Raw genomic sequence first — 115,343 nt, forward strand, 5'->3', positions numbered from 1 at the left:
CAGTTTTTACGAGGATGAAAGCAGGCTGTCTGACGAGTGAAAGCGGGGAAACAGACCGGAAACAAGCTCAAAAAGGGGCGGATAAAAATACTTAATCGGAAAATTTAAGCGACAGGCTTTTATATATATGCAAAATTAAAATAATATTCATATGAAGAAATTGTATTTACTTGCATTACTGCTATGCACAAGTGTATTTGCACAGTCCCAACAACTTGCTGTCGGATTTTCCGGCAATGGCTATATAACCCGCCAGCAAGATGGTGCGCAAATTACAGAAAAAGGAATTGCGCATTGGACAAATCCTAACACAATCATTAGCATTTATTTTTATCTGCATCAACCCACGACAGCTGATTTGTCATTATATGCCAAAGGACATTCTGAAATCAAAGTCAGTTATGGGAAGAATAGCTTTAAAGTCAATTTACAATCAGATGACTACACAAAAGTTCCTGTAGGAAGTGTCAATATACAACAAGTTGGATATGTCCGCATCGACTTACAAGGAATCTCCAAGCGTGACGATAATTTCGGAGAAATCAAACAATTAATAGCAGACAATGTTACGGGAAAAAGTAATTACGTAAAAGATTTCTCTGACTATTGGGGGCGCCGTGGCCCTTCCGTTCATTTGGCATATACGCTGCCAGAAGGCGATACCGAATGGTTCTACAATGAAATTACAGTGCCCAAAGAAGGTGAAACAATGCATAGCTACTACATGGCAGCCGGATTCGGGGAAGGCTATTTCGGAATGCAATACAACTCCCCGACAGAACGCCGTATCCTTTTCTCCGTATGGAGTCCCTTTGACACGCAGGATCCCAAAGAAATCCCTGATGAACAAAAGATTAAATTGCTTCGACAAGGCAAAGATGTACATATCGGTGAATTTGGCAACGAAGGGTCAGGAGGACAAAGCTATTTGAAATATCCCTGGAAAGCCGGTCAGACATACAAGTTTCTGATGCAAGTAAGACCGGACGGAAAGGGCAACACAACCTATACGGCCTATTTCTATGCAACAGATGAAAAAAAATGGAGATTAATTGCAAGCTTTTTACGCCCCCAGACCAGCACGTGGTATAAACATCCTCATAGCTTCCTTGAGAATTTTAATCCAGAACAAGGATATTTGTCACGCAAAGTGTTATTCGGAAATCAATGGGCACGCAGCAAAGAAGGCAAATGGACCCGGCTCACTGAAGCAACTTTTACACACGACGCAACGGCAAGTGCCCAAGTCCGCCTCGATTATCAAGGGGGCTATACTAAAGACAATCGGTTTTATCTGAAAATGGGAGGTTTCTTTAATGAATCCGTTCCAATGGGAACAAAGTTTCATTGCAAGCCAACAGGCAAAGAGCCGGAAATTGACTGGGATGCATTGCAGCAACTGTAAACAAATTCTGCTATGATGGCAAGAATTCGGATATAGTGAAATATTGCTGTCCGATAAAAATGCTTTGGGAATACATAAAGAAATTGCTCGGCCATTGTTTTCAGTGGTCGGGCAATAGCACGAAGGAATATTCATTAAATAGCATAAAATCAGTCAATAGAATCATACATAGAACATTGTGAGTTCGTCGGCTTTTTTGTTTCTTTGTTTCGTAAAATACTGCATACCATGAAAAAGACATGCCTAACTTTTGCTATCGCTTTCTTCGCTTTGGCGGCCCAAGCGCAATACTGCAATACAGAAAAAGGAACTGCTCTGCTGTATATCAATTCAGACCGGCAGGCAAACGAAACCCGTATCGACACGACCCTAATCTCCGCAGTCAGGACACAAGACAGAAAAACACTTGTGGAGCAGACGCTATGCAACCCGAAAACAAGAGGAAAAGATTCGATTTTTGATGACAACAGTACGATAAAGTTCGCTTACGGAACAGACAAGACCACAGAGCGAATCATCATCGATGAAAACTGGGGAGTTGAAACGATGCAGACACTTCAGAAAGAGCTGGCACCTCAGGAGAAAGGCATGCCATTCGATCCTGAGGAACTGGAAAGAACAGCCGGAAACCACAAGGGAGCAATTACAATCCCCTTACGGAAAGACATTACGGAAGGAGAAAAGATTCCTTCGGGAAAATTCACCATAAAGGCAAGTTTCATGAAAGCCGGGCTCGAAGTCAGCAAAGGCAGGTACGAAGGATTTGAGAAGGTAACCGTCCCGGCAGGGGCATTCAACTGTCTGAAAGTATCATACAAGCTCCGGAAAAACATCCTCTACCTTCCCCGGACTGTCTATGTCACCCAATGGTACGCCGAAGGCATCGGTCTGGTAAAGGAAGAAACGGCAGACAAGAAAGGCTACCTGAAACAAAGCAAAACGCTGCTCCGCATCATCTCACCGGAATAATCAGCTGAAAAAAATGCGCCAAAGCATGTTTCCAGTGCTATGGCGCATCCATTTTTTATTGCCTCATTCTTCGCCGAAGTCAAAAGAGAGCTGTCCGTCACCCAGCAGATTGAACGACATGCGATGGTAAGGCGTTGTACCATATGCCTTAATGGCTTCCCGGTGCTTCTTCGTAGGATACCCCTTGTTCTTTTTCCAGCCATAAGCCGGATACTCCGCTGCCAAACGGTTCATGTAATCGTCACGGTACGTCTTTGCCAAAATGGAAGCCGCCGCAATGGAAAGATACTTTCCGTCGCCCTTCACAACCGTTGTATGCGGAATGCCGGGATAAGGAGTAAAACGGTTGCCGTCGACCAACAAGTGCTGGGGACGCATCTTCAACTGGCCGACAGCCCGGTGCATGGCGAGAAATGAGGCATTAAGGATGTTGATTGCATCAATCTCAGCCGGTTCAACCACACCCACAGCCCAAGCCAGCGCTTCCGCCTCGACCACCTTGCGCAACTCATAGCGCTGCTTCTCCGTCAGCTTTTTCGAATCGTTGAGCATTTCGTTCCGGAAGTCCGCAGGCAGAATGACGGCAGCAGCGAATACGGCACCCGCCAGACAGCCGCGTCCGGCCTCATCACAGCCGGCTTCTATCAAATCTTTATGCAAATAAGGCAGCAGCATACTTCATCTGATTTTCGTTAAAGAATAGTTCAGCCCAGACTCGTTTTTCTCAAAATCACGGTTCAGCAAAGTCAAAGTCTGCGCATCTTTGTCACACAGGAAATTATAAACGTCTTCGTCCCGGTCGGCCACCAGCTGCCATACAACGGCATCCTTGTCAGACGGAATGCCACGCTGCGTATAGCGTCTGCCGACATACGTATAAACGGCATCCTTGCCGTTTTCAGCCTCAAGATAGGTGAGCCGGAGCAGAAACGTCCCATCCCCGCTATGCTTGCGGCTGCGTATGTCCAGCTGATATCTGATGCCCGGACAATCGGCGGCAGGAAGCACGCCTTCGTAAGAAGAATCTTCCCATGGACCCAGGCTTGCGTCATTGTCGCTTGCAGACTGCCTGAACAAAAGCTTTCCTCTTTGGCTGACGGTCCAGCAGCCGTCTGCATAACGCACATTCTTTGTATCATCGTCTTCCACATTCCATACGTGTCCGCCGGAAGGGAGCGTGCGGCGGTCCAACATTTCCGGCTTGCCCTGTGCCGGGCCGAACAGTTCCGCCTTCGATGAGTCAGGACTGAACACGATGTAGACAGCACGTCTGCTACCGTCCACCGCCTCCGTTCTGATTCCGGACTTGAACAAACGGATCAGTTCTGCCCCGGGAGCGTTTCCCCGCGACGGAACCGCCCTGCTTGCAACCGTATCTTCCACCATCCCTTTATCATCCGCAGAGCGGGAAAAGTATCCGCAACTCCCGAAAAAGGCGCAGGAAACCGTCAGCAAAATTTCTTTTTTCATCCTCAACAACACCGTTTATTCTTTCTTCAAAGACATTTTTTTCACATCTACCACGTGATACACACTCGCATAAGATTCCGCAAATCCTTCGTCCGATTTGCCCATGTCAACCACCTCCAGTTCAGCGTATACCGGAGTTCCGTTCTTAACGCCTTTCGTCAGTTCATCATACTTTCGGGCCAGATCGCCTGTCTTGTCTGTCACCCAATAAGAAACAGAATCTCCGGCCGGAACAAACGAACGGACTTCATGAGAAAATACCAGCGTGCCTTCTGTCTGGAAACTGGGTTTCTTTGCCGGAACCAGTTCGGCCATAGGCACCGTATCCCCGCTCTGTTTCCCTTCGCTTCTGGAGTATCTCAGCACAAGCGTCCCTTTTTTCAGAATCAGACTGTCTTGTGTCAGCTTCTCCACCAACAGCGTGTCAGAAAAAGGAATAGTCAGTCCGTTTCCGATGCTTTTCCCGGAAAGGACAAGGTGACTGCCTTCGCGTTTCCAGGATTCATACTGCAAGGTCGCCATGTTGACCGACGACGCTTTGCCGCCTGCCTGCAACGAAATACCCTGCATGCAGTTTTCCATGCCGGGAACAGGCTCTACCCATTCCCCTTCGATGCTTGCATCAGACGTGCAAGCAACCAATGCCGCTGCCACAACAAGCCCGCTTGCCGCAGCCCATAAGCTTCTGTTTGTTCTCATAACTGGTTTCTATAATAAAATCATTCGGTTTTCGCCATGTCTTTACAGAATGGACATACTTACAAATATACAAAAACCAGTGCAATTACGGACGAATTTAGAAAGAATAACATAAAACCGCCAGAAATATGCGCCTTCCGCCAGGCAGCAGCCTGTGTCCCTTTTCAACCGCATAAACTTATCGGAAAATGCGGCAAGGTTATTCCAACGTTTTTTCATAATTTTGCGGCGTAAAAACAGACAGCAATGCAGATATGATACAGATTGACGATGTAATAGTAAGTTTGGATGTATTCCGCGAAAAGTTTTTGTGCAACCTGGAAGCATGCAAGGGAGAATGCTGCATAGAAGGAGATGCAGGCGCCCCTGTGGAAGAAGACGAAGTGAAGAAACTGGAAGAATGCCTTCCGGCAGTATGGGAGCTTCTCTCGCCGGAAGCAAAAGCCGTCATCGAAAAACAAGGAGTTGTCTACACCGACGAAGAAGGCGACCTAGTAACCTCTATCGTGAACGGGAAAGACTGCGTATTTACATGCTATGACGAAAAGGGATGCTGCTTCTGTGCCATAGAAAAAGCTTTCAGAGAAGGGAAGTGCGACTTCTACAAACCGGTTTCATGCCACCTCTACCCCATCCGGATCGACAACTGCGGCCCGTTCAAAGCCGTCAACTACCACCGATGGGATGTATGCAAGGCAGCCGTGCTCCTCGGAAAAAAAGAAAACCTGCCCATCTACAAGTTTCTGAAAGAGCCGTTGATACGCAAATTCGGCAAAGACTGGTATGCCGAACTGGAACTCGTGGCAGAAGAACTGGACAAACAGCACATGCTCTGATTCGCCCCAACTTTCCGCCCCCCCCTTCCGTATAAAGGCAAAGGCGGACTGCCGAAATCTTGACCTTCAGGTTAAAGACATATATCCCCAGCCTAAAGACATGCATCTCTAAACTGGAGATGTATATCTCCAGGCTGGAGATAAAGAATCCGAACCGCACATCCGGAGTTTTATACTCGGAAAACCCTCTTCAGAAAGTGCGGATATTCAGAAGAATACACTATCTTTGCAGCCTGTTCTATTCAAAAAAACGCAAAATACAACCGAAAAAATGGGATTATTCATTCGAAAAAGCATAGAGTCACTGCAAGATGAAGCTGCCGAAACCGGGTCGAAAACGTTGAAAAGAGTGCTCGGACCTGTCAGCCTGGTAGCCTTGGGAGTAGGAGTAATCATCGGAGCCGGACTGTTCTCCATCACCGGAACCGTTGCGGCAAGCTATTCAGGCCCTGCCATCACCCTGTCATTCATCATAGCGGCCATCGGCTGCTGCTTTGCCGGACTGTGCTATGCCGAGTTCGCCTCCATGATTCCCGTGGCCGGAAGTGCCTATACGTATTCGTATGCCACGATGGGCGAACTTATCGCATGGATTATCGGATGGGATCTTGTGCTGGAATATACCGTTGCGGCAACTACAGTAAGCATCAGTTGGAGCCGGTACCTTACGGTGTTCTGCCAGGGCATCGGCATCGAATTCCCTCACGCCCTGACAGCTTGTCCATGGGACGGAGGCATCATCAACATCCCCGCCATGGTCATCGTAGTGCTGATGAGCATCATTCTGATGAGAGGAACGGCGGGGAGCTCGTTCTTTAACGGCCTCATCGTGTTCCTGAAAATAGCCGTCATCCTGATTTTCGTGATATTGGGATGGAAATTCATACAAACCGACAACTATATCCCATACATTCCCGAGAACACAGGAAAGCTGGGAGAGTTCGGCATCTCAGGCATACTCAGAGGTGCAGCCATTGTCTTTTTCGCCTTTCTGGGATTTGACGCGGTGAGCACCGCAGCACAAGAAACCAAAAACCCGAAACGCGACATGCCGATCGGGATTCTGGTATCGCTGCTCATCTGCACCATATTATATACACTTTTCGCCCATGTGATGACCGGCGTGGCGCATTATACGGAGTTTGAAGGCCAGGTGGGAATCGCTCCGGTTGCCGTAGCTATCGAGAAGATGGGCTATCCGGATGCAGCCGGCGTTGTCCAGCCCGTCTATCCGTGGCTGAACAAGGCAATCATACTTGCCATCCTTTTCGGCTACTGTTCGGTAATCATGGTCACCCTGCTCGGCCAAAGCCGGGTATTCCTGAGCATGAGCCGCGACGGACTGCTTCCGCCTTTCTTCTCAAGAATCAACGAAAAATACCGCACGCCCGTCCACAGCAACTGCCTTTTCATGGTGCTGGTCAGCCTGCTCGCCGGGTTTGTTCCGGCAGAAGTGGCCGGAGAAATGACAAGCATCGGCACCTTGCTGGCTTTCACCCTGGTGTGCGCCGCCATTCTGGTGGTACGCAAAACCATGCCCGACATCCACCGGGCTTTCAAGACACCTTTCGTGCCTTTCGTCCCGATTATGGGCATACTCACCTGCCTCTGCATGATGTGCTTCCTGCCCGCCGACACGTGGATCCGACTCGTCTTGTGGATGCTTGTGGGACTGGACGTATACGCATGTTACGGCATCAGGCACAGCAAGCTCGAACATGGGAAAGCTCACCGTCAGGGCGACATCGTGCTGAACGTGCTCGGGCTGGTTCTGTCGGTACTGAGCGTCATCACAGGACTGTGGCACCAGCAAACCGTGGGATGGCAGGAAGACAAGACATTGCTCACCGTTTCATTCGTGTTCGCCTTTGCCCACTGCGCCTTTTATATGTGGCGGATATGGAAGCACTCGCACGCACATGAAAACGCGGACAAAAACGCAAAAACGGAGCCAAATCCTTAAAATAAGTTATAGGAGAAAGACTTGAACAAAAAAAACGACTTTTAAGCTATATCCCATCTTTAAAAAAGCTGTTATTTTACAGCAATTTATGTATTATGGATAAAAATATTTTATACGTTGCCATTCAGGCTGCCCTGAAAGCCGGGGCGGAAATCATGAGGGTTTACACTGATCCGAACGCTGATTTTGAAATAGAAAAGAAGGCAGACAACTCGCCGCTGACCGTCGCCGACCGCAAGTCACACGCAGTGATTGCGAGTATGCTGGCCGACACTCCCTACCCAGTATTGAGCGAGGAAGGGAAAAAAATGCCTCAGGAAGAACGGATGAGGTGGAATGAATTGTGGGTGGTCGACCCGCTGGACGGAACCAAAGAGTTCATCAAGCGAAACGGAGAATTTACCGTGAACATCGCTTATGTCAAAAACGGAAGCCCCGAAGCAGGAGTAATCTATGTACCCGTAAAACGGCAATTGTATTTTGCGGACACGGAATGGGGAGCGTACAAGGCCGAAGATATCCAGGAACTGAAAGAAGGGACAACCATTGACAGCCTGATAGCAGACTGCCGGCGTCTGCCGGAACCGGGAAACAGACACGACAACTTTGTCATCGTGGCATCGCGCTCGCATCTCACGCCGGAAACGCAGGCCTACATCGACGAGATGAGCAAAAAGCACGACAAGGTGGAAACCGTTTCGAGCGGCAGCTCACTAAAGCTGTGCCTGGTAGCCGAAGGAAAGGCTGACGCTTATCCGCGGTTTGCCCCGACAATGGAATGGGACACAGCGGCAGGACATGCCATCGTACGCGCGGCAGGAGGTGAAGTCTACAATGCCGGAAGCGACAAGCCGCTCCAATACAACAAAGAAGACCTGCTGAATCCATGGTTCATCGTGCTGCCCGCAACGGAACGCCGCACAGATTCAGACGAACGATAAACTATCTGATAAAAGAATATGAATTTTGAAATAATATTTGTACTGCTCGGACTGATCGGAATGCTGACAGCACTTATCCTAGACAAGATGCGTCCGGGCATCGTACTGCTGTCGTTGGTTGTCGTATTCATGGCAGCAGGAATTATTACGCCCAAACAGATGGTAGCAGGATTCAGCAACCGCGGAATGATAACCGTAGCCCTTCTGTTTCTCGTAAGCGAGGGCGTAAGGCAGAGCGGCGCGTTGAGCACCATCGTAAAGAAACTCCTTCCCGAAAAGGAAACGACAGTGACTAAGGCCCAGCTCCGCCTTCTTCCCATAGTGAGCGCATTCTCTGCTTTCCTGAACAATACGCCGGTGGTGGTGATATTCGCTCCGATAGTGAAAAACTGGGCGAAGAAAATCGGCCTGTCGTGCACGAAATTCCTGATTCCCCTCTCGTATGCAACCATCCTGGGAGGCTTGTGTACGCTCATCGGCACATCAACGAACCTGGTTGTACACGGAATGATGATCGACAAGGGACTTGGAGGACTGAAGATGTTTGACTTGGCTTTCATCGGCATTCCCATCACGGTTGTGGGACTGCTTTTCATCATTCTGACATCAAAGAAGCTGCTTCCTGCCGAAAGGCCCGACAACTTCGAGGAAGAAGAGGCAGACGCAGCCGTAGAAAAAGGACAGCACATCGTGGAGGTGGTGCTGGCATCCCGCTTTCCGGGACTGAAACGAAAACTGAAGAACTTCGACTTCAAAAGAAAGTATGGAGCTGAAATCAAGGAAATACGCCAGGGAGGACAGATCATCACCGAAAATTTGGGAGAAGTAAGGCTGCAGCAAGGCGATACGCTGGTCTTGCTGGCCGATGATGACTTCACCAAGACCTGGGGCGACTCGTCTGTGTTCTTGATGATGACCAACGGCAAGGAAATTCCTACCCGCCCCGTACCGTCCTGGAAGAAATGGACTGCACTGGCCCTGCTTCTCATCATGATCATCGGAGCTACAATCGGCGAGCTTCCGGCCATTCAGGAACGCTTTCCCAACGTAAAGATGGACATGTTTTTCTTTGCAGCCGTCACTGCGGTTGTCATGGCGTGGCTCAAGATGTTCCCTCCGAAGAAATACACCAAATACATCAGCTGGGACATTCTGATTACAATCGCCTGCGCTTTTGCCATCAGTGCGGCGATGGAAGAATCCGGACTTGCCGCTCTGATTGCAAACTTCATCAAAAACGTGGCCGGCTCGCTGGGAGCATGGGGAGCGCTGGCCTTGCTCTATTTTGTCACGCTGGTTATCACGGAACTTATCACCAATAACGCAGCGGCCGCACTTGCTTTCCCGCTGGCTCTGGAAACAGCCCAGAAATTCGGAGTAGACCCGATGCCGTTCTTTATCGCGATCTGCATAGCCGCATCAGCCGGGTTCGCCACTCCAATCGGCTACCAGACCAACCTGATCGTGCAAGGCGCCGGAAACTATAAGTTTACGGATTTCATGAGAATCGGTATTCCTATGGACCTGATTGTCATGATAATATCCGTTTCACTCATCCCTTTAATCTGGCCGTTTGTACCGGCTTAACAAAAAACAAAAAGATTATGGAACATATCTATCCTATATTCGACAAGATGCTGACCCGTTCCGACAAGGAAAACCTGCTCGGACAGCATGGACTGATGATCTGGTTCACCGGACTGAGCGGTTCGGGAAAAAGCACCATCGCCATTGCGCTGGAACGTGAACTTCAAAAACGGCACTTGCTCTGCCGCATCCTTGACGGCGACAACATCCGAAGCGGAATCAACAACAATCTGGGATTCTCGGCCGAAGACCGCACGGAAAACATACGGCGCATAGCGGAAGTTGGAAAGCTGTTCGTTGATACGGGCATCATTACAATCGCTGCATTCATCAGCCCGAACAACGATTTGCGTGAAATGGCGGCCGACATCATCGGAAAAGACGATTTCGTAGAGATTTATGTAAGCACACCGATCGAAGAATGCGAACGGCGCGACGTAAAGGGCCTGTATGCCAAGGCACGCAAAGGAGAGATCAAGAATTTCACAGGAGTGTCCGCACCGTTCGAAGCCCCGCTTCACCCGGCTCTCTCGCTTGACACATCGAAACTGTCAATCGAAGAATCTGTCGGCCGGCTCCTGGAACTGATATTACCGAAAGTAACTAAAATATAACTATACAATCATGCAAGAAGAATATAACCTGAGCCACTTGAAAGAACTCGAAGCCGAGTCTATCCACATCATACGTGAAGTGGCCGCCTCTTTTGAAAACCCGGTAATGCTCTACAGCATCGGAAAAGACTCTTCCGTAATGGTGCGTCTGGCCGAAAAAGCATTTGCCCCGGGAAAAGCTCCGTTTCCGCTGATGCATATCGACTCGAAATGGAAATTCAAGGAAATGCTGAAGTTCCGCGACGAATATGCCAGGGAGCATGGATGGAAACTGATTGTGGAAAGCAACATGGAAGCGTTCCGTGCCGGAGTAGGTCCGTTTACCCACGGAAGCAAGGTGCATACAGACCTGATGAAAACACAAGCCTTGCTGCACGCACTCGACAAATACAAGTTTGACGCGGCCTTCGGAGGCGCACGACGCGATGAAGAGAAGTCACGCGCCAAGGAACGCATATTCTCGTTCCGCAACGAGTTTCACCAGTGGGATCCGAAAAACCAGCGTCCGGAGCTGTGGGACTTGTACAACACGCGCATCCGCAAGGGTGAAAGCATCCGCGTGTTCCCGCTGAGCAACTGGACAGAACTGGATGTATGGCAATACATCCGTCTGGAAAATATTCCGATTGTACCGCTGTATTTTGCAAAGGAACGGCCTACCGTAAACATCGACGGGCAACTCATCATGCCCGACGATGACCGTCTGCCGGAAAAGTACCGCGACAAGATTGAAATGAAGAAGATCCGTTTCCGCACCCTCGGGTGCTGGCCGCTGACCGGAGCGATCGAAAGCGAAGCCGATACAATCGAAAAAATCGTGGAAGAGATGATGACAACCACCAAGAGCGAACGCACAACACGTGTCATCGACTTTGACCAGGATGCCAGCATGGAAGAAAAGAAGCGTGAAGGATACTTCTGACAAGCAATGAATAATCAAGGATGAATGACGGGCAGCAGCCTGCCGATACGTTCTTAATTATCAACAGTTAACTATTAATTGAAAAAATGATGGAAGAATTAGATAAGACCAAATCAGGAAACCCGATGGAAGGCGAAACAAGAGGTAAAATGTCTATCGAGGAGTTTCTGAAAAAAGACGAGCAAAAGGACTTGCTCCGCTTTCTGACTGCCGGATCTGTAGACGACGGCAAATCGACCCTTATCGGCCGCCTGCTTTTCGACAGCAAAAAAATTTATGAAGACCAGCTCGACGCTTTGGAACGCGACAGCAAACGCGTGGGAAACGCTGGAGAGCATATCGACTACGCACTGCTGCTCGACGGACTGAAGGCTGAACGCGAACAGGGAATCACCATCGATGTGGCTTACCGCTACTTCTCGACCAACAACCGCAAGTTCATCATTGCCGACACTCCGGGACACGAACAGTATACACGCAACATGATTACCGGAGGGTCTACCGCCAATCTGGCTATCATTCTGGTAGATGCGCGCGCCGGTGTCATCACCCAGACCCGCCGGCACACATACCTGGTTTCTCTGCTGGGAATCAAACATGTGGTGCTGGCTGTCAACAAGATGGACCTGGTGGACTTCTCAAAGGAAGTATTCGACAATATTGTAGCCGACTACAAGGCTTTCATCGCGCCATTGGGAGTGCCCGACGTCACTTGCATCCCTCTGTCGGCGCTTGACGGCGACAATGTGGTAGAGAAATCTGAACGTACACCCTGGTACGAAGGCCCTTCGCTGCTGGAATTCCTCGAAACCGTACACATCGGAAACGACCACAACCTGACAGACTTCCGCTATCCGGTGCAGTATGTACTGCGTCCGAACCTCGACTTCCGCGGATTCTCATCAAAGGTAGCTTCGGGAATCGTACGCAAGGGAGATGAAGTGGTGGCACTTCCTTCCGGAAAGAAAACCCACGTGAAAGCCATCTACTCGCCCGACGGAGAATGCGACTACGCTTATCCGCCGATGTCTGTCACACTTACTCTGGAGGACGAAATTGACGTGTCGCGAGGCGACATGCTGGTTCATCCGGACAACATGCCGATGGTAGGACGAAACTTTGAGGCCATGCTCGTATGGATGGACGAAGAAAAAATGGACATGGAAAAGTCCTTCTTCCTGAAACAGACAACCAATATGAGCCGCACACGCATAGACTCCATCAAATATAAAGTGGATGTGAACACGATGGACCACCTGAGCGTGGAAAACGGAAAGCTCAAAAAAGAAGACGTGCCTCTGCAACTCAACCAGATCGCACACGTTGTGCTGACTTCATCGAAAGAACTGTTCTTCGACCCGTATACGGAAAACAAGGCCACGGGCGCTTTCATCCTCATCGACCCGATTACGAACAACACGAGCGCAGCCGGCATGATCATCAGCAAGGTAGAAGACAAGGACATGCATACAACCATGGAAGTGCCGGTGCTCGACCTTCCGCGCCTGGGTATCGGTCCGGAACATTACGAAGCGATAGAAACAGCCGTGAAAGATCTGGGACGACAGGGATACACCATCGAAATCAAAAAATAAACAATTAAAAAATCAACAGTTAATAGCGGAGATTCGTTATTCCAGTCTTCGCTGTTAACCATCAACTGAACGACATGGGATTACTAGAATTCAGCAAACTGCCGGTGAATACACTAGTCGGAGCCGACTGGAAAACATTCAACGAAATCACCAAAGGACGCACGATTGACCCGGCATACAAAGGAAAATTCCGCCTGACCAAAGCGGTATGCCGCCTGCTTTCCGTCTTGAAGCCATTGCAGGACAAGAAATATGAAAAGCTGCTGGCCGACAAACCGCTCGAACACGACCCGGTGTTTATCCTGGGACACTGGCGGAGCGGAACAACATTCATGCACAACGTGTTTTCGTGCGACAAGCATTTCGGCTACAACACGACTTACCAGACCGTATTCCCGCATCTGATGATGTGGGGGCAGCCGTTCTTTAAAAAGAACATGAGCTGGCTGATGCCGGACAAGCGGCCCACCGACAACATGGAACTGGCTGTAGACCTGCCTCAAGAAGAAGAGTTCGCGCTCTGCAACATGATGCCGTACACGTACTACAACTTCTGGTTCCTTCCCAAACACATGCAGGAATACGCTGACAAATACCTGCTTTTCGACGACATTTCGGATGCCGAACTGAAGGTGTTTGAGGAAGTGTTCACCAAACTCATCAAAATATCTTTGTGGAACACCCGCGGCACCCAGTTCCTAAGCAAGAACCCGCCGCATACCGGACGCGTAAAAGAGCTGGTAAAGATGTTCCCGAATGCAAAGTTCATTTACCTGATGCGCAATCCCTACACCGTGTTCGAGTCAACGCGAAGCTTCTTCACAAACACCATCAAGCCGCTCCAGCTTCAGGAAATCAGCGCGCAGGAGCTGCAAGACAACATCTTGTCGGTCTATGCAAAGCTATACCATAAATACGAAGCCGACAAGAAGTTCATCCCCGAAGGCAATCTGGTGGAAGTCCGCTTTGAGGATTATGAAAAAGACGCCTTCGACCTGACACAGGAAATCTACCGGAAACTCTCGATTCCCGGTTTCGAGGAAGCCCGGGCCGACATCGAAGCCTATGTAAACAAGAAAAAAGGCTACAAGAAAAACAAATACCAGTACAAGCCCGAAACGGTGGAACTGGTTGAAAAGAACTGGTCGTTTGCCCTGGAGCAATGGGACTATAAGCTGTAAATGCAATGAAACGCAGGAACAAAGAGAGCAAAAAAGCTTCTCCATGTTCCTGCGTTTTTTGCATCAAGGCCATTCGCTTCCATAAGAAAATCTGATTTATCCTGCAACAATCCCAATTCCACAATGCTGTTTTTATATTCCACAGTGTGGAACACACAAACCATAATGCGGAACATATAAACCACAATACGGTTTACAGAAAGCAAGCGGCAAAAGACCAAAAAGATGCGGCAGAACAGATAAAAAGACAGGCGCACAAACCGTGCAAATGCTGCGAGCGACTTAAAAAGAATCGGAACAAACATCATCCGGCACATTTTTTCCACATCAGGAAATTTTCCCCATCTCCACCTTTTTTATACCTTTGCAAAATCAATCGCCCCGAACATGAGAAAACTATTTATTCTATTAACGCTGGCCATGACATGCGGACTTATGGCATGCTCCGGCCACAAAAAGAAAAACAATATGGAAGAAACTACTGTACGTCTGGAAACCACAATGGGAAGTATCACCGTAAAGCTGTATGACGAAACGCCCAGACACCGCGACAATTTCATCAAGCTGGTGAAAGAGGGCATGTACGACAATACGCTTTTCCACCGCGTCATCAAAAACTTCATGATACAGGCAGGAGATCCGGAAAGCAAAACGGCCTCGGACACCGCATCATTGGGAAGCGGCGACGTAGGCTATACCATCCCGGCCGAATTCAATCCGAAGTTCATTCACAAGAAGGGAGCTTTGGCGGCCGCACGCAAGGGGGACGAAGTGAACCCGAAGAAAGAATCGTCCGGATGCCAGTTCTATATCGTGACGGGGCAGGTGTTCAACGAAGAGCAGCTGCTGGACGTGGAGCAACGCATGAAAGACGCACGGCTGACAAACATCTTCAACTCACTGGCTCAAAAACACATCAAGGAAATCTACAAGATGCGCCGCGCCGGTGACAACGACGGACTGATGGAACTGCAGAACAAGCTGGAGGAAGAAGCATACAAGGTTATGGAAAAGGAAGAACCCGTAAGATTCACTCCCGAACAGATTCAGGCTTATACGACAGTCGGAGGTGCGCCGCACCTGGACGGCGAATATACCGTATTCGGTGAAGTTGTAGACGGAATGGATGTAATCGACCGCATCCAGAAGGTGAAAACAAACCGGAAAGACCGTCCGGAAGAAAACATCCGCATTCTGAAGGCAACGGTAGAGGAATAATATTGTAGAGGAACGGAATAAAAATGATAGAAGTAAACCATCATACGCTGGATAACGGACTGCGCATCGTACACCACGAGGACAAATCAACCCAGATGGTAGCGCTGAACCTGCTGTACAATGTAGGAGCGCGCGATGAAGACCCCGAACATACGGGATTCGCACACCTGTTCGAGCACCTCATGTTCGGCGGTTCAATCAATGTGCCCGACTATGACACGCCGGTACAGAACGCAGGAGGAGAGAACAACGCATGGACCAACAACGACATCACCAACTACTACATCACGCTCCCGCACCAGAATGTGGAAACCGGATTCTGGCTGGAGAGCGACCGCATGCTCAGCCTCGACTTCAATCCCAAAAGTCTGGACGTGCAGCGACAGGTAGTCATCGAAGAGTTCAAGCAGCGCAACCTCAACCAGCCGTATGGAGATGTTTCGCATCTGATGAGAGAACTGGCATACAAGCAGCACCCCTACCGCTGGCCCACCATCGGGAAGGAAATCAACCACATTGCAAATGCCACGCTCGATGAAGTGAGGGAGTTCTTCTATCATTATTATGCACCGAACAATGCCATTCTGGCCGTAACGGGGCATATCTCGTTCGAAAAGACCTTGCAGCTGGCGGAAAAATGGTTCGGCCCCATACCGAAACGCGATATCCCGGCCCGCCAACTTCCCAAAGAAGAGAAGCAGACGGCAATCCGCAGAAAAACGGTAGAACGGAAAGTTCCGGTAAACGCCATCTACATGGCGTTCCACATGTGCAACCGCAAGCATCCGGACTACTACGCATACGACATGATCACCGATGTGCTGTCCAACGGACGCTCATCGCGGTTTGTGCGCTCGCTGATCCAGGAGCAGAAACTGTTCACCGGAATAGACGCCTACATCTCCGGAAGCATAGACGACGGCCTGCTGCAGATTACCGGAAAACCGGCACAGGGAATCACGCTGGAACAAGCCGAACAAGCTATCTGGGAGGAACTTGAACGGATGAAAACCGTTCCGGTAGACGACCATGAACTCGAAAAGGTGAAAAACCGCTACGAAAGTGAACAGATATTCAGCAACATGAACTATCTGAACGTGGCCAACAATCTGGCTTTTTTCGAACTGATCGGGAAGGCCGAAGACATAAATGACGAAGTGAAAAAATACCGTTCGGTCACCGCATCGCAGATACAGCATGTGGCGTCCCGATGCTTCGTCGCTGAAAACTGTTCTGTCCTATATTATAAAGCAGCCGAATGAAACTCAACCACTATTGCTCATTGCTCAAACTGGGTTTGCCCATCATCATCGGACAGATCGGAGTGATTGTGCTGGGATTTGCCGATACGCTGATGATCGGACACCACAGCACGGAAGGGCTTGCCGCAGCAAGCTTTGTCAACAACATGTTCAATCTGGCCATCATTTTCTGCACCGGCTTTTCTTACGGACTGACTCCGGTTGTGGGAAGCCTGTTCGGGCAGAAGCGGATTGACGGAGTGGGACGAGCACTGAAGAACAGCTTGGCAGCCAACACCCTGCTTGCCGTCATCGTCTGTCTGGCCATGGCTGCCCTTTATTTCAATCTGGCCAATCTCGGACAGCCGGAAGAGCTGCTTCCTTTCATGAGGCCTTATTTTCTGGTGCTCCTCGCCTCCCTGCCTTTTGTACTCTGGTTCAATGCATTCAAACAGTTCTCCGACGGCATTACCGACACAAAAGTATCCATGTGGATTCTGCTTGGCGGAAACCTGCTCAACATCATAGGCAACTACATCCTTATCTATGGAAAGCTCGGCTTTCCGGAACTGGGACTGACCGGAGCCGGAATCTCCACACTTGTGTCCCGCATACTCATGGTTATCGTTTACCTGATGCTTTTCTTCGGCACTTCACGCTACAGAATATTCCGCCAAGGTTTTCGCACAGGACGCATCAACAAAAAAGATTTCAGCCTGCTCAACCGCCTGGGATGGCCCATCGCCGGACAAATGGGGATGGAAACGGCTTCGTTCAGCCTCAGCGCCATCATGATAGGATGGCTGGGAAGCACTGCGCTGGCCTCGTACCAGATCATGATTGCCGTATCGCAGATCTGCTTCATGATTTATTATGGCATGGGAGCCGCCGTTTCGGTCCGCATAAGCAACTTCTACGGGCAGAAGGATATAGGAAATGTGTGCCGGACAGCCAATGTCGGCTTTCACCTGATACTGATGATGGTCGTCTGCACTTCCGTTCCCATCTTCTTGCTCCGCCACCATATCGGCGGATGGTTCACCGACAACGAAGCGGTCAGCCTGATGGTAGCGCAAACCATCGTTCCCTTCCTCCTTTACCAGTTCGGCGACGGGCTGCAGATAAATTTCGCCAACGCGCTCCGGGGAATAGCAGATGTCCGGCTGATCATGCTTTTCTCCTTTATCGCCTATTTCCTCATATCCCTTCCGGCAGGCTATCTGTTCGGCTTCGTCTTCAATTGGGGAGTAACAGGCATATGGGCAGCATTTCCTTTCGGACTGACCAGCGCCGGCATCATGTATTATCTCCGCTTCCGGTATAAAACAAGAAAAATGATATAGCCATGTTCTCCACTTCCACTAAAATCATCGTCGGATATATTGTTCTGATCGGCTTGCTGTTCGGAGCCATTGTATATACATTCCAGCAGATGAGCCTGCTGGCCGAACCGACCGGAGTGGAAGAAAACATCAATAACCGGAGGCACATCACACACCGCATCATCAGCAAGCTGTATGATGCGGAGATAACCGGACAAACATTGCGCATCGGCAAACTGGGAGAATACTCCAACTATATAAAAAAGATGAAAGAGGTCAACGCCTCGATCGACTCGCTGGAGGCTATGCTCACCGACACGATCCAGCTGGCACGCCTGGATACGGTTCGAACGCTGCTGAAAAGCAAGCAGTGGAACATGTTTGCCGTTATCGAAGCCATGCAGGACAACCCCACCGATGCCCTCTACCAGCAGGAGCTCGACAGCCTGATCGCCTCGCAGGATTCCCTTCTCAACGCCCCGCACATACGCAGGAAGGTTGTGACGCATCACAACTCATATACAATCCGGCACAAGAAGAAGGGTTTTTTCAAAAGACTGGCCGACGTGTTTGCTCCCAAAGAAGATTCGACACTGGTCAACAACGTCATACAAGAAGAATACACCGATACGCTCAACGAAGTATACAGCCCGGTAGACACAATCACGAACATGCTGGCAGGAATCCAGCATAAAGTGTTCCAGACAAAACAAAAGCAGACACGCATGCTGAACGCGCGCCTCGAACGCCTGCGAATGGCCGGAAACAACCTGAGCCAGCGGGTAAACCAGTTGCTGGAAAACATTGAAACTGACGAGCAGACTGCCTACAAAGCGCGCCTGACACAAGAAAGGGAAATCCGGCAGAAAGCGGCACGCACCATGGCAAACATAGCCATCGCAGCCATCGCCATGGTACTCATATTCTCTATCGTAATCGCTAAAGACATCGCCCGGGGGAATCATTACCGGAAAGAACTGGAAAAAGCCAAGCTTTACGCTGAAAACCTGCTTGTCGCGCGCGAAAAGCTGATGCTTACCATTACGCACGATATCAAGGCTCCGGCAGGGTCAATCATCGGTTACATTGATCTGCTGGTGCGCCTCGTCAAAGACAAAAGACAGCTTTTTTACCTGAACAACATGAAGAGTTCGGCCAAACATCTGCTGGACCTGGTGACTTCACTGCTCGACTATCACCGGCTGGAAGCGGGCAAAATGGATGTACAGCGCATCGCATTCAACCCGAACGAACTATTTGCGCACATTCATAACGGCTTCCTGCTTCTCGCCGAGAAAAAGGGCCTGAAACTTAACCTGAATATAAGATTCAACCCTTCGCTCACCCTGGAAGGGGATCCGTTCCGCATCCGCCAGATAGCGGAAAACCTGCTTTCTAATGCCTTGAAATTCACGGCAACGGGAGAAATCACCCTCAACGCTGACTACAGCAAAGAGGTGTTCACATTCAGCGTCACTGATACAGGATGCGGAATGACGGAACAGGAACAGCAGCGCATCTTTCAGGAATTTACCCGGCTGCGCAGCGCACAAGGACAGGAAGGGTTCGGATTAGGGCTCTCCATCACACGCAAACTGACAGAGCTGCTCGGAGGAGAAATATCAGTCAGCAGTGCCCCCGGAAAAGGCAGCACCTTCCGGGTTGAGATACCGATGCGGCAAACCGAAACGCATGACGCGGCCGAAAAAACAGACTCCCGACAAGAAAACATCCATAAGAAACAACTGCACATTCTCCTCATAGACGACGACCGCATACAGATGAACCTGACAGAAGCCATGCTGACAAGTATCCTTGACAACCACCAAGGAAGCAGCCCCGACATATGCTGCTGCGAACAGCCGGAAGAAGTGTTCAGCCTGCTGCTGTCAGAGCAGTTCGATCTGGTTTTCACCGACCTGCAGATGCCGGCAATGAACGGCATTGAACTGCTGCAACGCATCAGAAACTTAAATGTTGCGCAAGCGAAAACGATTCCAGTCATTGCCATCACCGCCCGAGGGGACATGAATGAATCCGACTTTCAGGCAAAAGGCTTTGCAGGAATGCTTCAAAAGCCATTCAGCCGGCAAGACCTGATGCTGACATTGAAAAAGACGCTCTCAAAAGACGAAACGGCAGACAACGCCTCCCCCTGCCCGGAACATTTCCAAACATCTGCCGGAAAGAATGAATTCAATTTTGCTCCGCTCACTGCATTCTCAGAGAACGACCCAAAAGCCGCACTTGAAATCATGAGCACATTTATCAATGAAACGGAACAAAGTATCCAGAAACTGGCTCAGGCCGCAAAAGAAGAGAACATGGAACAAGCATGCGCCATCGCACACAAGATGCTGCCTACATTCATCATGATCGAAGCGAAAGAAGCGGTCCCGGCATTGCAGTGGCTCGAGCGCAAACGGGGGGAAACAAAATACACGCCCGAAGCGGACAAAGCCGTGCATCTCGTCATCGAACAGGCGCAAAACGCGCTGAACAAAGCTGAAAATGCAACAGGACAGATTGATTGAAAAGAAAAATCGCTATCTTTGTAGAAAGAAACAACTGACACATATATGGCTTCATCTTTATTGATTGTGGAAGACGATCTGACTTTTTCGACCATGCTGAAGACATGGCTTAAAAAGAAGGGGTTTGAAGTAGAAACTGCAAGCACGCAGGCGCGTGCCCGCAAACTGCTTGCAGAACAGCCCTTCGACCTTATACTTTCCGATCTGCGGCTTCCGGACAAGGACGGGATGACGCTGCTGTCATGGCTGCGCGAACAAAGCAACCAGGTTCCGTTCATCATCATGACCGGGTATGCCGAAATTCAAAGCGCAGTGAAAGCCATAAAGGAAGGAGCAACCGACTATATCTCCAAGCCTGTACAGCCGGATGAACTCCTGAAGAAAATAAAAGAAGCAATCAATACAGAACATGCCTCAGCCGAAGAAGAAGAGGCTGGAATCTCCCAACAGAACTTTCTGGAAGGAGAAAGCGAGGCTGCGCACCAATTATATAACTACGTCAATCTGGTAGCACCCACACAGATGTCAGTGCTGATAAACGGTGCAAGCGGCACAGGCAAAGAGTATGTGGCACATCGCATTCACAGGCTCAGCAAGCGTGCCGGCAAGCCTTTCATTGCCATCGACTGCGGATCGATTCCCAAAGACCTGGCAGCATCAGAGTTTTTCGGACACGTCAAAGGTTCTTTTACCGGAGCTTTCAACGATAAGGTCGGGGCGTTTGAAGAGGCAAACGGAGGAACACTTTTTCTGGACGAAATAGGAAACCTGAGCTATGAAGTGCAGGTACAGCTGCTGCGTGCTCTTCAAGAAAGACGTATCCGGCGCATCGGTTCCAGCAAGGAGATTGAAGTAGACGTGCGGCTTATCAGCGCAACCAACGAAAACCTGAAAGAAGCCATCGCCAAAGGAAACTTCCGCGAAGACTTATACCATCGCATCAACGAGTTCACATTGTACATGCCTTCGCTGAAAGAACGGAAAGACGACATTCTGCTATTCGCCAATTTCTTCCTCGACCAAGCCAACAAAGAGCTTGACCGAAACCTCATCGGGTTCGACCAGGAAGCTTGCGAGGCATTGCAGAACTACCCATGGCCGGGAAACCTGCGACAGCTGAAGAACACGGTAAAGCGAGCGACCCTCGTGGCACAAGGCGAATTCATCTCACCGAGGGATTTGGGAGAAGATTTTAACAATGCAGGCCTGACAGATATTCCTGCATGTGCCGACGAACCGCTTCTTCTTCACAACGAAGAACATGAAAAGCAACGGATTCTTCAGGCACTCCAGCACACCAACAACAACAAGAGCAAAGCGGCCATACTTCTGGGCATTGACCGGAAGACATTATACAACAAGCTGAAACTGTATAACATTCCACAATAAAGTGTGGAATATTTCCACAACAGCCAATTGAGGATTCCACAAATTATCCACAAAAAAACGACCATGCCAGTGCAAACAATTCGGACACTTCGCTTGTTATTACTAAATAAAGGAAACAATTACAAGTTGAATAACAAGACGATAAATAGAAAATAAGATATCCGTTGCCAAATAAAGCAAAAGGATGGCACGCTTTGGCACGGAGATTGCATTAAATCATATATACGGAAATTAAAAACAAAACAGTACACAAAAAAGATTAGAACTAGATTTTAAACCCAACCCCATTTAAGAATTGAGAGAATTTAAGCTTTAAGCTATAATCTCTTATAAATGAAGATGCCTATGTGTTAAAGAGAGGAGAACGCTGTGAAGCCTTCTCCTTTCGTCATTCCAGACCGATCCCTTCGAAGCACCGCCAAAGCCCGTCATCGGGAAGAGGAGCCGTCAAATCAATAAGCGCCTTCGAAACCGGATGCACAAATCTCACCCTGCGCGCATGCAGCGATATGCCGCCGTCCGGGTTCGAACGGGGAAAACCATACTTCAAGTCACCCTTGATGGGACAGCCCATTTTCGCCAACTGGCAACGGATCTGGTGATGCCTGCCTGTCTTCAGGTCAACTTCCAGCAAGAAATAATTCTGCGAACAGCCTATCAGACGATAATGAAGCACAGCTTTCTTGGCATTCTTCACTTCCTTGTCATAGGCATACGACTTGTTCTGCTTCTCATTGCGCACCAGATAATTGACCAGCTCAGCTTCTTCCAGCTCCGGACGCTGGCGGACAATGGCCCAGTAGGTCTTTTTCACCTCTCCTTTCCGGAACATCTCATTCAGCCGCTCCAGCGCCTTTCCCGTCTTGGCAAACATCACAAGTCCGCTCACCGGCCTGTCCAGGCGATGCACCACACCCAGAAACACATTGCCGGGCTTGGCATACTTCTCCTTAAGATACTGCTTGACTGTTTCAGAGAGCGGCGTGTCCCCCGTCTTATCGCCCTGAACGATTTCAGACACAGTCTTGTTGACTACAATGATATGATTGTCTTCGTAAACAACTTCCATAAATACTTCGCATATAAACGCAGAAGACGCAAAGACGCAGAGATCCGGTCCCTGCGTTTCTGCGTCCCTACATCAAACAAATGTTCTCAAAAATTACATATTCATGCCACCGTCAACCTGAATAACCTGTCCTGATACATAAGAAGACAAGTCGGATGCCAGGAACAATGCGATGTTGGCCACATCTTCCGGCGTACCGCCGCGGCGCAACGGAATCCGCTTGTTCCATTCAGCCTTCACTTCGTCAGAAAGCTGCGCAGTCATGTCGGTGATAATAAATCCCGGAGCGATGGCGTTTGCGCGGATGCCGCGTGAGCCCAACTCCTGAGCGATAGATTTTGCCAGCGCAATCAGTCCGGCCTTTGAAGCCGAATAGTTGCACTGTCCGGCATTGCCGTGTACGCCTACCACAGAAGCCATATTGATGATGTTTCCGCTTCTCTGACGCATCATGATTGGCGTGCAGGCATGGATAAAGTTGAAGGCCGACTTCAGGTTTACGGCAATAACCGCATCCCATTGTCCTTCACTCATGCGCATCATCAGGCCGTCTTTCGTGATTCCGGCATTGTTCACCAGAATGTCAATCGAGCCGAAGTCGCTGTGGATCTGCTCCACAACCTTGGCGGTTTCTTCAAAACTTGCGGCGTTCGAAGCATATCCCTTCACCTTCACGCCATAAGCGGCGATTTCCTTTTCTGTATTCTGACCGTTTTCATCAATTACCAAGTCTGTAAACGCTATGTTGGCTCCTTCAGAAGCAAACTTCAAGGCAATGGCCTTACCGATACCACGGGCAGCACCCGTAATGATAGCTGTTTTTCCAGTTAATAATCCCATTTTCTTTTTATATTAAAAATTAAACTATAAGTTGTCGCGTCTGTTCTTGCAGCCCAATGCGCCGAAAACGATCTTCGACACATAGCGCCACCCGATTTCATCATCCAGATCGTCGGCGATTTGCCCGCGGATATACGGCACTTCAATACCTTTTATACAATAATGCAGGATATCGGCCATGATATCCACATTGTCGAGATCAAAATAACCGGCATCCTTCCCGTCCTGAAGCACCTTCTGGAAAAGAAGGATTTCTTTATGGTCGAACTCCTTCCTTACAGCCTCAACCTTCCAGATATCCCTGAAGAAGCTTGCCTTCAACGTTCCGTTACGGTAAACGACCATTTTGATGGCCTCGAGATGTGTCATTATCAGTTCCATGATTTTATCGTCGGGGGCCGTATGCCTTTCGGCGGCCTGTTCCATCTTGGTGGAAAGCACTTCAAGCTCCGACTCTACGACAGCCAGATAAATCTGATCCTTGCTTTTGAAATAAGTGTACAAAGTCCGCCGCCCTTTCTTTGAGGCCACAGCAATATCGTTCATCGTCGTCTCTTCAACTCCTTTTTTCGCAAAAAGCTGACGGGCGACATCGACCAATTGGGCTCTCGTTCTCTGTACAGTCATTGTTTATTGCACATAATGATATTGATGTGAGCAAAATTAGTGCTTTTCTTTCTATTACACAAATATAGACACCGCAAATTGGCAAAAAAGGCGAAACCCGAAAGCGCATCCTTCCGCTTCCGTAAAGCAAGGAACGGCATGCCGGCTATTTCTTCATCTCCAGGCTGAAGATACAAATCTCCAACTTAAAGATACATATCTCCAGCCTGAAGACATGCATCTTTAGCCTGAGGATGAAGCTTGCTTCCCGACAAGCCCACGATTCCAGCGTATCTTTTCATGTCAAAAAAACGCCCTGCACAGGTGTCCATAACCGTTTATGAAGAAGCATTGAAAAAATATTGCATAAAAAATTTGTTTTTTCAGAAAAGAAGCCGTACCTTTGCAGCGGATTTGAGAAAGAGTATATATCGCGGAGTGGAGCAGTTGGTAGCTCGTTGGGCTCATAACCCAAAGGTCGTCTGTTCGAGTCAGGCCTCCGCAACCAAAAGTCCGGAAACGGAAAAAGAACTTAACACCGCGGAGTGGAGCAGTTGGTAGCTCGTTGGGCTCATAACCCAAAGGTCGTCTGTTCGAGTCAGGCCTCCGCAACCAAAAGATGCAGAAAGAGCCTCACAAAGGCTCTTTTTTTATTTCACGCAAACAAAAAATAATGTAACTTTGTTGTCATAGACATATAATACAAATCAAATCCTCTTATCATTATGACACGAATTTACTCTAAACTGACCGATTTAATCGGACATACCCCAATTGTACAACTTAACCGGCTGGCGGAAAAACACGGAGCGCAAGCACCGCTGTTCGCCAAAGTAGAATTTTTCAACCCCGGAGGAAGCGTAAAAGACCGCATTGCCCTGGCTATGATTGAAGACGCCGAAAGACAAGGCAGACTGACTCCGGAAGCCGTCATCGTTGAACCCACAAGCGGAAACACTGGTGTAGGACTTGCGTGGATCGCTTCCGTAAAAGGATACAAAACCATTCTGACCATGCCCGAAACCATGAGCATAGAGCGCAGAAAACTATTAAAGGCACTGGGAGCCGAAATCGTGCTGACACCCGGAAGTGAAGGAATGGGAGGAGCCATACGCAAGGCCGAAGAACTGCGGAATTCCATCCCGGGAGCCATCACACTGCAGCAGTTCGAGAACCCGGCCAATCCGGAAGCCCACGCACACGGAACGGCTCATGAAATCTGGGAAGACACGGACGGAAAGGTTAACGTATTTGTAGCGGGCGTAGGAACCGGAGGCACAGTAAGCGGAACCGGGAAAGCCCTCAAGCAACTCAACCCGCATATTGAAATCGTGGCCGTAGAACCGGACAGCTCCCCCGTACTCTCGGGAGGGAAAGCCGGACCGCACAAGATCCAGGGAATAGGAGCCGGATTCATTCCCAAAACCTACAACCCGGATGTTGTGGACAAGATCATACGGGTTACAAACGAAGACGCCATGCAAACCGCCCGCGAACTCGCCAAGACAGAAGGTCTTCTGGTAGGCATCTCATCCGGTGCGGCCGCTTATGCAGCCCTTCAGCTGGCCAAGAGCGACGAATACAAAGGAAAGAATATCATCGCCCTGCTTCCGGACACCGGAGAAAGATACCTTTCTACTGAACTTTTCAGCACGGAAGGATAGCAGCAAACGGCAGGGAGCGTGCGCAATAAACGCACAACGGTCACATATTGCAGGGAGAACAGCAAAAAAAGAGCTGCAAATTTTTCCAAATCAAAAAGAATCAGTATCTTTGCAACCCGAAAACGACCATTGCACACGTTTTTTGTGTTACCAGGAAATAATAACAATAAAAGCATATACAAAAATGAAAAAAGGCATTCATCCTGAGAACTACCGTCCGGTAGTATTTAAAGACATGTCAAACGGTGACATGTTCTTGTCACGCTCCACTTGCGCCACAAAAGACACTATTGAATTTGAAGGCGAAACTTATCCGCTGATCAAGTTGGAAATTTCAAGCACTTCACATCCGTTCTACACAGGTAAAGCTAAGCTGGTAGACACTGCAGGACGTGTCGACAAGTTCATGAGTCGCTACGCAAACCACAAGAAAAAATAAGCAAACCTTTAAAGAAAACAGGCACTCTTGAAAAGGAGTGCCTGTTTTTTTATGCCCGGACGGAACAAAAAAAGACAAAAAAAAGAATGCCATCCGATGATGGCATCCCCTTGAAAGACATTTGAATCTGCCTTTAAGCTTTCACACGGCCCACATACGAACCGTCACGAGTATCCACCTCAATCATTTCGTCTGTATTAATGAACAGAGGTACACGCACGGTAGCTCCGGTTTCAACCGTAGCAGGCTTCGTTGTATTTGTTGCAGTATCTCCCTTCAAGCCCGGCTCAGTGTATGTAACCTTCAGCTGAACTTTCACCGGAAGCTCTGCATAAAGAATCGTTTCAGTAGAAGCGTCAGAAACCACGTCAACCACCATTTCTTCCTTCAGGAAGTCAACGCCTTCAATCTGGTCATGTGCGATGGGCACCTGCTCAAATGTTTCCTGATTCATGAAAATATAATCTTCACCTTCCTTATAAAGGAACTGGTAAGGACGGCGTTCAACACGGACATCTTCCAGCTTTTCACCGATATTGAAACGGCGTTCCAATACATATCCGTCAACCACATCTTTCAACTTAGTACGCATGAAAGTATTTCCCTTTCCCGGCTTTACATGCAAAAAATCAATGCAGAAATACAGCTTTCCGTCCATACGGATAGCTGTTCCGATTTTAATGTCTTGAGCATTAATCATAACTAGAAATCTTTTATATTATTTACTGTGTTAATCGTCTGAATCTGATTTCGAGCGCAAAATTAATCTAAATCAAGAAAAAACGCAAAAAGATTTCAGTAAAAAAGACTTAGCACTTTGATTATTTAAAAAAAGTCACTAATTTTGCAGCCCGAACGTATGGAATAATAACATAATAATATATAGAAAGATGAAAAGAACCTACCAACCCTCTAACAGAAAGAGAAAGAACAAACACGGATTCCGTGAAAGAATGTCTACCGCCAACGGTCGTCGAGTTTTGGCAGCACGCCGCGCTAAAGGCCGCAAGAAACTGACTGTTTCTGACGAATACAATGGCGTAAAAGCTTAAATCCTTTTATTAAAGCTACATCAGGAGCCGCAAGAACATGAGTCTTTGCGGCTTCTTTCTTTTTTACAGCCGCACTGCCCGGCAACACAGACAATAAGACAATAGATAAGAAATAGGAAGCACTAAATTTTACGAATCCACAAACTGCATACAGGCCAAAAGGGCTACCTTTGCAGATAACAACCATTAAAGAAAATAAATTATGAAAAACTGTATTTCATTTTTATCTGCCTGTGCATGGCATCTTTCTGCCTGACAGCATGTACAGACGATGAAGGCAAGCAAAGCTCAGGCACCAATCTGACCCCGGATGAACATAAGGAAAAACTGGAAAATATCGGACTGGAAGTGCTCGGAAAAATCAACCCGGCAGACCATGAAAAGCTGCTCAACGCCATAGACAACTTCGCAAGGCTGGCAGACGACGGGCTGGACATCGAGCGGGACAAAGCAATCCAGTCGGGAGTGAATCTGGCAAAGACGATGGCAAACATTTGCCGCAGATCCAACCCGGGAGAAATGATGAGTTTCGCCAATGCAAAAAGCGATGTGTATGCGGCTGCTCAGTTCGCAAAAATCTATACATATAATAATGGGAACTGGGAAGCAACGGAATCTGCCGACCGGTCGCTGGAGTTTCGCTTCCCTGTAGACAACCAAGATGCAGTCTTGAGAATCACAGCTTCTGAAGAAGAAACGTTTGTAGACCTTCACGATGAAAATGGAATCCATTATGCGGCGTATATTCCCCATACGGCTACGGCTACATTCACACTCGGCGGTGAAACCTTGGCAAACGTGAATGTGGAAACAGATGTGAACAATGAAGCCAGAACAGCCGTTGTCAACTCCACCATGAGTTCCAACAGTTATGAGTTCAGTGCCTTGGTCAATGCTTCCAAAACGGATGCGTCTGCCGATTTCTCTGTCGTCGTAAGAGGGGAAACGCTCATCTCTGGCACCACGCATCTCACCGGAACTGACATGACCGACGGCGACAACATCAGCGACATCGTCGGAAACGACGGCGACAATCTGGAAGACATGTTCAACGGAGCCAACGCGGAAGTCAACATCAACAACCAGGCAATCATCAAAGCTTCATGCTCCAACATAAATGCTTTCGTTGACTTGCTGGAAGATCTCGACAACCGGTATCCTTCATGGGAAGAACAAGAAAGTCAGGAGTACAACGACAAGGTGGCAGCTGCCTATAACAAATATAACACAGCAGAGCTTTACTATACAGACGGCGACAATGTTATCGCCAATCTGAGCATGCAGAGCTATCTGTATGAGGACACCTACAATCCTGAATACAATTATTATGATGTCGAACCGATAATCACATTCGTGTCCGACGAGTCGTCGTTCAGCATCGAAAGCTATTTTGATGACATCAGTTTCAATGACCTGATCAACAGCGCAGAAGATTTGACCGAAGCATACAAAGACTATCTTCAGTATCTGGTGGGATGAACCTCCCGCTGGAGATACGAAACTTTATCGGGGATGTATCAAGACCGCTTGGTGCATCCCTTTTGTTCGCAACCGTTTGGACTGATATCTCATGACAAAAACCGTATTCGCACTTTTGCTGTTCTTTTCCTGCTGCCAGCTCAAGGCCCAGCCTTCTGATACGCTCTATCTCCCCAAAGACACCGTCTATGAGCTGGACGTAGTGGAAATTTCGGCGGTAAGGGACAACAGTATCATGTCGGGAAGGATTGATCTGAAAGCGGAAAACCTCCAGTCTTTGCCGAAATTTCTCGGAACAACGGACATGTTGCGGACCATACAACTGACACCCGGCATACAAACCAGCGGCGAACTGGACGCCGGCCTGTATATCAGGGGATGTGAATCCGGACACAATCAGGTCATGTTCAATGACGTTCCCATTTATAATCCTATGCATCTCATGGGTTTCTTCTCTATCTTCAACAGCGACCACATCTCGTCAAGCTCCATCTACAAATCATACATTTCTCCCCAATACGGAGGACGCCTGTCGGGAACAGTCTGTGTGTCAAGCAAGTCGGAGCAGGCAGAGCGCACATCCGTAAGCGGAACCGTAGGGATACTCTCTTCGCAGGCTACGCTGGAAACTCCCGTCAATGACAAGAGCAGCCTGTATCTTTCGGGCAGAGGCACCTATGTCAATCTGCTGCTGGGCCTGATTGACCTGAACGAAGAAAGCGTCCAGCCCGAGTATGGCTTTCAAGACTACAACCTCACCTACACGGCAAAGCCTACCGAGAAAAGCGACGTGCTGGTGAATGCATTTTTCGGAATGGACGATTTTTCCATCAAAGAATATTATTATCAGGCCAACGGAGGAATTTCATGGAAAAATGCAGCTGTATCCCTGCAATGGACGCAGCAATTGTCCGCTTCCAGCCGCATGGCTCATACGGCCTATTATTCGTATTACGATAATCTTATTGACGTAAACTTTGCCGGAAGCCAGATCCGCTTTCCGTCACGCATACAGGATTTCGGTTATAAAGGGAAGTATCACTTCCGGACAGGGCGATGTTACTGGACGGCAGGAGCGGATTATGTCCGGCATTCCGTCCGCCCGCAATATCCCGAAACACAGGATCTGTTCAGCTCCGCATTGAGCCAGTCAGCAGAGAAAATACAAACTCATGAATATGGCATCTATGCACAAGGGTCATTTCATCTGTCACCACAGATCAGTGCCCGGTTGGGACTGAGGTACAGCGGCTCTATCCAGCCGGGGCATGCTCCCTACCATGGGCTTGAGCCGCGCGTGTCTTTGGAATACGAATGGAAAAACGACCGGAAAATCATGTTCTCCTACACTTTACAGCGCCAGTACATGAATCAGATCGTTGTGTCGGGCATCGGATTTCCCACGGACTTCTGGTTACCAGCCTCCAAGAATATACCGGCACAGAAAGCCCATAGCCTGTCCTTAGGATATTTCCATGCGATAAACGGACGTGACTATGAATTCAGCGTGGAGGGATATTTCAAAAGGCTGTACAATCAGTTTGAGTTCAACGGAGAAATGCTTGACATGGTAAACCAGTCTTATCAGATTGACGAGCACCTCAATATGGGCGACGGGCATAGCTACGGCATAGAATTCATGTTCCAGAAGCATACGGGAAGGCTCAACGGATGGATCAGCTATACATTGGGGCGATCCACCCGGAAATTTCCCGACATAAACGGAGGGAAAACATTTCCCGCAAAGAACGACCGGAGGCACAACCTCTCCGTAGTGACCAACTACAAACTGAACGAGCGGTGGGAACTCTCCGGCATATTCGTTTACGCAACCGGAAGCGCGTTCACGATGCCTGCCGCACTTTATCTGATAGGAGAAAATGCCATCAATGAATATGGGCCTCACAACGGAGCGCGGATGCCGGCCTATCACCGCATGGACCTGTCGGCCAGCTATTGGTTCAAGCGGAACTCCAGAAGAGAGAGCATGATCAATATCTCGCTTTACAACGCTTATGGCCGGGAGAACCCGATATACCTGTCAGTCGGAATCGAGGCAGACAGGGAAAAAGGAAAAGTGCGCATCTCGCCCAAAGGCCAGAGTCTGTATTCGTTTGTCCCCTCAATCAGTTATTCATTCAAGTTTTAGCATGAAAAAGATAAGCCTTAAAAGTCTTCCACTTGTGCTGTCAGCTCTCTGCGGATGTACGCCCGAGTTCGACTTCGGAAGCATCGATTTTGAACCTCAGATCGTAGTAGAGGGATGGATTGAAAACGGCGGAGTGGCCAATGTCTGTCTGACGCAAGCATTGACTATGGATATGGACACAGCCGGAACTTCCATCTCTGACATTGCCATCCGCTGGGCAAAGGTAACGGTCAGCGACGGCCAAACAGAAGAAGTGCTGACAGGAAGAGTAGACAAGAACTATATGCCTCCTTTTATCTACAGAGGAAGCCGCATCAAAGGAGAAACAGGAAAAACTTACCGGCTGAAAGTAGAATATTCCGGGCGTGTGCTTACGGCCAGCACGACAATCCCTCCCGTCACCCCGATTGAGAAGCTGACGGTGAGCAAGTGCACGGACAGCGACACGCTTTATCAGATTGAGCTGAAATTCCATGATGACCCGCTCCAGCAAAACTATTACAAGATATTCACTCAGGTCATTCCTGAAGACACACGTTTTTATCCGGCTTTTATGGGAACCTTTGCAGACAATGTGCTGGAAGACAATACGGGAAGCGTCCGGGCAAACAGAGCCATGAGGCATTCGCATATAGGAAAGTACACTCCTTTCTTTTCGCTCAACGATACGGTCAACGTCAAGCTCACCCAGTTGCCCGAAGAGGGATTCGAGTTCTGGAGCGGCTACGAAAATGAAATCATCAACGGAAAGAATCCGATTTTCCCCAGCTCCACCAACCTGAGCACAAACATTCAGGGAGGAAAAGGCATATGGTGCGGATACGGAAAAGTGATACGCCGCGTAACAATTGCGGACAGCATCAGATAAAAAAAGCGAATCCTAAAAGTTTTTTGTTCAACTTGTCGGATTCGCTTCGCAGTTTAATATCATATCTTGTCCCGAAGCATCCGGCATTCAGTCATACAGCCTTCTGCCCAAGAAACGAAATATCAGTCCTTTATCAGGTCATTGCCCGTCATGTCTGCCGGCTGAGGCATTCCCATGATATGCAGAATAGAAGGAGCAACATCAGCCAGGACACCGTTTTCTACCTTTGCATTCTTGTTGGCTGTCACATATACGAACGGAACAGGGTTCAATGAATGCGCAGTATTCGGAGTGCCATCATCATTCAGCGCATGATCGGCATTTCCATGGTCAGCAATGATGATTACCTCGTAATCATTGGCCTTGGCAGCCTCTACAGTGTCACGCACGCAATTGTCGATTGCAGTCACCGCCTTCTCGATTGCCTCGTAAACACCTGTATGCCCTACCATGTCACCGTTGGCGTAATTTACAACGATAAAATCATATTTCTTTGTATTGATAGCTTCCACAAGCTTATCCTTCACCTCGTATGCGCTCATCTCCGGCTTCAGGTCGTAGGTGGCAACCTTCGGACTCGGAACCAGAATGCGGTCCTCATTGTCAAACGGAGTTTCACGTCCTCCATTGAAGAAGAATGTAACGTGAGCATATTTTTCTGTTTCAGCGATATGCAGCTGCGTCTTTCCATTCTTTGAAAGATACTCGCCCAGCGTGTCCTGAACGTTTTCTTTGGGGAAAAGGATATGCACGCCTTTGAATGAAGCGTCATACGGAGTCATGCAATAATACTGCAATCCCGGAATCGTCTTCATGCCTTCTTCAGGCATATCCTGCTGCGTAAGCACGATAGTCAGCTCTTTCGCACGGTCGTTGCGGTAGTTGAAGAAAATAACGGCGTCGCCTTCCTTGATCGTACCGTCAAAGTTTGCGTTATTGATCGGTTTGATAAATTCGTCCGTAACGCCCTCATCGTATGATTCCTGCATGGCCTGCACCATATCTGCAGCCTGCTTTCCCTTGCCTTCAACCAGCAAGTCGTATGCTTCCTTGACACGGTTCCAGCGCTTGTCGCGGTCCATGGCATAAAAACGCCCTACGATAGAGGCAATTCGTCCGGCAGATTGCGCGCAATGAGCAGTCAGCTGTTCGATAAATCCCTTTCCGCTCTTCGGATCTGTATCACGTCCGTCCATAAAGCAATGGATGAATGTATTGTTTTCCAGACCGTATTCTTTCGCAATATCACACAGTTTGAAGAGATGAACCAATGACGAGTGGACACCGCCATTCGAAGTCAACCCCATGAAATGAATATTCTTGTTATGCTCTTTTGCATAAGTGAAAGCAGAAACCACTTCTTTATTTTTCAGAATGCTGCCGTCAGCGCACGCACGGTTGATTTTAACCAAGTCCTGATATACGATACGTCCTGCACCGATATTCAAGTGACCTACTTCCGAGTTGCCCATCTGTCCGTCAGGCAATCCGACATTTTCACCGCTTGCCTGCAACTGAGAATGAGGATACTCAGCCAACAGACTGTCCCAATACGGAGTCGGGGTATTGAAAATCACATCATCTTTCTTGTGGTCACCACATCCCCATCCGTCAAGAATCATTAATAGTGCTTTCTTTGCCATAATTATTTTGTTTAAAAGTTGAAATCCACTTTATGTTTTCCGACAGCAAAAATACAAAATATCCTCGGTCGAAATGCAGATTTAACAAATAAAAAATGTCATCCAAGCCGTTTGGCTCGAATGACATTTCTCTATTTCCTGATATAAGGCAAATTATTCGGCACGCAAAGTGAAGCGCTTGAAGTCAACGACTGCCAATTCCGGATCAGCGGCCTTCAATGCATCCGCAACCGTCTTTTTCGGATCCATGATGCTTTCCTGCTTCAACAGGCAGACTTCTTTCAGGAATTTGCCCAAACGGCCTTTTGCTATATTCTCAATCATAGCTTCAGGCAGGTTTGCAGCTTTCTCGGCAGCAACAGAAGCCTTGATTTCTTTTGCCTTAGCAACATCTTCAGCAGTAATCCATCCCTTAGCCATGTTGCTTTCCATGTGCTCTTCGCTGTCTACGTGAGCAGGATTAATGCCTGCTTTCTTCAAAGCGGCATCTACAGCCTTCTGCACCTGTTCAGCTTTAGTCTTTTCGATGGCAACCTTGATTTCTTCCTGTTTCACAGCTTCAGGAACACCGGCTTCGTCAATGGCAATCGGATTCATAGCAGCAATCTGCATGCAGATTTCGTGAGCGACACTTTCGCTGCAAGGCTTGTTGAAAGCCACCAGTGTGCAAAGCTGATTCTTGTTCATGTGGTTATAAACAGCTGTGCAAGCTCCCGAAACGAAGCTATAGCCGTCCAGTTCAGTCTTTTCACCAGTTACACCGCTACGTTCGATCACAGCATCTGCTACCGTACCGTTACCCATCGGCAAAGCTTTCACTTCGTCCAATGTCTTGCATTTATTAGCTATTGCAGCATCAAGGATGGCTTGAGTCAATGCAACGAAGTCTGCATTCTTAGCAACGAAATCTGTTTCACATTTCAGAGCAATCATTGCAGCATAATCGCCTGTAGACTTAGCAAGCACACAACCTTCTGAAGTTTCACGGTCAGAACGTTTTGCAGCTACAGCCTGTCCTTTTTTACGAATAATTTCCATAGCCTTGTCAAAATCGCCTTCAGCTTCTGTCAAAGCGTTTTTGCAGTCCATCATACCAGCTCCCGTCATTTTACGAAGCTTGGTAATCTCAGCCATACTTACAGCCATAATCAATCGGGTTTATTAGTTAATTAATGAATTATCAAAAAAACAAGGAGTTAAAGAAGTCATACCGAACCAGGAGGAAGATGACAGCAAACCATCTTCTACATCCTTTCTGTCCGACTCCTTTAGCTCCTTGAAAATATTAAGCTTCTTCGTCTTCCTTAGTCATGAAAGCAGCAGCCTTAGATGCATTGATGGCATCTTCTTCAGCCTTGTCCATACGAGCTTTAACGGCTTTCTTCTTGCCACCTTTCTGTGCATTTTCGCCAGCAGCTTCCATATCTACCTTTTCAGCCTTTCTTTCTTCCAAGCCTTCAGCCATAGCACCGCAGCAAGCGTCCAGAATTACTTCGATAGACTTTGTTGCATCGTCGTTAGCCGGAATGACATAATCAACATTCGAAGGATTTGAGTTTGTATCCACAATTGCAAATACAGGAATGCCCAAACGGTTAGCTTCGCGAACTGCGATATTTTCCTTCATCACGTCAACAACGAACAAAGCCGACGGCAAACGAGTCAGATCAGCGATAGAACCAAGATTCTTTTCCAATTTGGCACGCTGGCGAGAAATCTGCAGAATTTCTCTCTTAGACAGATTTGCATATGTACCATCGTTAGTCAGCTTGTCAATAGTAGCCATCTTCTTCACAGCCTTACGGATTGTCGGGAAGTTAGTCAGCATACCGCCCGGCCAACGTTCGATAACATAAGGCATATTCACAGAAGCTGCTTTCTCAGCAACAATCTGCTTTGCTTGTTTCTTAGTAGCAACAAACAGGATTTTCTTTCCTGATTTCGCGATCTGCTTCAAAGCTTCGGCAGCTTCGTCAACTTTCGCAACGGTTTTATTCAGATCTATGATATGGATTCCATTACGTTCCATAAAAATATACGGAGCCATTGCAGGGTTCCACTTTCTTTTCAGATGTCCGAAGTGGCAACCAGCCTCCAATAATGTATCAAAATTAACTCTTGACATTGTTCTAATCTTTTAATCGTTTACTTTCCTTTTTGTTTTAAATGAACCAACCGACAGGTAGTCCTTCCACAAACCACTTGCAGGAAGAGTCCTGACAGTTTAGATGCTAAACGCCTTTTTAAGTTTCTGAGTTCTTGAGTTTTTAAGTTTCCGGATTGACATATCCGAATATTGCCGACAAACTTATAAACAAAAAAACCGACGAACTCAAATCAACGTTTACTGAACTGGAATCTACGGCGTGCTTTCGGACGTCCCGGTTTCTTACGTTCAACAGAACGAGAATCACGAGTGATGAAGCCCTCTGCACGAAGCGACTTCTTATCTTCAGGGTTGATTTTAACCAACGCGCGGGCAATAGCCAAGCGAAGAGCCTGAGACTGGCCGGTAAATCCACCGCCATTCAGGTTTACTTTAATGTCATATTTTTCAGCTACATCCAGCTTGTTCAACGGTTGTTTTACTACAAACTGCAGAATCGGTGAAGGAAAGTATACTGCAAGATCTCTTTTATTGATAGTAATCTTTCCTGTGCCTTCGCTTACGAATACACGAGCGACTGCGCTTTTACGTCTGCCTAATGCATTTACTACTTCCATGCTCTATTATTTAAGTGAATTAATATCAATTACTTTCGGCATCTGAGCTTCGTGTTTGTGTTCGCTGCCTGCATAGATATACAGGTTGCCCAGCAATTTGGCTCCCAAACGGTTCTTGGGAAGCATACCCTTCACAACTCTTCTCATCAGCTTGTCTGCACCGTTAGGCTTAGCCATCAGACGAGCCGGAGTAATCTCACGCTGACCGCCAGGATATCCCGTATAGCTCAGATAAATCTTGTCAGTCATCTTCTTGCCTGTAAATTTCACTTTGTCTGCATTGATGATAATCACATTGTCACCGCAGTCTACATGAGGAGTAAAGTTCGGTTTATACTTACCTCTCAACAACTTTGCAACTTTTGCACCGAGGCGGCCTACAACCTGATCGGTAGCATCAACAACAACCCACTCTTTCGTTACGGTTGCCTGATTTGCAGAAATGGTCTTGTAACTTAAAGTATCCACTCTTTGAAAAAATTTAAAATGTTAACTACTAAAAAACAATTATCTTCCGACCTTCTTTCCCGGACAAAAAGAAAGAGAAGTCCTCAGAATTAAAAATTTATCACTTGTTGATAATAATCGGCTTGCAAAGGTACGGCTTTTCTTTTAACCGACAAAGATTTTAAGCATTTTTTTCGCTTGATAAGAGCTTGATAATTAACCCACACACATACAAAAAAAACAGACGCAGTCCGGAAGCCGGCACTGCATCCGTACAACGTCTGTGAAATTTCATGGAATGAAAACCTGACTTACCTGAACACGTCACCAGGATAAGAAGATGCCACATCAACACGTTTCCACACCTCATTATACCAGGCTTCTATTTTATTGCCATTTATGTCGGTATCTACAAAATACTTCACTGTCATCAGCGTTCCGTTCTCCTTCATTTCAAAATACATTTTGTTTTCCTTCCCCTCCAATTGGGGCAAATGTACATTCTTTTCTATATATTCGGTATAAAACGTGCCGGAAGTCAGACTGAATGTCCCATAGCCGATAATGACAGCACCCGCCGGTGTCATAACCAAATTGCAAAAACGGCCGTCATTGCTTAAAATCTTCAGCGAATGACTTGTCCGCAATTCGCCTGGAACATCGGGAGATGCAGAACAATAGAAACACATCTGCCAAATGCCGCTAAGATTAATCGGACGCTTTTCCTGGATATCCTGCGCATTGACTGTACTCATACCGCAGAAACACCCTAAAATCATGACAAACAAAAAACGCATTCTCATAGCTTAAAAGTTTTAAGGATTTCGATAAGTGTTATTTACAAATCTACGAAAAGATATTCACATAAGAGAATTTTTCATGAAATTTCTTCCCGCCGGAAAAGAATATCAGAAAGTTTTACCAACAAACAGAAAAAAGAAAGTCCGCCACAATCGGGCGGACTTTCGATTCTTATCAGAATTCGGCATTGCGCGGCGTACGGGGGAAGGGAATCACATCTCGGATGTTCGCCATACCTGTGACAAACAGCAGCAGACGTTCAAATCCGAGTCCGAATCCGGAATGCGGACAAGTTCCATACTTCCGCGTATCAAGATACCACCACATATCCTTCATCGGGATATGGAGTTCCTTGATCCGGGCGAGCAATTTATCATAACTAGCCTCACGCTCCGACCCTCCAATGATTTCACCGATCTTCGGGAACAGCACATCCATGGCACGCACAGTCTTGCCGTCATCGTTCTGCTTCATATAGAACGCCTTGATTTCCTTCGGATAATCAGTCAGGATTACCGGACGCTTGAAATGTTCTTCAACCAGATAACGCTCGTGTTCAGAAGCCAAATCAACGCCCCAATATACCGGGAACTCAAACTTATGGCCGGCAGCCACTGCGTCTTCCAGTATTTTGATGCCTTCAGTATACGGCAGACGTACAAATTCCTCTTTCAGCACTCCCTGCAAACGCTCTATCAAGCCTTTGTCAAACATGTCGTTCAAGAATTTCACGTCATCATAACAATTGTCAAGAGCCCACTGTACGCAATACTTGATGAATTCTTCAGCCAAATCCATATTGTCGTTGATGTCATTGAAAGCAACCTCAGGCTCAATCATCCAGAATTCAGCCAAATGACGCGGCGTATTAGAATTCTCAGCACGGAATGTAGGACCGAACGTATAGATAGCGCCCAGCGATGTAGCAGCCAATTCGCCTTCCAACTGACCGGAAACCGTAAGGCTGGCTTGTTTGCCAAAGAAATCGTCATCATAAATGATCGACCCGTTCTCATCCTTCTTCAAATCATACAGATTAAGAGTAGTCACCTGAAACATCTGTCCGGCACCTTCACAGTCAGAAGCTGTAATCAATGGCGTATGGAAATAAAAGAATCCACGGTCGTGGAAGAACTTATGAATAGCAATAGCCATGTTATGACGAATACGGAAAACGGCTCCAAACGTATTTGTACGCGGACGAAGATGAGCAATCTCCCGAAGGAACTCCATCGAATGGCCTTTCTTCTGCAAAGGATAAGTATTGTCGCAAACGCCGAGCACTTCTATTTCCGTGGCCTGAACCTCAGCGGCCTGTCCGGCTCCCACCGACTCTACCAGCTTTCCGTTCACACTCAGGCAAGCCCCGGTAGTAATCTGTTTAAGAACCGACTCGTCAAAATTAGCCAGATCAACCACAATTTGAATATTATGAATTGTAGACCCGTCATTCAGTGCTATAAAGTTCACCTGCTTGCTGCCACGGCGCGTCCGCACCCAACCCTTTACATTTACAATCTCGCCAAATGTCGGTTTTGTCCACAAGTCTACGATTTTTGTCCTACGAATTTTTTCCATATTATCTCAAATTATATTTTTATTATCTAAGACAAAGGGCACAAAGTGCAGAACCAAGAACATTCTTCCTCCAACTTTGTGCCCATATACTTTTCATGACCGTTTCTCTGCTCACTCAAAAGCTCCCATACGAAGCATGTTCACTTCATTTTCCGTCAGATAACGCCAATCTCCGCGACGGAGCCCCTTCTTCGTCAGTCCGGCAAAATATACGCGGTCCAGTTTTACGACACGGTATCCCAACGATTCAAAGATCCGGCGCACGATACGGTTCTTTCCTGAATGGATTTCTATCCCTACCTGCGATTTGTCTGTGTCCGAGGCATAGCTTACCGCATCGGCATGGATTTCGCCGTCATCAAGCGTGATACCCTGCACGATCTTGTCCAAGTCAGCCCTTGTCACATTCCGGTCACAATACACATGATAGATTTTCTTCTTGAGGAATTTCGGATGAGTAAGCTTCGAAGCCAAATCACCGTCATTCGTCAGCAACAGCACACCGGTTGTATTGCGGTCAAGACGGCCGACCGGATAAATACGCTCCCGACAGGCGCCCTTCACAAAATCCATCACCGTTTTCCGCTCCTGAGGATCGTCAGATGTAGTCACGCAATCCTTCGGTTTGTTAAGCAGCACATAAACCTTGCGTTCAATGCTTACAAGCTCGTCATGGAACTTCACCTCGTCCGAACGTTTGATTTTCGTTCCCAGTTCAGTCACCACCACGCCGTTCACAGAAACCACTCCCGCCGTAATGAATTCATCCGCTTCGCGGCGCGAACAGATTCCGGCATTGGCGAGGAACTTGTTCAAACGGATGGGAGCATCCGGATCTGCCAGAATATCCTTGTATTCGATCTGTTTCTTCTTGCTGTATTTTGCATTCGGATCATAATCGGCTGTACGCGGACGGAAGCCTCTTCCCTGCGGACGGCTGTACCCTCCTTGCCCGCCGTTATTATAGCGCGGACGATACGGGCGTTCTCCATCCTCCTGACCATTGCCAAAACGAGAGTTTCCTCCCGAGTAGCGCGAATTATACGAATTTTGCCGGCCATTCCAGCTTCCTCCGCTGTTAGAGCCATAACGCGGGTTATACGATTGACGTTCGCCCTCCTCAGCATTGTCATTGTTGTACGAACCATACGGACGATTTCCGTACGGACGCTGCTGCGGACGGTTTCCATACGGGCGCTGATAGCGGCCTTCACCGTTTCCATTAAAACGAGGAGTATAGGAAGAGCGGTAACTCCCGTTTCCTCCTTCCTTATTATATGAACGTCGGCCAGCATTGTAGCTGCCGCTCTTTTCACCTCTGTTATACCTGTTGCTTCCTTCTCTGTTGTAAGATTTGTAACCGTCACGGCCAGACTGGCTGTTCTCACCTTCCTGTCTGAATTCTTTTTCTGCCATAATAAAATTCTTTTTTCAAAATTAATAATTAGACCCCTCTCGGGCTCAATTCTCAAATTCCTGTATAGTTGTGCGGTGTTATAGCCCGCAATTCTTTCTTAATATTTTCGCTTACTTCCAACGTATCAATGAAATTCGCTATAGACTCTTCGGTTATTGCCTGGTTCGTGCGCGTCAAGGCCTTCAGCGCCTCGTAGGGATGAGGATAAGCCTCCCGGCGAAGAATAGTCTGGATAGCTTCAGCCACAACGCTCCAGCAATTGTCCAAGTCTTCGTTTATCTTATGTTCGTTCAGCAAAAGCTTGCCCAGCCCCTTCAATGAGCTTTGGATAGCAATGAGCGTATGTCCGAAAGGCACACCCACATTGCGCAAAACGGTTGAATCAGTCAAATCACGCTGCAATCTTGAAACCGGAAGCTTCATCGACAGATGAGAGAACACCGCATTGGCAATTCCCAGATTTCCTTCCGCATTTTCAAAATCAATCGGATTAACCTTATGCGGCATCGCGCTGGAACCGACCTCGCCCGCTTTTATCTTCTGCTTGAAATACTCCATCGAGATATACATCCAGAAGTCACGGTTCATGTCAATCATTATCGTATTGATACGCTTCATCGCATCAAAAACCGCTCCCAGACAATCATAATTTGATATCTGTGTCGTAAACTCCTCGCGCTCCAGTCCCAGCTTTTCAGAAACGAATCTGTTTCCAAAAGCCTTCCAGTCAAACGCCGGATAAGCCACATGATGGGCATTATAATTTCCTGTGGCTCCTCCGAACTTGGCTGTAATCGGGCAAGACTTCAAGATTTCCAGCTGGCGCTTCAAGCGATAAACGAATACCATGATTTCCTTTCCCAAACGGGTAGGCGAAGCAGGCTGTCCGTGCGTCTTGGCAAGCATCGGAATATCCTTCCACTCTTCCGCATAAGAAGCCAGCTTGTCGATGAGTTCCTGAAGCTGAGGATAATAGACTTCGTTCAGCGCATCCTTGACCGACAAAGGAACAGACGTATTGTTGATATCCTGTGAAGTCAGTCCGAAATGAACGAACTCCTTATATGCATCAAGACCTCCCAGCTTGTCAAACTGTTCCTTGATGAAGTACTCCACAGCCTTGACATCATGATTTGTCACACTCTCAATTTCCTTGATGCGTGCGGCATCCTTCTCCGAGAAGTTGCGGTAAATGTCCCGCAGCGATTCAAACCGTGCCGGACCGACTCCTTCCAACTGAGGCAAAGGCAGTTCGCACAAGGTAATGAAATATTCAATTTCCACACGCACGCGATATTTCATCAGCGCGTATTCAGAAAAATAGTCGGCCAAAACTCCCGTTTTGTTTCTGTATCGACCGTCAATGGGTGATACAGCCGTGAGTAAATCAAGCTCCATCATGAGTAGAAAATATTTGATATCTTGTTTTTATGCGCAATTAATCAGGTTGCAAAGGTAATACTTTTTTTTCATAGATACGGGAGAGCAGGCACAAACTTTAGGATTTATTTTTAACGAGCCGTCTGAAGTCCGGCACATGACGCATCCATCGCCACCGTCTTCAACGGAAAAAACGTAGAATTCAGGCGCAGAGCTTGCCTGAGTTATGCGGCGAAGTATCCCGACTTCTGCCGTGAGAAACAGCAAGGGATGCCCTGAAATGAAGCCGCCCCATCTGGCAACGGCCTTGCCCTCCAAGGCATCCCTCGCGGGTGTGACACTTACGGAATATCAGACACTACTCCGTCCCTGCCACAATCAATAAGAAAAGTCTGTCTTTCTGACAAACACTTTATAATCCTTTATCAATCCCGGAGCGCCGGCTTCAGCGCGGGGCAACATCCGGAATCCGGTAATCTGATACTCCTTGCCCAGATCGATAACAATCTGATGCGGGTAAGCCGTATTGTCGACCGTCTGCCAGAATGTACTTTCCTGCAAGTCAAAGACCTTGTCGGCCGTACGATTGCCGCTGCGCGTTTCCTCGCTGTCAGCGTATACAATCTTCCAGGACTCGCGCGATACGGGCTTGCCGTCAGCTCCCAGCACATCCATCTCGGCAATGGCTGCAATATTTGTGCCATCGTAGTTAGAAGTGCCTTCCAGACAGAAATAGCGTCCGTTTACAGCCTTGCCGAACTTCACTTCCTGCCATCCGTTTCCAGAAGCAAACGTGCCAGCATGAACCGGAGTTTCAGAAGCCAGCTTCAGCGTCTGTCCGTCCTTGCGATGAGTTTCAGGAGCCTTTTCGCGGAGCATATCCAGTATCGGCTTTTCCAGTCCCGACACTTTTGCCTCAGCGGGGCCTTTCAGATCGAGCACTATAATCTCATTTTCGCCCTCTTTCAGCCAGCAGCCCGGCATATAAAGCGTCTGCTGAGGACCTATTTCCCAGAAACGTCCCAAAGCATGGCCATTTACCCAAACCATACCTTTTCCCCAGGTCTGCATATCGAAGAACGTATCGCCCACCTTGTCAAGCATAAAAGTCGCCTTATAGTAAGCAGGCCCCTGAAGAGGCTTCCCTGCCTTATAGTTCTTCTGACTCACAAAATCATAGAACGGAGGAAGATTGTATACTGTCCACCCTTTCAATTCAACGGAAGCATCACCACTGATCACTTCCACTTTTTCAGTAATACCCTTGCGGTCATGGATAGACTTGTCAAAATTCACGCGTCCCATCGCTTCGACCAGGATGTCGAGCCGTGTACCTTTCTTCAACGTTTCTTTCAACGGCAAAGTAAACTCTCCGTGACGGCGGTCAAGACGTCCCAGCAGTTTTCCATCAGCAAACACCTGAGCCCAGTCGTGCATTTCATCCAAATGAAGCGTTCCGCTGACGTCTTCTTTCAATACCGTGCGGTACAGAATGCTTCCCCAGCCCTGGTCGAACATCTCCATCGGCTTGATATCCTCCGTCTGCTTCGGCTCCGGAAGATTCTCAAACAAAGGAGCCACCTGCCAGTCCGTAATCGGAGCTACGCTTATCACAGGATAAGAAGCCGGCGGTTCGGGCAACGTTGTTCCTTCCGGAAGATACTGCTTCAGCAATTCACGCAACTGGAAATATTTCGGAGTGGTCCACCCCGCTTCACTGATAGGAGCGTCATAATCATAAGAGCTGCACATAGCCGAATAAGCCGGATTGTTTGCTCCGCCCCACCAGCCGAATGTCGTTCCCCCATGCGTCATATAGAGGCTGAACGAAATGTTGCGGTCAAGCATATCCTTTATTCCGCTCACCATCGTAGCGGCATCACGGGTTTCGTGCTTGCGTCCCCAATGGTCAAACCAGCCGCTCCAGAACTCACTGCACATGAGCGGAGTATCCGGACGGACCTGTTTCAGCTTTTTAAACTGCTCTTCAATGTTTGCCCCTGTCCCGAAGTTGACAGTCCAAATCAAATCATCCAGCGCATTGTTGGTGAAATTGGAGCTCCAGTCGCACTGGAATAAAGGAACATCCGTAAAGCCGGCCTTTTTCACCAGGTCACGGATAGCCGATACATACGGTTTGTTGGTTCCATAAGACCCATATTCGTTCTCAACCTGAACCATGATAATATTTCCTCCGCGAGAAATCTGCAGGTCTTTCAGCTGCTTGCCCACTTCGTTCATGAAAATGCCGACACGCTCCATATAATATGGATCAAGCGTGCGCAACTGCACATCCTGCTTTTTCAGAAGCCACCAAGGCAGACCGCCCATCTCCCATTCGGCGCAGACATAAGGACCCGGACGTACAATCACATACATCCCATGCTTCTGCGCGAGGCGGCAGAATTTGGCAATGTCCTTATTGCCTGAAAAGTCAAACTCTCCCGGATGCTGCTCATGGAGATTCCAAAACACATACAGGCAAAGCGTATTCATCCCCAAAGCCTTGCACGAGAGGATACGCTGTTCCCAATAAGGTTCCGGGATACGCGGATAATGCACTTCGGCCGCTTTAACGACAAACGGCTTGCCATTCAACAGAAAAGTTCCTTTCCCCACTTCAAAAGTTTCTTTCTGATCAGTCCCTGTTGCTGTTCCTGCAGAAGAAGCCGTAGCAGAAACCATTCCGCACGAAAGGAGCAACGACAGAGCCATACCTAAAAAACGATGATTCATGATATTCTCTTGTTTTTTTCAAAAGGTTAATACTCAAACGATTCGCAAATATAAGACATTTTTGGAAACCGCAACATATATAAATCAGTCAGCATGGAATGGAAAAAAGTCATATTTGCTTTCCCGCGATCTAAAGCCTGCCAGCATTTGTACAGTCCAACCCAATAATTTAAACGAACAAATGCATGGCAAGTCCTTATTTGTCAACAAACTCGTTGGTTCCGACCCTCAAAGCCGGACCAAGATGAACCGCTCCGGCTTCTACCGGAAGCCAAACCATCATCTTTCCCTGCCCGCGATTTGCCCACGAATAATAAGGTATCAGTTTCAATGTAACGTCAGAAGTACACAGTTTCCCCTCTGCATCGTACGACAGCCGCTGAGCCTTGGCAGCAATCACACATGCCCCTCCGGGCGCCTTTTCGCCTGTTACCGCCAATTGAGCCTCACGAGGCAAGAGCACCGAGAACAGATCAATATCTTCATTATCCGGCCATTCCGCACAATATACCAACGGACCACGTTCCACCGCCATCTTACCGCGGTCGTCCGCAACTTTCTCGTTGGCCGCCACCAAACGGGGAGTCATATCCAAAGACAATTCAACCACATCTCCTTTCTTCCAGCGTCTGCTTATTGCAAGATAACCATTCTCCAGTTCCCCGTCTACGGTTTTTCCATTCACCTTTACAGAATAATCTGTCTTTTTTTTATCGGCAAAATGATACAGGTCGCTCGGAACCACTTCTCCACGTACCCATCCCGGAATACGCACTTTCATAACAAAATCACCCTTCCCTTTTGTAAGCTGCATCCTGACAGTCCCTTCAAAAGGATAAGCAGTCTGCTGCCGGAGTTCCAGCTTGTACTTGCCCACTTGAATCTCCGAAACCCCTTCCATAAAAAGATTAACATACAGACTATCTCCGCGGGTTGCATAAACATACCCCGGAACGGATGGGAGGAAACGGCAAAGATTCGACGGACAGCAGGCACAGCCGAACCAGGCTTTCCGTTCATACCCTCCGGCAGACTCCAGCGGATTAGGATAAAAGAATTTGCCTCCATCCAGCGAAATGCCCGACAGCACACCGTTATATAGCGAACGTTCGAGAACATCATAATATTTAGCATCACCATGGAAAAGGAACAGCCGGTGATTTACATACACGTTTCCGATAGCTGCACATGTTTCACAATAGGCTGTAGCATTCGGCAGTTCATAATTGCCGCCGAAAGCTTCCCCGTTGGCCGTAGCGCCGATTCCGCCGGTCAGATAAAGTTTCTTTCCCACAATATTGTCCCATATGCGGCCAATGGCATGAACATAAGCAGTATCCCCCGTCAAAGCAGCCACATCAGCCATTCCCGAATACATGTAAGTGGCACGTACAGCATGACCTACGGCTTCATCCTGCTGCACTACCGGCTTGTGCGCCTGGCTGTAAGCATCCTTGCGCGATGTATATCCCCGCTTGTCGAGAAAGAATTTCGCCTCATCCAGGTATTTCCTGTTTCCGGTCACAAGATACAGCTTCGCCAAAGCCATTTCAGCGATCTGATGTCCCGGAACGCGCACCGTCTGGCCTTTATCCGGCCCGATCGCCTTACATACACAGTCGGCATATTTGATGGCTATGTCAAGAAAATTCCGCTTGCCTGTGGCCTGATAATGAGCCACCGCCCCTTCAATCATGTGTCCGAGATTATAAAACTCATGGCTCAGCTCTTCAACCTTTTCCCAACGCTTTGATCCGGCCCACGGATGCGGATGCTTGGGATTCATCGTGCGGGCGGTATACAGATATCCGTCGGGCTCCTGCGCTCCCGCCACGATATGCAGCACGCTGTCGATATAACTCTCCAGCTTCTTGTCGGGATAAGTCTGCAACAGATAGCTCGCTCCTTCTATCGTCTTATAGACGTCCGTATCGTCAAACGAAAAGCCTCCGACCGAAAAGGTATCGCAAGGATGCTGAGCCTTCAGGAAATTATCGTAACGCCCTGTTTCTTCACACTTGCTGAAGGCCAAAGGAATGGTTACATCCCGGCAGGCGTCAAGACGCTGTTTCCAAAATCCTCCGTCCACGTGGGTAGCGGTGAACGGTACCGGCGTGACAGGATATCCGACCTGCTGAGCCATAGTGCCGGATCCGGCAAGCAATCCGGCAACGAACAATACTGCTGTTTTCATCAACTGTTGATTTTATCGGTTATTACTAGAATCAGAAGAAATGCGAAAGACGCTTAAAGAATAGGCCGGCATTTCGTATGCAAGATCTTCTCCGACAGCCAGCGAACTGGAAACAGGCTTCACGTTCTTGTCGGCCGGTTTTCCGGAAAGCACATGCAACGACGCTGAACTGTCGCTCGTTCCGGAAGGCAAATCCAAGTCGGCCTTGACCGGAACCGGAAGCAGATTCACCATCTTCACAATCAGATCTCCCGTTCTGCTGTCACGGACAACAGATGTCGCGATACGCTTGCGGACATCCTCTCTCTGATTGTCAACCGCACATTCAGCAGGCAGATAAGTATCTCCCGCGTTCTGCCCGAACAAGAGTTGGGTATAGTAGCCTGCCGTAGGCTTCACCTCCCTGTTGTTGAAATAAATCAGATCCGGATTCCATTGCGTATAGCCTTCCTTTGCCAGCAACGGGGCATAGGATGTCATCCGGACAATATCACCGTTCCGCTCCACCGCGGTCAGGTAAAGTGCTTCAGCCAAAGCCGTTTCAATATTGTTGGGACGTCCCGGCAGATGCGCGGCATATTCACCCAGATAAACCTTCGACCCGGAGCGGTCATACCCGTCATAATAATTCTGGTTATAGATGAACCATCCCGGCGTGTTATAATAATGTTCGTCTACCATCGGCAGTTTCAGCCTGTCGGCCAGATCCCATCCCTCCTCATAGTCAGTGCCTTCGTAAAACGGACCTACTGTTCCGATCACCGTGATTTCGGGATGTTTCTCCTTTATCGCCTTATAGATCATGGCAAAGCGTTCTTCAAACACGTCCGTTATCTGGTCTTCATTTCCGATTCCGATATACTTCAAGCCAAAAGGCTCCGGATGACCCGCTTCGGCACGCATCTTCGCCCATTTGTTATTTTTCGGATCTGCGTTCGCATAATCAATCAGGTCCAATATATCCTGCACATATTCGTCCATCTCTTCCATCGGAATGCCTCCCTGCTGGCCTCCTCCCAACAGTTTGCCGGGTATACATGCCGAATTCTGGCAGGGAACTCCGGCAGCCAGTACGGGCAAAGGCTCGGCCCCCATGTCCTCACAGAACTGGAAATACTCGAAATAGCCCAGTCCCATTGTCTGATGATACCCCCAAATGTTCTTCATCGGCTTCCGGCTTTCCAATGGCCCGACCGTATTTTTCCAGCGGTAAATGTTTTCAAGTCCCTGTCCGTGCGAAGCGCATCCTCCCGGGAAGCGGACGAAGCGCGGATGCAGATCGGCTATCGCCTGCGCCAAGTCCGCACGCAATCCGTTCTTATGTCCCTTAAACGTATTCTGAGGAAAAAGGGAAACCATATCCAGCTCGTAGCTTCCCTCCGCCAACGGAGAAAGAGTCAGCACAGCCTTGCCGGACGAAGCCTCAGCCCGAAGCACTGCAGACTTTTTCTTCCAGCCGCCCGACGAAACGCTCACTGTTTTATCCGCCAGTACATTCCCGCTTTCATCGCGCAAACAGACTCTCAGCTTCCCGCTTTTTCCTCCCTGCATTCTGCCAAAGAATGAGAAGTCGTATTTCTCGCCTTCCTTTATTACCATACCGTCGAAGCCGGAATTCACAAGCGACGCTCCCGCATGTTCCACATCTAAAGCCAGATAATGGGAGTTGTTTTCATGGATCGGACGTTCGCTTTTTACGGACATCTGCATTCCTGCCCCTTCAACCGACCAGGCGTATGCAGGCCCCCAGTCCTTTACACGGCCGTTTTCCCCCGCAACATACTCGAAGTCACGGTTCTGAACCAGTTCGGCATACAAGCCGCCGTCCGCTCCGTAGTTAATGTCTTCAAAAAACACGCCGATCAACTTGTCACTAATCGGCTTTGCCTGTCCCTCCAGCACCTTCACCTTCAGATTCACAGGCTGAAGTCCGGCAAACCTTGTCCCGTCCTGTTCCGCCCGTTCATCGTGAAGACGAGCTCGATACGCCCGGTGATCGGCAAACATCGACAACCTTTCCACATCGCTCCATGCCACCTTCTGCACCGTTCCGCTCTCGGAGGATCCATCAACCAGCACTGTCTTTTGAGGAAACTTTGTCCATCCGTCCGACACATACCGGCCGAACTGATCGTCTGTAAAATATGTCTGCCGCTTCCACGAAAGCAGGTCTTCCGAAGCCGCATGGGCAAATTCCTTGCCGTTCCCGTTCAGCTGCCAAATGCAGTGCCACGTGCCTTCACCGTCACGGCGCAACTCCGGATCCACCATCCGTTTCTCCGCACCCCATGCCGCATAGTCACACTTCACGTAAGCATATCCGTTTCCGACACTGAACCATTTCTCTCCGTCGGGACTCCACGCAAACTTCAAGCCGCTTCTTCCGGCATCGGGAACCGTTGCGTACGAAAACAGATAGACCGAGTCCGGTTCGTTCATAATCTCTCCGATATGCGCCGACACAGGAAAAGTTCCCGCACATGCGCATAGAACTGCGATACATGCCAAATGTTTCATCATATCAGGATTTTAAGTGACATAAGATTTATTCTGTAAGCTGTACCCGTTTAAGCGTACCGTCTTCATTAAACTCCAGCCGGTCGATGCAAACCTCCCGATGGACACCAGGGCCTTTGTCTTTATCCAGATAGTTTTTATTGATACGATGATAAACGATATACCACTCATCCGTCCCCGGCTTGCAGATGACAGCATTGTGCGCCGGGCCATAGATTTCCTTTTCCGGATTCTGTATGGTAACAATCGGATCTTCCGCCACTTTAACCTTTCCTAACGGCGAATCGGATGTCCCGTATGCCACATGATAGTTGGCCGAACCCGTATCATCCACCGACCACATGAAGTAATAGATTCCTTTCCGATAGAATACATAAGGAGCCTCCCTGTATTCATAGTCCTTCAATGTTCCGCCCTTGGGAGTCATCACCCGCACCGTTTCCTTCTTCAGAGAAACCATATCAGCATTCAGTTCAGCTCCTGCCATATAGCCATTTCCCCAATAAAGATAAGATTTGCCGGAAACCGGATCAGTAAACACGTCAACGTCTATCTGCTGCCCTTTCCGGGCGGGAGATTCCGTGACAATCGGCTTGCCCATATCCTTGAACGGACCGGCCGGACTGTCGGCCACCGCAACTCCGATCTGTTTCCCGGAACCGTCGTTCGGGTTTCCGCTGTAATAAAAGAAATATTTGTACTTTCCGTCAATCAGCTTTTCTTCTGCGGCCGGCGCCCATGCATTTCCGTTGGCCCAGGGAACCTGCGGAGAACGCAGATCCAGCACCACTCCCTCATAGCTCCAGTCCTTCATGTCGGGCGAAGAGAAAGCGGTGAAATACCACCCTCCCCAGCCGGGCTGTCCGTCGGTAGTGGAATAAATATAGTATTTGCCGGTAAGATGAGAATAAAGAATCTCCGGATCTGCATGGAATCCGGGCAGAACCGGGTTCTGAGGCAACTCGCCCAGTTCGGCAGGCTTTCCCCATCTGTCTGTTATCCGCTGCAGTTCGGCACGCGTAATCGGGATAATCGTTCCGTGGCGCGGATGGAAGTTCATGCTCACCGCATGGTCAATTACCTTGAAGTGCTCCAGATCAGTAGTTTCCGTGAACTGATACTGGCCTTTCATATACACATCATACATCAGGATGTATTTGTCCTGCCCGATCAGCTTGAAAGTTCCGGCTCCCTCTACCGCCTCTTTCGTCTGCTGCTTGTAGTCGGCGCTTTCTTTCCATTTTCCGGAAACGAGCGAACGGGTGGTTGCAACCTTTATGCCGTTTCCATGCCCTTCGGTCTTGTAAAACAGATGATAGGTTCCATCCTTGTATACAATGTCCCCGTCAATGCACGATTTCTTGTCCGCCGGAATGAACAAAGGCTTCGGCTCGCCGATCAGATCAGTAAAATCATCATTGGCGTATGCATAATAGATAACATCCGGCCCGCCGGCATACTGCATCGACCAATAAATCATATATTTCCCCGCTTCTCTGTCGAAAATAGTCTGGGGCGCCCATACGCGCTTCAGCTTCTCCTGCCCCTTATACCGCTTCTGCATGTTGATGATGGAATGCGACCAGTTTACGAGGTCGGTCGACTTCAACAGCACCATGGCACGGTTCGAATCCCATCCGTTGTCAGACACCATATCCGTAACAACCATATAGAATGTCTTTCCGTCCTCACAGCGCAGGATATGCGGATCACGCACGCCGCCCGTAGAGCTGATAACTTTAGAATCGATAACAGGCTTGTTTCCGTTCAACGCCCAATACGAATACCCGTCCATGCTGACGGCATAACAAACAGCCTCTTCACTGATGTGATTTCCCGTGAAATACGTAAAGAGATAAGCCACATAATCTTTTTCTTCGACAGAAGACGCAAAAGACACATTTGCAACAAACGAAAAAAATGCGAGCAAAGTCAAAATCCGGTTTCTCATAATCTGTTCTTAAAATGTTAACTTGACTGATGCAAAGATAAGGATTAGTGTACAAACTACACAAACAAATCATTCAAAAAACGATAAATAATCGGGCAAAATCAAAATTTTCAGTCTGTTTGATGGCACAGGAACAAAAAATCAGTCACCTGTGAAATTCATCCGGCTTCCCCTATGAGCAAAACGACGGAACGCCACAGAAACTTCAAACCACACTGTGAACTGTATAAACCACATTGTCGTTTCTATAAACCACATCGTTGTTTGTACAAACCACAGTGTGGTTTACAGAATAAAACGGGACAGTCCAAACTTTTCACGGCGGAGAGCGGAATCTTCCGCCCCCTCAAGCCTTCATTCCCTTCACTATAACCTTCTCGTTATTCCCCAACGTAGTGGCAAAAAGATACACATCCCCTCCTTCCCTGAGCTTTAGCCTCTTGCACAGGTCGGCCACCGCAGCAGGGAAATTGCGGACGGTCAGATTCGCCTTGTCCACGCCGTGAAGGAACGCTTTCAGCTCTTTCTTCCCGAAACCGGAAACACCGGTCACGCGGAAACGGCGCCCGGGGAAGTCAACAAGCCGCCATGAGGTATACAGATGGCTGTCGGGGTGCAGCTTCCTGAGCCCGTAACGCTCCGCCAACAGGCGGAACGGACCCGCTTTCATCAAAGAAGCGCCCGGTTCATAAAGGTATTCTTCCACAGAAACTGCCAGTGGGCAATCGGCCTTTTTCTCCTCCGGATAAGTAAACCGGAAGGGTTCGGATAAAAAGTTATCAACAGCCTGTTCACAACATACAACCGGATCAGAACATGCCTCTGTGCCCTTTTCAAGCATAATCAACAGTTCTTTGCACTCGTTATTAACAGCCACCACATGCACTTCGCGCACATGCTTCAGTTCCCTCAATGCCGAAAAGATGTCCAGCATCGGAGAAAGCTTGACCATCACCCGCTTCCCTTTTTCCAAAAGCAAAGGCTCGAGAGCCGACACATCCGGCTCACAATCAGCTATTTTCACGGTTTTCCCGCCATGCGAGTCCCGACGGGCCGGATCCAGAAAGAGGCAGTCTACCGGCTCCATCGCTTTCAGATAGTCCACGGCATCGGCACAATGCACCCTGACATCCTCCAGCCCCAGCAAAGGAAAGTTATGAACAGCCTGTTCACAAAGAGCCTCCTGCCTTTCCACATAGTCCGCCTCCCTGAAATTCCGCGCCATGCAGACAAAATCGACACCGAAGCCTCCGGTCAAATCCGTAAAAGCATATCCCCTCACCAGCGAAGCCTTATACCTTGCCGTTATTTCAGAAGAACACTGCTCCATCGACAGATGCTTCGGATAGACAATCCCCTCGGTCTGCGCCCATCCGGGCAACTTTTTCCGGGCAACCTGCCAGCCCGCAATCTGTTCTGCCGCCGCCTGCATATCTATGCCGGGATACCTAGAAGCACGAAGAGCCAGGTCGCGCACATTGTCCGTGCGATGCTCCCGTATGAACTGCAATGTTTCGGATGAAAACTGTATCATGTCTTTTCGTTTTATCGGACACCACAAAGATACGGAAATCCTCCGGTATAAAAAACAGGCGGCTATCTTGACTGAAACAGGCGGCCATCTCAGAAGGGCAATCCGCCGAACCGGAGAAACTTGAAGCAAAATTTCCACAATTAAGCAAATATAGTTACTTTTGCCCCAAACAAGCAGAGAGAATGGACAAAGCCCACGCTCATTTCCTTACCGGCTCCATAACCGACACGAGGAAAAGAGTCTGGCCGGTTCCAGACTTCTGAAATTATATAAAAAAAGACAACAACAAGATGATATCGCTCAAAGATTTCTTTTCGTTCAAAAAGAACCGTTTCTTCTGGCTTAATCTGGCCGGAATGATTATAGTAACCGTTGCGGTCTGCTGGGGCACCTTGCTCTGGCTCGACAAATACACGCACCACGGAGAATCGTATGTGGTGCCTGACGTAACCAACAAGACTATTGCAGAGGCAAGACGTGCACTGGGAACCCAAAAGCTAGAATACGCTGTCGTTGACTCCAGCTATGTGAAAGGGTCGCCTGCGGGAATCGTACTCGACCAAAAGCCGTCGGGAGGATCCCGGGTAAAAGAAGGCAGGACTGTATATCTGACCGTTACAACAACCAACGTACCCCTTGTGGCCCTGCCCGACCTTATCGACAACAGTTCACTCCGGCAGGCAGAAGCCAAGCTGAGGTCCATGGGATTCAAGGTGACGGAACCCGAATATGTATCCGGAGAACAGGATTGGGTATACGGAATCAAATACAGGGGCAGAAGCCTCTCGGCCGGCGACAAGGTGCCAAACGAAGCTCTGCTGACGCTCTGCGTGGGAAGCACCGCCATGCGCGAACTGACAAAGACAGATTCCACCCAGATAAGCCTTCCTGCCGACAACTCGGAGGGAGGAGAAGCGGAAGTTGACGGTTCATGGTTTTAAGGCTATACAACGGAAATGGCAGAAGACTACATTGACAACGAACTGGACGACTCGCTGGAAGACATAGACTCCGCAGAAGGGCAGGACGGACTTTACGAACACTTCCGGGTAGTGGTGGACAAGGGACAGGCTCCCGTCCGCATCGACAAATACCTGTTTGAACGCATCGTCAACGCATCGCGCAACCGCATACAGACTGCGGCTGACGCGGGTTTCGTCATGGCAAACGGCAAGCCCGTAAAAAGCAGCTACAAGGTCAAGCCGCTCGACGTGCTGACGGTCATGATGGACCGCCCGAAGTATGACAACGACATCGTTCCGGAAGACATTCCGCTGGATATCGTATATGAAGACGATGACCTGATGGTCATAAACAAGCCTGCGGGACTGGTGGTGCATCCGGGATGCGGAAACTATCACGGCACACTGGTCAATGCCATCGCATGGCATCTGCGCGACGTCCCGAGCTACAACCCCAACGACCCGCAAGTAGGACTTGTCCACCGCATCGACAAGGACACATCCGGACTGCTGGTGGTGGCAAAGACTCCGGACGCGAAAACAAGCCTGGGACTGCAATTCTACAACAAGACCACCAAAAGGGAATACAACGCACTGGTGTGGGGCATCATTGACGAAGACGAAGGCACTGTCGAGGGAAATATAGGGCGCAATCCGAAAGACCGCATGCAGATGGCCGTCATGAGCGACCCCGAGCAAGGGAAACATGCGGTTACCCATTACCACGTGCTGGAACGTCTGGGATATGTCACTTTGGTAAAATGCGTACTCGAAACCGGGCGCACGCATCAGATCCGTGTCCATATGAAACACATCGGCCACGTACTGTTCAACGATGAGCGGTATGGTGGACATGAAATATTAAAAGGAACTCATTTCAGTAAATACAAACAATTTGTAAACAACTGTTTCGAAATCTGTCCGCGGCAGGCGCTTCATGCCAAGACGCTGGGATTCGTACACCCACGCACGGGAAAAGAAATGTTTTTCACATCCGAACTGCCCGAAGACATGGCAAACCTGCTGGAACGGTGGAGAAACTATATCAGCAACAGAGAACAATTATGAAACGTATCATTGCTATCGTAGCAGGAGGCGACTCGTCCGAACACGGAGTCTCCATGAAAAGTGCAGAAGGTATCTATTCATTCATAGACAAGGAAAAATACACGCTTTACATCATCGAACTGACCAGACAAAGCTGGGAAGCCATCCTTCCAGACGGTTCGCGTTCACAGGTGGACAAGAACGACTTCAGCTTTACAGACAACGGACAGAAGATTGTTCCTGACTTCGCCTATATCACCATCCACGGCACGCCGGGCGAGAACGGAATCCTGCAAGGATACTTCGAACTCATCGGCATACCTTATTCTACTTGCGACGTGCTTGTATCGGCGCTTACGTTCAGCAAATTCACTCTCAACCAATACCTGAAAAGCTTCGGAGTGCGCATTGCCGAATCCATGCTGGTACACAAGAGCCATGGCATCAGCGACGAAGAAGTCATAGACAAAATCGGCCTGCCCTGCTTCATCAAGCCGAATGCCAGCGGATCCAGCTTCGGCGTAACGAAAGTAAAGACCCGGGAACAGATCCAGCCTGCACTGGAAACGGCATTCAAGGAATCAGACGATGTGATGATCGAAGCGTTCATGGACGGAACCGAACTGGCAAACGGATGCTACCGGGCTAAAGGAAGAACGGTCGTGCTTCCCATAACCGAAGTGGTAAGCAAAAACGAGTTCTTCGACTTCAACGCCAAATACAACGGAGAAGTGACAGAAATCACGCCGGCACGCCTCAGCCCCGAACTCACCGCACGCGTGCAGAAACTGACTTCTGCCATCTACGACATTCTGGGATGCAAGGGACTGGTCCGTGTGGACTACATCATCACCGAAGGAGAGAAAATAAACATGCTTGAAGTCAACACCACACCGGGAATGACCGCCACCAGCTTCATCCCTCAACAAGTGCGCGCGGCAGGACTCGACATAAAAGATGTTATGACTGAAATTATAGAAGATCATTTCAATTAATTTTATTACCTTTGGAAAAGAAAATGAAGAAACTATGAATATACCTGCCGAATTTGACGAAATCCGTCCGTATACTCCGGAAGAACTACCGCAAGTGCTCAGCGAACTGATGGCTGATCCGATGTTTCAGACGGTCATCAAGGCGGTCATACCCGACATGAGCCCTGAAAGTTTAAGACATGTGCTGGCGCGTTGCAAGACCAATCTGGACATTCAGAAAAACATATTCTACGGACTCCTGCAAAACATCATCAGCCAGTACAGCGACGGCTTTGACCTGGACGTTTCCGCATTGGGCGACAAGCGCATCAGCTACACGTTCATTTCAAACCACCGTGACATCGTGCTCGATCCGGGACTGCTTTCGGTGGGACTGATAGACAACGGCTTCCCGACTACGGTGGAAATTGCCATCGGAGACAATCTGCTCATTTATCCATGGATCAAGAAGCTGGTGCGGATCAACAAATCCTTTATCGTGCAGCGTGCGCTAAGCATGCGGCAAAAGCTCGAATCGTCGGTCCGCATGTCGCGATACATCCATTTTGCCGTTACGCAGAAGCACGAAAATGTCTGGATTGCCCAAAGGGAAGGAAGAGCCAAAGACTCGAACGACCACACGCAGGAAAGCGTGCTGAAAATGCTGGCCATGGGCGGCGAAGGGGATATAATCGACCGACTGAAGGAGCTGAATATCGTCCCTCTGTCGCTTTCTTACGAATATGACCCTTGCGACTTCCTGAAAGCAAAGGAAATGCAGCAGAAACGGGACATTGAAGGATTCAAGAAAAGTCAGGAAGACGATCTGAACAACATGAGAACAGGGATATTCGGCTATAAGGGAAGAGTGCATTTCCAGGCTGCAGCCTGCATCAGCGGAAAGCTTGAAGAACTGAGGTTCCTGCCTAAAACTGAAGTCTTCAAGAAGGTGGCTGAACTGATCGACAGGGAGATTCACCGCAGCTACCGGCTCTATCCGGGAAACTATATCGCCTGCGACCTGGCCGAAGGCACCAGCCGTTTCAGCGACAAATATACGCCGGAAGAAAAGGAAAAGTTCGAAGCTTATCTGCGGAAAAAGCTGGATCTGATTACACTCAATGACAAGGATGAAGCCTTTTTGCGCAAACGCATCCTCGACATGTACGCAAATCCGGCACTCAATCATCTGAAAGCGATCGGGGCATGAAAAAATTGCAGTTACTGACAGGAAGTTTGCTGGTGTGCCTTGCCGTGTCTACGGCATGCAAGGAGGAGGAATATGTATATCCCGATGTGATAACCGAATTCATCGATGCGGGTACAGACGCAGAAGGGAGCCTCCAGCGGCTGATAACCGACAATGGAAAAACATTGGAAATCCAGAAACGGGACGGACTGGACGGACTAGACGCAGACACAATCTACCGGACCGTTTCTGTCTACACGCTGCAAGACAATAACGAAGCATACCTCTACTCCGCACAACTGGTGCTTTCCATGATTCCTGTCGCAACGGATTATTTCAAGGATGAAATTAAAACAGACCCGACTGATATCCGGAGCATCTGGCAGTCGGGAAACTACCTGAACATGATTCTGACTCCGCTCGTAAAGGACCAGAGCCATGCTTTTCACTTTGTAAACCACGGCATAACGGAAAGCAACGGAAAACAGATCCTTCACCTGGAGCTGTATCATGACCGCAACAACGATCTGGAAGCTTTCAGCAAAGAAGTTTACCTGTCTGTCCCATTATGGGCATACCGGAACGAACTTCAACAGAATGACAGTGTCTTTTTTGAAATCAATACATACAAACAGGGAAAAACTGTTTACAAATTTCTCTATCCTGAAATTCATACCTATTAGCAAAGACTGACCATGAAGAAATTATTTCAGATTATCACCTTCTGCCTGTCGGCAATTATCATACCGGCATGTGCCGGCAAAGCGGATACAAAATTCACAAATCTGTCTGCCGATGAGTTTGAACGACTTATCGATGACAGTGAAGTGCAATGCGTAGACGTGCGTACAGCAACTGAATATTCAGAAGAACACATAGCCGGAAGTCTGAACATCAACGTGCTGGACCAGCACTTCCTCGATGACGCCGAAAAACAGCTTGAACACAACCGCCCCGTAGCCGTCTATTGCAGGAGCGGACGCAGAAGCCGGAATGCAGCCGAACGGCTTTCAGAAAAAGGCTATACCGTCTTCAATCTGGACAAAGGATTTGAAGGATGGAAGGAAGCAGGGAAAAACACGGAGAAATAACACCAGGCATTAATCAATAAAACAACCATACCATGAAAAAATTTCTATTTTATGTACTGCTGCTGGCTCTTTTCCCAACAGGAATGCTGGCGCAAGCCAAAAACACATTCGAAATCAAAAACGGCCATTTCTACCGGAATGGAGAAATAGTACCGATTCTTTCGGGAGAAATGCATTACTCACGCATCCCACACCAATACTGGAGGCACCGCCTGCAAATGATGAAGGGAATGGGACTGAATACAGTCGCCACTTATGTATTCTGGAATCTGCACGAAACCGAACCAGGCAAATGGGACTTCAGCGGAGATAAGGATCTGGCCGAATACATCCGCACAGCAGGAGAAGAAGGCATGATGGTCATTCTTCGCCCGGGCCCATACGTATGCGCCGAATGGGAATACGGAGGGTATCCCTGGTGGCTGCAAAACGTGCCCGGCATGGAAGTCAGACGCGACAACAAGGCTTTTCTTGAACACACAAAGGCTTATATCAACCGCCTGTATCAGGAAGTGGGCGATCTGCAATGCACCAAAGGAGGCCCAATCATCATGGTGCAATGCGAAAATGAATTCGGATCATACGTATCCCAGCGAAAAGATATTACCCTGGACGAACATCGCAGATACAACGCGAAAATCAAACAGCAACTGGCCGACGCCGGCTTTGACGTTCCCTTGTTTACATCCGACGGAAGCTGGCTGTTTGAAGGCGGAACCACGGAAGGAGCACTGCCTACCGCCAACGGAGAAAGTGATATCGAAAACCTGAAAAAGGTTGTCAACCAGTATCACGACGGCAAAGGCCCGTATATGGTGGCTGAGTTCTATCCCGGATGGCTCTCGCATTGGGCTGAGCCGTTCCCGCAAGTAAGCGCCTCCGAAATCGCCCGCCAGACAGAAGCATATCTGAAGAACGACGTGTCTTTCAACTTTTATATGGTTCACGGAGGAACGAACTTCGGATTTACCAGCGGAGCCAACTACGACAAGAAGCGTGACATCCAGCCGGACATGACAAGCTATGACTACGACGCTCCCATCAGCGAGGCAGGATGGGTTACGCCCAAATACGACTCCATCCGCACGGTCATCAAGAAATATGTAAAATATGAGGTTCCCGCTCCTCCTGCTCCGAATCCGGTCATCGAAATCCCTTCGATCAAGCTAAACCAGGTGGCCGACCTTCTGGCATATACCGAAAGAATGCAGCCGGAAACCAGCGCAGACCCTCTGACATTCGAGCAACTGAACCAAGGGTACGGATATGTGCTCTACACGCGCCGGTTTAACCAGCCCATAAGCGGAACGCTTGAGATACCCGGACTGCGCGATTTTGCCGTAGTATACGTCGACGGCGAGAAAGCAGGCGTACTGAACCGCAACACGCAGACTTACTCGATGGAAATAGAGGTCCCGTTCAATTCCACCCTGCAGATTCTGGTAGAAAACATGGGACGCATCAATTACGGCAGCCAGATCACGGAAAACAGCAAAGGAATCATCAGTCCGGTAACTATAGCCGGCAAGAAGATTACAGGCGGATGGAACATGTATAAGCTGCCGATGAGCCAAGCGCCGGAATGCGGCAAAATGGGAAGCTGCACATTCACAAACAGCGCCGCCCAGGCTGCAAAGCTGAAAGACAGTCCGGTCATCTACGAAGGAACATTCACGCTTGACAAAACAGGCGACACATTCATCGACATGGAAGAATGGGGCAAAGGAATCATCTTCATAAACGGCAAGAACATAGGCCGCTACTGGGAAGTCGGTCCGCAGCAGACGCTTTACATCCCGGGCGTATGGCTGAAGAAAGGCGAGAACAAGATTGTCATCTTCGAACAGCTGAACGAAAGTCCGAAGACAGAAGTGAAGACTGTCAAGACTCCGGTCCTGACCAAACTGCAATAAATCCGGCTCTGGCCAAAACAAAAGACGCAAGGCCACGGAGTTTTTGTACGCACAGCAGAACGCTCTGTGGCTTTGCGCCCTATCACCTCAAATCATTTACAGCATGAAAGCACTGTTAGTATCCATCCTGTTGGGACTCGGAGCAGGATGCTTCGCCCAGCAAACCGAAAAATACCCATTAGGAAATTACCAGGAACTGACCGACACCAAACCGCACGACAGCAAAGAAACCTGGATGAAAATGAACGCCCCTGCCGCTCTGAGCTGGGGAACAACCGACATGCGCTACACCAAACTGGATATCCCGGATGTGAAGAAAAGCACCCGGATACAGCTGAAAGCGTGGAAAGGAGAGCGCGTCAATGCGCAGGCGGTGCTGTGGACAAGAAACGACCTCAACCATGTTTCCGTTGCGGTCAGCGACCTGAAGAACGGCAAGTCAGCCATCCCTTCATCAGCCATATCCACTCATTTTGTACGCTACGTAATGACCGATGAATTCGGACAAGGATGCGGACACCGCCCGAACAAAGCCGAATGGGACTCGCTGATCGTGGCAGACGCACTTGACATAAACAAGACACTCGACGTAAAAGCTTGCAGCACCCAGCCTGTCTGGATAAAGATATGGGTGCCGTCGGATGCAAAGGCCGGAAAATACAAGGGAACACTGACTGTATCCGGAGAAAATCTCAGTCCCATGAAACTGCAAGTGGAGGTGGAAGTGCTCAACCGTACGCTTCCCGAGCCGAAAGACTGGGCGTTCTATCTCGACCTGTGGCAAAATCCATATGCCGTGGCGCGGTATTATCAGGTGCCTCTTTGGAGTCAGGCTCATTTTGACGCGATGCGCCCGATCATGAAGATGCTGGCAGATGCCGGACAGCGCACCATCACCGCAAGCATCATGCACAAGCCATGGAACGGACAGACCGAAGACCACTTTGACAGCATGATTACGCGCATCAGAAAAATCGACGGCACGTGGGAATATGACTATGCTGTATTCGACAAATGGGTAGGCTTCATGATGGATGAAATAGGCATTGACGACATGATTTGCTGCTACACCATGATTCCGTGGGCCTTACGCTTTGACTACTACGACCAGGCAACCAACCGCATACAGTTTGTAGAAGCCAAACCCGGCGACAAGGCTTATACCGAATACTGGGGAACTTTCCTGAAAGATTTTGCGGACCACCTGCGCAAGAAAGGATGGTTTGAAAAAACGGCTATCTCCATGGACGAACGGCCGATGGAAGCCATGCGTGAAGCTATCAAAGTAATCAAGCAGGCCGATCCGGAATTCAAGATCACACTGGCCGGAAACTATCATGCCGAAATCCAGGAAGACCTGTACTATTTGTGCATCCCGTTCGGACAGAAATTCCCGGACGACGTGCTGGCTGCCCGCAAGAGCAAAGGACAAATCAGCACATACTACACTTGCTGCGTGGAACCATTTCCGAACCTCTTCACTTTTTCTGATCCGGCAGAAGCTGCATGGACGGCCATACATGCCGTTGCAGACAATTACGAAGGCTATCTGCGCTGGGCCGTAAACAGCTGGACCGCCGACCCGCTGCGCGACTCCCGCTTCCGTACATGGCCGGCTGGCGACACTTACAGCATCTACCCCGGGCCGCGCAGCAGCATCCGCTTCGAACGACTGGTAGAAGGAATCCAGGACTGCGAGAAAATCCGCATCCTGCGCAAGGAACTGGAATCAGAAAAAGCCGCCGGCAAACTGAAAAGGCTGAATGAAGAAGTCGGTAAATTCAAGTTCGACAACATCAGCGGCTCCAAGCCGTCGGCAAGCACTATGGTCAACAGGCTGGAAGAGATTCTCAACTCGCTATAAGCGCTTCCGCACAGCCCATGAAAAAGCCCCATCTTTCGGTGGGGCTTTTTTCATTTCCACGTGGGCGTTGACGGATTCGAACCGCCGACCCTCTGCTTGTAAGGCAGATGCTCTGAACCAGCTGAGCTAAACGCCCGAAAGGGAAAGTTGACAATTTTTGTTTTCGGAGTGGGCGTTGACGGATTCGAACCGCCGACCCTCTGCTTGTAAGGCAGATGCTCTGAACCAGCTGAGCTAAACGCCCGAAAACGATCTTGTTCTTTTTGGTGGGCGTTGACGGATTCGAACCGCCGACCCTCTGCTTGTAAGGCAGATGCTCTGAACCAGCTGAGCTAAACGCCCAAAAAGAAAGCAATGAACAACGAGAAATACGAGTGGGCGTTGACGGATTCGAACCGCCGACCCTCTGCTTGTAAGGCAGATGCTCTGAACCAGCTGAGCTAAACGCCCGATATCTCGTTCTGATTGCGGTTGCAAAGGTACAGCTTTATTTTTAACCTGCAAACTTTTCCGCCGTTTTTTTGAACGCAAAATAAAAATTGTCGCCTGCCGGACCCGCATGCGGCAAACGCACAGACTCAAAAGAAACGCCAACGGCCGCATGAAAAGAACCGGAATGCACCCGGAATTCTTCAAACCACAACGTGGTTTGTATAAACGGCATCGTGGTCTGTACAAACGACACTGCCGTTTATACAAACAGCAATGCGGTTTGAAGTTTGCATAAGGATACATCCGCTTCAAATCCGGCAAAAACGGGACAATTTCTTTCGTCCTACCCGATAAAGTATGAATTATTGTGTGTACCTTTGCAGCACAGAAACAGCAAAGGTCAACATGAAACAAAGAACCGCAAAATACATCAACGTCAACGGCCGGCTGATGGATCTCTCCCGCCCGCAAGTGATGGGAATCCTGAATCTCACACCCGACTCTTTTTATGCCGGAAGCCGGAAACAGACGGAGCAGGAAATTGCCTGCCGGACAAACCAGATCATCTCTGAAGGAGGAAGCATCATTGATGTCGGCGCATATTCTTCACGGCCCAACGCAGCAGACGTCCCCGTGCAGGAAGAAATGGAACGGCTGCGCAAAGGACTGGCTGTCGTATTCAGAGAGCAGCCTGAGGCCGTCGTTTCTGTCGACACCTTCCGCGCGGATGTCGCCAAAATGTGCGTAGAAGAATTCGGCGTCGCCATCATCAACGACATCGCCGCCGGAGAAATGGACAAAGACATGTTTCATGCCATAGCGCGCCTGGGAGTTCCCTATATCATGATGCACATGCAGGGAGCCCCGCAAAACATGCAGCGGCATCCTCACTACGACCATCTGCTGAAGGAAGTCATCTGCTATTTTTCGGAAAAAGTGCAACGGCTACGCGACATGGGAGCCAAAGACCTGATCATCGACCCGGGATTCGGTTTCGGGAAAACGCTGGCCCACAACTACGAACTGCTTGGCAAAATGGAAGAACTCTCCATCTTCGGCCTCCCCATACTGGTGGGAGTGTCTCGCAAGTCAATGATATACAACCTTCTTGGCGGAACGCCCGAAGACGCGCTCAACGGAACGACGGCCATAAATACAATCGCATTGATGAAAGGGGCGGACATCCTGCGCGTCCACGACGTAAAGCCCGCAGCAGAAGCGGTGAAAATTGTATCAACAATGAACGACACGACTAACTGAAAAACAAAAACCCATGCCTTTTGACATACACATACTCAGCCTGAAAGACATACTGGACATCCTGCTGGTAGCCTTCCTCCTCTACAAGACATACAAGCTGATGAAATCGTCCGGTTCCATCAACATTTTCATCGGAATCCTGGTTTTCATCGTAATATGGGTTATCGTGTCGCAGGTGCTTCAGATGCGGCTTCTCGGATCCATATTCGACAAACTGGTCAGCGTGGGAGTCATTGCCCTGATCGTGCTTTTCCAGGATGAGATCCGCCACTTCCTGCTGTCTTTAGGATCGCGGCACCGGAGCAACGGGCTTTTCCGCTTTCTGAAAGGAAACAAAAAAGGAGAAACGCAAAAGGAAGACATCATGCCGATAGTCATGGCCTGCCTCAACATGAGCAAAGGAAAAGTGGGAGCCCTCATCGTCATCGAAAAAGACTTTCCGCTGGATGACATTGTGCGCACAGGAGATGTCATCGACGCGAATGTCAACCAGCGGCTGATCGAGAACATCTTCTTCAAGAACAGCCCTCTGCACGACGGAGCAATGATCATAAGCCACAAGCGGATCAAAGCTGCCGGATGTATCCTACCCGTATCACACAATCTGGACATTCCCAAGGAACTGGGACTCCGCCATCGTGCCGCGCTCGGAGTTTCGCAGGAAACAGACGCCATGGCCGTCATCGTATCGGAAGAAACCGGAGGAATCTCCATCGCATACAAAGGGCAATTCCATCTGAAGCTTTCTGCAGAAGAACTGGAGCGCATGCTTACCAACAAAACGGAATAGTCCGCACGCTTCAGTCCAGCATCAGGTTCATATAAGGCAAATGGCCTTCAAAAAACAAACGGGCGAGCCCGGATATCGTATAGGCGGAAAAATCCTGACCCGCTTCGTCTACACGCCGGCAAGCACCTCCCTCCAGAAGGAAAAGCGCGTTGTTTGCCGCAATGGCCTCATCTCCCTCCACTTTAATGAACCGCGGAACATCATCGCAATGAACACGGGCGTAAAGAGAAAGCATCTGTTCGGCATTGATTATGCGTGCCATCCCATACACACGGAGTTCGCCTTCAGACGGAGATACAATCCGCATCTCTCCTGCCCGGTAATGCAGGCGGAAGAAACGCAGCAAAGCTTCACGCGGCCCAGTTCCGGAAGCGAACATTTCGCGGACAAGCAAATCCGTGTCCCGCTTCAGACAAAGCGCCAGTCCGGAAACCTTCTTCCCGTCATAGACAGCCCACACTTCCCCTCCGTTCAGGCTCCAGTCGGACAAGACTATCTGAAAATCTTCTTCCGTATGCAGCACTGAAAAAGGCAACGAACGGAGATGTTCATAAAGATATGGACAAATCTCTTCCGGAAGAGCTTTGCACAGATCTATCTTTTTGATTTCCAATGAAGAGTTGGAGTTATCAACAGATTTGCACCCACCTGTTAATAACTTGACATGCTGTTGAAATCCCGGCACATAGCCCGAACGGGCATAATAGCCGAAAAGCCATTCTTCCGCAGGAATCAGTCCTGCCAGCCATTTGCCTTCTTCATACATGCGGCGATGCGCCGAAGCAAGCAAATGCTTCATGAGTCCCCGGCCGCGATACGCAACGTCCGTACAGGCTCCCGAAATATAGGCCATCGGAATCACCTCTCCGTAACAAGTCATCGGATAAGGAATGCGCTGCAGAGCCGACACCACCTTGCCGTCTTCCTCCAGACAAGTATTGATCTCATCCGTATAGCGGCGGCCGAAATACAAATCCATGAATTCTTCCGAATCGCCGAAGCATTCTTTCCACAGCCTGCGCACCTGCTCTTTCACACTCATCTCAGCGTAGCCATGTATTTTTCCAGAATCACTTCCGGCTGATACGACAATTTAGCCTTGCGCAGACCCTCCAGCCCCAAGTCTTCTTCACGGTTGATATAAATATACTGCTCCGGAAGATGGTTAGCAAACTCGTAATTGATCATCGCATACGCGCCCTCAAAATCCGTATTCGCCTTTTCCACACAAGTGTCGAAAGTGGCTGCATTGATCGGCGCCCCATAGGTGAAAGCCACGATCTCACCGCCAACATGAAGGACACCTCCCTGCAAGCCAAGCTCGTTTATATGCTCCAAGGCGGCATTCATCGAACGGCGCTCGTTCAGCAACGCCTCATTTTCCGCACAATCATTGGCCTTACACCACAAGTTCTCAAGCCGGATACATTCCGGCACCAGCTCAGGGGTAAGCTCTTTGTATTCGTAATCCGGGAAATTCGTCCGGAAACGGTTGATATGATTCCGTTTCGGCTGGAACTTCTTCCCTCGCAACGAAGCCAAATCCGAACGCAAATAGATGTAGTCTGCATAATCACGGTCCGATTCAAATTCAAAATGGTTGGAGAAAGCTTCTTCCAGTTCCTCGCGCATATCGGCACAGACACCCAGCATCTGGAACTTTTCATTTTGGGATTCAGCGTCTTGAATCAGCATTTCAATTACCGGGCGGACATTGCCCTGCCCCACCGGCATCATGTATGCCAGCGCACCGTCTACCCGGAAGCGGAACAGCAGAAACCCGTCCGCCTCAGCCAGCTCCGTATGATAAAGGAAACGCCAGCTGTAAAGATTCGAAAACGACAAATCGCAATTGCGCCGCGAACTGACAAGCGTGTATTTCTGCACCCGCTGCCTGTCTTCCAGTTTTATCGGATTGAAATCAATCATATGTAATTCGAGATATATTCATTTTATGTTATTCCATCTCTTCCGAAATATGACGGGACATTTTGAACAAGCCGCCAGCCCGGCCCAAACGAAACGGGCCGTCATCTTGACCAAGATGAGCCGCCACCTTTTTATATAACTTGCGACATCCTGAATTGTTCATTCAATACATCCCCAGCAGATGCAGGATAGTGGGAGTCAGCAATGCGGTCAGAATGCCGTTCAAAGTAAGTCCCAGGCTGGCATAAGCCCCGTATTTGCCGCTCACCTCCATGGCGCGCGAAGTCCCCACGGCATGAGATGCCGTTCCCATTGACAACCCTTGCGCTATCGGACTCCCGACATGACCCACCTGCAACACCTTGAAACCGCAGATGGCACCGAACAGACCGACAACAATCACCACGGCGGCCGTCAGCGAAGGAATTCCTCCAACCGCATTCGAAACTTCCATCGCAATCGGCGTAGTCACCGATTTCGGAGCCAGCGACATGACCACCTCAGGCGAAGCGCCCATCACTTTCGCAATGACCGTCACCGAAACCAAGCCGACAATACATCCCGCCAACTGGGAAACAACAATCGGCATGAGCTGCTTCCTGATCATCTTCAACTGCAAATAAAGCGGCACGCCCAAAGCCACGACCGCCGGCTTCAGCCAAAACTCCACCAGCGAACCAGCCTCTGAATAAGTTTCATAAGAAACTCCCGTCAGCTTCAAAAAGCAAATCAACAATGCAATCGCTATCAGAATCGGATTCAGAAGCACCCAACCTGTCTTTTTCTGCAACAATTTAGAAATGAAAAAGAAACCAAACGTAATGGCCAGCAAAAAGAACTTATTTTCGAAAAAATCCATATTTCCTAACTAATTGATGAACCCAACCCGTTACAACCAGCACAAGCACCGTACTCACTACCGTAGCAATGACAATCGGCCAGAACTGAGCCGAGATGATGTCAAAGTACAGCATCAGCGCCACGCCCGAAGGCACAAAGAAAAACCCAAGATTGGCAACCAGAAAATTGGTCATTCCCTGGACCCACTCCAGCTTAATCCAGCCCAGCTGGAGAAACAAGGTAAGCAAAAGCATACCGATAACGCTCGAAGGGAGCTTGATCCCTGTCAGATAAACAATCAGTTCACCTAAAGCCAAGCATCCGAAAAGGATAGAACATTGACGAATCATAATACCTAAAATTTATCGTATTGAAAACCGGGCGCAAAGTTATACATTCGCAGATAAAGCGAGCGCGAAAGCGGCATTTTTTTTAAACCTGCCGTCAAACATATTTATTTTACATACTTTAAACTCAAATATTTCATCTTTTGCCAACTTGATATTACAAAAATGCTTATTTTTGCAAAGTGATAAGGCCACTTCGTTATCGCACACAGGCCAGATTATACACAATAATTCTTAATATATAACCGATATGGATTTAATTAGTCAAATCGTTGAGCGCGCTAAAGCAAACAAACAGCGCATCGTTCTTCCGGAAGGAACAGAAGAACGCACATTGAAAGCTGCCAATCAAATCTTGACAGACGGTGTTGCAGACTTGATTCTGCTGGGCAACCCGGATGAAATCATGGGGCTTGCCAAGGAATGGGGATTGGGAAACATCCACAAGGCAACCATCATCGACCCGGAAAACCACCCGAAAAAAGAAGAATACGCACAGCTGCTGTGCGAGCTCCGCAAGAAAAAGGGCATGACAATCGAAGAAGCACGCAAGCTTGTCCTCAACCCGCTGTATTTGGGATGTCTGATCATCAAATCGGGAGATGCCGACGGACAACTGGCAGGCGCCCGCAATACAACCGGCGACGTACTCCGCCCTGCTCTGCAAATCATTAAGACTGCTCCGGGAATCACCTGCGTATCCGGCGCGATGCTGCTGCTGACCCACGCTCCCGAATGCGGCGACAATGGCGTGATCGTTATGGGAGATGTTGCCGTAACTCCGGTTCCCGACGCAGGCCAGCTGGCTCAGATTGCTGTCTGCACAGCAAGAACAGCACAGGCCGTTGCCGGACTCGACCCGCGCGTTGCCATGCTGAGCTTTTCAACCAAAGGCTCTGCCAAACACGAAGTCGTTGACAAAGTTGTCGAGGCCCTCCATATTGCGCAGCAGATGGATCCGGCACTGAAGATCGACGGAGAACTGCAGGCCGACGCCGCTCTGGTTCCAAGAATCGGCGCAAGCAAGGCTCCGGGATCAGAAATCGCAGGAAAAGCGAACGTGCTGGTTGTTCCGAGTCTTGAAGTGGGAAACATCTCTTACAAGCTGGTTGAGCGTCTGGGACATGCCACAGCCATCGGACCGATCCTGCAAGGTATCGCCCGTCCGGTAAACGACCTGTCACGCGGATGCTGCATCGACGATGTATACAAGATGATCGCCATTACGGCTAACCAGGCTATCGCAGCCAAATCTCAACAGTAATTTTATTCACCAAGAAATTGAAGCAACAAAGATGAAAGTATTAGTATTGAATTGCGGTAGCTCTTCCATCAAATACAAACTGTTTGAAATGACAAACAAGGAAGCGCTTGCGCAGGGCGGCATCGAAAAAATCGGTCTGCCGGGTTCTTTCCTGAAAATGACATTGCCCAACGGCGAAAAGAAAATCATCGAAAAAGACGTGCCGGAACACACAACCGGCGTACAGTTCATTTTCGACACACTCACCAATGCCGAATACGGAGCGGTTAGCAATCTGCATGAAATCAATGCAGTAGGCCACCGCGTACTGCACGGAGGAACCAAGTTCAGCGGCTCTGTACTGATTGACGATGCAGTGATTGCAGCCGTAGAAGAATGCTGCGATCTGGGCCCGCTGCACAATCCCGCCAACCTGAAAGGCATCTATGCCGTTCAGAAGCTGCTGCCTGAAGTGCCGCAAGTTGCCGTATTCGACACGGCGTTCCACCAGACAATGCCCGACTATGCATACCTGTACGCAATCCCTTATTCATATTTCGAGAAATACGGAATCCGCCGCTACGGCTTCCACGGAACATCACACCGCTACGTATCAAAACGCGTATGCGAGTTCCTGAACATTCCGCAAGAGGGATCAAAGATCATCACCTGCCACATCGGAAACGGAGGTTCTATCGCAGCGGTAAAAGACGGCAAATGCGTGGATACGTCCATGGGACTGACTCCGCTGGAAGGTTTAATGATGGGAACCCGAAGCGGTGACATCGACGGAGGAGCAATCACATACATCATGAAAAAGGAAGGGCTGACGCCGGACGAAATGTCTACGCTGCTGAACAAGAAAAGCGGCGTGCTGGGAATGTTCGAAAAGTCAAGCGACATGCGCGAACTGGAAGACGCTGTCGCAAGAGGCGAAGAACGCGCCATCCTGACCGAGAAGATGTATTTCTACCGCATCACCAAGTACATCGGAGCATATGCTGCCGCAATGAACGGCGTTGATGTCATTCTGTTCACCGGCGGTGTAGGTGAAAATCAGGCTACCGCACGTGCCGGAGTCTGCAAGAACCTGGAATACCTGGGCGTAAAAATCGATCCGGAAAAGAACAAGGTGAGAGGCGAAGAAGCCATCATTTCTACCGACGATTCCAAGGTTAAGGTCTGCGTCATCCCCACCGATGAGGAAATGATGATTGCGACAGACACAATGAACATCCTGAACAGCAAATAAGCGCCTCGGGAATCCTAAAGAGATTTAAAAGGGAATACTTCCTGCCGGAAATTTCTTATCTTTGTGACACAGACGTGGAGCAGATAATAAAAAGAATATTCCGACCGGAAGTTTTCCCTTTCTTTATATCGGCCCGCACGCAACAAAATGATAAAACACCCCACTATGAGTAAAAAAATCGTAACATTCGGAGAAATTATGCTCCGCCTCACCACCCCTGACAATCTCCGCATCGAACAGTCAAGGGATTTTCTTGTAAACTATGGAGGAAGTGAAGCCAATGTTGCCATCTCAATCGCCAACTTCGGAGGTGAAGTTGAATACATTACCCGCCTTCCGGACAATGCGCTGGGAGATACCTGTCTGGCAGAACTCCGCTCCCACAACATCAAGACAGACCACGTGCTTGTCGGAGGACACCGCCTCGGTACATATTACATGGAAAAGGCAGCCGCCATGCGCAACTCAAAAGTCATCTACGACCGTGAAGGATCGGCCTTTTCCGAACTCAAGCCCGGCATGATCGACTGGAAAGACGCCTTCAAGGACGCCGCCATATTCCACTGGTCGGGCATCGACGCTGCGCTGACTCCGGGACTTGCCGATGTATGCAAGGAAGCAATCAGTGTAGCCAAGGAAATGGGACTGAAGATTTCATACGACATCAACTACCGCAAGAACCTGTGGAACTACGGAAAAACCGCGCAGGAAGTATTGCGCCCGCTGATGGTGGACAGCGATATCATGTTCGGGAGCGAAGGCGAATATGCTCTGGTGACGGGGATAAAGGCTCCGGGATTCAAGGCTACGCGCAACGGAGAGAAATACGACATCGCCGCATACGAAAAGTTCTGCCAGGAAATCAGCAAGCAAGTGCCGAACTGCAAATACATCTACATCGCATTGCGCAATGTGATGAGTTCGGAGCACCATACCTTTGCGGGAGTGCTTTACAGCAACGGCACGATGAAGCACAGCCGCGTATTCGACATCGACAATGTGATAGACTGCGTAGGCGTGGGCGATGCATTCTGCGGAGCCATGCTGTATGCACAGGGTGCATTTGACGATGACCAGAAGCGCGTAGACTTCTCTACAGCGGCATCCGTGCTGAAAAATACGATTGCAGGTGACTACAACCTCGTAAAGGTTGCCGAAGTAGAAGGGCTGCTTGCCAAACAGGAAAGCGGCGAAGTGGCACGGTAACGGAATATCTTCACATACAAAGGCGTAGATTCCTCGCAGCCTGCCGGCTGCGGAATCTGCGCCTTTTGCTATAAGGCCGTTTCTCCCTCAATATATTGTTCGAGGAACATGCTTTCCCCGTCGAACACGGCATACGAGAAATCATGAATCCAATCTCCCAGGATCATCAGCCGCGAAGAGCGGGACAGCATCAGGTCGAGCATGATATGCCGATGCCCAAAGATGAAATAATTGATGTCCGCATGCGTCTTAAGGTAATCTTTCGCAAAAAGCACCAGCGGTTCCTTATCCTCGCCCATGTAATCCGGTTCGCGTCCGTTCTCCCGCTTCAGACGGCTGTGCTTTGCCCATTCCAGTCCCAGCTCCACACTCCAGCGCGGATGCAAGGCAGAGAAAAGGCACTGCAGGGTATGGCTGTGGAAGACCGTACGCAAGAACTTGAACTTGCGGTCATCATCTCCCAGCCCGTCACCGTGTGCCAGAAAGAACTCCTTCCCGTAGATTTCACAAGTCAACGGCTCACGGTGCAGAATCACTCCGCATTCTTTTTCCAGGTAGTCGCCGCACCAGATGTCATGATTCCCGATAAAGAAATGCACTTCCACCCCCAAATCGGTCAGTTCTGATATTTTCCCGAGGAAACGGGTATAGCCTTTGGGTACGACCAGCTTGAATTCGTACCAGAAATCAAACATGTCGCCCAGCAGATAGACGGCCGCCGCCTTATGCTTGATACCGTCCAGAAAATTTACGAGCCTGCGTTCCTGCGTACGCCCATGAGGAATCGCGCGCGACCCGAGGTGAGCATCCGACAGGAAATATACATTTTTCAGCGCATCCATCATACCATCGTTTTATAGAAATCCCAGTTCGAGTTTAGCTTCTTCGGTCATCATGTCCTTGTCCCATTCCGGCTCGAAGACAAGATTTACCTGAGCAGAAGTCACTCCCTCCACCGACTCCACCTTCTGGCGGATATCCTCCATGATAAAGTCGGCCGCAGGGCAGTTGGGAGCCGTCAGGGTCATGTCAAGCGTCAAGGCCCCGTCGTCTTGCAAGTCTATCCTGTAAATCAGTCCCAGGTCATATACATTTACAGGAATTTCGGGGTCGTAAACTGTTTTCAGCATCTCGACAATCCGTTCTTCTATCTTCAGTTTCGTTTCGTTATCCATAGGTTCTATTGCCATTTAGTATTGTCTGCAAATGTAACAAAAAATATGAATCGCTACAACCTTCCTTCATCTACATAACTGTAATATGCTCCGTCGGTTACAATCACATGGTCGAGCAGACGGATGTTCATGGTGTTCGATGCCTGATTCAGAGCCTGGGTCAGCCGGTCGTCATCCGTGCTGGGGGTCACATTTCCAGAGGGATGATTGTGGCAAAGCACGATGGATGTGGCGCGTTTCAGCAGGGCTTCGCGCAACACACACCGCACGTCTACCTGCGTGGAAGCCAGCCCTCCCTGACTGATTCTGATTGCGTCGACCACCTTTGCTGCCTGGTTGAGCAGCATCACCCAGCATTCTTCAACGGAAAGATCGCACATCAGCGGATGGAAGTAGGCAAAGATATCGGTCGAACAACGGATCTGCACCCGTTCCTTCGGCTCTTCCTCTTTTCTGCGCTTGCCCAATTCAGAAGCCGCGAGAATAGTCACAGCTTTTGCAGGGCCTATTCCCTTGTAGCGGCACAAGTCTTCGACCGAACATTTGCCCAGCTCGCCCAGCTTGTTGTGGCATCCGTCGAGCACCTTGCGCATCAGCTCCACCGCCGTATCCTCCGTGTTTCCCGATCCTATCAGAATGGCGAGAAGTTCCGCATTGGTCAGCGCCGATGCTCCGTGCAGCATCATCTTCTCGCGCGGGCGGTCTTCTTCCGCCCATTGGTTGATGTTCAGTTTTTCATTCATACAGATTTAAGATTAGCGACATGACGCAAAAATAAGGAAAACTTCCGGATAACCCAAGATGGCAGAGGAAGATTTTCAACGCCAGACGCAAAAGGAAACTGCTGATTTCCCGATACATTCTGCAAACCACGATGTGGTTTATAGAAACCACACTGCGGTTTGCAGAAACGGCAACGCGGTTTATAAAAACAACGATGCCGTTTGAAGTTTGCAGGCCGGAATCGCAGCCTTTCCCGCACGAGCTTCCGGACTTTCAGGCGAATCAGGCAATGTCAGATGAGAAAAGCATTCAACGCCCTCCGTCTGCCTGTCCCCCAACCGAAACCTTCATAATGAAGCCTCCGCCGGGTGCCATATGAATCTTCTGCTTCCTGCCAGACGAAAGAGAAAAGACACGGCGACGATAGTCCCTGCCCACGCGGTCGGCATTGGCTCCGTCTTCAAAAAGCTCCACCCGGATATTTTCTTCTTCCACAAAAGAAAGATCCACCTCTATGTCCCGGGCAGTCCAGTCCGTCAGCCCGGCCACATACCAGGCATCTCCCTGGCGGCGCGCCATGACGATATATTCTCCCACCTTTCCGTCCAGCGGCAACGTTTCCTGCCATGTTGTTGGGATTCCGGCAATAAACCGTGTACACTCGGCCTCCCTCATGTAATTGGAAGGCGAATCGCAAAGCATGTTCAGCGGAGAGTCAAAAATGACATACGCAGCCAACTGGCGGCATCTGGTTCCCTGGCTCATCGGCTCGGAATAGATGGCGCGGAAGTTTTCCCTGTTCATGTTGACCATCGCTCCCTGCGTGTAGTCTACCGGACCAGCCACCATGCGGATAAAGGGCATAGTCACGTCGTAAGTCACCTGGTCCGTCCCCGGCTGCGCCCACTTCATTTCCTCCAGTCCGTGAACTCCCTCAAAATTAACGGCATTGGGATAAGTGCGCTGAAGGCCGGTCGGCTTGGATGTCCCGTGCAAATCGATCAGCAGCTTGTATCGGGCACCCGTTTCGGCACAACGGCGGTTAAAGTCTATCATATACTGGTCGTCCCTGTCCATAAAGTCAATCTTGAATCCTTTGATTCCCATTTCAGCATAATGTTTGCAGACACGCTCCATATCCTTGTCGAAAGCCCGGAATCCCGCCCACAAGATAAGTCCGACATGCCTGGCCTCAGCATAGCACACCAGTTCTTTCAGGTCGATTTCCGGAACCACTTGAAAAAGGTCAGCGGGACCTGCAACAGCCCATCCCTCGTCCAGAATGACATATTCGATGCCAAAGCGGGAAGCAAAGTCAATATAATATTTATATGTATCCGTATTTATGCCGGCTCTGAAGTCCACGCCGCTGATATTCCAGTCGTTCCACCAGTCCCATGCCACCTTTCCAGGCTTCACCCAAGAATAATCTCCTTCGGCCGGAGCGGCAAGCTTATACACCAAGTCGCTGCACAGCAAGTCTGTATCTTTCTCTGAAACGATTATCACACGCCAAGGAAAAGCCGTGCACCCTTCAGACTTAGCGATATACGGCTCACGCGACTTGACCACTTCCTTCAGTCCCCTCACTTCTACGGCGACCTCTTTAGGATAAGCGGCAAAGTGTCCGTAAAGCCCTTTATCTTCGTCATCCGCTTTCAAGAACATGCCCGGATAATTCAGCAAGTCAGCCTCAGTGATGCAAACCTTCTTGCGTTCTTTCCCTTTTTTAGCGGAAAGCACCGGAAGAAATGCCAGGCGTGACTTGTCCCATTCAGAAAGCGGCACATGCCGGTAAGTATTCTGAAAAGAACTGTGATACTGATTCTCTTTCCCGTCAATCTGTCTGCCCTTCGGAGTGGCCGCAAAAATGTCCGGATTATCCGGCAGGTTGAATACCGCCTGCTCGTCCTTTACCCAAAAAGGCGCTTTACGCGATGAAACGAAACGATAGGCAACTCCTTCATCGTATGCGCGGAACACCACCTTATAGTCTTCTTTAAATTCGAGCGTCAGTTCATTGTAACAGTCCGCGATGACCGACTTCTTGTAAACAGGCGGATTGATGGTCTGATTCACCGACCTCGAACGTTTCTTCTTCAGCCGAGGAAAGCGTCCGAACACGGTTCCGTCCGTCAATGTCATGGATATGGGAGAAGGAGCGATCATCGTATCCTCCTCGTGTATTACAGAATAGGTTATCTCATTTCCGGTTGCCACTTCCAGCCGGAGCTTTCCGGAAGGAGATGTCACTTTATATTTCGTCTGCGCATAAATGCAGGAAGGAATGCCCACCAACAAAAAGAGCATCCATTTCTTGAAAGACTGTTTCATAAGCATTGCTTTAGCGATTACAATATACAATTTAAAGCCGTTCCATTTTTTATCTTCTTCTTCAACAGCTGTTTCCCTCCATTCCACACCGTTACTTGCAGCTGTTCTCCTTTCAGCCGGACGACCTCAATGTCGAACGACCCATTGAAAGCCTTCACTTTCCGCAAGGCCATTCTGTCCCATTCCACAGGCAATTGGGGTTGCAGAGAAAAAGCGTTCAGTCCAGTGGGACGGATGCCGAACATGCCTTCCGTAAAGATACGCCCGTACAGAGCACTTTCAGCCGACAGATGACGCTGCCCTCCCTCAGGCCAAGCCTCTACAGCATACGGCACATGTTCTCCCAACAGTCTGACCGATGAATAATGCTTCAGAAACTTGAGAGCCTTTTCGCGCTCGCCCGCCATGAACACGCCCCGCAGAGCATACAAGGTGGAGCGATCCCAGAACGTTTCGCTTCCGGCTTGCGTCAAAAGTCCGTTCTCAGTCCACAAGCGCGGAGAGAACAGGGCGTCAACAGTGCCTTCGGCGCGTTCATGAATCCCTACAGTCAACGGGATGCATATCCAGGCACGCAAGACATCGTTTCCTTTATAGTAAGCATATGTATCATAGCCTTCCACTTCAGCGGCAAAATAAGTGTCGATGGATTTCCTCAATTGCCTGGCCTGATCCCTGTATCGTTTGGCAACACCCTTTCCTTTGCCTAAATCATCAGCAAGATAAGCCGCCGAAAGCAGCGCGTCATAATAAAGCGAAGAGGTGCACAAGTTGGCGTTTCCGGCAGGGAAGCGTCCTTCCAGTTCGTCCGAGTCCGAAGCTACCACCCCATCCGGATTGATTTTCCTCCGGCAAAACTCCAGACACCATTCAATCAAAGGCCACAACCGGGAGGCTTCTTCCCTGCTTCCTCTTGCCAAAGCGTAACGTGCAGCACCGTAAGCTATCATGGCAGCATCGCCCCTATCTCCCGCTCCGTTCCAATAACTATCCCCCTCCGCAACAATTGAACTCGGAATAGGCTTCCAGTCTGGATTCATGTACCGCGCAAAGAGTCTAAAGGAATTCAAGGCCGATGCGTTTCCGTATGCATATCCAGTATAAGGGAAATAAGGATTTATATATTCCGCCTGGTCATTGGCCCAGATTGCAGCATAATAAGATTCGCCTCCAGGCCCGTGCATGGGGCCTCCTTTCGTTTCATAGATGCTTTCCAGCGCACGTATCTTGGAAAACGCAAACATTTCATTGATTACCGGATCCGGAGTTTCCAGCATTAGGTTTCCGGTCCATTCATCAACAAGAGCCTTGCGTCTGGCAAGTTCCGCCGAAGCAGACATTGCGGCTTTTTCCTCTCCTTCAGCATAAGCGGCAAGCGTGGCCGAGTAAACGAACGACTGACCGGGCGCAAGCGTGACGCTTCCACCTTTGTCCGTATCCATACAAATGGCGTAAGAACCTTTAACGCCTTTCTCCGGGTCAGTATGCAGCACGGTGTGTTCGTGGGGAAGTTCAAGCGTGACGCCCGTTCCTCCCTTATTAGCAAACTCATACATTTCCACCAAAGCCGGATGTTCAGCAGAGGGGAAGAAAGTCCGTTTCAGTGTCATTTTGCTTTTGCCTCCAAGCTGAAGGTCGCTCACAGCCTCCAGGGTTCCGTTCAGCGTAATGCACTTCACCTGCTCTTGCAATGCCCTCCCGTTTGCAGTCACAGCGTCAAGCGGGTTCCAGTCCAGCCGACGCATCAGACTCCCGTGAGTATTGTTAGGGACGGTGCGCAGCATGGGCCACACCATACTTTTATTCAGTTCGAACTCTCCTTCTGCATTCACTCCATATCTCAATACGACAGATACGCTTTTTCCTGACATTTCGATATGGTCATGATGCGTTTCTCCCTTTTTCAGTTGCCACGTAATGCTGTTTCCTTCCTTGCTAATACGCCAGTACTGTTTCGCATGCAACGGAGCGATGCACAAGATACACAAAGCGATCGGCACTATAAACCTTTTCATGGAATATGATACGTTATTTGTTTTCATACAATTTCTATTTCGATTATCTTTTCACTACAGACATGGCAAAGCCTCCTCCGGGAGCCAGCCAGATGTTTTTCCTCGAAGTCGAAGTGACAGAAAAAGCTTCTTTCACATAATCTTCAGCCTGCCTGTCCGCATTAATGCCATCTCTGAATAAAATGACATCATACGTTCCCTCTCCCAAAAAGCTGAAATCCAGCGTGACACTCCGAGGAGTCCAGTCTGTCATTCCGCCCACATACCACGCACTCCCTGTTCTTCTGGCTGTGACAATAAACTCACCCAATTTCCCTTGAAGTATCCGCGTTTCATCGATGCCTTTATTAGGCATTCCAACAATGAAGTCCGTGCATTCCTGCTCTTTCCTGTAAATAGTCGGATTGTCAGCAAGCATTGTCAAGGGCGAATCATGCACCACGTAAGCTGCCAACTGATGGCAACGGGTTCCCTGGCTCATCGGATTGTGGTATATCGGCTTGAAATCTCTTTTCGCGGCATTGCGCATCGCCCCCGGCGTATAATCCACCGGCCCTGCCATCATGCGAATATAAGGCATTGTCACGTCATACTCCATCATGTCCCTGTCGACTGTGCTCCACTTCATCTCCTCCATTCCGAAGACAGATTCATAGTTGATGACGTTCGGATACGTGCGGTTCATCCCGGTAGGCTTGTAGAAGCCGTGCAGGTCCAATGTCAGCCTATACTTTGCGGTCATTTCAGCTATGCGGCAAGCCATCTCTACTGCCGTCTGGTCATCACGGTCCAGGAAATCCACTTTAAACCCACTGATTCCCATGGCCGAATATTTCCGGCAAGCTTCTTCCAACTGTTCATCAAGCACGTTGAAAACCGTCCAAAGAATCAAATCCACACCCTTGCTTTTACCGTATCGGACCAATTCCTCCAGATTCAGTTCCGGAATCACAGCAAGCATATCTCCTTTAGCCGGGTTATACCAGCCTTCGTCCAGCACAACAAACTCTATCCCGTTCTCCGCAGCGAAATCGATATAATGTTTATAAGTATCCATGTTGATGCCTGCCTTGAATCCGACACCGGAGATTCCCCAGTCATTCCACCATTCCCAAGCCACTTTCCCGGTTTTTATCCACGAGCAGTCCCCTATACGGTTGGGAGATGCCAGCGCATATACCAGATTGTTTACAGGCATTTCCGTGTCCTTTTCCGTCACGGCCCAAATGCGCCAGGGATAATTGCGCTTTCCCGCCGCCTTGGCTATATAATCGGAACGCTCAACGACCTTCGTCATGGCACGCGGGGGAAAACGTTTCAAGGCCTTGGGATAACGGGCGAAAGTTGCCTTCAGCGAGCAGGATTCCCCGTTTCCCTTCTCTATAAACATTCCCGGATAGCTTTCCAGATCTGATTCCAGCAAAGTCATTTTCACTTCATCCCCGCAATCCAGCGTAATCGGCAGGAAAGCGATATTGTCCGCTTCCGCCTCCTTTACGGTCGAAACCGCATAAGTATTCTGAAATGCCATCGCATATTGGTCCGATTTCACACCTGCGGTTGAATAAGCCATATATGAGGTATAGTTTTCCAGAAAATTAAAAGATGCAATCTCATCCTCGACAATGACCGAGTCTTTCATTGTTGTATAGAAACGGTAGGCCATCCCTTCGTTATAGGCACGAAACACAACTCCGTAGTTACCCTTCATCTTCAAGTCCAATTCATTATAAGTGACCGTGAAAGACGGCACCCGATAATGAGGTGACTGAATGTCTTCCGTAAATGAAGATTCTTTCTTGCGGATTACTTTTGCATCTGCTCCCAGCGTCCGATCAAGAAATACCAATCCAATAGGACTTGCATTGAGCAAAACTCTGTCTTTATGCCTTACACTATACGTAATTTTCTGACCAACAGAGATGTTAACCTCCAGGTTCTTATCAGGAGAAGCTAATCTGTACGTATACTCTTCACCGAATGCCTGCAAGCACAAGCAGCATAAACTTAAGATAAACAACGGTTTCATTTTCATATCATTCTATTTTTTCATTTCGCAGGGAAATATACGGAAATTTATCTGCATCTTCTGTAAGCAAGCGAATGGAAAAAGCACTTGACCATCCAAAATGCATGGCCGTCATGGCTTCTCCTGTTTCCGAATTCCAGTTTTCGCGGATTGGATACCCTGGCTCAGCCAACCCTTTCAGACGGTCGGGAAGCAGCCACGTATACTTTTCAGCGTCTTCTTTGAAACCATAGTTCTTCCATCCCCGAATACCGAAATAAGTATAGTTCATCCATGTCTGTCCACGGAAATATCCTTTATCAGGCTGGTATAAAGGATGCTTGTGGTTCAGACTGGAAAACGGGAAATACGTACCGAACAATTCCGGATCAAGCATATTCTCCTTGACGGAAGCCGCCTGTTCCGGAGTGGCTACCCCTGTGAACAAAGGAATCCATCCGGAAATGTCTATTACTTTCACCAGCTCCCCAGTTCCCAGCTTGCGGTCATAAAAGAATCCTGTTTCCTTGTCAAAGAATTTTTCCTGAATATTTTGCGGAGTTTGTTGCCGTCAGCGCGGAACTGTGAAGCTTGTTCCTTCTCCCCTATCTCATCCAGCATGTAGGCAAGATAAAATTTCTCGGCACAGAGATAGCTGTTCAATTCGATAGATTCCTGATCAAACGACCAGGCACCTTCTGCATTTTTCAACATCTTCACTCCGTCGAATTTTACCGCAACGTCCATACCGCTTTCCCACTGTCCCATATAGACTTCCGGGCCGATGCCCCCGTATTCACACAATCCGTTACCGTCATGATCGCGGTACTTGTAACGCCATTCATGAAACTTCAGCAGTTTAGGGAGCATTTCCTTGACAAACTCTTTGTCTTTTGTGCGGCGGTAAACCATATAAGTCGCCCAGCCGGCAATAGGCGGTTTAGAGCAGACGTTGTTGTTCTCTTTCTTATCCAAAGCTATCAGGTCAACAATCATACCTTCAGGAGTCTGGTAGTCAAACATAGTCAGCATCTGTTCTTTTGCCAGTTCCGGATTAAAGACAGCAAGTGCCGCAGCATGTTCCCAACTGTCCCATGCCTAGAACGCATTGAAGTGTCCGGTAGCCGGCTGCACACCCCCATGCTTCAAATCTCCGGCCGCACTGCGCCAGTTGGTATGCAGCGTCATCAATGCCTTTACTGCCCATTTCCTGTTGCGTTCGCTTTCCATATAAGGAGTAGGACGGTCTACAATGGAACGGATATAGCCTTCCCACCGCTTCTTGTTTTCCTTGAAATATTTTTCCGTTTCATTGCTCCGTATGCTTTGGTGTTCAGCCATGGCCTCCTGCTCGGTAGATGCAGGACAATAAGTGGTGAACACATACAATTTTACCGACTTGCCCGGACGCAAGGAACGGCTTCCCATATTCATCATATATCCTTGCGTTCCGTCCATCTGCAAATTTCCGTCTTCCGAGAAGGAGAATATGAAATGATGACGTCCGTCTTTTACACCGACATGTATATCATCTCCGTCTACAGCCTTGCACGAGGCATCCTTATATGTCAGCTTTCCCGTAAATCCAATTTCTATCTCACGCTCAGAATTCCCCTCGTTGCGAATTTCATATTCCGTCAAAGTGCTCCGGTCTGAGATTGCTATCTCTTTCAGATGTACAGCAAGCTCTTTGGCATCCAGGCTTTGTCTGAGCATTCCCGGAAGGTATTCGTTCGCCCCGACAGCTTCGAACGGAATATCTTTCCCGTTTTCCTTGAGTACAAGCCGGCTGAGGCAGTCAGACAGCCATTGCAGCCCCAGCGAACGCTCCCCGGCAAACGCAGGCCCTCTGAATCCTCCCGCCAGTGACAAATCCGACTTCCTGTTGAATCCATAGCCGTGCCATCCGCCCAAATCGGCGAAGAAGAAGCCTTGCGGCATGGGTTTGTAGCCCTTTTCGATATTCAGCAGATTGATGAACTGTTCTTGCGAGCAGTTGTTCTTTCCCGAAACGGAGAGAACAGACAATGCACAGAATGCAAATGTTGCACATGTATTTTTCACTTTCATGGTTTATTCTTTTAGTCGCTTATAAATATCATTCCACAGCCCGCAATTCCAGCGCAAGGCTTGCATATTCGGATGTCAGCAGTTTCGAAAGAGCGATGCCTTCCTCTTTCAACACTTTTCCACTGATTACTTTCCCGTCCAACGGGCAGGGTTTGTCTGCACGTACAGGAGTAAGATCCGTGATTCGATAATTCCTGCCCGGATCAAGACCGCTCATGCGTACAAAAGGAACGGTCATGTTAATGAAGTGATCTGTCTTGTAAGCAAAGAAAACCGCACGGCTCTTGTCTTCCGTTGCGTACATGAGCGAAGATACACCTTTATTGTCATATGGTGAAACCAACCGGTACAAATCTCCCAATTGAACGACGGGACGTATCTCCTTATATGCCGCAATGGCCCGTCTGGCAAAATCCTTATCCTTGTCCGTCATGTCCTTAGGCTGCATTTCCATGCCCAGACGTCCCGACATAGCCACATCAAAACGAAACTTTAACGGCAGGGTGCGCCCTGTCTGGTGATTCTTGTCCGCACTGACATGGGCAGCCATGGCAATGGCCGGATAAAAATTGGAAATTCCCCATTGGAGGTAGATGCGTTGAAGCGCGTCGGTGTCGTCGCTGGTCCAGAACTCGTTGAAGTACGGAAGCATCCCGTAATTCACACGCCCGCCTCCGCCGGCACATGCCTGCAAAACCAGATCCGGATATTTGGCCCGAATGCGTTCCAGCACCTTGTTCAGCCCGCGGTGATAGTCGATGTAGAGATGCGACTGCTTGTCCTTGGGCAGGAAAGAAGAGCCATAATCCATCAGCCAGCAGTTATCGTCCCATTTCATGTAGGAGATTTCGGGATATTGCGTCATCAGCTTGTCTACAACTCCAAACACATGATCCTGCACCTCGGGGTTTGTCAGATCAAGCACCACCTGAGTGCCACCTCTCCCTGTCGACAAGGGACGGTTTGCTACACGCATAATCCAATCGGGATGTTTATCAAACAGTTCACTTTTCGTATTTGCCATCTCCGGTTCTATCCAAAGGCCGAACTTGATTCCATATTTCTTAGCCGACTTCAGCAACCCTTCGATGCCTTCCGGCAACTTTTCCTTGCAGACCTCCCAGTCGCCCAATGCACAATCCGTCCGGTTGCGCGGATATTTGTTGCCGAACCATCCGTCGTCCATGACAAACAGTTCCCCGCCCAGTGCAGAAAAATCCTTCATCATCTCTTCCATGCTCTCCTGATTCACCTTCAGATAAACGCCTTCCCAACCGTTCAGCAGAATGTCATGCAATTCATCACCTCCATGCAGCTTGTATTTTCTCGCCCAACGGTGAAAGGCACGGCTAATGCCGCCTTTCCCGCAACTGCTGTATGTCATGGCAAACTCCGGAGTAACGAACTTTTCTTTTGCTTCCAGCTGATAATGAGAAGTTTCTTCATTGATTCCTGCTATCACATTAAACTGAGTATTTCTCAGATCCATCTTGATAAGGTAATTCCCAGTCCACGCCAAAGTACCCCCGAACACTTGTCCGGACTCTTCCTGAGGCTTTCCGTCCAGACTGATCATGAAAGAAGGATTGTCCGTTTCCGTGTTCACCAGTCCGTCCTTATTGGAAATCACTTTCTGCCCGTTAGTGAGCTTTTCTTCTTCCATCGTTGACTCAGCCCCCCCAATGCCCGTGAAAGTGAGTCAGCCAATTCTCGCCGCGTCTGACGGGCAAAAAGGCAGAAGCAAAACGATACAGCGTAACCGGCTTCTTGCCCATGTTTTCCGCCTCCACCCATGTCGAAATGATATCGCTTTCTTTATAAGCCTTGAAGCACTGCTTTACACAAAAAGGATAAACCTTGTCTTTCATACATATTTCCGTTATCTCTCCCTCATCATCGGAATATTGCCTGACCTCTTCTACGGCCAGGTCGAGCGACATGTTTCCGTCTGCATGCGTAACCGCCATGGCACGCTCTCCGGCTGTATTGAGTCCGAAAACCGGATAACTGTCAGCGTTGAAAGCGAGCCCGCTATCATAAACGCTTTGTATGTCAGCCGGAGATATGCGGCTTCCGTAATATTGGAATTTGGGCTTCTCCCCCTTCTCCACTGTAAGCAAAAGCGAAGTGTTTCCGGTTGACACCAGATAATCTTTGGCCGGCGAAGACACGGAAAACAGTCCGAGTGCCGCCAGCAAATAAATTCTTGTTTTCATTTTCACTGATGATTATATTGTTGGTCACTGATTTTCTTAAAGCCTGTTCTGATTTTCCCCGCTTCGGCCCGCGAATTATCCGACAGATGGAAACAGGAAAACAGAACGGCAACAAACGCAAAACGGAACTAAAATTTATCTCTCACTTCAAAACAGAAGGATGTACAGATGTCCCGTCCAGTCTGATGCGGTAAGGCCATTGCGTTTCTTCGCCTTTTTTCTCACCGTTTCTGTAAGTTTCCCAATGTGCTGTCGGTGCACCGGTCACCACCAGCCAAAGGAACTGAGTGTTCTGAGGCACAGAGAAGCTGGCCGTACGGTTCATTCCGTTTTCTCCGCGGTTCATATTGCCGTAGACACGTTTGCCCTCGGTGGTCACAGCAACAAAACCGTAGCGCCATCCAGCCTTGTCCGGGTGTACATTGTGAAAATCCCGGCTGCCCGCAATGCATTCAAAGTCCAGCCTGACCTCGGTTCCACCTTCAGGAACGCTCAAACGGATCGCATTGTATCCGTAATTCTGCGGGCAACGACTTTGAGCGATCTGTATCCAGCCGTTTTCCTTGCCCTCCATTTTACAGCTATGCTGGTTAGCATAACTGCTGCACGAAGCCTTGACACGTGGCAAATCCCAGGTCACAAAACGTGAAGCGGCATCATAAACCTCATCATTGAACTGCTCCTGACCGACCCCCGTAAGACGCTTATAGGCAGAAACGGGATCTTCCGTGCCCTCGGCCTCTTTCCAAAGACGTGCAATAAAATCCAGTCCATGCCTGTATGACCAATATTCAAGGAACTGGGGCGCATGGTATTGATTCTCCCCGTTCAGCAGCGAATAGTGCGTCTGTTTCATATAAGCATCCAGATGAAACTTTTCGAGCGTCACCCAAGAGGGATAAACCTGCCAGAGCATCCATTGCGAGGTATACTCCACCAGCGGGCTTCCCGAAAAGCCTCGCGCCCCGTCGGCTTCTGTCATATACTGAAAAGAATGCCCCATCTCATGAGCCAGCGCGCAGTAAGGGTAGGCATTGGTTCGGCACGGGCGCATCCACATCATTCCTACTCCTTCATCTCCCCATCCGTAAGCAGTTGTTTCATCATCATTGAACATCCAGATTATCATCTTATACTTTGATGCATTCGATGTCGTCCGGTCAGCGAATTTCAGCTTGTCCGTATAATACGTATAGAATCGTTCGCCTTCGCGCAAGATCTCGTCCGGATAGAAACGTCTGGACTTGTTGGAATACTGCTCCGGATTCTTTCCGAACGACTTCTCCCAAAACAGGACCAGATTCTCCGACTCGGCCTTATACTCATACGAAAAGTTTCCGTCCGTCTGCCCGAACCTGTTTTCCTTTTTCTGTTTTTCCGGAATCAGAATTGTCTTTCCTTTCGCGGCCGATGGACAGATACCTCCCACCAGCAAGGCACATGCAAGCAGGATGCCCATAACTTTTGTTCTTTTCATAATCGCTGATTTTAATAAGTTGTGTCTTTATATTTATCCTATATGAAAACTTCCGTCATCAGAAGCCGCTACCTGCGGCATCTGTCTGTGTGCAAATTTAAACGGAGCGATTGTATATCGCTTTGTTTTCCGTCCTTACGACTTTGCTATCTGTTCTAATAAGCGGCATTACCTAAGAGCCTGTTTTATTTTTCCAATAAAGTAATGTTATATCAGGTTCTAGATCCATAATAAAATTCTATCCTGCACATTAAAAAAAGACACCTCCGCTTACAATCCATCGGTTAATTTCATTTATTTTGCATCACAATCAAAAAATCAATACCGACATGAAAAAACTTTATCTTGCACTTGCATTCATTTCTTCTGCGCTAACCAGCCTCATGGCTCAGCCACAAGCCTTGTTCACCGTTTCACACGGCCCTTACCTCCAGGAAGTGACACCTCAAGGAGCAACGTTCGTGTTTACAACCTCGCTCCCATCGTTCTCCTATATCGAACTGAAGGAAGAGGGAAGCAAGGATATCAGACAATGCTATCACGCGGAACATGGACTGCGTGACGCCAACACGACTTTCCATTCCGTCAGGGCGGAAGGACTGAGGCCAGGAACGGTCTACAATTACCGCATCCGCTCGAAAGAGATGCGTGACTTCCAGCCGTACAAGGTGGTGTTCGGTGACAGCATCGTGTCGCAATGGTATACTTTCCGAACCGTCGACCCGGAAAGCAAAGGAGGCTCTTTATTCGTGGTGAGCGATGTCCATAACAACAGCAGCCAGCTGGAAACCCTGCTCAACCTGTGCGACTACAAGACCTGCGACGCTTTCCTTTACGCCGGAGATATGATGAGCTACATGGAAAACGATGAAACGCCATTCCAGGCTTTCATCGACACAAGCGTCCGTTTGTTCGCATCTTCCATTCCTTTCGATATGGTGCGCGGAAACCACGAAACACGGGGAAAGCTGGCACGCAGCTATCCGGGGCTGTTCCCGAAGTCAAGCGGAAAGATCTATGGTTCGCGCCGCATCGGGGACATCATGATTGTAATGCTGGACTGCGGAGAAGACAAGCCGGACAATGTGCCTGTATATGCCGGACTGACGGACTTCGACGCTTACCGCACGGAACAGGCGGAATGGCTGGCACAGCTGGTTGAAACGGAAGAGTTCAAAACCGCACGCTACCGCATCGTCATCTCTCATTTCCCGATGGCCAACGTCTTCCCCGACGAGGAACTGAACCACGGAATCAATGACCTGAAAGCCAAAATGCTTCCCATACTCAACAAGGCCGGCATTGACCTGATGGTTTCAGGCCACACGCACCGCTTCGCCTTTCATGAGAAAGACAAAGCCGGAAATGCCTTTCCGGTGATTGTAGGAAGCAACCGGAGCGCCACACGCCTGGACATTTCGGATGGAAAAATCAAGGCAAAGGTCATCGACAACGCCGGCAATGTCTTGCTGGACACGACATTCTGAACCGAACCGGCCAATCCTATATCTGTCAGACCGCGGCAGGACTTTTCTTCAACGCCTCGGACAAAAAATGCAGATTCTCCGACACATTCTGTAAACCGCATCGTGGTTTATAGAAACGACAACGTGGTCTGCACAAACGGCGACGTGGTTTATACAGACCACATCGCCGTTTGAAGTTTTCACAACCGCATTCTGAAGTTTCCGGAACGGGAACCTGCTTTTATTCCACCGCCCGGCCGATTTACATTTTTCTCAAAAAAGCGGAAAGAAAAAGACATGACACACGAGTACCCGGGCTTTTTTCTGCCAAAAAACGTTAACAATCTGTCGTTTTATTCTTTTATACGGTAATTTTACCCCCCATTTTGAACCTGTCCTGATCAGTCGCCCAAATATTTCAAATTTTACGGCCCGACATTCCGGCACGTTCAGAAAAAAGTTACCTTTGAAGTTATGAACAGATTAACAATAAAAATATATCCAGGCACATTGAAAAGCTTGACCCTATCGGTGGGATGCGCCCTATTCGTTTATGGAGGATGGTTTATGGCTCATGACACCTATCCGCTCCATGTCATCATCGGCTATTCAGGTGCCGCTTTCTTCGGAGCAGGCTTTGTCGTTTCATTGGGATATACGATGCTTCGGCTGTTCAGCCGGCCTTGGGCAACCATTCACAAGGACCGCCTTAAGGTGCTGGTTCCCATCAGATTCGGATACAAGACATTCATGTTTGAAGACATCGGATTTTTCTATGTAGCAGGAAGCCAGATTTATGCGGCTTATTCGCGGAAGAAGGGCAATGTTCCTACCGGCCTGCTCAGCGTTATGCTTGACAACCTCCCGGAGATATGCAACATCCTGAACGAAAGGCTCGAACGGTATCGCCTGGACGCAAAATAAGGAGCCGGCAATGCCATCCGCCCTCTCATCACAAGGTCCGGCGGAAATAAAGCATATCACGCAACACCTGTCCTTCCTCTACGATAAGATGATCATAATGCTGCGTAAAAAAGTCGGGCACCGTATGCGAATAGGTGAAACCGCAGCTCAGATAGAAACCGACAGTTTGCCGGCTGTCGCCCGTACCGACAAGCATCGTATGACACATTCCCTTATAACGTCCGAAAAGGTATTCCACCATCCGCTTCCCCATCCCCTTGCGCTGGCATTGCGGAGATACAGCCAGATTCTTCAATTCGCAAACACCTTCTCCCTCAAGCGTAACGACCGCCACGGCAAAAGCGTCATGCGTCTGCTTATCCCGCATGACATACAGATCACCCCGTTCCAGGTAACGGTCGATCATCGACTCTTGTTCGTCGGCAAGAAGCAGAAGGGAGAGATACCGTTTCTTATCCGAAGAAACAAGACAAATCTCAGGAGAATCGTTCAGATCCGGAGAATCCCTCAAGATTTCGTTACGTAAGTTCCACTCTTCCGCAGTTATCCGCATGAAATGCTCTGTACGCACATCTCCCAAAGGAGAAACTTTGCCTGTTTCTGTATGATGATACGTAAGCCCGCACTTCTCCATTACCCGCTGCGATTGCCTGTTCCCGTCATAAAAGCCGCACCATACGGCCGACATGCCCAAATCGGCAAAACATCTGCGCAACAGGCAACGCACGGCCTCCGGGATCATGCCTTTTCCCCAATAAGGAACGCCGATCCAGTAACCGATCTCAGCCTCATCAGCCTGCATATCTGCGCTGTGCATTCCATCTCCGCGCATGATGCCTGCACTTCCCACCGGCTCGCCCGTTTCTTTCAGCACCACCGCATACGTTTCCGGCTCCGAAAAAACGGTGCGGATAATCTCGCGGCTATGTTCAACCGACGCATGAGGCGGCCATCCGGCAACAGGACCGACGGCCGGATCTTTGGCATATTTATAGAGGGATTCCGCATCGGCTTCTTGCCAAGGACGGAGAATAAGACGAGAAGTTTCCAAACAATTGCCCATAACACTACCTTTTCATTCTGAGATTTCCACCAGATTGCCTTCCGGCCCTTCAATGCAGCTTTCATAATAACCGTCGCCCGTAATGCGCGGACCGCTGACAACCGCATAACCGTCAGCACGAAGACACTCCGTCAGCTGATCGACTTTTTCTTTCCCTCCCACGCAAAAAGCAAGGTGGACAAGTCCTGTCCGCAAAGGATCTTTAGGCAGGTCCGCCATATCCGGGCGCGACATGATTTCCAGCCGCGCTCCACGGTCAAAAGAAAGGAAGTAAGTCTTCAGCCCTGTCCGCGGGTTAGGATACATCTCATTTGACACCGCCCCAAAATAACGGATAAAGAAATCCCGGGCAGTTTCCAGGTCATTCACATACATCGCCACATGATCAAGTTTCATAAATTCCCCTCTTTTATAAATTACACATTCAGGTACCGGACTGACCCAGCCAGTCCGATTTATTGTCTGATTACAAAAGTAATAATAATCCGACAAAAAGCAACTGAAGAATAGAAATCAAGAATGAAATCTTCAAAGTTAAAAAAAAGTCCGGTTAATAAGAATAATTCAAGGAACAATGGGAAAATTATGTATCTTTACAGCAGAATATCTTTCTTGGATAAGGCTACAGGAAGAAGACGGCATGTCCAATGGGGATTCAAAGCAGGTAAAAGATAAATAAAAAGAATCTGTTCATTCAATAATATGTATATCGCCGGCATCATTCTATTTTTTGCAGCGGTGATCTTCATTAAATTAAAGATGCCGATGTGGAAAGGCAAGTATTCTGAAAGGCTTGTAAGAAACAAAATTCAGAAACTGCCTGAAGAATACGTCGTGTTCAATAATCTGCTGTTCGAAGACAATGAACATTCAACACAAATCGACCATATCGTAGTTTCGCCTTATGGTGTCTTTATCATTGAGACAAAGGGATATAAAGGCTGGATTTCAGGTGGCGAGAACAGCGAATACTGGACACAAACCATTTATAAAAGCAAACACCAGTTTTACAATCCGATAAAGCAAAATGCCGGACTAAAACAGAAAGCTAACCCCTCTCTTCTGCGAAGCATTGAACCGCTCAACCTCCAAAGAGAGGGATTTCTTTAGCTGACCAGCCATAAAGTCCAAAAACGGCTGATTCGTTTCTTCGTCCTGACATTGGTACAGGGAAAGTATATATTCTTCTCTATTTTCCTTGAATATTTTAGTTGGAAAAAGATTGTAGCAGAACTGAATGTAATTCATCAGCAGGCGGGCGGTTCTTCCGTTGCCATCTACCCACGGATGAATGGTTACTAAGTTAAGATGGGCATTGAAGCTTAGTTCGTATTGTTCCCGAAATGTTCCCACAGCCTTTTGCTTTTCCTGCAATAAAGCGCAAAGTTCATCTACTTTGGCAGGGACTTTCTGATAACTCATATAAGAACGTCCACCAATGCCAGCTGTAACACCACACAAACGGAATTCGCCTTTGGAAGAATCAAAAGAGCCACCCATTACATTATAGGTACTGCCTGTAGTACGCATCAACACAGCATTCAATTTCTGTAAAAATACTGATGTGATGGGTTCTTTATGTTCGGCTTCTTCTTTGGCAAGCTCGTATGCTTTCTTTAAGTCCTCATTCATCAAGTGATATACCAATGGCTTTCCTTTGGCAGTCAGACCCTCATCGAAAAGCATTTGCGCCTCCACTTCGGTAAGTGTTGAACCCTCAATCGCTGTAGAATGGGTAATAAGAGAATAGAGGTAGTACTTCTCATAGTCCACCGCTTCACTGATACCAAGTTGCTGGAACTTCTGGTACAACAGTTCAATCTCATGCCAAACACCTTGTTCCATTGACTTTTATTTAATGGGATTTATTTCTTTTCAAAGGTACTGCATTTGTTTTGTGCATCCAAAGAAAACAACTACTTACTACAATATTTTTTGCACGTGTGGAGAAAATATGGGAAAGTTTAGACAAAAAGAAAAAAGCTAAGCGATTGACTTATCAATACTTAGCTTTTATCCTTGTACCCAGACCCGGTACAAGGCATAGAAATCATAGGAAAATAAAAGAATTTATCTTCCTTATTATCAATTATTTGCATCTTTCTTATTTTCTCTATTTTTGCCATATTTTGCCCATTTTTCGTCATTAAGTACACTTTTAGTACACTTTGAAATTCCATTTTCTTTTGTACCTTTGCAATATCGGAAAACAAAAGAAAATCAATTATTTAGCGTAATCACCCGGTTATGGTACCTAAATCGGGATAAAACCTCTAAACAATGGCAAAGTTAGAAAATAAAACGAAAGAAAACCCTAAATTGGAGCAAAACAGGCTGTCGGACGGCAGAATTAGTTTGTATCTGGAGTATTATTTGGGTAGAGAGGAAAAGCCCGTATTGGATGAAAACGGTAATCAGGTGTATTATGAAAGCGGTAAGATGCGGGGAAAGCCGAAGTTCGCTATCAAGCATCACAGGCGAAAAGAGAACCTCAGCCTGTATCTGATAGAGAAGCCACGTACCCCTGCGGAACGCCAGCAAAACAAGGAAACATTGGAACTTGCCGTAAGGATACGTGCCGAGCGTGAACAGGAGTTCAAGGAAAGCATGTTGGGCTATCGCCTGAAAAAAGACCGGAACGTGAATTTCTTGGATTATTTTCAAGCCTATATCAATGACTATACCAAGAAAGACATTCGGATGGTGCAAATCGCCCTAAGCCGTTTCAAGGACTTTTTGAAGGAGCATTACCCGATGCACGAGTTCGGCATCAAGCCGGAACTTATCACGAAGGACATGATGGAACAGTTCGTAGCTTATCTGCAATCCCGTAGCGTGGGCGAAGGGGCTAAAAGCATCTTCCAGCGTTTCAAGAAGGTTATCCACTATGCGATTGACCACGATGTGATGCTGAAAGACCCCTGCAAAGGCGTTACCTGCAAGGCGGATAGCCAGATACTACGCAAGGACGTGCTTTCGCCGGAAGAAATCCAGCGGTTGATTGCGTGCCATTATGACAACGAGAACCCCAACGTAAGGCGTGCGTTTATCTTTTGCCTGTATTGTGGCTTGCGCTTCTGTGATGTGAAAGACCTTACCTATAAGAATATCGACTACGCTAATAAGCTGCTAAAATTTGAGCAGAACAAGACCAAAGGTCATTCCGCCAGTAGCGGTGTGGTCATTCCGCTCAATGACGGCCTTCTTTCGCTTGTGGGAGAACCGCCGGCAGACGGTAACAAAGACGCTCTCATCTTCAACCTGCCTTCGTATGAAAGTTGCTGCAAATCCGTCAAGCGTTGGGTGAAAAGAGCCGGGATAGATAAGCACATAAGCTGGCATTGCGCCCGTCACTCATTCGCCGTGAATATCCTCAACAATGGGGCGAACATCAAGACGGTTGCCAGCCTGCTCGGGCATAGCGGACTGAAACATACGGAGAAATACACCCGTGCGGTGGATAAATTGAAAGAGGAGGCGATAAACAGCCTGCCGGAATTAAAGTTTTAACCATAAAAGACTTACCTTTGCAATTATGGACTTTGAAGCATTAGTAAAACATATCAGCACGATACAAAGCACGTTGCAGGCGCAAGCCGCACACGCTGTAAACCTCGCCCTGACTGCCCGCAATTGGCTCATGGGCTGCTATATCGTGGAGTTTGAGCAAAACGGTGAAGACCGTGCCGCATACGGCGAACAACTGTTGAAGAAACTGGAACAGCGGTTGAATGTCAAAGGACTGAACGAGCGCAGGTTTCGTGAGTTCCGGCGGCTATACCTTGTTTATCCGCAACTGAAAGAGCCTATCGCACAATACATATTGGCAGGAAGCGAAATTCGGCACACACTGTCCGCCGAATTCACAGACCCAATTCGGCACACGGTGAGTGCCGAATTACAATCCGTTAATAATCAACCAAGTGAATGGAATACACAAGCTGATAGATTATTTGAAAGATTACCGTATTCTCATTTAAAGTTTATTTCTAAAATAGAAAATCCGGTCAAACGTGCTTTCTATGAAATGGAAGCAATAAGGGGTTGTTGGTCAGCAAGAGAACTGGAGCGGCAAATCAATTCCCTCTATTACGAGCGCAGCGGATTGTCGAAAAACAAAGAAGCCTTATCTGCTTTGGTGCAACGGCAAGCCATGCCGCTGCAGCCCAAAGACATTATTAACACGCCCGTTACGTTGGAGTTCTTGGGATTGAACGACCGTGCTTTGGTAACGGAAAACGACTTGGAGCAATCCATTCTGGACAACCTGCAACGCTTCCTGTTGGAAATGGGACATGGCTTCTGCTTCGAAGCACGCCAAAAGAGAATCCTGATAGACGGGGATTATTTCTTTGCCGACCTCGTGTTTTATCACCGCATTTTGAAATGCCATGTCATCGTGGAATTGAAGATAGACAAGTTCCGCCACGAATACGCTTCGCAACTGAACCTATATCTTAACTACTTCAAGGCGGAAGTGATGCAACCCGACGACAATCCGCCTGTCGGCATCCTGCTTTGCACCGAGAAGGGCGACACGTTGGTAAAATACGCCACTGCCGGATTAGACCCGAACATCTTCGTGCAAAAGTATATGATAGAACTTCCCACTGAAGAGGAAATTAAGAAGTTCATTTCAACTGCAAACTATTAGCAATAAAAAACACTACTGGCGAAAAGAAGGAAAGCCATTCTTTCTCTTTTCGCCAGCACGTTTATTACTGCCAACAAGAATAGGTTTAGGTTAGTTTGGATGTATATACAAAAGACAGAACTAAACCGTAAATGCAGACGATAATTATAGCAAGTCACTTATGATACATTCTGTTCTTCCAAGACTATATTAGCATCATTATCGCATTTTTCAGGCTTAATCCGCTCTATACGACGAATATGTTTTGCCCTATTAGCTATAATTAACGGTACACGCTCGACAACAACAACCGATGTGTCAAGCCCCAACGCACTCGGTTCTCCAATGCCTATCTTTCTAATTAATGCATAAAGGCTCATCAGCAAATTTTGTCGGCGGTTACGGGAATCTTCAGGATAATATATCCGGTGGATAATAATAAAGCGAAAATCACCCGGTATGCCATTCTTATGCAATGAAGGATAAGAACTTGTTAGTTCTACTTCACCATCCGCAACAAGGTCATCAACTACTTGTCGTAAATAAAGGCTCACGCGCGGTTCTATACGAAAACCTATACGCATGGTTATACTAAACAATGTCCCTTTTATTAATGTGGAACAATTATATTCAAGTGTGTCTGGTGTATCCACAAATTCAAGGTTAATAAGCCAATAATGATCTGCCCGTTTAGGCTGCTTATTAATTATGGAATACAACAATTTATCGTCCACACAACCTTCTTTGTGTGCATGATTCACATAGACAAGATTAGAAGCATATTTGGATATGCTTTCGTCCGCCTTAATATCAGAAATAATGTTGTAGTATTCACTTAACCGTTTGGAAGACATATGTTTTCGACGAATTTTGTTGGCACTTACCCATACAAACATGATAAAACATAATAATCCACCTATTAACAGCGTAAACCAACCTCCGACCATAAATTTGGACAGGTTTGCAGCAAGGAAAATACCTTCAATAACACAATATCCGCCGACAAACAGTATTGATAGAATGCGTGGAATGTTATGCATATGCAAATAGAATCCCAACAACAATGTTGTCATCAACATTGTAATAGTTATGGCAAGTCCATAAGCGGCTTCCATGTGGGTGGAATCTCGAAACAACAATATAGTAAATATTACTCCAATATACATTACAAGGTTTACCATTGGAATAAATGACTGACCTTTTACGTTGGTAGGGTGCTTAATACGCATACGAGGCCAGAAATTCAAGTTCATAGCTTCACTCAATATGGAAAATGAACCGCTTATTAGAGCTTGGCTCGCAACAATAGCTGCCCCGGTAGCCATTGCTATGGAAAACAACAGTATTTCTTGTGGCATGATTGAATAAAATGGGTTCACTGTACCTTCTGCACTTTCCGGATGATGCAATACCCACGCTCCTTGCCCCAAATAATTTAGAATAAGCATCACCTTTACAAATATCCAACTGACCGTAATATTTCGTCTGCCACAGTGCCCTAAATCAGAGTATAAGGCTTCTGCACCAGTGGTACACAAGAAAACGGCACCCAATATCAGAAACCAGTGGGGGGATTCCACTAATAACCGTATGGCATAGTAAGGATTGAATGCCTTGAATACTTGAGGATAGGAAGTCAGACTGATAGCTCCGGCGATTCCAAGAAGCAGGAACCAAAGTAGCATAAATATGCCAAATGACCGTCCTATATTTTCTGTACCAAAACGCTGAACGAAAAATATAATGGTAATAATGGTCAGTGTAATAGGAATCACAGGCAGATGCGGACTGATACTTTCAAGTCCTTCTATGGCAGTTGTGACCGTAATGGCTGGAGTGATAATACCATCAGCAAGCAAAGTGCTCGCACCGATAATGGCAATGATGTAAATCCACCTTCTTCTGTGGCGGCGTAAAAGGGCATAAAGCGCAAGTATGCCACCCTCCCCGTTATTGTCGGCACGGAGAGCCACCAGCACATATTTCACCGTAGTCTGAAGAGTAAGCGTCCATATGATACAAGACAATGCGCCTAAAACATAATTTTCATCAAGAGCTTCTCCAGTATGAATGATGGCTTTCATAACATAGAGTGGCGATGTTCCAATGTCACCAAAAACAATACCCAATGTGATGAGTAACCCGGCAAATCCAAGTTTATGTTGAATATTGCCTTCTTTTGATAGGTTTGCCATAAAAAGTAGTTTTTTGTTCTACATATATTTGTTTTCCTTTTAAGCGGCGCAAATATAAAATAAAATCTTAACAATAAGATTTCACTTTTCTTTTTTCGTGAAAAATATCATATAAACCTTGACGATGGTCAAGGCTTGTCTAAAAAAATAGTCTGTTTGAATTACGTATAACTATTAAACTCAAAAGCCGAAGTTATGGGACTTATCCTTCACCTCGGCTTTTTGCTATTTACTGATTTCCTAACCTATCAGCTTCCTTTTTCAACTGCTCAGCCTGCTCATTAAGCAGCTTTGCCCGTTCCAAGGCTTCCGCCTGCCTGCGGCAACGTTCCTCAAAATCTAGTACCGAATCCGTCAGGTTGCGGATAAAACGCTCGTCCCGCTGCCACTTGAACTTATTCTCCAGTCTTTCAAGGGTATTGCCGTCCGCTTGTCCCTGCATCAGCAGATAACGGTATTTCATGTCGTTGTCCTGCAACTGCCCCATCCGTTCAGCCAGACGGACATTCAGGAACAGGGACGTGGCACAGACAATCAGACCTGCCGAAAAGAGGAATAGCTTCGGGCGTACCAAAGAAGTTACTTTGTTGTAAATCCGCCGATGAAACGGTACGGGTTTGGCTTCTTCTTTTTCTGCCATGCGCTCATCATGGTACCGCTTCATTGTTTCCAGCATTTCCTTGAGACAGCCGAAAGTGGCTACTACATAATTCTTGACCTCCCCGAAAGATTGCCGTTGTTCCTGTCCTGATTTCCGCAGTTCGGCAAGCCGGGTCAGGATGTCTTGCAACTCTTTTTCGGGAACCGCCGGGTTCCTGCGTAACTCAGACAATGCCCGTTCTATAGCCTCCAGTCGGGAAAGGGTTTCCTCGCGTCCGGCTGGCGTCACCTGCGCTTCCTGCTTCTCCTTCAGTTCCGTGACCATGGAGAGAAGCCCCTCTAAAATCAAATTTTCTTCCATATCCGTTTACAGTTTAAGTTGTCTTTTCTTTTTCTTCTTCTTTTTTCTCAGACTCCAGTCAATTTCTTCGTCCGATGGAGCAGACGGCGAAACATCGAACAAGCTGAACAAGCCGCCCATTGAAGGGCTGTCGTTCCTTTGCGGTGTTTGCTCAGGCTCCAAAATAGGTGCGGAAACTATCTGCTGGCGACTATTTTCTACGGTATCCATTCCTGCGTTCCCGAAATGCTTATCCAGTTTGGAGAAGCTGAAATTGCGGTCTATTTCCGAACCTTTGAACGTATAGGCACCTTTGGTGAAGGAGATGCCCTGCACCTCGTCTGTACGCCCTTTATACTTGAAGCGGATGCCGATGCCCTTTTCTGCCAGCCGCTCCTGTAACTGCCGCCAACTTTTGGACTTGCCGATTTCATTCCTCACAGTCGTGTAAATCTCGTATTTCGACTTGTCCGGCTCTTTCAGGCGATGCCGCTTAACCAGTTCCTTGCCTTTGGCGAAGTATAGCCCGTGCTTGGCTTTCAGCTTCTTGCACACCTGCTCGTTGCGGTACATGTCGTTCCTGTCCGAGATGGTCTTGCCGTTGTTGTCTATGCGATTGAACACGATATGCACATGCGGATGCTCCCTGTCTTGGTGGCGCACGATGATGTACTGCGTATCGGTGATTTTCATCTCGCGCATATACTCTTGCGCAAGTTGTATCATCTTCTCGTCCGTCAGCTTGGGCGCATCGTTTACCGAATAGCTCAGCGCGATATGTCCGACTGGCTTGCCCAGACGGGGATTCATGGAGGCTTGTGCGCAGAAGCAGCGGATGATGTCCTGCCTGCTTTCCGCCAGTACTCCGTCCGCATGGAGCAAGACCGCCTGCTGCTTGCCCAGCACGTAGTCCACACAGCCCTTAAACCCGCTTCCTTTCCTTATTTTTCCAATCATCCGACAAATGGCTTATGATTTCCACTATCCTGTTCTTAAGTTTCACCAGTTCGACCGCCACTTTCGCAAAGCCTCCGGCATTTGCCCGGTGCGCCAGCTGGTTGATGTTGTTCGCTTCGCCTGCCAGTTTGCGGAGGATGTCCGTATCCTGCCTGTTCAGCCGGGGCGTTATCTCTGCCGACACGACAGCCTGCCGCACATACTCGCTGACACGCAGCCCGGCTTCTGATGCCCGCTTCCTAACGGTGTAATACTGCAACTCGGTCAGCTTCGTGCTGACCACACGTCTTTGCTTGTCTATCCGGTTCTTTGCCGGACGACCGCCTGATTTGTTCCTTGTATCTGTCATACATTTTTGTCTTTGGAAGTTGTCTTGAAAATTGCGACCGACGGGAGCGGTTTCCTTTGCGGGGAGCAAAGCAAGGCGGTTTCGGTCTACCGAAACATAACCTTGCTTCCCCTAAGAAACGTCTGCCCGTTGCTCACAGTGTCTATCTCCGCCGGGTTAGATTCCCCTGCCTTTCTTCTGCCTTAGCAGCAGTTTCTGTCCGTTTTTCTGTTCCTGCTTCCTGCCGCACAGGTAATCGTTCAGGTCGGAATATTCCCGGTAATTGTGCGAGAAATCCCGTACCCGATAGGAGTATTCCGCTGTGATGGCTTGCGTTGCCCGGATGCCTGCCCCGTCATTGTCGAGCAGGCAGTGGATGCGTTCATATTGCCCCAATGCGTCAATGGCTTTCTGTACATTGGCGGTGGAGTTGAGTATGACGTAATCCTGCCTGTCAAGGTTGGGCATGACAGGGCAGTTCTTTGTCCTTAGCGTGAGGAATGAAAGATAATCCATGAAGCCTTCGAACACCAGGCACTTCTCCCTCGGTTCGCCCTGTTGCCGGATATGGGTGATGTCTTTCGGGGCAATGCAGCCTTTGAAAAAGGAGTTGCGCACCTCGTAGCCGCCAACCACATTCGGGAAACCGATGGCGAAGTAGGGCTTGCCGTCATGAGGGAAACGCAGTTCCCTGCATTCTCTTTTTGCCAGTGTAAGGTCAATGCCACGCCCCTGCAAGTAACGGAGCAATGCCGGATGGGTGAGGTCACGGACTTCCAAATGTTGAAAACTCGGTGCCGACCTTTGCTGCCGAAAAGAAAAACTGACCGGGCGGACATGCTGTGCCTGTTCTGCTATCCGGTTTAAGAGGTACGGCAGATGGTCGGAACAGTAAAGTTCCTGTGCCAGTGCGATGATGTTGCCGCCTTTGCCAGCCCCGAAGTCATACCATTGTTCCCGTTCTGTGTTTACTTTAAAGGATGCTTCATGTTCCTCCCTCAGTGGCGATTTGTACCATAGATTCGCTCCCTGCTGCTTGACGGGTGAATATCCCAGACTGTGCAGGTAATCGGTGATGGGTATTTTCTTTGCTTCTTCAATGTTCATAATGCAAACTTTTTAGTGGATGATGAATAATTGGGAAGTGTACCAGTCCGGTTTAGACCTTCATATATACGCCCGTACTGTACCGGACTTGATTGCCGGGAGTGACGGGAAACGGGAAGTCTGTTCCCCTTATATATATGTCCGAACTAAACCAAACCTGTTTTAGTAGTGAAAATCGGGATTGTAACGGTATCCCTTTCCTTCCTTTACAATCATACGCTTGTTCACGAGGAACGTGTTCAATGCCACGAGGACATTGCGTCCCCGCTCGTAGCCGATGCTTGCATAGCCCTGCTTCAACGCGTGTATGACGTTGGAATAGCCCTGCACGGTGCGCTTGCCGAAACCGTTTTCCAACGCCGTGCGGTGCTGCTGTTCAGTCAGTTCCGTAAGCGGGAAACTTTTTTCCTGCTTGGGCTGCTGGAATACATAGCCGTCCACGACTTCGGGCAATGCGCTGTCGTTGATGCGGAAGGCGAAAGGCTCGAAGTCCCGGTCGCGTATATGTGCCGCCTTTACCTCGCTGATGTTCCCGTCCTGCGTGCTCTTGGTGATTTGCAGGACGGTTTCCGCCTTGTTGTTCAGTTCCGTGCCGATATGTCCCCTCGTATTGTCATCCCCCTTGTTCAGATGCAGCACGGTATGAATGTGCAGGTTGTATCCGCTTGACCAGCGCATGAGCAGGTTTATCAGGTCGGTCGATTCGCTGGGGCTGTTGATGTCATACATCAGGTCGCGGATGCCGTCAATGATGAGCAGCCCCACATCGGGCATGTTCTCCAGCATATACTCGATAATCCGCTTCCGCATGTCAGGGGTCTGTTCCCGAAGTACGATGAAAACAAAGTCGTCCCTGTCCTGGTCGGTCGGCAGCCCGGCAAGCCGCAGGATGCGTTCCATCACCTTGTGGCAATGGTACCTGCTCTGTTCGGTGTCCACATAAAGGATTTTCCGTTTGTCCGGAGGCAGGCACGCCGAATAGTGCAGCACCTCGTCATTGGTCAGTGCCGCTGCAACGATGGCGGAGATGTTGAACGGCTTCTTGCTTTTCGCCTTGCCTGTGGAGGCGCTGAAGTTGCCCAGCGTCCCGATGGTGGAGCCGTTTACCCAAAGGATTTCAGGCGGCACATCGTAAGTGTCCGTCACTTTCAGACGGATGCTTTTCCAAAGGGCAGCAAATTCTTCCTTCTTCATGATGGTGTCCCCTTTAGCCTCCGTGCTTTTCTTGTTTTCCATGGGCTTTACTTCTTTAAGGGACGGTTGAGAACATACTTCTGCGCTTCCTGCTCTATCTGCGTTTTGGTCTTTACCGGATTCTGGCGGAGCCATGCTTCCAGTTCGGACTTCTCAAAATAAAGCATCTTCCCCTGCGGCTTGTAATGGGGAATCAGATTGCCCGAAGTCAGCTTGTAAAGGTAACTTTTGGACAGGTTGAGGAATGTGCTCGCTTCATCAAAGCTAAGCACGTTCTTGGTTAGGAACAACATTCTTTCGAGTTCTTCCACTCGCATTTCCAAAGTTTTTTCCATATTGCTTGAAACTTTTTGGTGAAACAATATGAAGGTGCGCACCCTCGTTTTATTTTTGATGGAGCAAAAATCGGCATCCTCCAAAACATCAACACATAAGTTACGGGTAACTCACGTGAAATATTTTTGTTTTGACCTATGCCGACATGCCGCATCGTTTTGTTAACGGGGGCAAAGTTAAAGGCTTGGAAATGAAGTCTAATTGAGCTTTGTTTGACCGCTCAGACTATGCTCAACCTTTTTGCAGTTGCTTGATGTATTTGTCTATGATTTCGTATCCTTTCGGGTAGATGCACTTCACGTTGTCTGTCGCGCTCGACAAGTCGCTGCGTGTGAGGTATTTGTCTTTTATCTTGGCAAGTACCAGCTTGTTGTTGGCTATGACGGACTGCCACTCATAAGCGATATAGTTGTAGCAGCTAAGCTGCATCATCAGATAAGCCAGCAAGCGGTTGTTGTTGGACTTCAATACCCCGTTCAGTTTGCAGGCGAAGAAGTCCGAAAGGATTTTCGGGGTGATTGTCGTGGTGAATATGTGCGCTTCGTTGATACATTCGACCAACAGTTTGATTTGTTGCGTTGTAAGGACTGATTTGAATGGATTGGATTTCCCGACTATCTTGGTCGGCTCAGGCTGTGCCTTCTCTTCTTCTTTTGGCTGTTCTTCTGATTTCTCATCCAAAGGAACAGAGGCATGACTGGCGTTCTCCAGTTGTTGGAGGTATTCCAGATATTGGGTCTGCATGACAAGGCGCACAATGGAAGAAAAGAACGGAAGCTGCTCATCATAGCAAGTGGAAGATTGCAGGTATTTGTCCATATCAAAAGAAGAACATTGGAACGAAATATATTTTTTCCGCTCGTCAAGAGAGAGATTTTCGAAGAAACCGCTTTCCCAAAGGAAGTCCGGCATCAGTATGTCAAAACGTATATTGTGCAAGGCACGGTTCTTTTGGCATAGGGATACAAGGTTCTCGGTCACGTTGAAAATTTCTTGCCGGATGTAGTCATTCATTTGCGCTTCCGTCAGGTATTCACGCTTTAAGGCAAGCGCATTAGTTTTCATCCCGTATTCATGGGCAACACATTTATCAAGTAACTGCTGTATCTTTTTGAAGTTGGTTTCTCTGAAATCTTTCATATACGTTGTGCATTAAAATCGGTTTGGGTTACAAAGATAAGTGATGGATACCGTTTTCAAAGCAAACAAAAGCAGGAGAAAGGAAGAAATATGCAGCATCTTTGTTAATAAAGCATAAATATAAGGTTGCTAAAACGGCGAAAGTACTCTTTCTTTTTCTTTTCGTCAGGAAGTACACTTTTAGTACGCCCGATAAAAAGAAAAACCCTTGATAATCAGTTGATTACCAAGGGTTTGAAGTACCCAGACCCGGGGTCGAACCGGGATGGATGTTACTCCACTGGTGTTTGAGACCAGCGCGTCTACCGATTCCGCCATCTGGGCATTCCATTGAATTGCGGTGCAAAGGTATAAACTTTCCGGCAAAATACAAATAAAATGCCCGTTTTTTTCTTCATTTCAATAAAAAGAGGTGCAAAAATGCTTTCTGCAGCCATCTTTACACCTCTTCTCCTATACTGGTATGAATATTATTTCTGACGAATAAAAATATTTATCGGAGTCCCCGACAGATTCCAGCGCTCGCGAATCTTGTTCTCAAGGAAACGCTTGTAAGGTTCTTTCACATATTGCGGAAGATTCGCAAAGAACACAAACGAAGGAATCCTCGTGTTAGGCAATTGAGTCACGTACTTGATCTTTATGTATTTGCCCTTGTTCGAAGGAGGCGGATATGCCTCAATCAAAGGAAGCATCTCTTCATTCAGACGGGCCGTTGATATTTTTGTCGTGCGCGCCTTATATACTTCCGTCGCTGTTTCAAGCACTCTAAAGATGCGCTGTTTAGTCAAAGCAGAAGTAAAGATTATCGGAAAGTCTGTGAAAGGAGCCAGGCGATTGCGGATTGCATCTTCGTATCCCTTCATAACCGCATCCGTCTTTACCTCAACCAAATCCCACTTGTTTACAACAACCACCAAACCTTTCTGATTACGCTGAATCAATGAAAAGATATTCAGGTCCTGTCCCTCTATCCCACGGGTAGCATCAAGCATCAGGATACAGACATCTGCATTTTCTATCGAACGGATGGAACGGATCACTGAATAATACTCCAAGTCTTCGGTTACCTTATTCTTTTTACGGATACCTGCCGTATCAACCAAATAAAAATCAAAGCCGAACTTATTATAACGCGTATAGATCGAATCACGGGTCGTGCCAGCTATCTCAGTCACGATATTCCGTTCTTCTCCGATGAATGCGTTCACGATGGATGACTTTCCTACATTCGGTCGTCCCACTACAGCAAAACGGGGTATATCCTCATCCAGGATTTCCGAGGCCTCCTTCCTGAACTTGCTCAGAATGCAGTCGAGCAGTTCGCCCGTACCGCTTCCGCTCATTGCAGAAATACAATACGGATCGCCCAAACCAAGCGAATAAAACTCTGCCGCATTATACTGCAACATATTATTGTCTGTCTTGTTTGCCACCACAATCACCGGAGTCTTGGAACGACGCAGAATATTAGCCACATCCATATCCAAGTCTGTCACTCCATTCATCACGTCTACCACGAACAGAATGACATCCGCTTCTTCAATGGCCAAAACCACCTGCTTGCGTATTTCCTCTTCAAAAATATCATCCGAGTTCACTACCCAACCGCCTGTATCTACGACTGAGAATTCCTTACCTACCCATTCCGACTTTCCATACTGGCGGTCGCGGGTTGTACCGGCCTGTTCATTCACAATCGCCTGACGACTCTGTGTCAAGCGATTAAACAGTGTCGACTTCCCCACATTGGGACGTCCTACAATTGCTACTAAATTTCCCATAACATTATTACATTTACGGCTTCGCAGCCGAGATTAATCCAATTGATAGCCGAAATTTTTCAGTTCTTTGTCAGAACTTCTCCAATCTTTATCGACTTTCACAAAAAATTCTATATAGATTGACTTCTGAAAGAAATGCTCCAAAGCTCTCCGCGCTTCCGTAGCCACTTTCTTCAGCGCCACACCATTATGCCCGATAATGATTCCCTTCTGTGATTCGCGCTCCACATAAATAACCGCATTGATGTGAATGCTCTTCTGCTCTTCTTTAAACTTTTCAACCACAACTTCCACCGAATAAGGAATCTCCTTGTCGTAATAAAGCAGGATTTTCTCCCGAATGATCTCAGTCACAAAAAAGCGGGCAGGCTTGTCAGTCCACTGATCCTTGCCGAAATAAGGAGGCGAATCCGGCAGAAGTTCCCTGATGCGCTTCATCACCACGTCTATATTGAACTTCGCCTTTGCCGATATCGGAATGATCTCAGCGTCAGGCAAAAGCGCATGCCAAGCCTCCACTTGTTTAACCAAAGCCTCCTGATTGCTCAAATCAATTTTGTTGACCAGCACTAAAACCGGAACTGTCATTTTTTTAACCTTCTCCACAAAATCCATGTTCTTGTCTGGCTTTTCAACCGTATCAGTCACATACAAAAGGATATCGGCATCAGCCAGCGCAGACTCCGAGAAATTCAACATAGACTCCTGCAGCTTATAATTCGGCTTAAGCACTCCAGGGGTATCAGAGAAGACGATCTGCATATCATCCGTGTTCAAGATTCCCATGATACGGTGACGAGTCGTTTGGGCCTTGAAAGTGGCGATAGAAATACGTTCGCCCACCAACAAGTTCATCAATGTGGATTTCCCCACATTAGGATTTCCCACAATATTAACAAATCCGGCTTTGTGCATAATAATCAATTATTTAATAGCAGACAAAAAAACGCATCGGATCGGGATGCGTTTTTTGTCATTTGAAGAATTTTTCAAATCATTTTCCGTCATATCCCCACTTCACATAGCAGGCACCCCAAGTGAATCCGGCGCCGAATGCGGTGAAGATGATATTGTCGCCTTTCTTAAGCTGCTTCTCATAATCCCAAAGACAAAGAGGCAATGTGGCAGCACTGGTATTTCCATAACGCTGTATGTTAATCATTACCTTCTCCAAAGGAACTTCAAGACGGGAAGCCACAGCATCAATAATGCGCAAGTTAGCCTGATGAGGCACAATCCAGTTAATATTGTCCTTATTCAGTCCGTTGCGTTCAGCTATCTGTGCAGTAGCGTCCGACATGTTTGAAACGGCATACTTAAATACGGTTCTTCCTTCCTGATACAAATAATGCATCTTGTTGTCAATCGTAAAATAAGAGGGAGGACAGACTGAGCCGCCGGCCTTCATGTGAAGGAAAGGAAGTCCTTTTCCGTCGGTTCTCAGCAGAGAATCCATGATTCCGCAGTCTTCTGTCGTGGCTTCCACCATGCAGGCCGCCGCTCCGTCACCAAAAATCGGGCAAGTGGCCCTGTCGGCATAATTGACCATCGATGACATCTTATCGGCACCTACAATAATCACTTTTTTATGACGCCCCGACTGAATCAGTCCGGCTGCGGTATCCATAGCAAAGAGAAATCCGCTGCAAGCAGCCTGAAGGTCGTAGGCAAAAGCGTTCTTCAGTCCCAACTTGTCGCAGAGAATAGAAGCAGTAGAAGGGAAATGATAATCCGGAGTCGTAGTAGCCACAATTACGCAGTCAATAGAATCCGGATCAGAATTCGTCTTCTGCATCAATTGTTTGGCTGCCTTACGCGCCATATAGGAAGTACCCAATCCCTCTTCATTCAAGATACGCCTTTCTTTTACGCCGATACGTGTCATAATCCACTCGTCGTTGGTATCAACCATTCGTGACAATTCTTCATTTGTCAACACATAGTCTGGAACATATCCGCCGACTCCTGTAATTACAGCATTAATTTTTTCCATCCTTTCAAATTTAAGCCTGTGAGTGATAAAAAAAACAGCCGGACGAGCCGAAAAGGCTCTCCGGCTTTATTCCTTACCAAACACATGATGTGTTCAATCAAGCTGTCCGGTTTAGAGGGCAGCTTCTTTTTCAATCGCTAATTTACCTCTATAGTAACCGCAAGCTCCACAAACAGTGTGATAAACATGCCATGCACCACAGTTAGGGCAGATAGCTAAAGTAGGAGCAACTGCCTTGTCGTGAGTTCTTCTCTTGGCAGTTCTCGTTTTTGATTGTCTTCTTTTAGGATGTGCCATTGTTTTAAGTTTTTTATTTAATTATTATTCAATATTTTCTTCAGTTCGTCCCATCTCGGATCACTCTCCCGACCATCATCCGAAATCGCTTCCGTACCCTCCTCCATATCTTCGTAATCCTCAAGCTCTTCTGCCGGGGACGAGATGCAGCTATGTTCGTTCAGCACTCCCATCATTTGCTCATTGCATTCACCGGGAGCATGAACTTTCTTCATGGGCAAGCTCAATGCCACAAATTCATAAATGAACCATGAAACATCAATATACCCATCTTCCTCAGGCACTGTGACAAAGTCTTCTTCTTCCGAAAAATCGGAACCCAACTTCACTTTCAAGGCATTGTCTGTATTTACCGGAAGTTCCAGTTCGTCAAGGCAACGGTCACACACAACAGTCACCGCTCCCTCTATATGGAAGTTCAACATATATGCGCCTATCGTCTTTTTCACAGACAATTGGACATTCAGATGTCCTTTCTGGATATCACCAGCATCGATATCCGTAAAAAAACGATCATCAAGCGTGCACTCATATTCACATGAGTCCTGACGCATATCTCTTAACCCTACATTATATATATCAAGCTCTTCCAAGTCGCAATACCCTATAAATCGGGCGACAAAGATACAAATAATAATTCATTTTTTCCAATATAATCCGTTTTTTATTTGTGAAAAATGCTTGCCACCCTACCCATTCCCCTTCATAATGTGCTTGATACACAATCGGAGAAAGAAAAAAAACAATATGAATGTCTGCAAGTTGCCAATTAGTAAGAACTCGTTGAGGTAGAGCTGGAGGAACTCCGCTTTTATGTCATGGTAAGTGTCCAGTATGCTCCTCTTGGCGTTGCTGATGACAATGTGTACCCATGGCAGGACTTTCCCGACACTCCTTTTGTCGTCCGTAACGACGGCATGATGGGAGGATGCCACCCCGTCCTTTCCAAGAGAGGCATAGCTGCTGAACCCGTCCGTGGTCACATCGGCATTCCCGTCCGTTCCTTGCCTAATCTTGCCGGTAATGGTGGAAGCCTTGAAATCATCGATGACCTGCATCTTTATATGCCCGACACTCTTGGGCGTACTGTACTTCTTGGCCGGAGGCGTCTTTGGCAGGCTGCTTTCCGCCATGACAAGGACAGGGGTCTTGCGCTGGCTTCCCCGTCCGCGCTTCAACGGGCAATCTTTCTGTTCTTCGGGCGTTTCCGTGGAGAAGAAGCCCTCGTCAACCTCCATGTCCCCATGGAGAGGGTAGCGTCCGTCGCGCTTGCCCATCACGTCGCGCAGCTTATGCACCATCTCCCATACAGGCTGGTAACGCTTACGGCCAATCTGGCGCTGTATCTCCTTGGTGGATATGGCACGCTTTGTCGCCGTCAGAAGGAACATGGCAGCAAACCAGTCACGAACAGGCAGATGACTGCCTTGCATTACCGTACCGGAACGAAGTTGCATCTCATGTTTGCAATCCATGCACGTCCAGGACTTGTGGCTCGGATTCCAGCTCAGGCGCAAACCGCCGCATTGACTACAGAACAGGCCATGATGCTCACGGAAACGGCGAAGGGCTTCCTCACAGGATGCCTCGTCGGGATATTGACGGTAAAAATCAAGCAGGTTCATAATGCATATGTTTATTGTCTTACGTTTTATATCCTGCATAAAGTGTTCCAAAACATGCCTGTGGGGCAATTTGGCAGTTTAAACTTTGCTAATTTTGTAACATGCGGACATTCATTTAATTGAAATGAAAACATCCTGAAGTTCTTTCTAATCCAAGAAAATGTGTATATTTGCGACTATAATAACCTTGAATATGTGAAATATTAATTAGATAATAAAGGTGAATACGTGAATTATGAGAAGAAAGATATATGATAAACTGTTGGAATGGAAGAAGAACCATAAGGGTGATACTGCCCTTTTGATAGAAGGAGCCAGGCGTATAGGGAAAAGTTATATCGTGGAAGAATTTGCACGCAAAGAATATGAGTCTTACATTCTGGTGGACTTCAGCAAGGTAAATCCTCAGGTAATGGAGTTTTTCAACCTTTATTTGGATGACCTCGACATGCTTTTCATGAATTTGGAACTTTATTTTAGGCGGAAACTTACTCCACGTCAAACAAAAGACGAAGAAGCCCGTTCTTTAATCATATTCGATGAAGTGCAGTTTTGTCCCCGTGCCCGTGCAGCCATCAAGCATTTAGTGGCAGACAGACGTTATGACTATATTGAGACAGGATCGCTTATTTCCATCAAGAAGAATGTAAAGGACATCATGCTGCCTTCAGAGGAACATGCCATCGAAATGTTCCCGATGGACTTTGAGGAATTCCTGTGGGCTATGGGCGATGAAATGCTGATGCCTTACATCCGGATGCGGTTTGACAAACGTCTTCCGATGGAGGCTTTCCACCGCCGGGCAATGGACTATTTCCGGCAATATCTGATTATCGGAGGAATGCCACAGGCTGTACAGAAATATGTGGAAACGCGGGACTTTAAAAAGGTGGATGAAGTGAAGCGCGATATATTGGCTCTTTACCGCAATGACATTCACAAATATGCGGACAATCAGGAAACGAAAGTTGCCGCTATCTTTGAGGAGATTCCGGGGCAATTGCAGAAACACGAAAAGAAGTTTGTCTTATCCGCATTGCAGAGTGAAGCCCGTATGCGTGATTATTCGCAGGCTTTCTTTTGGCTGAGTGACGCTAAAATAATTAACTGTTGTTATAATTCGACCGAACCGAGTATCGGCTTGAAACTGAATGAAGAACGTACAACGCTGAAATGCTATATGGGTGATACCGGGCTGCTCATCAGCCACGCCTTTGACGAACGTGGGATAGTAAGTGCGGACCTTTACCGGAAACTGATGTTTGACAAGCTGGAAGTGAACGAGGGAATGTTGGTGGAGAATATCGTGGCGCAAATACTTCGGGCGGCAGGACACAAACTTTATTTTTTCAGCAACAGTTCCCGAACATCAGCAGATGACCGTATGGAAATTGACTTCCTGATAGCCAAACCTGTAACGACCAGCAGGCATAATATTTCACCCATTGAAGTAAAATCCGGACAGCGCTACACACTGAACTCGTTGAGAAAATGTATAGCCAAATACGGCTCCCAGCTATCCACTCCCTACGTGCTTCACGATAAGGATATGAAAATAGAAAATGGGATTGTGTATCTGCCTTTATATATGACACCGTTGCTTTGAATGACATGGGAAAACAGCTTACATACCAAGAACTATTGGCTGCGTACAACAAACTTCTTAAGGAGAATGAATTTCTTCATAAGGAGGTCGATAGGCTACAGACATTACTAAACAGCAAGGATATTCCTATGACACAGCCCATCATGAAGCAACATTTGTCTTTGGAAGAAAAAGTAAGTGTATTCCGCAATCTGTTCAAAGGACGCGAGGATGTGTTTGCACGGAGATGGCACAGTAGGACAAGCGGAAAATCAGGTTACCAGCCTGTGTGTCGGAACGAATGGGACAGGCAATTGTGTGACAAGAAAAAGTATAAGTGCGCGGAATGTCCCAACAGGTTGTTCAAACCGTTGGAGTATGAGGATATATACCGGCATCTTGAAGGGAAAACCCAGGACGGGCAGGATGTAATCGGTGCCTATGCCATTCTTGCCGACAACAACTGCAATTTTCTGTGTGCGGATTTCGATGACAAGTCTTGCGAACATGGATATAAGAAAGATGTGTTGGCATATGTCGGGGTCTGCAAAGATTGGGATATTCCTTGTTCCATTGAACGCTCCCGCTCCGGAAACGGTGCACATGTATGGATATTCTTTGAACTGCCATTGCCTGCCTCCAAAGCGCGAAGACTGGGATATGCGGTACTAACAGAAGCAATGGAAAGAAACGGACGGATGACTTTCAAATCATACGACCGTTTCTTCCCCAATCAAGATCGGTTGCCAGAGGGTGGTTTCGGGAATCTGGTGGCGTTGCCGTTGCAAGGGAAAGCACGCAAAGAAGGGAACAGCGTATTTGTGGACGAGAATTTTATTATTTACGAAAACCAATGGAACTATCTGCTTCAGATAAAACGGATTCCCGAAACAACAATTGACGCGATATTGGCAAAGCATGGAACGGATTCCGAATTAGGCGAATTGTCCACTACCAGTGAATCCAAACCGTGGGAGACTCCAGTACCTCAGAAAATCACTCCTAATGATTTTCCAGCCAATCTTGTTCTCATACGTTCCAATATGCTATACATCCCTTTGTCGGGATTGTCTGCAAGGGTCATCAATCATCTGAAACGGATTGCTTCGTTCAAGAATCCGGAGTTTTATGCCAGACAAGGTATGCGCTTGTCTATTTACAACATTCCCCGTATTATTTCTTGTGCCGATATGGAAGAAGATTACATTGCCCTGCCTCGTGGATGTGAAGATGCGGTCGTTACTCTTTTGAAAGACAATCAAATCTCGTACCGAATAGAGGATAAAACCAATCACGGGGAGAACGTAACCGTAAGGTTTAAAGGCGAACTTCGTGAAGAACAGAAAGCTGCCATAGCCAGTTTGACAACGCATAATAATGGGATACTGAATGCCACTACCGCATTTGGCAAAACGGTTACGGCTATCGGTTTGATAGCTGAACGGAAAATAAATACGCTGATATTAGTGCATACTAAATCTTTGTTAGACCAATGGAAATCCCGTTTGGAAGAATTTCTGGAAATAGATTTTACGGAAGAAGACCTTCCTAAGAAACGTGGCCGTAAAAAAGCCTTTTCACCGTTCGGTACATTGGACTCTAAGGGAAATTCACTGCGTGGGAAAATAGACATTGCCCTGATACAATCCTGTTTGGAAGACAACGGGGTGAAATCTTTTGTTCGGAATTACGGAATGCTGATTGTGGACGAATGCCATCATGTATCAGCAGTGAATTTTGAACGGATATTGAAGTATGCCAATGCCCGTTATGTATATGGACTGACAGCTACCGCAATCCGCAAGGACGGGCATCAGCCTATCATTTTCATGCAATGCGGCCCTATCCGCTATTCGGCAGATGCAAAAACTCAAATAGCCTCCCAGACATTCACACGTCTGCTTGTTCCCCGTTTCACTTCTTACAGAGAGTTGACAGATGATAGGTCCACTTATGCACGAATGATTCAGAAAATGGCTGAAGATGAAAATCGGAACAATCTTATCATAGACGATGTGCGTAAGGCATTAATGGAAGGACGTTCTCCCATTGTATTGACCAGTCTTACCGCCCATGTCGAAACTTTGGCAAATGCCTTAGCTCTCCATTGCAAGAATATTATTACTCTTATCGGTTCTGAATCGGCAAGAGAAAAACGGCAGAAAATGAAATTGCTACAAAGTATCTCTCCTACGGAACCGCTTGCCATAGTGGCAACAGGGAAATATGTGGGCGAAGGTTTTGACTATCCACGATTGGATACTCTGTTTTTAGCCTTGCCCGTTTCTTGGAAAGGTATCATTGCACAATATGCAGGGCGTTTGCATCGGGAATATCTAGACAAGAAAGAAGTTCGGATTTACGATTACATCGACATTCGCGTACCGATGTGTGATGTCATGTACAAACGAAGACTACGAGGGTATGCTTCTGTGGGCTATCAAATAATGTCCAATGCACCAATGGATTTATTCAACGAAAGCCATAGCATTATTTTTAATGGGCATACATACCAAAATGAGTTCTTCAAAGATTTGTCCCAAGCGAAATATTCGGTGGTTATTTCTGCGACAAAACTTTGGTTTGCCAAACATTCGCCTATACTTGATATACTAAATATACTAAGGAATTTGTCTGCGCGGGGCGTGGAGGTTATCACATTAATCAAGAGTAACTTTGAAAAGGAAGAAAGGCTAAGAGAAATAGGAGTCAGTATCAAGATTAACGACGCATTGGCTATTGATGTTGCAATCATTGACAAATCCTTGGTATGGTATGGCAGTGTCAACTATCTTGGTTACAACACTGATGAAAATAACGCCATACGCATATATAATTTGGCATTGGCAGAGAATGTCTTAGAAGTGCTTTATACTTAACGCTAATTTTTCTGTCGTTAATAGGTGTTATTACGTTTGGGAAACCTTACGTTGAGGGAAGTGTAATTTTCTCTATTTTTCAGAGGAATAGTTTTAGCAGTGAAGGAGAAAAATATTACTTTTGCAAATGAGAAAGGCGTTCATTTGATTGATGCAGAACATAGAAAAATATAGAAGCCCGCTGGTTTCCAAGTCGTTACCTGTCAAACTGACAATCTTTGTAAGTTTCTTGTTTTCAATGAATAAGAAGAATTTATATGTCTTGCACAATGCATTGAGAGGGTAAACGGAAGCCCTATCTGTTCTCCGACAACCGCCAGCGACTGATTGATGCATTTCGTTGCATTGTTACGGGACTTGTACAGAGCCTCAGCATCATCAAGATCCAGATCATACTTTACTAAGTTGAATACATACCGACATCCGGCACGTTCCACCGGTGAAGAATATTCAAGGCAGGTTCCGTAAGAGGAATTACATGGCGATTGTTCGTCTTAATCATGATTTTTCTCAGTTCCTTCTTCTCAAAATTGACATGGCCCCACTGCAATGTCATCACATCCACTACACGGAGTCCACAGGCATGGAAGGCAAAGAAGAACATTTCCAAAAATTCTTTTCTACGAGGTTCAGTACAGGTCTTGTAATATTCAAGCAATGCCGCCATCTGTTCCTTACTGAAACTTTTGCCGTCAAACTCTGCCTCTTCTTCAGAAAGCGATACCTTAGTCACAATGTGCATATCCTGAATCCTTGCAGTGACGGCAGGTTCCATCATGCCCATTTCACAGGCGTATGCACATGCTTTTAATATCGGAGTCAGAGAGTGGTTGATAGCGGCATCACTATTCTGCTTGATTTCCCTGCGCCACGATATATAACTGTCTAACAGCTCCGGAGTCATATCGCCTACATAAATGCTGTCAGAACGATAGGGTCCCTGTCGGGTAGCTCTCAGGAATGTCTGGAATATATTCATGCAGCTCTTTCCGTTTTCATACCGGCTCCTTCCGATTCTGTTTCTTGCATAGTCAGAAAAAAGACGTTCCAATGTAAACTCCACGAAGTCCTTCCCTTGATCACGACGTGCAAGCGGTTTGTCCGCAAGAAAGCCGGATACGACATCAGCGGTTATCTGATTAGGATGTTTTTCGCTATATTCGGCAAGTTGTGAGTCTATACGGTCAACACGTGCCAGCAATAACTGGTTAAGTCGTTTGGATTCACCGCCATGACTTGCACGTATTTCACCCCGTCCCTGATTGCCGTTCTGGTTCCAGTCCGCAACTTTGACAAAGACATTCGTTGTCTTACGGATTACCTGCCTGTTCCAAGTGTATTCCAACTCGACAGGATAGGCTTTTTCCTTGTCAACCACTTTCGGCGTGCGAAGGCGGTATTTGCCCAATGAATATAGTCTTTTCGGTCTTCCCATATGCTTTTCCTCCCAATTCAATATTCATGAGGAGAAGCAAAGGTAATGTATTTTAGACAAACAAACCGCACCATATAACACCATAAAACACCAACGCGACAAACAAATTATCTTTGTTTATCGCGTTGATATTCAATTATTTAACCCGTCTGTAGGCTATTAATATTCTTCCTCGTTGAAAAAGAAGTCTTCTTTGCTCGGATAGTCAGGCCAAATATCTTCAATGCTTTCATATATTTCGCCTTCATCCTCCATTTCCTGCAAGTTTTCAATAACTTCCAGCGGAGCACCCGAACGCATAGCATAGTCAATCAGTTCATCTTTTGTTGCCGGCCAAGGAGCATCTTCAAGCTTAGAGGCCAATTCCAATGTCCAATACATGATATTTAAATTTTAAAGTTTCACATTCTAATTATTGAGCCACAAATGTATAACAAAATATCTCATTTGCAACTTTTATCCCAATAAATTTCATCTTTATTTGTTAAACAGTTCAATCTTCTTGCCAAAATGAACAAATAATCAGACAATCTGTTAATAAAACGTTTTACGTTCCCGTCTATCTCGCATACGCCCTTTTCTTCCAGTTCAAGGATCCTCCGCTCAGCCCGACGGCAAACCGTACGGCACACATGACACAAAGCAGCGTCCCGGCTTCCTCCCGGCAAGATAAATCCCTGCAACGGAGGCAATGACGCATCAATATCATCTATGGCCCGCTCTAAAAAAGCAACATGCTCCGGTGCCACCATACCAGCCACATGCAAATCCGTTTCGTTCTGGTCGGTTGCCAGATAAGCTCCCAAGGCAAACAGGCGATGCTGTATATTGCGCAATTGAACTTCCGTCTCAACATCATCTACAGACACGGCCAGCATACCCAGAAACGAGTTCAGCTCATCTACCGTACCATACGCTTCCAGACGGGCATGAGTCTTCGACACCCTCACCCCACCAACCAGAGAAGTAGTGCCTTTGTCGCCAGTCTTCGTATAAATCTTACTTTTTCCCATATCCGATACAACCTGAAAACTCTACAGAAAGTTCACGATCCGATGCTCTTTTGCCCGTTTTTTATCAAAAAACACAATGCCGATATCATACAGGTCAAAAGTTACTCCCGTGCGCGGATCCCTGACAACACTTTTCCACCACCGTTTCTTCTCGCCATTCAAATATGGCTTCCCTATTATAAAGCATGTATTCGGTCCGGCAAATGGAAGAAGCTCTTCAAATACTTTCTCATAATCCGCCGTATAAGCAATATGAACCAGATCGGGTACAACTCCCTTTCCTGTCAGTTCCTTCACTTTTTCCTGCCAGCTGCCTTCGAGATATTCCACCGCAGGCTTGGCAGACAAGATGCGTTTTACAGCCTCCTGGCACTGTTCTGCAAACGTGTAAACCGACATTTCATTCCGTGCCTCAAGCATATACCTCACACTTATTCCGCTTCCTGTCCCCACCTCAAAAAGAACAGACGGTTGAAGATAGTTCACAAGCCGGAAAAGAAACTTGTCCACTTTCTCACGGTAATGGGGCAAAAAGGCCACAACTCTCCGCAAATGATGCAAAGAGCTATAAGCATAGAAAGGCTGTTGTTCATAAACAACATTTGTTATGAAAAAGAAATCTGACGGAGAATGTACGCCATAGCCTTTCCGGTGGCGGATACGCTTGCACCAGTTCCATCCCCGTAAAATAATATCCCCCATTTCCAAGCAATCATTAAAAGTTATAACTTGGGGCAAAGTTAAAAATTTATGACAGACCAACAGACATCAGAACAAAAAAAATCATCCTGCAACAAACCGCAGGATGATTCTTTATTCAAATAACCTGATTTTAAGCGCGTGACTTGCCCAGTTGTTCGTCCAAATAAAGGATGCCCGCACCGTCACCGCATTTTCTCAACTTCTCAACAATACCTTGCGCAGTAGCTTCTTCTTCCACCTGTTCGCGAACATAGCCCCACAAGAAGTCCTGAGAAGCCTTGTCTTTCTCGCCCGAAGCTACATTGACAAGTTCGTCAATCAGTTCAGAAACATGACATTCATGTTTATATACGTGTTCAAACACTTCCAGCACACTGCCCCAGCCCTGTGGAACAACATCTATTTTATCAACTTTA

96 protein-coding genes, 7 tRNA genes and 6 pseudogenes (1 of these 109 running past the window's edge) are annotated in these 115,343 nt (G+C 48.0%); 45 read left to right on the top strand and 64 right to left on the bottom strand.

Features of this window, described 5'->3' with window-relative positions; translation table 11 throughout:
• The first annotated feature begins 151 nt into the window (after window positions 1–151).
• A complete protein-coding gene (locus tag NW212_RS00005) occupies window positions 152–1,405 on the top strand; it encodes a DUF3472 domain-containing protein (RefSeq protein ID WP_258336620.1) in 1,254 nt (417 codons plus the stop codon).
• Between the two features lie 228 nt (window positions 1,406–1,633).
• Window positions 1,634–2,374 carry a hypothetical protein gene (locus NW212_RS00010; protein WP_258336621.1) on the top strand — a complete coding sequence of 247 codons (741 nt, stop codon included), beginning with the start codon at window positions 1,634–1,636 and terminating at the stop codon, window positions 2,372–2,374.
• Between the two features lie 63 nt (window positions 2,375–2,437).
• On the opposite strand, the gene NW212_RS00015 is transcribed toward NW212_RS00010, so the two are convergent.
• The 3 genes from NW212_RS00015 to NW212_RS00025 are packed head-to-tail and all read right to left on the bottom strand — an operon-like array spanning window position 2,438 to window position 4,543.
• Entirely contained in the window at window positions 2,438–3,049 is a 612-nt protein-coding gene (locus tag NW212_RS00015; protein ID WP_258336622.1) for a ribonuclease HII, read from the bottom strand.
• A gap of 3 nt (window positions 3,050–3,052) precedes the next feature.
• Complete coding sequence (locus NW212_RS00020; protein WP_258336623.1) at window positions 3,053–3,844, bottom strand: copper resistance protein NlpE; 792 nt, start codon at window positions 3,842–3,844, stop codon at window positions 3,053–3,055.
• Window positions 3,845–3,859: 15 nt separating this feature from the next.
• Window positions 3,860–4,543 (bottom strand): lipocalin family protein, encoded by a 684-nt coding sequence (locus tag NW212_RS00025; RefSeq protein ID WP_258336624.1) that lies wholly within the window; start codon window positions 4,541–4,543, stop codon window positions 3,860–3,862.
• Between the two features lie 254 nt (window positions 4,544–4,797).
• Between NW212_RS00025 and NW212_RS00030 the strand changes: the two genes are divergently transcribed.
• The 14 genes and pseudogenes from NW212_RS00030 to NW212_RS00090 form a co-directional block, all read left to right on the top strand.
• Window positions 4,798–5,379 (top strand): DUF3109 family protein, encoded by a 582-nt coding sequence (locus NW212_RS00030; protein WP_258336625.1) that lies wholly within the window; start codon window positions 4,798–4,800, stop codon window positions 5,377–5,379.
• Between the two features lie 271 nt (window positions 5,380–5,650).
• Complete coding sequence (locus NW212_RS00035; RefSeq protein WP_258336626.1) at window positions 5,651–7,342, top strand: amino acid permease; 1,692 nt, start codon at window positions 5,651–5,653, stop codon at window positions 7,340–7,342.
• Between the two features lie 95 nt (window positions 7,343–7,437).
• Window positions 7,438–8,283 (top strand): 3'(2'),5'-bisphosphate nucleotidase CysQ, encoded by an 846-nt coding sequence (gene cysQ, locus NW212_RS00040; protein ID WP_258336627.1) that lies wholly within the window; start codon window positions 7,438–7,440, stop codon window positions 8,281–8,283.
• 18 nt (window positions 8,284–8,301) lie between these two features.
• Window positions 8,302–9,870 (top strand): SLC13 family permease, encoded by a 1,569-nt coding sequence (locus tag NW212_RS00045; RefSeq protein ID WP_258336628.1) that lies wholly within the window; start codon window positions 8,302–8,304, stop codon window positions 9,868–9,870.
• A gap of 17 nt (window positions 9,871–9,887) precedes the next feature.
• Complete coding sequence (gene cysC, locus NW212_RS00050) at window positions 9,888–10,484, top strand: adenylyl-sulfate kinase (protein ID WP_258336629.1); 597 nt, start codon at window positions 9,888–9,890, stop codon at window positions 10,482–10,484.
• 10 nt (window positions 10,485–10,494) lie between these two features.
• Window positions 10,495–11,406, top strand: coding sequence for a sulfate adenylyltransferase subunit CysD (gene cysD, locus NW212_RS00055; protein WP_258336630.1), 912 nt, complete (start codon window positions 10,495–10,497; stop codon window positions 11,404–11,406).
• 149 nt (window positions 11,407–11,555) lie between these two features.
• Window positions 11,556–13,001, top strand: a complete 1,446-nt coding sequence (gene cysN, locus NW212_RS00060; RefSeq protein WP_375337928.1) for a sulfate adenylyltransferase subunit CysN — start codon at window positions 11,556–11,558, stop codon at window positions 12,999–13,001.
• Between the two features lie 74 nt (window positions 13,002–13,075).
• Window positions 13,076–14,182 carry a sulfotransferase gene (locus NW212_RS00065; protein WP_258336632.1) on the top strand — a complete coding sequence of 369 codons (1,107 nt, stop codon included), beginning with the start codon at window positions 13,076–13,078 and terminating at the stop codon, window positions 14,180–14,182.
• A 387-nt stretch (window positions 14,183–14,569) separates the two neighbouring features.
• Window positions 14,570–15,400 (top strand): peptidylprolyl isomerase, encoded by an 831-nt coding sequence (locus tag NW212_RS00070; protein WP_258336633.1) that lies wholly within the window; start codon window positions 14,570–14,572, stop codon window positions 15,398–15,400.
• 23 nt (window positions 15,401–15,423) lie between these two features.
• Window positions 15,424–16,662, top strand: a complete 1,239-nt coding sequence (locus NW212_RS00075; protein ID WP_258336634.1) for a pitrilysin family protein — start codon at window positions 15,424–15,426, stop codon at window positions 16,660–16,662.
• Window positions 16,659–17,984: an MATE family efflux transporter gene (locus NW212_RS00080; RefSeq protein WP_258336635.1), complete on the top strand. Its 1,326-nt coding sequence runs from the start codon at window positions 16,659–16,661 to the stop codon at window positions 17,982–17,984. Before NW212_RS00075 ends, NW212_RS00080 begins: the two co-directional genes overlap by 4 nt.
• A 2-nt stretch (window positions 17,985–17,986) precedes the next feature.
• Window positions 17,987–20,497: a hybrid sensor histidine kinase/response regulator gene (locus tag NW212_RS00085; protein ID WP_258336636.1), complete on the top strand. Its 2,511-nt coding sequence runs from the start codon at window positions 17,987–17,989 to the stop codon at window positions 20,495–20,497.
• Window positions 20,498–20,590: 93 nt separating this feature from the next.
• Window positions 20,591–20,827: pseudogene (locus NW212_RS15320) on the top strand (response regulator); the annotation flags it as partial.
• Window positions 20,828–20,944: 117 nt separating this feature from the next.
• Window positions 20,945–21,886 (top strand): annotated as a pseudogene (locus NW212_RS00090) (sigma-54 interaction domain-containing protein); the annotation flags it as partial.
• Between the two features lie 388 nt (window positions 21,887–22,274).
• Here NW212_RS00090 and NW212_RS00095 read toward each other — a convergent pair.
• From NW212_RS00095 to NW212_RS00110, 4 genes are all read right to left on the bottom strand, one after another.
• Window positions 22,275–22,955 carry an RluA family pseudouridine synthase gene (locus NW212_RS00095; protein ID WP_258336638.1) on the bottom strand — a complete coding sequence of 227 codons (681 nt, stop codon included), beginning with the start codon at window positions 22,953–22,955 and terminating at the stop codon, window positions 22,275–22,277.
• 93 nt (window positions 22,956–23,048) lie between these two features.
• Complete coding sequence (fabG, locus tag NW212_RS00100; RefSeq protein ID WP_258336639.1) at window positions 23,049–23,795, bottom strand: 3-oxoacyl-[acyl-carrier-protein] reductase; 747 nt, start codon at window positions 23,793–23,795, stop codon at window positions 23,049–23,051.
• 24 nt (window positions 23,796–23,819) lie between these two features.
• Entirely contained in the window at window positions 23,820–24,422 is a 603-nt protein-coding gene (locus tag NW212_RS00105) for a TetR/AcrR family transcriptional regulator (protein ID WP_258336640.1), read from the bottom strand.
• A 185-nt stretch (window positions 24,423–24,607) separates the two neighbouring features.
• Window positions 24,608–24,733, bottom strand: coding sequence for a hypothetical protein (locus NW212_RS00110; protein ID WP_258336641.1), 126 nt, complete (start codon window positions 24,731–24,733; stop codon window positions 24,608–24,610).
• Between the two features lie 100 nt (window positions 24,734–24,833).
• Here NW212_RS00110 and NW212_RS00115 point away from each other — a divergent pair.
• The 4 genes from NW212_RS00115 (at window position 24,834) to NW212_RS00130 (ending at window position 26,504) form a co-directional block, all read left to right on the top strand.
• Window positions 24,834–24,909: transfer RNA gene (locus tag NW212_RS00115), tRNA-Met, on the top strand.
• A gap of 31 nt (window positions 24,910–24,940) precedes the next feature.
• Window positions 24,941–25,016, top strand: a tRNA-Met gene (locus NW212_RS00120).
• Between the two features lie 110 nt (window positions 25,017–25,126).
• Window positions 25,127–26,065: a cysteine synthase A gene (cysK, locus tag NW212_RS00125; protein WP_258336642.1), complete on the top strand. Its 939-nt coding sequence runs from the start codon at window positions 25,127–25,129 to the stop codon at window positions 26,063–26,065.
• A gap of 184 nt (window positions 26,066–26,249) precedes the next feature.
• Window positions 26,250–26,504 carry a type B 50S ribosomal protein L31 gene (locus NW212_RS00130; RefSeq protein ID WP_258336643.1) on the top strand — a complete coding sequence of 85 codons (255 nt, stop codon included), beginning with the start codon at window positions 26,250–26,252 and terminating at the stop codon, window positions 26,502–26,504.
• Window positions 26,505–26,637: 133 nt separating this feature from the next.
• Here NW212_RS00130 and efp read toward each other — a convergent pair whose 3' ends face one another.
• Window positions 26,638–27,204, bottom strand: coding sequence for an elongation factor P (gene efp, locus NW212_RS00135; protein WP_258336644.1), 567 nt, complete (start codon window positions 27,202–27,204; stop codon window positions 26,638–26,640).
• A 190-nt stretch (window positions 27,205–27,394) separates the two neighbouring features.
• Between efp and rpmH the strand changes: the two genes are divergently transcribed.
• The 4 genes from rpmH to NW212_RS00155 all read left to right on the top strand — a co-directional run bounded on the left by rpmH (window position 27,395) and on the right by NW212_RS00155 (window position 32,052).
• A complete protein-coding gene (gene rpmH / locus NW212_RS00140; RefSeq protein WP_258336645.1) occupies window positions 27,395–27,556 on the top strand; it encodes a 50S ribosomal protein L34 in 162 nt (53 codons plus the stop codon).
• Between the two features lie 237 nt (window positions 27,557–27,793).
• A complete protein-coding gene (locus tag NW212_RS00145) occupies window positions 27,794–29,035 on the top strand; it encodes a hypothetical protein (RefSeq protein ID WP_258336646.1) in 1,242 nt (413 codons plus the stop codon).
• A 91-nt stretch (window positions 29,036–29,126) separates the two neighbouring features.
• Window positions 29,127–31,184 carry a TonB-dependent siderophore receptor gene (locus NW212_RS00150; protein WP_258336647.1) on the top strand — a complete coding sequence of 686 codons (2,058 nt, stop codon included), beginning with the start codon at window positions 29,127–29,129 and terminating at the stop codon, window positions 31,182–31,184.
• 1 nt (window position 31,185) lies between these two features.
• Complete coding sequence (locus NW212_RS00155; RefSeq protein ID WP_258336648.1) at window positions 31,186–32,052, top strand: DUF4249 domain-containing protein; 867 nt, start codon at window positions 31,186–31,188, stop codon at window positions 32,050–32,052.
• A gap of 122 nt (window positions 32,053–32,174) precedes the next feature.
• On the opposite strand, the gene gpmI is transcribed toward NW212_RS00155, so the two are convergent.
• From gpmI to NW212_RS00225, 14 genes are all read right to left on the bottom strand, one after another.
• On the bottom strand, window positions 32,175–33,695 hold the full coding sequence (gene gpmI, locus NW212_RS00160) for a 2,3-bisphosphoglycerate-independent phosphoglycerate mutase (RefSeq protein ID WP_258336649.1): 1,521 nt from the start codon (window positions 33,693–33,695) through the stop codon (window positions 32,175–32,177).
• A 153-nt stretch (window positions 33,696–33,848) separates the two neighbouring features.
• Window positions 33,849–34,841, bottom strand: coding sequence for a translation elongation factor Ts (gene tsf, locus NW212_RS00165; RefSeq protein WP_258336650.1), 993 nt, complete (start codon window positions 34,839–34,841; stop codon window positions 33,849–33,851).
• A 139-nt stretch (window positions 34,842–34,980) separates the two neighbouring features.
• Entirely contained in the window at window positions 34,981–35,820 is an 840-nt protein-coding gene (rpsB, locus tag NW212_RS00170) for a 30S ribosomal protein S2 (RefSeq protein WP_258336651.1), read from the bottom strand.
• A 212-nt stretch (window positions 35,821–36,032) separates the two neighbouring features.
• Window positions 36,033–36,419: a 30S ribosomal protein S9 gene (rpsI, locus tag NW212_RS00175; RefSeq protein ID WP_258336652.1), complete on the bottom strand. Its 387-nt coding sequence runs from the start codon at window positions 36,417–36,419 to the stop codon at window positions 36,033–36,035.
• 6 nt (window positions 36,420–36,425) lie between these two features.
• Window positions 36,426–36,887: a 50S ribosomal protein L13 gene (gene rplM, locus NW212_RS00180; protein WP_258336653.1), complete on the bottom strand. Its 462-nt coding sequence runs from the start codon at window positions 36,885–36,887 to the stop codon at window positions 36,426–36,428.
• 290 nt (window positions 36,888–37,177) lie between these two features.
• The gene (locus NW212_RS00185) at window positions 37,178–37,669 is read right to left on the bottom strand and encodes a DUF4488 domain-containing protein (protein WP_258336654.1); all 492 of its coding nucleotides are present in this window, start codon (window positions 37,667–37,669) and stop codon (window positions 37,178–37,180) included.
• A 172-nt stretch (window positions 37,670–37,841) separates the two neighbouring features.
• Window positions 37,842–39,245 carry an asparagine--tRNA ligase gene (gene asnS / locus NW212_RS00190; RefSeq protein WP_258336655.1) on the bottom strand — a complete coding sequence of 468 codons (1,404 nt, stop codon included), beginning with the start codon at window positions 39,243–39,245 and terminating at the stop codon, window positions 37,842–37,844.
• 111 nt (window positions 39,246–39,356) lie between these two features.
• Entirely contained in the window at window positions 39,357–40,661 is a 1,305-nt protein-coding gene (locus tag NW212_RS00195; RefSeq protein ID WP_258336656.1) for a pseudouridine synthase, read from the bottom strand.
• 52 nt (window positions 40,662–40,713) lie between these two features.
• Window positions 40,714–42,060, bottom strand: coding sequence for an adenylosuccinate lyase (gene purB / locus NW212_RS00200; protein WP_258336794.1), 1,347 nt, complete (start codon window positions 42,058–42,060; stop codon window positions 40,714–40,716).
• A 360-nt stretch (window positions 42,061–42,420) separates the two neighbouring features.
• On the bottom strand, window positions 42,421–44,727 hold the full coding sequence (locus NW212_RS00205) for a beta-galactosidase (protein ID WP_258336795.1): 2,307 nt from the start codon (window positions 44,725–44,727) through the stop codon (window positions 42,421–42,423).
• A 247-nt stretch (window positions 44,728–44,974) separates the two neighbouring features.
• Window positions 44,975–46,972, bottom strand: coding sequence for a glycoside hydrolase family 127 protein (locus NW212_RS00210; RefSeq protein ID WP_375337924.1), 1,998 nt, complete (start codon window positions 46,970–46,972; stop codon window positions 44,975–44,977).
• 12 nt (window positions 46,973–46,984) lie between these two features.
• Window positions 46,985–49,492, bottom strand: a complete 2,508-nt coding sequence (locus tag NW212_RS00215) for an alpha-L-arabinofuranosidase C-terminal domain-containing protein (RefSeq protein WP_258336657.1) — start codon at window positions 49,490–49,492, stop codon at window positions 46,985–46,987.
• 25 nt (window positions 49,493–49,517) lie between these two features.
• Window positions 49,518–51,440: a family 43 glycosylhydrolase gene (locus NW212_RS00220; protein ID WP_258336658.1), complete on the bottom strand. Its 1,923-nt coding sequence runs from the start codon at window positions 51,438–51,440 to the stop codon at window positions 49,518–49,520.
• Window positions 51,441–51,786: 346 nt separating this feature from the next.
• Window positions 51,787–52,971, bottom strand: coding sequence for a class I SAM-dependent methyltransferase (locus tag NW212_RS00225; RefSeq protein ID WP_258336797.1), 1,185 nt, complete (start codon window positions 52,969–52,971; stop codon window positions 51,787–51,789).
• Window positions 52,972–53,264: 293 nt separating this feature from the next.
• Between NW212_RS00225 and NW212_RS00230 the strand changes: the two genes are divergently transcribed.
• From NW212_RS00230 to NW212_RS00265, 8 genes are all read left to right on the top strand, one after another.
• Complete coding sequence (locus tag NW212_RS00230; RefSeq protein WP_258336659.1) at window positions 53,265–53,915, top strand: PASTA domain-containing protein; 651 nt, start codon at window positions 53,265–53,267, stop codon at window positions 53,913–53,915.
• A 15-nt stretch (window positions 53,916–53,930) separates the two neighbouring features.
• Window positions 53,931–55,004 carry an RluA family pseudouridine synthase gene (locus NW212_RS00235; RefSeq protein WP_258336660.1) on the top strand — a complete coding sequence of 358 codons (1,074 nt, stop codon included), beginning with the start codon at window positions 53,931–53,933 and terminating at the stop codon, window positions 55,002–55,004.
• A complete protein-coding gene (locus NW212_RS00240; RefSeq protein ID WP_258336661.1) occupies window positions 55,001–55,978 on the top strand; it encodes a D-alanine--D-alanine ligase in 978 nt (325 codons plus the stop codon). Before NW212_RS00235 ends, NW212_RS00240 begins: the two co-directional genes overlap by 4 nt.
• Before the next feature lie 34 nt (window positions 55,979–56,012).
• Complete coding sequence (locus NW212_RS00245) at window positions 56,013–57,167, top strand: acyltransferase (protein WP_258336662.1); 1,155 nt, start codon at window positions 56,013–56,015, stop codon at window positions 57,165–57,167.
• Window positions 57,164–57,829, top strand: coding sequence for a NigD-like protein (locus NW212_RS00250; RefSeq protein WP_258336663.1), 666 nt, complete (start codon window positions 57,164–57,166; stop codon window positions 57,827–57,829). The genes NW212_RS00245 and NW212_RS00250 overlap by 4 nt, the downstream gene beginning before the upstream one ends.
• Window positions 57,830–57,841: 12 nt before the next feature.
• Window positions 57,842–58,237 carry a rhodanese-like domain-containing protein gene (locus tag NW212_RS00255; RefSeq protein WP_258336664.1) on the top strand — a complete coding sequence of 132 codons (396 nt, stop codon included), beginning with the start codon at window positions 57,842–57,844 and terminating at the stop codon, window positions 58,235–58,237.
• A gap of 32 nt (window positions 58,238–58,269) precedes the next feature.
• Window positions 58,270–60,150, top strand: a complete 1,881-nt coding sequence (locus NW212_RS00260) for a beta-galactosidase family protein (protein ID WP_258336665.1) — start codon at window positions 58,270–58,272, stop codon at window positions 60,148–60,150.
• A 103-nt stretch (window positions 60,151–60,253) separates the two neighbouring features.
• Window positions 60,254–62,014, top strand: a complete 1,761-nt coding sequence (locus tag NW212_RS00265; protein ID WP_258336666.1) for a DUF4091 domain-containing protein — start codon at window positions 60,254–60,256, stop codon at window positions 62,012–62,014.
• A gap of 61 nt (window positions 62,015–62,075) precedes the next feature.
• On the opposite strand, the gene NW212_RS00270 is transcribed toward NW212_RS00265, so the two are convergent.
• The 4 genes from NW212_RS00270 to NW212_RS00285 all read right to left on the bottom strand — a co-directional run bounded on the left by NW212_RS00270 (window position 62,076) and on the right by NW212_RS00285 (window position 62,464).
• A tRNA-Val gene (locus NW212_RS00270) sits at window positions 62,076–62,150 on the bottom strand.
• 33 nt (window positions 62,151–62,183) lie between these two features.
• Window positions 62,184–62,258: transfer RNA gene (locus NW212_RS00275), tRNA-Val, on the bottom strand.
• 20 nt (window positions 62,259–62,278) lie between these two features.
• A tRNA-Val gene (locus NW212_RS00280) sits at window positions 62,279–62,356 on the bottom strand.
• Between the two features lie 33 nt (window positions 62,357–62,389).
• Window positions 62,390–62,464: transfer RNA gene (locus tag NW212_RS00285), tRNA-Val, on the bottom strand.
• A gap of 387 nt (window positions 62,465–62,851) precedes the next feature.
• Between NW212_RS00285 and folP the strand changes: the two genes are divergently transcribed.
• Together folP and cdaA are read left to right on the top strand one after the other, a co-directional pair.
• Window positions 62,852–63,706, top strand: a complete 855-nt coding sequence (folP, locus tag NW212_RS00290; protein WP_258336667.1) for a dihydropteroate synthase — start codon at window positions 62,852–62,854, stop codon at window positions 63,704–63,706.
• Between the two features lie 13 nt (window positions 63,707–63,719).
• Window positions 63,720–64,496 (top strand): diadenylate cyclase CdaA, encoded by a 777-nt coding sequence (cdaA, locus tag NW212_RS00295; RefSeq protein WP_258336668.1) that lies wholly within the window; start codon window positions 63,720–63,722, stop codon window positions 64,494–64,496.
• A gap of 10 nt (window positions 64,497–64,506) precedes the next feature.
• Here cdaA and NW212_RS00300 read toward each other — a convergent pair whose 3' ends face one another.
• The 4 genes from NW212_RS00300 to NW212_RS00315 all read right to left on the bottom strand — a co-directional run bounded on the left by NW212_RS00300 (window position 64,507) and on the right by NW212_RS00315 (window position 67,615).
• Complete coding sequence (locus tag NW212_RS00300; protein ID WP_258336669.1) at window positions 64,507–65,538, bottom strand: GNAT family N-acetyltransferase; 1,032 nt, start codon at window positions 65,536–65,538, stop codon at window positions 64,507–64,509.
• A complete protein-coding gene (locus NW212_RS00305) occupies window positions 65,535–66,425 on the bottom strand; it encodes a DUF2156 domain-containing protein (RefSeq protein WP_258336670.1) in 891 nt (296 codons plus the stop codon). The genes NW212_RS00300 and NW212_RS00305 overlap by 4 nt, the downstream gene beginning before the upstream one ends.
• Before the next feature lie 163 nt (window positions 66,426–66,588).
• Window positions 66,589–67,284 carry an LrgB family protein gene (locus NW212_RS00310; protein WP_258336671.1) on the bottom strand — a complete coding sequence of 232 codons (696 nt, stop codon included), beginning with the start codon at window positions 67,282–67,284 and terminating at the stop codon, window positions 66,589–66,591.
• Window positions 67,265–67,615, bottom strand: coding sequence for a CidA/LrgA family protein (locus NW212_RS00315; RefSeq protein WP_258336672.1), 351 nt, complete (start codon window positions 67,613–67,615; stop codon window positions 67,265–67,267). Before NW212_RS00315 ends, NW212_RS00310 begins: the two co-directional genes overlap by 20 nt.
• A gap of 247 nt (window positions 67,616–67,862) precedes the next feature.
• Between NW212_RS00315 and pta the strand changes: the two genes are divergently transcribed.
• From pta to NW212_RS00330, 3 genes are all read left to right on the top strand, one after another.
• Window positions 67,863–68,876, top strand: a complete 1,014-nt coding sequence (pta, locus tag NW212_RS00320) for a phosphate acetyltransferase (protein ID WP_258336673.1) — start codon at window positions 67,863–67,865, stop codon at window positions 68,874–68,876.
• A gap of 31 nt (window positions 68,877–68,907) precedes the next feature.
• Window positions 68,908–70,107 carry an acetate kinase gene (locus NW212_RS00325; protein ID WP_258336674.1) on the top strand — a complete coding sequence of 400 codons (1,200 nt, stop codon included), beginning with the start codon at window positions 68,908–68,910 and terminating at the stop codon, window positions 70,105–70,107.
• Between the two features lie 165 nt (window positions 70,108–70,272).
• The gene (locus NW212_RS00330) at window positions 70,273–71,313 is read left to right on the top strand and encodes a sugar kinase (protein ID WP_258336675.1); all 1,041 of its coding nucleotides are present in this window, start codon (window positions 70,273–70,275) and stop codon (window positions 71,311–71,313) included.
• Between the two features lie 68 nt (window positions 71,314–71,381).
• On the opposite strand, the gene NW212_RS00335 is transcribed toward NW212_RS00330, so the two are convergent.
• From NW212_RS00335 to radC, 3 genes are read right to left on the bottom strand one after another with little or no spacing between them, the layout of a single operon-like run.
• Entirely contained in the window at window positions 71,382–72,146 is a 765-nt protein-coding gene (locus NW212_RS00335; RefSeq protein WP_258336798.1) for a UDP-2,3-diacylglucosamine diphosphatase, read from the bottom strand.
• A 21-nt stretch (window positions 72,147–72,167) separates the two neighbouring features.
• Window positions 72,168–72,488, bottom strand: a complete 321-nt coding sequence (locus NW212_RS00340; protein ID WP_258336799.1) for a metal-sulfur cluster assembly factor — start codon at window positions 72,486–72,488, stop codon at window positions 72,168–72,170.
• A 53-nt stretch (window positions 72,489–72,541) separates the two neighbouring features.
• Window positions 72,542–73,231 carry a DNA repair protein RadC gene (gene radC, locus NW212_RS00345; RefSeq protein WP_258336676.1) on the bottom strand — a complete coding sequence of 230 codons (690 nt, stop codon included), beginning with the start codon at window positions 73,229–73,231 and terminating at the stop codon, window positions 72,542–72,544.
• 58 nt (window positions 73,232–73,289) lie between these two features.
• On the opposite strand from radC, the gene NW212_RS00350 reads away from it, so the two are divergent.
• Complete coding sequence (locus tag NW212_RS00350) at window positions 73,290–73,436, top strand: hypothetical protein (protein WP_258336677.1); 147 nt, start codon at window positions 73,290–73,292, stop codon at window positions 73,434–73,436.
• An 84-nt stretch (window positions 73,437–73,520) separates the two neighbouring features.
• Here the strand turns inward: NW212_RS00350 and NW212_RS00355 are convergent, their stop codons facing one another.
• The 7 genes and pseudogenes from NW212_RS00355 to NW212_RS00390 all read right to left on the bottom strand — a co-directional run bounded on the left by NW212_RS00355 (window position 73,521) and on the right by NW212_RS00390 (window position 85,331).
• Complete coding sequence (locus NW212_RS00355) at window positions 73,521–75,545, bottom strand: glycoside hydrolase family 97 protein (RefSeq protein WP_258336678.1); 2,025 nt, start codon at window positions 75,543–75,545, stop codon at window positions 73,521–73,523.
• Window positions 75,546–75,562: 17 nt separating this feature from the next.
• Window positions 75,563–77,560: a hypothetical protein gene (locus tag NW212_RS00360; RefSeq protein WP_258336679.1), complete on the bottom strand. Its 1,998-nt coding sequence runs from the start codon at window positions 77,558–77,560 to the stop codon at window positions 75,563–75,565.
• Window positions 77,561–77,603: 43 nt separating this feature from the next.
• Entirely contained in the window at window positions 77,604–79,595 is a 1,992-nt protein-coding gene (locus tag NW212_RS00365; protein WP_258336680.1) for a glycoside hydrolase family 97 protein, read from the bottom strand.
• A gap of 1 nt (window position 79,596) precedes the next feature.
• A pseudogene (locus NW212_RS15325) lies at window positions 79,597–80,615 on the bottom strand (trehalase family glycosidase).
• 51 nt (window positions 80,616–80,666) lie between these two features.
• Window positions 80,667–81,638: a hypothetical protein gene (locus NW212_RS00380; protein WP_258336683.1), complete on the bottom strand. Its 972-nt coding sequence runs from the start codon at window positions 81,636–81,638 to the stop codon at window positions 80,667–80,669.
• Window positions 81,639–81,666: 28 nt separating this feature from the next.
• Window positions 81,667–83,854 (bottom strand): annotated as a pseudogene (locus tag NW212_RS00385) (alpha-galactosidase).
• 142 nt (window positions 83,855–83,996) lie between these two features.
• The gene (locus NW212_RS00390; protein WP_258336684.1) at window positions 83,997–85,331 is read right to left on the bottom strand and encodes a DUF6055 domain-containing protein; all 1,335 of its coding nucleotides are present in this window, start codon (window positions 85,329–85,331) and stop codon (window positions 83,997–83,999) included.
• A 329-nt stretch (window positions 85,332–85,660) separates the two neighbouring features.
• Between NW212_RS00390 and NW212_RS00395 the strand changes: the two genes are divergently transcribed.
• Window positions 85,661–86,818 (top strand): FN3 domain-containing metallophosphoesterase family protein, encoded by a 1,158-nt coding sequence (locus NW212_RS00395; protein WP_258336685.1) that lies wholly within the window; start codon window positions 85,661–85,663, stop codon window positions 86,816–86,818.
• Between the two features lie 453 nt (window positions 86,819–87,271).
• Window positions 87,272–87,721, top strand: coding sequence for a hypothetical protein (locus NW212_RS00400; protein ID WP_258336686.1), 450 nt, complete (start codon window positions 87,272–87,274; stop codon window positions 87,719–87,721).
• Between the two features lie 28 nt (window positions 87,722–87,749).
• On the opposite strand, the gene NW212_RS00405 is transcribed toward NW212_RS00400, so the two are convergent.
• The 3 genes and pseudogenes from NW212_RS00405 to NW212_RS00415 form a co-directional block, all read right to left on the bottom strand.
• Window positions 87,750–88,214 carry a GNAT family N-acetyltransferase gene (locus tag NW212_RS00405; protein WP_258336800.1) on the bottom strand — a complete coding sequence of 155 codons (465 nt, stop codon included), beginning with the start codon at window positions 88,212–88,214 and terminating at the stop codon, window positions 87,750–87,752.
• Window positions 88,215–88,241: 27 nt separating this feature from the next.
• A pseudogene (locus tag NW212_RS00410) lies at window positions 88,242–88,784 on the bottom strand (GNAT family N-acetyltransferase); the annotation flags it as partial.
• 12 nt (window positions 88,785–88,796) lie between these two features.
• Entirely contained in the window at window positions 88,797–89,180 is a 384-nt protein-coding gene (locus tag NW212_RS00415; RefSeq protein ID WP_258336687.1) for a VOC family protein, read from the bottom strand.
• Between the two features lie 369 nt (window positions 89,181–89,549).
• Here NW212_RS00415 and NW212_RS00420 point away from each other — a divergent pair, with 369 nt between their 5' ends.
• Complete coding sequence (locus NW212_RS00420; protein ID WP_258336801.1) at window positions 89,550–89,894, top strand: nuclease-related domain-containing protein; 345 nt, start codon at window positions 89,550–89,552, stop codon at window positions 89,892–89,894.
• Here the strand turns inward: NW212_RS00420 and NW212_RS00425 are convergent.
• Window positions 89,820–90,629, bottom strand: coding sequence for a Fic family protein (locus NW212_RS00425; RefSeq protein ID WP_258336688.1), 810 nt, complete (start codon window positions 90,627–90,629; stop codon window positions 89,820–89,822). The two genes, NW212_RS00420 and NW212_RS00425, sit on opposite strands and share 75 nt — an antisense overlap.
• 435 nt (window positions 90,630–91,064) lie before the next feature.
• Between NW212_RS00425 and NW212_RS00430 the strand changes: the two genes are divergently transcribed.
• Window positions 91,065–92,294 (top strand): site-specific integrase, encoded by a 1,230-nt coding sequence (locus NW212_RS00430; protein ID WP_087406038.1) that lies wholly within the window; start codon window positions 91,065–91,067, stop codon window positions 92,292–92,294.
• Window positions 92,295–92,319: 25 nt separating this feature from the next.
• Window positions 92,320–93,438: a YhcG family protein gene (locus NW212_RS00435; RefSeq protein ID WP_071148003.1), complete on the top strand. Its 1,119-nt coding sequence runs from the start codon at window positions 92,320–92,322 to the stop codon at window positions 93,436–93,438.
• A gap of 158 nt (window positions 93,439–93,596) precedes the next feature.
• On the opposite strand, the gene NW212_RS00440 is transcribed toward NW212_RS00435, so the two are convergent.
• The 15 genes from NW212_RS00440 to NW212_RS00510 all read right to left on the bottom strand — a co-directional run bounded on the left by NW212_RS00440 (window position 93,597) and on the right by NW212_RS00510 (window position 107,313).
• On the bottom strand, window positions 93,597–95,612 hold the full coding sequence (locus NW212_RS00440) for a KUP/HAK/KT family potassium transporter (protein WP_191710855.1): 2,016 nt from the start codon (window positions 95,610–95,612) through the stop codon (window positions 93,597–93,599).
• Window positions 95,613–95,841: 229 nt separating this feature from the next.
• Window positions 95,842–96,573: a hypothetical protein gene (locus NW212_RS00445; RefSeq protein WP_071148004.1), complete on the bottom strand. Its 732-nt coding sequence runs from the start codon at window positions 96,571–96,573 to the stop codon at window positions 95,842–95,844.
• Window positions 96,574–96,579: 6 nt separating this feature from the next.
• The gene (locus tag NW212_RS00450) at window positions 96,580–97,509 is read right to left on the bottom strand and encodes a relaxase/mobilization nuclease domain-containing protein (RefSeq protein WP_258336689.1); all 930 of its coding nucleotides are present in this window, start codon (window positions 97,507–97,509) and stop codon (window positions 96,580–96,582) included.
• Window positions 97,475–97,858: a plasmid mobilization relaxosome protein MobC gene (gene mobC, locus NW212_RS00455; protein ID WP_258336690.1), complete on the bottom strand. Its 384-nt coding sequence runs from the start codon at window positions 97,856–97,858 to the stop codon at window positions 97,475–97,477. The genes NW212_RS00450 and mobC overlap by 35 nt, the downstream gene beginning before the upstream one ends.
• Window positions 97,859–98,014: 156 nt before the next feature.
• Window positions 98,015–98,944 carry a toprim domain-containing protein gene (locus NW212_RS00460; protein ID WP_258336691.1) on the bottom strand — a complete coding sequence of 310 codons (930 nt, stop codon included), beginning with the start codon at window positions 98,942–98,944 and terminating at the stop codon, window positions 98,015–98,017.
• 162 nt (window positions 98,945–99,106) lie between these two features.
• The gene (locus NW212_RS00465; protein ID WP_258336692.1) at window positions 99,107–100,180 is read right to left on the bottom strand and encodes an AAA family ATPase; all 1,074 of its coding nucleotides are present in this window, start codon (window positions 100,178–100,180) and stop codon (window positions 99,107–99,109) included.
• A 5-nt stretch (window positions 100,181–100,185) separates the two neighbouring features.
• The gene (locus tag NW212_RS00470) at window positions 100,186–100,473 is read right to left on the bottom strand and encodes a helix-turn-helix domain-containing protein (protein ID WP_022456179.1); all 288 of its coding nucleotides are present in this window, start codon (window positions 100,471–100,473) and stop codon (window positions 100,186–100,188) included.
• 232 nt (window positions 100,474–100,705) lie between these two features.
• A complete protein-coding gene (locus tag NW212_RS00475) occupies window positions 100,706–101,614 on the bottom strand; it encodes a hypothetical protein (protein WP_258336693.1) in 909 nt (302 codons plus the stop codon).
• A 240-nt stretch (window positions 101,615–101,854) separates the two neighbouring features.
• Window positions 101,855–101,938 (bottom strand) — tRNA-Leu (locus tag NW212_RS00480).
• 146 nt (window positions 101,939–102,084) lie between these two features.
• Window positions 102,085–103,398, bottom strand: coding sequence for a ribosome biogenesis GTPase Der (gene der, locus NW212_RS00485; protein WP_258336694.1), 1,314 nt, complete (start codon window positions 103,396–103,398; stop codon window positions 102,085–102,087).
• 33 nt (window positions 103,399–103,431) lie between these two features.
• Entirely contained in the window at window positions 103,432–104,313 is an 882-nt protein-coding gene (era, locus tag NW212_RS00490) for a GTPase Era (RefSeq protein WP_258336695.1), read from the bottom strand.
• A 79-nt stretch (window positions 104,314–104,392) separates the two neighbouring features.
• Entirely contained in the window at window positions 104,393–105,391 is a 999-nt protein-coding gene (locus tag NW212_RS00495; RefSeq protein ID WP_258336696.1) for a beta-ketoacyl-ACP synthase III, read from the bottom strand.
• 111 nt (window positions 105,392–105,502) lie between these two features.
• Window positions 105,503–105,688, bottom strand: coding sequence for a 50S ribosomal protein L32 (gene rpmF / locus NW212_RS00500; protein WP_007565939.1), 186 nt, complete (start codon window positions 105,686–105,688; stop codon window positions 105,503–105,505).
• 17 nt (window positions 105,689–105,705) lie between these two features.
• The gene (locus NW212_RS00505; RefSeq protein ID WP_258336697.1) at window positions 105,706–106,242 is read right to left on the bottom strand and encodes a DUF177 domain-containing protein; all 537 of its coding nucleotides are present in this window, start codon (window positions 106,240–106,242) and stop codon (window positions 105,706–105,708) included.
• A 135-nt stretch (window positions 106,243–106,377) separates the two neighbouring features.
• Window positions 106,378–107,313 (bottom strand): IS1595 family transposase, encoded by a 936-nt coding sequence (locus NW212_RS00510; RefSeq protein WP_375337925.1) that lies wholly within the window; start codon window positions 107,311–107,313, stop codon window positions 106,378–106,380.
• Window positions 107,314–107,548: 235 nt separating this feature from the next.
• Between NW212_RS00510 and NW212_RS00515 the strand changes: the two genes are divergently transcribed.
• Window positions 107,549–108,919, top strand: a complete 1,371-nt coding sequence (locus NW212_RS00515) for an ATP-binding protein (protein ID WP_258336698.1) — start codon at window positions 107,549–107,551, stop codon at window positions 108,917–108,919.
• Window positions 108,920–108,924: 5 nt separating this feature from the next.
• Window positions 108,925–111,777 carry a DEAD/DEAH box helicase family protein gene (locus tag NW212_RS00520; protein WP_258336699.1) on the top strand — a complete coding sequence of 951 codons (2,853 nt, stop codon included), beginning with the start codon at window positions 108,925–108,927 and terminating at the stop codon, window positions 111,775–111,777.
• Window positions 111,778–112,013: 236 nt separating this feature from the next.
• On the opposite strand, the pseudogene NW212_RS00525 reads toward NW212_RS00520, so the two are convergent.
• The 5 genes and pseudogenes from NW212_RS00525 to NW212_RS00545 form a co-directional block, all read right to left on the bottom strand.
• Window positions 112,014–113,212, bottom strand: a pseudogene (locus NW212_RS00525) (tyrosine-type recombinase/integrase); the annotation flags it as partial.
• Window positions 113,213–113,371: 159 nt separating this feature from the next.
• Complete coding sequence (locus NW212_RS00530; RefSeq protein WP_002558131.1) at window positions 113,372–113,593, bottom strand: DUF2795 domain-containing protein; 222 nt, start codon at window positions 113,591–113,593, stop codon at window positions 113,372–113,374.
• Between the two features lie 62 nt (window positions 113,594–113,655).
• Entirely contained in the window at window positions 113,656–114,225 is a 570-nt protein-coding gene (locus tag NW212_RS00535; protein WP_258336701.1) for a cob(I)yrinic acid a,c-diamide adenosyltransferase, read from the bottom strand.
• A 21-nt stretch (window positions 114,226–114,246) separates the two neighbouring features.
• Window positions 114,247–114,927, bottom strand: coding sequence for a hypothetical protein (locus NW212_RS00540; protein ID WP_258336702.1), 681 nt, complete (start codon window positions 114,925–114,927; stop codon window positions 114,247–114,249).
• A 130-nt stretch (window positions 114,928–115,057) separates the two neighbouring features.
• A protein-coding gene (locus tag NW212_RS00545; RefSeq protein ID WP_258336703.1) for a ferritin crosses the window boundary here: on the bottom strand, window positions 115,058–115,343 show its 3' portion. It continues 203 nt past the right edge of the window; 286 of the gene's 489 nt are visible here — the last part of the coding sequence; its start codon lies beyond the right edge, outside the window; its stop codon occupies window positions 115,058–115,060.

This window comes from Bacteroides sp. ET225, from assembly GCF_024733745.1.
In the GTDB taxonomy this organism is placed as follows: Bacteria; Bacteroidota; Bacteroidia; order Bacteroidales; family Bacteroidaceae; genus Phocaeicola; species Phocaeicola excrementipullorum.

What these genes read in the sequence shown, in the direction of transcription:
- NW212_RS00075 (WP_258336634.1), top strand. Translation starts at nt 15,424, where the DNA reads ATGATAGAAGTAAACCATCATACGCTGGATAACGGACTGCGCATCGTA.
- NW212_RS00010 (WP_258336621.1), top strand. Translation starts at nt 1,634, where the DNA reads ATGAAAAAGACATGCCTAACTTTTGCTATCGCTTTCTTCGCTTTGGCG.
- NW212_RS00360 (WP_258336679.1), bottom strand. Translation starts at nt 77,560, where the DNA reads ATGAAAAGGTTTATAGTGCCGATCGCTTTGTGTATCTTGTGCATCGCT.
- NW212_RS00310 (WP_258336671.1), bottom strand. Translation starts at nt 67,284, where the DNA reads ATGGATTTTTTCGAAAATAAGTTCTTTTTGCTGGCCATTACGTTTGGT.
- NW212_RS00300 (WP_258336669.1), bottom strand. Translation starts at nt 65,538, where the DNA reads ATGAGTGTGAAAGAGCAGGTGCGCAGGCTGTGGAAAGAATGCTTCGGC.
- NW212_RS00520 (WP_258336699.1), top strand. Translation starts at nt 108,925, where the DNA reads ATGGGAAAACAGCTTACATACCAAGAACTATTGGCTGCGTACAACAAA.
- NW212_RS00445 (WP_071148004.1), bottom strand. Translation starts at nt 96,573, where the DNA reads ATGGAAGAAAATTTGATTTTAGAGGGGCTTCTCTCCATGGTCACGGAA.
- purB (WP_258336794.1), bottom strand. Translation starts at nt 42,060, where the DNA reads ATGGAGCTTGATTTACTCACGGCTGTATCACCCATTGACGGTCGATAC.
- NW212_RS00065 (WP_258336632.1), top strand. Translation starts at nt 13,076, where the DNA reads ATGGGATTACTAGAATTCAGCAAACTGCCGGTGAATACACTAGTCGGA.
- NW212_RS00325 (WP_258336674.1), top strand. Translation starts at nt 68,908, where the DNA reads ATGAAAGTATTAGTATTGAATTGCGGTAGCTCTTCCATCAAATACAAA.
- NW212_RS00245 (WP_258336662.1), top strand. Translation starts at nt 56,013, where the DNA reads ATGAATATACCTGCCGAATTTGACGAAATCCGTCCGTATACTCCGGAA.
- NW212_RS00240 (WP_258336661.1), top strand. Translation starts at nt 55,001, where the DNA reads ATGAAACGTATCATTGCTATCGTAGCAGGAGGCGACTCGTCCGAACAC.
- NW212_RS00415 (WP_258336687.1), bottom strand. Translation starts at nt 89,180, where the DNA reads ATGAAACTTGATCATGTGGCGATGTATGTGAATGACCTGGAAACTGCC.
- NW212_RS00315 (WP_258336672.1), bottom strand. Translation starts at nt 67,615, where the DNA reads ATGATTCGTCAATGTTCTATCCTTTTCGGATGCTTGGCTTTAGGTGAA.
- NW212_RS00470 (WP_022456179.1), bottom strand. Translation starts at nt 100,473, where the DNA reads ATGGAAAAAACTTTGGAAATGCGAGTGGAAGAACTCGAAAGAATGTTG.
- era (WP_258336695.1), bottom strand. Translation starts at nt 104,313, where the DNA reads ATGCACAAAGCCGGATTTGTTAATATTGTGGGAAATCCTAATGTGGGG.
- rpsI (WP_258336652.1), bottom strand. Translation starts at nt 36,419, where the DNA reads ATGGAAGTAGTAAATGCATTAGGCAGACGTAAAAGCGCAGTCGCTCGT.
- mobC (WP_258336690.1), bottom strand. Translation starts at nt 97,858, where the DNA reads ATGACAGATACAAGGAACAAATCAGGCGGTCGTCCGGCAAAGAACCGG.
- NW212_RS00450 (WP_258336689.1), bottom strand. Translation starts at nt 97,509, where the DNA reads ATGATTGGAAAAATAAGGAAAGGAAGCGGGTTTAAGGGCTGTGTGGAC.
- NW212_RS00155 (WP_258336648.1), top strand. Translation starts at nt 31,186, where the DNA reads ATGAAAAAGATAAGCCTTAAAAGTCTTCCACTTGTGCTGTCAGCTCTC.
- cysK (WP_258336642.1), top strand. Translation starts at nt 25,127, where the DNA reads ATGACACGAATTTACTCTAAACTGACCGATTTAATCGGACATACCCCA.
- NW212_RS00420 (WP_258336801.1), top strand. Translation starts at nt 89,550, where the DNA reads ATGTGGAAAGGCAAGTATTCTGAAAGGCTTGTAAGAAACAAAATTCAG.
- NW212_RS00145 (WP_258336646.1), top strand. Translation starts at nt 27,794, where the DNA reads ATGGCATCTTTCTGCCTGACAGCATGTACAGACGATGAAGGCAAGCAA.
- NW212_RS00130 (WP_258336643.1), top strand. Translation starts at nt 26,250, where the DNA reads ATGAAAAAAGGCATTCATCCTGAGAACTACCGTCCGGTAGTATTTAAA.
- der (WP_258336694.1), bottom strand. Translation starts at nt 103,398, where the DNA reads ATGGGAAATTTAGTAGCAATTGTAGGACGTCCCAATGTGGGGAAGTCG.
- NW212_RS00355 (WP_258336678.1), bottom strand. Translation starts at nt 75,545, where the DNA reads ATGAAACAGTCTTTCAAGAAATGGATGCTCTTTTTGTTGGTGGGCATT.
- NW212_RS00030 (WP_258336625.1), top strand. Translation starts at nt 4,798, where the DNA reads ATGATACAGATTGACGATGTAATAGTAAGTTTGGATGTATTCCGCGAA.
- cysN (WP_375337928.1), top strand. Translation starts at nt 11,556, where the DNA reads ATGTCTATCGAGGAGTTTCTGAAAAAAGACGAGCAAAAGGACTTGCTC.
- NW212_RS00305 (WP_258336670.1), bottom strand. Translation starts at nt 66,425, where the DNA reads ATGATTGATTTCAATCCGATAAAACTGGAAGACAGGCAGCGGGTGCAG.
- NW212_RS00330 (WP_258336675.1), top strand. Translation starts at nt 70,273, where the DNA reads ATGAGTAAAAAAATCGTAACATTCGGAGAAATTATGCTCCGCCTCACC.
- NW212_RS00380 (WP_258336683.1), bottom strand. Translation starts at nt 81,638, where the DNA reads ATGAAAGTGAAAAATACATGTGCAACATTTGCATTCTGTGCATTGTCT.
- tsf (WP_258336650.1), bottom strand. Translation starts at nt 34,841, where the DNA reads ATGGCTGTAAGTATGGCTGAGATTACCAAGCTTCGTAAAATGACGGGA.
- folP (WP_258336667.1), top strand. Translation starts at nt 62,852, where the DNA reads ATGAAACAAAGAACCGCAAAATACATCAACGTCAACGGCCGGCTGATG.
- NW212_RS00150 (WP_258336647.1), top strand. Translation starts at nt 29,127, where the DNA reads ATGACAAAAACCGTATTCGCACTTTTGCTGTTCTTTTCCTGCTGCCAG.
- NW212_RS00495 (WP_258336696.1), bottom strand. Translation starts at nt 105,391, where the DNA reads ATGGAAAAAATTAATGCTGTAATTACAGGAGTCGGCGGATATGTTCCA.
- NW212_RS00390 (WP_258336684.1), bottom strand. Translation starts at nt 85,331, where the DNA reads ATGAAAAGAACAAAAGTTATGGGCATCCTGCTTGCATGTGCCTTGCTG.
- NW212_RS00105 (WP_258336640.1), bottom strand. Translation starts at nt 24,422, where the DNA reads ATGACTGTACAGAGAACGAGAGCCCAATTGGTCGATGTCGCCCGTCAG.
- NW212_RS00460 (WP_258336691.1), bottom strand. Translation starts at nt 98,944, where the DNA reads ATGAACATTGAAGAAGCAAAGAAAATACCCATCACCGATTACCTGCAC.
- NW212_RS00035 (WP_258336626.1), top strand. Translation starts at nt 5,651, where the DNA reads ATGGGATTATTCATTCGAAAAAGCATAGAGTCACTGCAAGATGAAGCT.
- NW212_RS00425 (WP_258336688.1), bottom strand. Translation starts at nt 90,629, where the DNA reads ATGGAACAAGGTGTTTGGCATGAGATTGAACTGTTGTACCAGAAGTTC.
- NW212_RS00440 (WP_191710855.1), bottom strand. Translation starts at nt 95,612, where the DNA reads ATGGCAAACCTATCAAAAGAAGGCAATATTCAACATAAACTTGGATTT.
- NW212_RS00235 (WP_258336660.1), top strand. Translation starts at nt 53,931, where the DNA reads ATGGCAGAAGACTACATTGACAACGAACTGGACGACTCGCTGGAAGAC.
- fabG (WP_258336639.1), bottom strand. Translation starts at nt 23,795, where the DNA reads ATGGGATTATTAACTGGAAAAACAGCTATCATTACGGGTGCTGCCCGT.
- NW212_RS00230 (WP_258336659.1), top strand. Translation starts at nt 53,265, where the DNA reads ATGATATCGCTCAAAGATTTCTTTTCGTTCAAAAAGAACCGTTTCTTC.
- rpmF (WP_007565939.1), bottom strand. Translation starts at nt 105,688, where the DNA reads ATGGCACATCCTAAAAGAAGACAATCAAAAACGAGAACTGCCAAGAGA.
- NW212_RS00005 (WP_258336620.1), top strand. Translation starts at nt 152, where the DNA reads ATGAAGAAATTGTATTTACTTGCATTACTGCTATGCACAAGTGTATTT.
- cdaA (WP_258336668.1), top strand. Translation starts at nt 63,720, where the DNA reads ATGCCTTTTGACATACACATACTCAGCCTGAAAGACATACTGGACATC.
- NW212_RS00085 (WP_258336636.1), top strand. Translation starts at nt 17,987, where the DNA reads ATGTTCTCCACTTCCACTAAAATCATCGTCGGATATATTGTTCTGATC.
- NW212_RS00215 (WP_258336657.1), bottom strand. Translation starts at nt 49,492, where the DNA reads ATGATGAAACATTTGGCATGTATCGCAGTTCTATGCGCATGTGCGGGA.
- cysD (WP_258336630.1), top strand. Translation starts at nt 10,495, where the DNA reads ATGCAAGAAGAATATAACCTGAGCCACTTGAAAGAACTCGAAGCCGAG.
- NW212_RS00080 (WP_258336635.1), top strand. Translation starts at nt 16,659, where the DNA reads ATGAAACTCAACCACTATTGCTCATTGCTCAAACTGGGTTTGCCCATC.
- cysC (WP_258336629.1), top strand. Translation starts at nt 9,888, where the DNA reads ATGGAACATATCTATCCTATATTCGACAAGATGCTGACCCGTTCCGAC.
- NW212_RS00025 (WP_258336624.1), bottom strand. Translation starts at nt 4,543, where the DNA reads ATGAGAACAAACAGAAGCTTATGGGCTGCGGCAAGCGGGCTTGTTGTG.
- NW212_RS00260 (WP_258336665.1), top strand. Translation starts at nt 58,270, where the DNA reads ATGAAAAAATTTCTATTTTATGTACTGCTGCTGGCTCTTTTCCCAACA.
- efp (WP_258336644.1), bottom strand. Translation starts at nt 27,204, where the DNA reads ATGATTAATGCTCAAGACATTAAAATCGGAACAGCTATCCGTATGGAC.
- NW212_RS00255 (WP_258336664.1), top strand. Translation starts at nt 57,842, where the DNA reads ATGAAGAAATTATTTCAGATTATCACCTTCTGCCTGTCGGCAATTATC.
- asnS (WP_258336655.1), bottom strand. Translation starts at nt 39,245, where the DNA reads ATGGAAAAAATTCGTAGGACAAAAATCGTAGACTTGTGGACAAAACCG.
- NW212_RS00430 (WP_087406038.1), top strand. Translation starts at nt 91,065, where the DNA reads ATGGCAAAGTTAGAAAATAAAACGAAAGAAAACCCTAAATTGGAGCAA.
- rpsB (WP_258336651.1), bottom strand. Translation starts at nt 35,820, where the DNA reads ATGTCAAGAGTTAATTTTGATACATTATTGGAGGCTGGTTGCCACTTC.
- NW212_RS00535 (WP_258336701.1), bottom strand. Translation starts at nt 114,225, where the DNA reads ATGGGAAAAAGTAAGATTTATACGAAGACTGGCGACAAAGGCACTACT.
- cysQ (WP_258336627.1), top strand. Translation starts at nt 7,438, where the DNA reads ATGGATAAAAATATTTTATACGTTGCCATTCAGGCTGCCCTGAAAGCC.
- NW212_RS00015 (WP_258336622.1), bottom strand. Translation starts at nt 3,049, where the DNA reads ATGCTGCTGCCTTATTTGCATAAAGATTTGATAGAAGCCGGCTGTGAT.
- NW212_RS00210 (WP_375337924.1), bottom strand. Translation starts at nt 46,972, where the DNA reads ATGAAAACAGCAGTATTGTTCGTTGCCGGATTGCTTGCCGGATCCGGC.
- NW212_RS00205 (WP_258336795.1), bottom strand. Translation starts at nt 44,727, where the DNA reads ATGGTTTCTGCTACGGCTTCTTCTGCAGGAACAGCAACAGGGACTGAT.
- NW212_RS00070 (WP_258336633.1), top strand. Translation starts at nt 14,570, where the DNA reads ATGAGAAAACTATTTATTCTATTAACGCTGGCCATGACATGCGGACTT.
- NW212_RS00020 (WP_258336623.1), bottom strand. Translation starts at nt 3,844, where the DNA reads ATGAAAAAAGAAATTTTGCTGACGGTTTCCTGCGCCTTTTTCGGGAGT.
- NW212_RS00400 (WP_258336686.1), top strand. Translation starts at nt 87,272, where the DNA reads ATGAACAGATTAACAATAAAAATATATCCAGGCACATTGAAAAGCTTG.
- NW212_RS00045 (WP_258336628.1), top strand. Translation starts at nt 8,302, where the DNA reads ATGAATTTTGAAATAATATTTGTACTGCTCGGACTGATCGGAATGCTG.
- radC (WP_258336676.1), bottom strand. Translation starts at nt 73,231, where the DNA reads ATGAATGAAAAACTGAACATCAACCAATGGGCGGAAGAAGACCGCCCG.
- rpmH (WP_258336645.1), top strand. Translation starts at nt 27,395, where the DNA reads ATGAAAAGAACCTACCAACCCTCTAACAGAAAGAGAAAGAACAAACAC.
- NW212_RS00435 (WP_071148003.1), top strand. Translation starts at nt 92,320, where the DNA reads ATGGACTTTGAAGCATTAGTAAAACATATCAGCACGATACAAAGCACG.
- NW212_RS00530 (WP_002558131.1), bottom strand. Translation starts at nt 113,593, where the DNA reads ATGTATTGGACATTGGAATTGGCCTCTAAGCTTGAAGATGCTCCTTGG.
- NW212_RS00195 (WP_258336656.1), bottom strand. Translation starts at nt 40,661, where the DNA reads ATGGCAGAAAAAGAATTCAGACAGGAAGGTGAGAACAGCCAGTCTGGC.
- NW212_RS00465 (WP_258336692.1), bottom strand. Translation starts at nt 100,180, where the DNA reads ATGGAAAACAAGAAAAGCACGGAGGCTAAAGGGGACACCATCATGAAG.
- gpmI (WP_258336649.1), bottom strand. Translation starts at nt 33,695, where the DNA reads ATGGCAAAGAAAGCACTATTAATGATTCTTGACGGATGGGGATGTGGT.
- NW212_RS00250 (WP_258336663.1), top strand. Translation starts at nt 57,164, where the DNA reads ATGAAAAAATTGCAGTTACTGACAGGAAGTTTGCTGGTGTGCCTTGCC.
- NW212_RS00350 (WP_258336677.1), top strand. Translation starts at nt 73,290, where the DNA reads ATGGCAGAGGAAGATTTTCAACGCCAGACGCAAAAGGAAACTGCTGAT.
- NW212_RS00395 (WP_258336685.1), top strand. Translation starts at nt 85,661, where the DNA reads ATGAAAAAACTTTATCTTGCACTTGCATTCATTTCTTCTGCGCTAACC.
- NW212_RS00505 (WP_258336697.1), bottom strand. Translation starts at nt 106,242, where the DNA reads ATGCGTCAGGACTCATGTGAATATGAGTGCACGCTTGATGATCGTTTT.
- NW212_RS00510 (WP_375337925.1), bottom strand. Translation starts at nt 107,313, where the DNA reads ATGAACCTGCTTGATTTTTACCGTCAATATCCCGACGAGGCATCCTGT.
- NW212_RS00475 (WP_258336693.1), bottom strand. Translation starts at nt 101,614, where the DNA reads ATGAAAGATTTCAGAGAAACCAACTTCAAAAAGATACAGCAGTTACTT.
- NW212_RS00340 (WP_258336799.1), bottom strand. Translation starts at nt 72,488, where the DNA reads ATGGATAACGAAACGAAACTGAAGATAGAAGAACGGATTGTCGAGATG.
- NW212_RS00540 (WP_258336702.1), bottom strand. Translation starts at nt 114,927, where the DNA reads ATGGGGGATATTATTTTACGGGGATGGAACTGGTGCAAGCGTATCCGC.
- NW212_RS00265 (WP_258336666.1), top strand. Translation starts at nt 60,254, where the DNA reads ATGAAAGCACTGTTAGTATCCATCCTGTTGGGACTCGGAGCAGGATGC.
- NW212_RS00110 (WP_258336641.1), bottom strand. Translation starts at nt 24,733, where the DNA reads ATGGACACCTGTGCAGGGCGTTTTTTTGACATGAAAAGATACGCTGGA.
- NW212_RS00220 (WP_258336658.1), bottom strand. Translation starts at nt 51,440, where the DNA reads ATGAGAAACCGGATTTTGACTTTGCTCGCATTTTTTTCGTTTGTTGCA.
- NW212_RS00095 (WP_258336638.1), bottom strand. Translation starts at nt 22,955, where the DNA reads ATGGAAGTTGTTTACGAAGACAATCATATCATTGTAGTCAACAAGACT.
- NW212_RS00515 (WP_258336698.1), top strand. Translation starts at nt 107,549, where the DNA reads ATGAGAAGAAAGATATATGATAAACTGTTGGAATGGAAGAAGAACCAT.
- NW212_RS00185 (WP_258336654.1), bottom strand. Translation starts at nt 37,669, where the DNA reads ATGAGAATGCGTTTTTTGTTTGTCATGATTTTAGGGTGTTTCTGCGGT.
- NW212_RS00365 (WP_258336680.1), bottom strand. Translation starts at nt 79,595, where the DNA reads ATGAAAATGAAACCGTTGTTTATCTTAAGTTTATGCTGCTTGTGCTTG.
- pta (WP_258336673.1), top strand. Translation starts at nt 67,863, where the DNA reads ATGGATTTAATTAGTCAAATCGTTGAGCGCGCTAAAGCAAACAAACAG.